The organism is Streptomyces sp. NBC_00873, from assembly GCF_045207415.1.
In the GTDB taxonomy this organism is placed as follows: domain Bacteria; phylum Actinomycetota; class Actinomycetes; order Streptomycetales; family Streptomycetaceae; genus Streptomyces.
The window spans coordinates 7,385,267-7,498,334 of sequence record NZ_CP108803.1 but is presented as its reverse complement, the minus strand read 5'-3'; the positions used below and the strand labels follow the sequence as shown (position 1 = coordinate 7,498,334).

General features: G+C 70.5%; 104 protein-coding genes, 7 tRNA genes and 4 pseudogenes (1 of these 115 only partly in view). 27 read left to right on the top strand and 88 right to left on the bottom strand.

The window, feature by feature from the left end:
• Positions 1-28: 28 nt before the first annotated feature.
• Positions 29-826 (bottom strand): carbon-nitrogen hydrolase family protein, encoded by a 798-nt coding sequence (locus tag OH809_RS34660; protein ID WP_406417618.1) that lies wholly within the window; start codon positions 824-826, stop codon positions 29-31.
• A 306-nt stretch (positions 827-1,132) separates the two neighbouring features.
• Between OH809_RS34660 and OH809_RS34655 the strand changes: the two genes are divergently transcribed.
• The gene (locus OH809_RS34655) at positions 1,133-1,702 is read left to right on the top strand and encodes a Repetin (RefSeq protein WP_406516021.1); all 570 of its coding nucleotides are present in this window, start codon (positions 1,133-1,135) and stop codon (positions 1,700-1,702) included.
• Between the two features lie 43 nt (positions 1,703-1,745).
• On the opposite strand, the gene OH809_RS34650 is transcribed toward OH809_RS34655, so the two are convergent.
• A complete protein-coding gene (locus OH809_RS34650; protein ID WP_406417622.1) occupies positions 1,746-2,201 on the bottom strand; it encodes an Lrp/AsnC family transcriptional regulator in 456 nt (151 codons plus the stop codon).
• A 155-nt stretch (positions 2,202-2,356) separates the two neighbouring features.
• Between OH809_RS34650 and OH809_RS34645 the strand changes: the two genes are divergently transcribed.
• The gene (locus tag OH809_RS34645; protein ID WP_406417624.1) at positions 2,357-3,382 is read left to right on the top strand and encodes a GDSL-type esterase/lipase family protein; all 1,026 of its coding nucleotides are present in this window, start codon (positions 2,357-2,359) and stop codon (positions 3,380-3,382) included.
• Positions 3,383-3,683: 301 nt separating this feature from the next.
• Here OH809_RS34645 and OH809_RS34640 read toward each other — a convergent pair whose 3' ends face one another.
• The gene (locus OH809_RS34640) at positions 3,684-5,150 is read right to left on the bottom strand and encodes a GuaB1 family IMP dehydrogenase-related protein (RefSeq protein ID WP_406417626.1); all 1,467 of its coding nucleotides are present in this window, start codon (positions 5,148-5,150) and stop codon (positions 3,684-3,686) included.
• A gap of 305 nt (positions 5,151-5,455) precedes the next feature.
• Between OH809_RS34640 and OH809_RS34635 the strand changes: the two genes are divergently transcribed.
• Entirely contained in the window at positions 5,456-6,511 is a 1,056-nt protein-coding gene (locus OH809_RS34635; protein WP_406417627.1) for a terpene synthase family protein, read from the top strand.
• A 314-nt stretch (positions 6,512-6,825) separates the two neighbouring features.
• Here the strand turns inward: OH809_RS34635 and OH809_RS34630 are convergent, their stop codons facing one another.
• The 3 genes from OH809_RS34630 to OH809_RS34620 all read right to left on the bottom strand — a co-directional run bounded on the left by OH809_RS34630 (position 6,826) and on the right by OH809_RS34620 (position 10,259).
• Positions 6,826-7,842 carry a sugar-binding domain-containing protein gene (locus OH809_RS34630; RefSeq protein ID WP_358861707.1) on the bottom strand — a complete coding sequence of 339 codons (1,017 nt, stop codon included), beginning with the start codon at positions 7,840-7,842 and terminating at the stop codon, positions 6,826-6,828.
• A 176-nt stretch (positions 7,843-8,018) separates the two neighbouring features.
• A complete protein-coding gene (gene rpe, locus OH809_RS34625; protein WP_406417629.1) occupies positions 8,019-8,702 on the bottom strand; it encodes a ribulose-phosphate 3-epimerase in 684 nt (227 codons plus the stop codon).
• Between the two features lie 123 nt (positions 8,703-8,825).
• The gene (locus OH809_RS34620; RefSeq protein WP_406417631.1) at positions 8,826-10,259 is read right to left on the bottom strand and encodes an RsmB/NOP family class I SAM-dependent RNA methyltransferase; all 1,434 of its coding nucleotides are present in this window, start codon (positions 10,257-10,259) and stop codon (positions 8,826-8,828) included.
• A gap of 127 nt (positions 10,260-10,386) precedes the next feature.
• Here OH809_RS34620 and OH809_RS34615 point away from each other — a divergent pair, with 127 nt between their 5' ends.
• Positions 10,387-10,758: a hypothetical protein gene (locus OH809_RS34615; protein WP_406516020.1), complete on the top strand. Its 372-nt coding sequence runs from the start codon at positions 10,387-10,389 to the stop codon at positions 10,756-10,758.
• Positions 10,759-10,869: 111 nt separating this feature from the next.
• On the opposite strand, the gene fmt is transcribed toward OH809_RS34615, so the two are convergent.
• A complete protein-coding gene (gene fmt / locus OH809_RS34610; protein WP_406417635.1) occupies positions 10,870-11,802 on the bottom strand; it encodes a methionyl-tRNA formyltransferase in 933 nt (310 codons plus the stop codon).
• 335 nt (positions 11,803-12,137) lie between these two features.
• Here fmt and OH809_RS34605 point away from each other — a divergent pair, with 335 nt between their 5' ends.
• On the top strand, positions 12,138-12,686 hold the full coding sequence (locus OH809_RS34605) for a hypothetical protein (protein WP_406417637.1): 549 nt from the start codon (positions 12,138-12,140) through the stop codon (positions 12,684-12,686).
• Between the two features lie 172 nt (positions 12,687-12,858).
• On the opposite strand, the gene OH809_RS34600 is transcribed toward OH809_RS34605, so the two are convergent.
• From OH809_RS34600 to pyrR, 14 genes are all read right to left on the bottom strand, one after another.
• Positions 12,859-15,003, bottom strand: coding sequence for a primosomal protein N' (locus OH809_RS34600; RefSeq protein WP_406516019.1), 2,145 nt, complete (start codon positions 15,001-15,003; stop codon positions 12,859-12,861).
• 123 nt (positions 15,004-15,126) lie between these two features.
• The gene (metK, locus tag OH809_RS34595) at positions 15,127-16,350 is read right to left on the bottom strand and encodes a methionine adenosyltransferase (RefSeq protein ID WP_406417641.1); all 1,224 of its coding nucleotides are present in this window, start codon (positions 16,348-16,350) and stop codon (positions 15,127-15,129) included.
• A 232-nt stretch (positions 16,351-16,582) separates the two neighbouring features.
• On the bottom strand, positions 16,583-17,794 hold the full coding sequence (coaBC, locus tag OH809_RS34590) for a bifunctional phosphopantothenoylcysteine decarboxylase/phosphopantothenate--cysteine ligase CoaBC (protein WP_406516018.1): 1,212 nt from the start codon (positions 17,792-17,794) through the stop codon (positions 16,583-16,585).
• Positions 17,795-17,940: 146 nt separating this feature from the next.
• Positions 17,941-18,213, bottom strand: coding sequence for a DNA-directed RNA polymerase subunit omega (rpoZ, locus tag OH809_RS34585; RefSeq protein ID WP_037695306.1), 273 nt, complete (start codon positions 18,211-18,213; stop codon positions 17,941-17,943).
• Between the two features lie 83 nt (positions 18,214-18,296).
• Positions 18,297-18,914, bottom strand: a complete 618-nt coding sequence (gene gmk / locus OH809_RS34580) for a guanylate kinase (RefSeq protein ID WP_393304813.1) — start codon at positions 18,912-18,914, stop codon at positions 18,297-18,299.
• Positions 18,915-18,952: 38 nt separating this feature from the next.
• A complete protein-coding gene (locus tag OH809_RS34575) occupies positions 18,953-19,276 on the bottom strand; it encodes an integration host factor (protein WP_014157387.1) in 324 nt (107 codons plus the stop codon).
• A 244-nt stretch (positions 19,277-19,520) separates the two neighbouring features.
• Positions 19,521-20,360: an orotidine-5'-phosphate decarboxylase gene (gene pyrF, locus OH809_RS34570; protein ID WP_393304810.1), complete on the bottom strand. Its 840-nt coding sequence runs from the start codon at positions 20,358-20,360 to the stop codon at positions 19,521-19,523.
• Positions 20,357-21,466 carry a quinone-dependent dihydroorotate dehydrogenase gene (locus OH809_RS34565; RefSeq protein WP_406417645.1) on the bottom strand — a complete coding sequence of 370 codons (1,110 nt, stop codon included), beginning with the start codon at positions 21,464-21,466 and terminating at the stop codon, positions 20,357-20,359. The genes pyrF and OH809_RS34565 overlap by 4 nt, the downstream gene beginning before the upstream one ends.
• Positions 21,467-21,725: 259 nt before the next feature.
• The gene (gene carB / locus OH809_RS34560; RefSeq protein WP_406516017.1) at positions 21,726-25,034 is read right to left on the bottom strand and encodes a carbamoyl-phosphate synthase large subunit; all 3,309 of its coding nucleotides are present in this window, start codon (positions 25,032-25,034) and stop codon (positions 21,726-21,728) included.
• Positions 25,027-26,169, bottom strand: coding sequence for a glutamine-hydrolyzing carbamoyl-phosphate synthase small subunit (gene carA, locus OH809_RS34555; protein WP_406516016.1), 1,143 nt, complete (start codon positions 26,167-26,169; stop codon positions 25,027-25,029). Before carA ends, carB begins: the two co-directional genes overlap by 8 nt.
• Complete coding sequence (locus tag OH809_RS34550) at positions 26,166-26,744, bottom strand: hypothetical protein (RefSeq protein WP_406516015.1); 579 nt, start codon at positions 26,742-26,744, stop codon at positions 26,166-26,168. Before OH809_RS34550 ends, carA begins: the two co-directional genes overlap by 4 nt.
• Entirely contained in the window at positions 26,741-28,054 is a 1,314-nt protein-coding gene (locus OH809_RS34545; RefSeq protein WP_406417651.1) for a dihydroorotase, read from the bottom strand. The genes OH809_RS34550 and OH809_RS34545 overlap by 4 nt, the downstream gene beginning before the upstream one ends.
• Positions 28,055-28,056: 2 nt before the next feature.
• Positions 28,057-29,058 carry an aspartate carbamoyltransferase catalytic subunit gene (locus OH809_RS34540; protein ID WP_358860742.1) on the bottom strand — a complete coding sequence of 334 codons (1,002 nt, stop codon included), beginning with the start codon at positions 29,056-29,058 and terminating at the stop codon, positions 28,057-28,059.
• Positions 29,059-29,139: 81 nt separating this feature from the next.
• Positions 29,140-29,724 carry a bifunctional pyr operon transcriptional regulator/uracil phosphoribosyltransferase PyrR gene (pyrR, locus tag OH809_RS34535; protein ID WP_359112240.1) on the bottom strand — a complete coding sequence of 195 codons (585 nt, stop codon included), beginning with the start codon at positions 29,722-29,724 and terminating at the stop codon, positions 29,140-29,142.
• Positions 29,725-29,920: 196 nt separating this feature from the next.
• Between pyrR and bldD the strand changes: the two genes are divergently transcribed.
• Positions 29,921-30,421: a transcriptional regulator BldD gene (bldD, locus tag OH809_RS34530; RefSeq protein WP_014044812.1), complete on the top strand. Its 501-nt coding sequence runs from the start codon at positions 29,921-29,923 to the stop codon at positions 30,419-30,421.
• A gap of 876 nt (positions 30,422-31,297) precedes the next feature.
• On the opposite strand, the gene nusB is transcribed toward bldD, so the two are convergent.
• The 14 genes from nusB to rpsD form a co-directional block, all read right to left on the bottom strand.
• Positions 31,298-31,729 carry a transcription antitermination factor NusB gene (gene nusB, locus OH809_RS34525; protein WP_030918905.1) on the bottom strand — a complete coding sequence of 144 codons (432 nt, stop codon included), beginning with the start codon at positions 31,727-31,729 and terminating at the stop codon, positions 31,298-31,300.
• Positions 31,730-31,731: 2 nt separating this feature from the next.
• Positions 31,732-32,298 carry an elongation factor P gene (gene efp / locus OH809_RS34520; RefSeq protein ID WP_030918902.1) on the bottom strand — a complete coding sequence of 189 codons (567 nt, stop codon included), beginning with the start codon at positions 32,296-32,298 and terminating at the stop codon, positions 31,732-31,734.
• Between the two features lie 49 nt (positions 32,299-32,347).
• Positions 32,348-33,457 (bottom strand): aminopeptidase P family protein, encoded by a 1,110-nt coding sequence (locus tag OH809_RS34515; RefSeq protein WP_406417655.1) that lies wholly within the window; start codon positions 33,455-33,457, stop codon positions 32,348-32,350.
• Between the two features lie 105 nt (positions 33,458-33,562).
• Positions 33,563-34,390, bottom strand: coding sequence for a Pro-rich N-terminal domain-containing protein (locus tag OH809_RS34510; protein ID WP_406417656.1), 828 nt, complete (start codon positions 34,388-34,390; stop codon positions 33,563-33,565).
• 139 nt (positions 34,391-34,529) lie between these two features.
• A complete protein-coding gene (gene aroQ / locus OH809_RS34505) occupies positions 34,530-34,970 on the bottom strand; it encodes a type II 3-dehydroquinate dehydratase (RefSeq protein ID WP_406417658.1) in 441 nt (146 codons plus the stop codon).
• Positions 34,967-36,613 carry a 3-dehydroquinate synthase gene (aroB, locus tag OH809_RS34500; protein ID WP_406417660.1) on the bottom strand — a complete coding sequence of 549 codons (1,647 nt, stop codon included), beginning with the start codon at positions 36,611-36,613 and terminating at the stop codon, positions 34,967-34,969. Before aroB ends, aroQ begins: the two co-directional genes overlap by 4 nt.
• Positions 36,610-37,794, bottom strand: coding sequence for a chorismate synthase (gene aroC, locus OH809_RS34495; RefSeq protein ID WP_037695345.1), 1,185 nt, complete (start codon positions 37,792-37,794; stop codon positions 36,610-36,612). The genes aroB and aroC overlap by 4 nt, the downstream gene beginning before the upstream one ends.
• Positions 37,795-37,941: 147 nt before the next feature.
• Entirely contained in the window at positions 37,942-38,778 is an 837-nt protein-coding gene (locus tag OH809_RS34490) for a shikimate dehydrogenase (RefSeq protein ID WP_406417662.1), read from the bottom strand.
• A complete protein-coding gene (gene mltG / locus OH809_RS34485; protein ID WP_406516014.1) occupies positions 38,765-40,591 on the bottom strand; it encodes an endolytic transglycosylase MltG in 1,827 nt (608 codons plus the stop codon). Before mltG ends, OH809_RS34490 begins: the two co-directional genes overlap by 14 nt.
• 95 nt (positions 40,592-40,686) lie before the next feature.
• Positions 40,687-41,172, bottom strand: a complete 486-nt coding sequence (gene ruvX / locus OH809_RS34480; protein ID WP_406417666.1) for a Holliday junction resolvase RuvX — start codon at positions 41,170-41,172, stop codon at positions 40,687-40,689.
• Positions 41,169-43,838 carry an alanine--tRNA ligase gene (gene alaS / locus OH809_RS34475; RefSeq protein ID WP_406417668.1) on the bottom strand — a complete coding sequence of 890 codons (2,670 nt, stop codon included), beginning with the start codon at positions 43,836-43,838 and terminating at the stop codon, positions 41,169-41,171. The genes ruvX and alaS overlap by 4 nt, the downstream gene beginning before the upstream one ends.
• Positions 43,838-44,191: a DUF6167 family protein gene (locus tag OH809_RS34470; RefSeq protein ID WP_366692774.1), complete on the bottom strand. Its 354-nt coding sequence runs from the start codon at positions 44,189-44,191 to the stop codon at positions 43,838-43,840. The genes alaS and OH809_RS34470 overlap by 1 nt, the downstream gene beginning before the upstream one ends.
• A 7-nt stretch (positions 44,192-44,198) precedes the next feature.
• Positions 44,199-44,648, bottom strand: coding sequence for a DUF948 domain-containing protein (locus tag OH809_RS34465; RefSeq protein ID WP_037695363.1), 450 nt, complete (start codon positions 44,646-44,648; stop codon positions 44,199-44,201).
• A 413-nt stretch (positions 44,649-45,061) separates the two neighbouring features.
• Positions 45,062-45,676 (bottom strand): 30S ribosomal protein S4, encoded by a 615-nt coding sequence (gene rpsD, locus OH809_RS34460; protein WP_030918857.1) that lies wholly within the window; start codon positions 45,674-45,676, stop codon positions 45,062-45,064.
• Between the two features lie 188 nt (positions 45,677-45,864).
• Here rpsD and OH809_RS34455 point away from each other — a divergent pair.
• A pseudogene (locus OH809_RS34455) lies at positions 45,865-46,571 on the top strand (DUF2470 domain-containing protein).
• A 9-nt stretch (positions 46,572-46,580) separates the two neighbouring features.
• Here the strand turns inward: OH809_RS34455 and OH809_RS34450 are convergent.
• A complete protein-coding gene (locus OH809_RS34450; protein WP_406417670.1) occupies positions 46,581-47,954 on the bottom strand; it encodes a replication-associated recombination protein A in 1,374 nt (457 codons plus the stop codon).
• A 66-nt stretch (positions 47,955-48,020) separates the two neighbouring features.
• On the bottom strand, positions 48,021-48,656 hold the full coding sequence (locus OH809_RS34445; protein WP_406417672.1) for a vitamin K epoxide reductase family protein: 636 nt from the start codon (positions 48,654-48,656) through the stop codon (positions 48,021-48,023).
• Positions 48,657-48,791: 135 nt separating this feature from the next.
• Here OH809_RS34445 and OH809_RS34440 point away from each other — a divergent pair.
• Positions 48,792-49,060: pseudogene (locus tag OH809_RS34440) on the top strand (ABC transporter ATP-binding protein); the annotation flags it as partial.
• A gap of 50 nt (positions 49,061-49,110) precedes the next feature.
• Here OH809_RS34440 and hisS read toward each other — a convergent pair.
• Together hisS and OH809_RS34430 are read right to left on the bottom strand one after the other, a co-directional pair.
• The gene (hisS, locus tag OH809_RS34435; protein WP_406417673.1) at positions 49,111-50,373 is read right to left on the bottom strand and encodes a histidine--tRNA ligase; all 1,263 of its coding nucleotides are present in this window, start codon (positions 50,371-50,373) and stop codon (positions 49,111-49,113) included.
• 13 nt (positions 50,374-50,386) lie between these two features.
• On the bottom strand, positions 50,387-51,073 hold the full coding sequence (locus tag OH809_RS34430) for an MBL fold metallo-hydrolase (protein ID WP_266987922.1): 687 nt from the start codon (positions 51,071-51,073) through the stop codon (positions 50,387-50,389).
• A gap of 157 nt (positions 51,074-51,230) precedes the next feature.
• Between OH809_RS34430 and OH809_RS34425 the strand changes: the two genes are divergently transcribed.
• Together OH809_RS34425 and OH809_RS34420 are read left to right on the top strand one after the other, a co-directional pair.
• Positions 51,231-52,022: a peptidylprolyl isomerase gene (locus OH809_RS34425; protein WP_406417675.1), complete on the top strand. Its 792-nt coding sequence runs from the start codon at positions 51,231-51,233 to the stop codon at positions 52,020-52,022.
• A 202-nt stretch (positions 52,023-52,224) separates the two neighbouring features.
• Positions 52,225-53,454 (top strand): DUF349 domain-containing protein, encoded by a 1,230-nt coding sequence (locus OH809_RS34420; protein WP_406417677.1) that lies wholly within the window; start codon positions 52,225-52,227, stop codon positions 53,452-53,454.
• Between the two features lie 227 nt (positions 53,455-53,681).
• On the opposite strand, the gene OH809_RS34415 is transcribed toward OH809_RS34420, so the two are convergent.
• From OH809_RS34415 to pgsA, 15 genes are all read right to left on the bottom strand, one after another.
• Complete coding sequence (locus tag OH809_RS34415) at positions 53,682-56,255, bottom strand: RelA/SpoT family protein (RefSeq protein WP_406417679.1); 2,574 nt, start codon at positions 56,253-56,255, stop codon at positions 53,682-53,684.
• Between the two features lie 289 nt (positions 56,256-56,544).
• Entirely contained in the window at positions 56,545-57,096 is a 552-nt protein-coding gene (locus tag OH809_RS34410) for an adenine phosphoribosyltransferase (protein ID WP_406417681.1), read from the bottom strand.
• A complete protein-coding gene (secF, locus tag OH809_RS34405) occupies positions 57,093-58,199 on the bottom strand; it encodes a protein translocase subunit SecF (RefSeq protein WP_406417682.1) in 1,107 nt (368 codons plus the stop codon). Before secF ends, OH809_RS34410 begins: the two co-directional genes overlap by 4 nt.
• Before the next feature lies 1 nt (position 58,200).
• A complete protein-coding gene (secD, locus tag OH809_RS34400) occupies positions 58,201-59,937 on the bottom strand; it encodes a protein translocase subunit SecD (protein WP_406417684.1) in 1,737 nt (578 codons plus the stop codon).
• Positions 59,938-60,083: 146 nt separating this feature from the next.
• A complete protein-coding gene (gene yajC / locus OH809_RS34395; RefSeq protein WP_406417686.1) occupies positions 60,084-60,581 on the bottom strand; it encodes a preprotein translocase subunit YajC in 498 nt (165 codons plus the stop codon).
• Between the two features lie 164 nt (positions 60,582-60,745).
• Complete coding sequence (gene ruvB / locus OH809_RS34390; RefSeq protein ID WP_406417688.1) at positions 60,746-61,807, bottom strand: Holliday junction branch migration DNA helicase RuvB; 1,062 nt, start codon at positions 61,805-61,807, stop codon at positions 60,746-60,748.
• Between the two features lie 83 nt (positions 61,808-61,890).
• Positions 61,891-62,517 carry a Holliday junction branch migration protein RuvA gene (ruvA, locus tag OH809_RS34385; RefSeq protein ID WP_406417690.1) on the bottom strand — a complete coding sequence of 209 codons (627 nt, stop codon included), beginning with the start codon at positions 62,515-62,517 and terminating at the stop codon, positions 61,891-61,893.
• Complete coding sequence (ruvC, locus tag OH809_RS34380) at positions 62,514-63,080, bottom strand: crossover junction endodeoxyribonuclease RuvC (protein ID WP_406417692.1); 567 nt, start codon at positions 63,078-63,080, stop codon at positions 62,514-62,516. The genes ruvA and ruvC overlap by 4 nt, the downstream gene beginning before the upstream one ends.
• 193 nt (positions 63,081-63,273) lie before the next feature.
• Positions 63,274-64,026, bottom strand: a complete 753-nt coding sequence (locus OH809_RS34375; RefSeq protein WP_406417694.1) for a YebC/PmpR family DNA-binding transcriptional regulator — start codon at positions 64,024-64,026, stop codon at positions 63,274-63,276.
• Positions 64,027-64,088: 62 nt separating this feature from the next.
• Positions 64,089-64,682 carry a pyridoxal 5'-phosphate synthase glutaminase subunit PdxT gene (pdxT, locus tag OH809_RS34370; RefSeq protein ID WP_406417696.1) on the bottom strand — a complete coding sequence of 198 codons (594 nt, stop codon included), beginning with the start codon at positions 64,680-64,682 and terminating at the stop codon, positions 64,089-64,091.
• Between the two features lie 6 nt (positions 64,683-64,688).
• A complete protein-coding gene (pdxS, locus tag OH809_RS34365; RefSeq protein WP_266987900.1) occupies positions 64,689-65,609 on the bottom strand; it encodes a pyridoxal 5'-phosphate synthase lyase subunit PdxS in 921 nt (306 codons plus the stop codon).
• A 189-nt stretch (positions 65,610-65,798) separates the two neighbouring features.
• Positions 65,799-66,344, bottom strand: coding sequence for a hypothetical protein (locus OH809_RS34360; RefSeq protein ID WP_358860771.1), 546 nt, complete (start codon positions 66,342-66,344; stop codon positions 65,799-65,801).
• Between the two features lie 391 nt (positions 66,345-66,735).
• On the bottom strand, positions 66,736-67,896 hold the full coding sequence (locus OH809_RS34355) for a glycosyltransferase family 4 protein (protein ID WP_406417698.1): 1,161 nt from the start codon (positions 67,894-67,896) through the stop codon (positions 66,736-66,738).
• Positions 67,893-68,825, bottom strand: a complete 933-nt coding sequence (locus tag OH809_RS34350; RefSeq protein WP_406516013.1) for a phosphatidylinositol mannoside acyltransferase — start codon at positions 68,823-68,825, stop codon at positions 67,893-67,895. Before OH809_RS34350 ends, OH809_RS34355 begins: the two co-directional genes overlap by 4 nt.
• Positions 68,822-69,490, bottom strand: a complete 669-nt coding sequence (gene pgsA / locus OH809_RS34345) for a phosphatidylinositol phosphate synthase (RefSeq protein WP_406417701.1) — start codon at positions 69,488-69,490, stop codon at positions 68,822-68,824. The genes OH809_RS34350 and pgsA overlap by 4 nt, the downstream gene beginning before the upstream one ends.
• A 268-nt stretch (positions 69,491-69,758) precedes the next feature.
• On the opposite strand from pgsA, the gene OH809_RS34340 reads away from it, so the two are divergent.
• The gene (locus OH809_RS34340; RefSeq protein ID WP_406417703.1) at positions 69,759-71,984 is read left to right on the top strand and encodes an elongation factor G-like protein EF-G2; all 2,226 of its coding nucleotides are present in this window, start codon (positions 69,759-69,761) and stop codon (positions 71,982-71,984) included.
• Between the two features lie 146 nt (positions 71,985-72,130).
• Positions 72,131-73,801, top strand: a complete 1,671-nt coding sequence (locus OH809_RS34335) for a hypothetical protein (protein WP_406417704.1) — start codon at positions 72,131-72,133, stop codon at positions 73,799-73,801.
• Between the two features lie 55 nt (positions 73,802-73,856).
• On the opposite strand, the gene OH809_RS34330 is transcribed toward OH809_RS34335, so the two are convergent.
• A complete protein-coding gene (locus OH809_RS34330) occupies positions 73,857-74,417 on the bottom strand; it encodes an HIT family protein (protein WP_406417706.1) in 561 nt (186 codons plus the stop codon).
• A gap of 67 nt (positions 74,418-74,484) precedes the next feature.
• On the opposite strand from OH809_RS34330, the gene OH809_RS34325 reads away from it, so the two are divergent.
• The gene (locus OH809_RS34325) at positions 74,485-75,165 is read left to right on the top strand and encodes a potassium channel family protein (protein ID WP_406417708.1); all 681 of its coding nucleotides are present in this window, start codon (positions 74,485-74,487) and stop codon (positions 75,163-75,165) included.
• 28 nt (positions 75,166-75,193) lie between these two features.
• On the opposite strand, the gene thrS is transcribed toward OH809_RS34325, so the two are convergent.
• From thrS to OH809_RS34310, 3 genes are all read right to left on the bottom strand, one after another.
• A complete protein-coding gene (gene thrS / locus OH809_RS34320) occupies positions 75,194-77,179 on the bottom strand; it encodes a threonine--tRNA ligase (RefSeq protein ID WP_406417710.1) in 1,986 nt (661 codons plus the stop codon).
• 139 nt (positions 77,180-77,318) lie between these two features.
• On the bottom strand, positions 77,319-78,599 hold the full coding sequence (locus OH809_RS34315) for a hypothetical protein (protein WP_406417712.1): 1,281 nt from the start codon (positions 78,597-78,599) through the stop codon (positions 77,319-77,321).
• Entirely contained in the window at positions 78,599-79,165 is a 567-nt protein-coding gene (locus OH809_RS34310; protein ID WP_406417714.1) for a DUF4365 domain-containing protein, read from the bottom strand. Before OH809_RS34310 ends, OH809_RS34315 begins: the two co-directional genes overlap by 1 nt.
• 194 nt (positions 79,166-79,359) lie before the next feature.
• Between OH809_RS34310 and OH809_RS34305 the strand changes: the two genes are divergently transcribed.
• Entirely contained in the window at positions 79,360-80,085 is a 726-nt protein-coding gene (locus tag OH809_RS34305) for a 3'-5' exonuclease (protein ID WP_406417715.1), read from the top strand.
• A 78-nt stretch (positions 80,086-80,163) separates the two neighbouring features.
• On the opposite strand, the gene OH809_RS34300 is transcribed toward OH809_RS34305, so the two are convergent.
• A tRNA-Val gene (locus OH809_RS34300) sits at positions 80,164-80,235 on the bottom strand.
• Between the two features lie 39 nt (positions 80,236-80,274).
• Positions 80,275-80,721, bottom strand: a complete 447-nt coding sequence (locus OH809_RS34295) for an SRPBCC family protein (protein ID WP_406417716.1) — start codon at positions 80,719-80,721, stop codon at positions 80,275-80,277.
• 84 nt (positions 80,722-80,805) lie between these two features.
• Between OH809_RS34295 and OH809_RS34290 the strand changes: the two genes are divergently transcribed.
• A complete protein-coding gene (locus OH809_RS34290) occupies positions 80,806-83,301 on the top strand; it encodes an SCO7613 C-terminal domain-containing membrane protein (protein WP_406417718.1) in 2,496 nt (831 codons plus the stop codon).
• Between the two features lie 11 nt (positions 83,302-83,312).
• Here OH809_RS34290 and OH809_RS34285 read toward each other — a convergent pair.
• The 3 genes and pseudogenes from OH809_RS34285 to OH809_RS34275 form a co-directional block, all read right to left on the bottom strand.
• Positions 83,313-83,541 (bottom strand): annotated as a pseudogene (locus OH809_RS34285) (extracellular solute-binding protein); the annotation flags it as partial.
• Positions 83,542-83,796: 255 nt separating this feature from the next.
• Positions 83,797-83,868 (bottom strand) — tRNA-Val (locus tag OH809_RS34280).
• Between the two features lie 54 nt (positions 83,869-83,922).
• Complete coding sequence (locus OH809_RS34275; RefSeq protein ID WP_406417720.1) at positions 83,923-84,414, bottom strand: TIGR02611 family protein; 492 nt, start codon at positions 84,412-84,414, stop codon at positions 83,923-83,925.
• Between the two features lie 189 nt (positions 84,415-84,603).
• On the opposite strand from OH809_RS34275, the gene OH809_RS34270 reads away from it, so the two are divergent.
• Positions 84,604-85,017, top strand: coding sequence for an SsgA family sporulation/cell division regulator (locus OH809_RS34270; RefSeq protein WP_311672937.1), 414 nt, complete (start codon positions 84,604-84,606; stop codon positions 85,015-85,017).
• A gap of 374 nt (positions 85,018-85,391) precedes the next feature.
• Positions 85,392-85,964 (top strand): CGNR zinc finger domain-containing protein, encoded by a 573-nt coding sequence (locus tag OH809_RS34265; RefSeq protein ID WP_406417722.1) that lies wholly within the window; start codon positions 85,392-85,394, stop codon positions 85,962-85,964.
• 27 nt (positions 85,965-85,991) lie between these two features.
• On the opposite strand, the gene OH809_RS34260 is transcribed toward OH809_RS34265, so the two are convergent.
• The 5 genes and pseudogenes from OH809_RS34260 to OH809_RS34240 form a co-directional block, all read right to left on the bottom strand.
• On the bottom strand, positions 85,992-86,147 hold the full coding sequence (locus tag OH809_RS34260; protein ID WP_266987865.1) for a hypothetical protein: 156 nt from the start codon (positions 86,145-86,147) through the stop codon (positions 85,992-85,994).
• Between the two features lie 167 nt (positions 86,148-86,314).
• On the bottom strand, positions 86,315-86,467 hold the full coding sequence (locus tag OH809_RS34255) for an acetylxylan esterase (RefSeq protein ID WP_406417724.1): 153 nt from the start codon (positions 86,465-86,467) through the stop codon (positions 86,315-86,317).
• On the bottom strand, positions 86,467-86,685 hold the full coding sequence (locus OH809_RS34250; protein WP_406424813.1) for an acetylxylan esterase: 219 nt from the start codon (positions 86,683-86,685) through the stop codon (positions 86,467-86,469). Before OH809_RS34250 ends, OH809_RS34255 begins: the two co-directional genes overlap by 1 nt.
• Positions 86,683-86,973 (bottom strand): annotated as a pseudogene (locus OH809_RS34245) (LacI family transcriptional regulator); the annotation flags it as partial. The pseudogene OH809_RS34245 and the gene OH809_RS34250, both read right to left, overlap by 3 nt.
• A 72-nt stretch (positions 86,974-87,045) precedes the next feature.
• The gene (locus OH809_RS34240; protein ID WP_406417726.1) at positions 87,046-87,501 is read right to left on the bottom strand and encodes a hypothetical protein; all 456 of its coding nucleotides are present in this window, start codon (positions 87,499-87,501) and stop codon (positions 87,046-87,048) included.
• A 215-nt stretch (positions 87,502-87,716) separates the two neighbouring features.
• On the opposite strand from OH809_RS34240, the gene OH809_RS34235 reads away from it, so the two are divergent.
• Entirely contained in the window at positions 87,717-88,232 is a 516-nt protein-coding gene (locus tag OH809_RS34235) for a DsbA family protein (protein WP_406417727.1), read from the top strand.
• A gap of 31 nt (positions 88,233-88,263) precedes the next feature.
• Here OH809_RS34235 and OH809_RS34230 read toward each other — a convergent pair whose 3' ends face one another.
• From OH809_RS34230 to OH809_RS34220, 3 genes are all read right to left on the bottom strand, one after another.
• Positions 88,264-89,103 carry a GNAT family N-acetyltransferase gene (locus OH809_RS34230; protein ID WP_406417728.1) on the bottom strand — a complete coding sequence of 280 codons (840 nt, stop codon included), beginning with the start codon at positions 89,101-89,103 and terminating at the stop codon, positions 88,264-88,266.
• Between the two features lie 127 nt (positions 89,104-89,230).
• On the bottom strand, positions 89,231-90,052 hold the full coding sequence (locus OH809_RS34225) for an aminotransferase class IV (RefSeq protein ID WP_406424815.1): 822 nt from the start codon (positions 90,050-90,052) through the stop codon (positions 89,231-89,233).
• Positions 90,052-91,086, bottom strand: a complete 1,035-nt coding sequence (locus OH809_RS34220; RefSeq protein ID WP_406424817.1) for a chorismate-binding protein — start codon at positions 91,084-91,086, stop codon at positions 90,052-90,054. Before OH809_RS34220 ends, OH809_RS34225 begins: the two co-directional genes overlap by 1 nt.
• 163 nt (positions 91,087-91,249) lie before the next feature.
• Here OH809_RS34220 and OH809_RS34215 point away from each other — a divergent pair.
• The 5 genes from OH809_RS34215 (at position 91,250) to OH809_RS34195 (ending at position 91,697) form a co-directional block, all read left to right on the top strand.
• Positions 91,250-91,322, top strand: a tRNA-Gly gene (locus OH809_RS34215).
• A 37-nt stretch (positions 91,323-91,359) separates the two neighbouring features.
• Positions 91,360-91,433, top strand: a tRNA-Cys gene (locus OH809_RS34210).
• A gap of 1 nt (position 91,434) precedes the next feature.
• Positions 91,435-91,506 (top strand) — tRNA-Val (locus OH809_RS34205).
• 21 nt (positions 91,507-91,527) lie between these two features.
• Positions 91,528-91,599 (top strand) — tRNA-Val (locus OH809_RS34200).
• Positions 91,600-91,622: 23 nt separating this feature from the next.
• Positions 91,623-91,697 (top strand) — tRNA-Val (locus tag OH809_RS34195).
• Between the two features lie 150 nt (positions 91,698-91,847).
• On the opposite strand, the gene OH809_RS34190 is transcribed toward OH809_RS34195, so the two are convergent.
• From OH809_RS34190 to OH809_RS34175, 4 genes are all read right to left on the bottom strand, one after another.
• Positions 91,848-92,120, bottom strand: a complete 273-nt coding sequence (locus tag OH809_RS34190; RefSeq protein WP_406417730.1) for a zf-TFIIB domain-containing protein — start codon at positions 92,118-92,120, stop codon at positions 91,848-91,850.
• A gap of 68 nt (positions 92,121-92,188) precedes the next feature.
• Complete coding sequence (locus OH809_RS34185; RefSeq protein WP_406417732.1) at positions 92,189-93,154, bottom strand: phosphotransferase family protein; 966 nt, start codon at positions 93,152-93,154, stop codon at positions 92,189-92,191.
• A 255-nt stretch (positions 93,155-93,409) separates the two neighbouring features.
• Positions 93,410-93,619 (bottom strand): hypothetical protein, encoded by a 210-nt coding sequence (locus tag OH809_RS34180; protein ID WP_366132935.1) that lies wholly within the window; start codon positions 93,617-93,619, stop codon positions 93,410-93,412.
• A 190-nt stretch (positions 93,620-93,809) separates the two neighbouring features.
• Entirely contained in the window at positions 93,810-94,067 is a 258-nt protein-coding gene (locus OH809_RS34175) for a hypothetical protein (RefSeq protein WP_037698881.1), read from the bottom strand.
• Between the two features lie 206 nt (positions 94,068-94,273).
• Between OH809_RS34175 and OH809_RS34170 the strand changes: the two genes are divergently transcribed.
• Complete coding sequence (locus OH809_RS34170; protein WP_406417733.1) at positions 94,274-95,659, top strand: serine/threonine-protein kinase; 1,386 nt, start codon at positions 94,274-94,276, stop codon at positions 95,657-95,659.
• Here the strand turns inward: OH809_RS34170 and OH809_RS34165 are convergent.
• The 8 genes from OH809_RS34165 to OH809_RS34130 all read right to left on the bottom strand — a co-directional run bounded on the left by OH809_RS34165 (position 95,626) and on the right by OH809_RS34130 (position 106,394).
• Positions 95,626-96,444, bottom strand: coding sequence for an RNA methyltransferase (locus OH809_RS34165; RefSeq protein WP_266987842.1), 819 nt, complete (start codon positions 96,442-96,444; stop codon positions 95,626-95,628). The genes OH809_RS34170 and OH809_RS34165 overlap by 34 nt on opposite strands.
• Before the next feature lie 64 nt (positions 96,445-96,508).
• Positions 96,509-97,765: a uroporphyrinogen-III C-methyltransferase gene (gene cobA, locus OH809_RS34160; protein WP_406417735.1), complete on the bottom strand. Its 1,257-nt coding sequence runs from the start codon at positions 97,763-97,765 to the stop codon at positions 96,509-96,511.
• A gap of 237 nt (positions 97,766-98,002) precedes the next feature.
• A complete protein-coding gene (gene cobT, locus OH809_RS34155) occupies positions 98,003-101,272 on the bottom strand; it encodes a nicotinate-nucleotide--dimethylbenzimidazole phosphoribosyltransferase (protein WP_406417736.1) in 3,270 nt (1,089 codons plus the stop codon).
• A gap of 334 nt (positions 101,273-101,606) precedes the next feature.
• The gene (gene cbiE, locus OH809_RS34150) at positions 101,607-102,821 is read right to left on the bottom strand and encodes a precorrin-6y C5,15-methyltransferase (decarboxylating) subunit CbiE (protein ID WP_406417737.1); all 1,215 of its coding nucleotides are present in this window, start codon (positions 102,819-102,821) and stop codon (positions 101,607-101,609) included.
• Positions 102,822-102,927: 106 nt separating this feature from the next.
• Complete coding sequence (locus tag OH809_RS34145; RefSeq protein WP_406417739.1) at positions 102,928-103,605, bottom strand: GNAT family N-acetyltransferase; 678 nt, start codon at positions 103,603-103,605, stop codon at positions 102,928-102,930.
• A 102-nt stretch (positions 103,606-103,707) separates the two neighbouring features.
• Entirely contained in the window at positions 103,708-104,574 is an 867-nt protein-coding gene (locus OH809_RS34140; RefSeq protein ID WP_406417741.1) for a MetQ/NlpA family ABC transporter substrate-binding protein, read from the bottom strand.
• 75 nt (positions 104,575-104,649) lie between these two features.
• A complete protein-coding gene (locus OH809_RS34135; RefSeq protein WP_398956667.1) occupies positions 104,650-105,321 on the bottom strand; it encodes a methionine ABC transporter permease in 672 nt (223 codons plus the stop codon).
• Positions 105,318-106,394 carry a methionine ABC transporter ATP-binding protein gene (locus tag OH809_RS34130; RefSeq protein ID WP_406417743.1) on the bottom strand — a complete coding sequence of 359 codons (1,077 nt, stop codon included), beginning with the start codon at positions 106,392-106,394 and terminating at the stop codon, positions 105,318-105,320. The genes OH809_RS34135 and OH809_RS34130 overlap by 4 nt, the downstream gene beginning before the upstream one ends.
• A 633-nt stretch (positions 106,395-107,027) precedes the next feature.
• Here OH809_RS34130 and OH809_RS34125 point away from each other — a divergent pair.
• Together OH809_RS34125 and OH809_RS34120 are read left to right on the top strand one after the other, a co-directional pair.
• Complete coding sequence (locus OH809_RS34125; protein ID WP_266987826.1) at positions 107,028-107,387, top strand: hypothetical protein; 360 nt, start codon at positions 107,028-107,030, stop codon at positions 107,385-107,387.
• A gap of 1 nt (position 107,388) precedes the next feature.
• Entirely contained in the window at positions 107,389-107,817 is a 429-nt protein-coding gene (locus OH809_RS34120; protein ID WP_406417745.1) for a hypothetical protein, read from the top strand.
• A 20-nt stretch (positions 107,818-107,837) separates the two neighbouring features.
• Here OH809_RS34120 and OH809_RS34115 read toward each other — a convergent pair whose 3' ends face one another.
• From OH809_RS34115 to OH809_RS34105, 3 genes are all read right to left on the bottom strand, one after another.
• Complete coding sequence (locus OH809_RS34115; RefSeq protein ID WP_406417747.1) at positions 107,838-108,341, bottom strand: GNAT family N-acetyltransferase; 504 nt, start codon at positions 108,339-108,341, stop codon at positions 107,838-107,840.
• 46 nt (positions 108,342-108,387) lie between these two features.
• On the bottom strand, positions 108,388-108,924 hold the full coding sequence (locus tag OH809_RS34110; protein WP_406417749.1) for a sigma-70 family RNA polymerase sigma factor: 537 nt from the start codon (positions 108,922-108,924) through the stop codon (positions 108,388-108,390).
• A 99-nt stretch (positions 108,925-109,023) separates the two neighbouring features.
• Positions 109,024-110,187, bottom strand: a complete 1,164-nt coding sequence (locus tag OH809_RS34105) for a glycerophosphodiester phosphodiesterase (RefSeq protein ID WP_406417750.1) — start codon at positions 110,185-110,187, stop codon at positions 109,024-109,026.
• A 233-nt stretch (positions 110,188-110,420) separates the two neighbouring features.
• Between OH809_RS34105 and OH809_RS34100 the strand changes: the two genes are divergently transcribed.
• Entirely contained in the window at positions 110,421-111,092 is a 672-nt protein-coding gene (locus tag OH809_RS34100) for a 1-acyl-sn-glycerol-3-phosphate acyltransferase (RefSeq protein ID WP_266987816.1), read from the top strand.
• Between the two features lie 280 nt (positions 111,093-111,372).
• Here OH809_RS34100 and OH809_RS34095 read toward each other — a convergent pair whose 3' ends face one another.
• Together OH809_RS34095 and OH809_RS34090 are read right to left on the bottom strand one after the other, a co-directional pair.
• Positions 111,373-112,917 carry an MFS transporter gene (locus OH809_RS34095; RefSeq protein WP_406417753.1) on the bottom strand — a complete coding sequence of 515 codons (1,545 nt, stop codon included), beginning with the start codon at positions 112,915-112,917 and terminating at the stop codon, positions 111,373-111,375.
• A protein-coding gene (locus OH809_RS34090) for a TetR/AcrR family transcriptional regulator (RefSeq protein ID WP_406417755.1) crosses the window boundary here: on the bottom strand, positions 112,914-113,068 show its 3' end. Its footprint extends 397 nt past the window's final position; 155 of the gene's 552 nt are visible here — the last part of the coding sequence; its start codon lies off the right edge, out of view — the gene reads right to left on this strand; its stop codon occupies positions 112,914-112,916. The genes OH809_RS34095 and OH809_RS34090 overlap by 4 nt, the downstream gene beginning before the upstream one ends.

Here is a 113,068-nt window from a genome sequence, read left to right as displayed (position 1 = left end):
AGTGAAAGAGCAGAGGGGCGCGGCGGGCTCAGACGAGGGAGCCGTACAGACCGGGGCGGCGGTCGCGCAGATACGGGTTGGCGGCGCGGGACGCAGTCAGGAACTCCGGGTCGACCTCGCCGACCACGAGCTCCTCGCCACGTCCGGCGCGGGTGCGGACCGTGCCGTCGGGGCCGGCCAGACAGCTCAGCCCGACAAACTCGAACTCGCCTTCCGGACCGGTCCTGTTGACGTACGCGACATACATCTGGTTCTCGAAGGCGCGGACCGGCACAAGGGACTCGGGGACGAACTGGAAGGGGTGCATCTGCGCGGTCGGCACCAGCAGCAGGTCGGTGGCGGCGAGGGCGTGTGCCCGTACGTTCTCCGGGAACTCGACGTCGTAACAGATCATGATCCCGATGCGTACGCCGTCCAGTTCGGCCTGGACGACGGTCTGCTCGCCGGGGGTGAACCACTGCTGCTCGAAGCAGCCGAAGAGGTGGGTCTTGCGGTAGTTGGCGAGCCGGGTGCCGTCGGGGCCGATCAGTTGCGCGGAGTTGAAGATCAGCTCGTCCGCGCGCTCCGGATACCCGTAGAGGACCGCGAGCCCGTGCCGTACGGCGATGGAGGCGATGGCCTGCGCGGAGGCACCGTCGGCGGGCTCGGCCAGCAGGGGTACGTCGTCACCGATGGCATACCCGGTCAGGAACAGCTCGGGGCAGACGAGCAGCCGCGCCCCGGCGGCTGCCGCGCGCTCTGCCGCCTCGTCGAGGGCCTTGATGTTCTCGGCCACCGAGCCCGGACGTCCGGAGCTCTGGAGCAGGGCGGTGCGCAACGGCGGCATGGCTGACCTCGGGCAGTGCGGGCGGGGCGGGGACGTATAGACGGTACGGGCCGGTAATCCGGCCGGACAAGGCGCGAGCGTTGCGCGCCGACCGTCGATCCATTGCGCAATTCGCCGGTCCGGCGGTGATTCGTTGCGTGGAGCGTCTGGGCAGGTCAGAGGGGTGATATCGGTCTCGGGTCGGAGTGGGTTCCCGCCGCGCGGCGGAGAGCGGACGGAGACCCTGGCGCGATGTGCGGCGGCGGTCCCGCGGGAAGAGTGGGAGCCGTCCGAACGACTCCCGCTCCGCCCTGTGGAAGGCCTGTCATGACCCGCATCGCGCCCACCCGCACCCGGCTCGCCGCGATCGCAGCTGCGCTGCTGATCACCGCGGGCGCCGCCGGCTCGGCAGCGGCGCTCGGCGACGCCGCCCCCGGATCTGCGAGGGGGCAACGGGAAGCGGCCGCCCTGACCGGTACGGCGAAGCTGTACCGCCCGGCCGGGGACGACATCACCTTCACCTTCGACGCCCACCTCGCCGCGAAGGACACCATGGACCCGGAGAAGGCGTACGGCACCTTCCGCTTCCGCCACGTCTTCCCGAACGGCACGTCCGGCTGGGCCGAGGGCTCGGTGGACTGCCTGGTGACCGGCGGCAAGGTGGCCGTGGTCACCGGTGTCATCACGGCGACCGACATCGGCATCAAGGGCAAGCGGGGTGGCATGTCGGTCCACGACCTGGGCAGGCACGACCGGCTGGGGTACAGCTGGGTGAACCAGGAGGCGAAGGACCACCTGCCCCCGTGCATGTCCTCGGCCCCGTTCGAGAAGGTCGAGGCGGGCACCGGCGACTTCACGGTGCTGCCCTGGCACCCGGAGTACGAGCAGAAGAGCTGATCGGACTCCCATGTTGCGAGCTCCTCGAAGCCCGCCCGCAGGATCAGCCCGGCGTCCCCGAGGAGTACCGCCGCAGCAGCGGCGACAGCACCAGCACGGACTTGGTTCGCTCCACATAGGGCTCGCCCGCGATCCGCTCCAGCACCTGCTCGAAGTGGCGCATGTCGGCGGCGAAGACCTGGACGATCGCGTCGGCATCCCCGGTGACCGTGGAGGCCGAGGCGATCTCGGGGTAGCGCGCCAGACCGCTCTTGATCGCTTCCGGGGAGGTGTTGCGGCTGCAGTAGATCTCGATGAAACCCTCGGTCTCCCAGCCGAGCGCCGCCGGGTCCACCCGCACGGTGAATCCGGTGATGGCCCCCTCCGCCCGCAACCGGTCGACCCGGCGTTTCACCGCGGGCGCGGACAGGCCGATGATCGCGCCGATGTCGGCGTAGGAGCGGCGGGCGTCCTCGGCAAGGGCGTGGACGATGCGTTCGTCGAGATCGTTCAGTCGCACTTCAGGTGGATCACTTCTCTGCGATGGCCGGTCGGGGCGTCGGCAGCACGGTGCCGCAACCGAAGTAGAACACGTGGTGGTGAGCAGGGCCGTACGGACCTCGGCACGGTCCAATGGGGTAGGGGTGGGGTGCGTACCCGGCGAATGGAGCTCCGATGACCTGGCTCGACCCCGACGCCTTCCTGCGAGGTGTCGCCTGGCGGGACGGCGTGTGCCCGGTCCGGGCCGACCCGGCCGATCTGGCGCGGCTGCCGTGGGACACCGCGGAGCGGGCACTGCTGCCGACCGGGGTCCGGCTGGAGTTCGTGGCACCCGGGGCGCGTGCGGTGGAGATCCGCTACCGCGCCGCGGCCCGGGGCGCGGCGGACGGCCAAGCCGGGCTCTTCGCACTGTGGCAGGGCGGGCAGTGTGTCGCGGAGGTCCTCGCCGCGCCCGCCGAGGAGGCCGTCACCGTGATCGGACTCCCGCCGGGGGAAGGCCCGTTCACCGTCCATCCGCCGGAGACGCTGGGCCCGGCGATCCTGGGGCTGCGGGCGGTGGGCGGGACGCTGCTGCCCGCCCCGGTGCGGCCGCGGTGGGTGGTCCACGGGGACTCGATCACCGAGGGCTGGTGGTCGACGCGCCCGGCCCACGCCTGGCCCGCCGTGGCGGGCCGCGCGCTGGGCCTCGACCCGGTCAACCTGGGGTACGCGGGTTCGGCGCGCGGGGAGTTGTGCGTCGCCGAGCAGATCGCCGGGCTCCCGGCCGACGTACTGACGCTGGCCTTCGGTACGAACTGCTGGTCGTCGGTACCGTTCTCGGCGCCGCTGCTGTACGAGACGGTGCGCGCCTTCGTCGCCCTGGTGCGCGCGGGCCACCCGGGGACGCCGATCCTGCTGGTCTCGCCGCTCCTGCGCCCGGACGCGGAGGAAAGCCCGAACGCCCTCGGAGCCACGCTGTCCGAGCTGCGGACGGCGCTGGAACGGGCCGGCGCGAGCCTTGTCCGGGCGGGGGACTCCCGGCTTTCGGTGCTGCCGGGACGGGAGGTCCTGGGCCCGGAACACCTGGTGGACGGCCTCCACCCGGACGACAGCGGCCACGCCCTGCTGGCGGCGGCGGTCGCAGATGCCCTCACCCCCTACGTACCCCTGGCAACCGAGAACGCCCGGGCCGCAACAGCGGCCCGGGCGCAGTCCTCGTGAACAACCCTGCGGGTCAATACGTCCAGGGCCTCTCGTTCGGATCATGCTCGCGGGGTCCGGCCTGATCCGGACGAAGGACCCCGGTGACCCTCCCGGCACTGGTGCCGTGACCGGCGGTGTTTGCCCCGTGGGGAGCGTCGTCCAGTGTGTGCGATCGCAAGGCGGCCGGAAGTCCCCCAGTGGGGTCTCCCCTGCTCGAACGAAGTCGAGAGCTTGGGGAAGGAGCTGCCAGGGCTTTTGGCCAACGCAGCGAGCGTGCGTGCTGGGCGGCGCGACGGGGCAGAGCCTGCCGGGAGGGGCACTAGCTCCAGCTGGCGTGCAGCGGCTTGCCCTCGGCGTAACCGGCGGCGCTCTGCACACCGACGACCGCCTTCTCGGCGAACTCCTCCAGGGACGCCGCACCGGCATACGTGAAGGAGGAGCGGACGCCCGCGATGATCGAGTCGATCAGGTCCTCGACGCCGGGACGGGCCGGGTCCAGGAACATCCGCGAGGTGGAGATGCCCTCTTCGAAGAGCGCCTTGCGGGCCCGGTCGTACGCGGACTCGTCCGACGTACGGTTCTTCACGGCGCGCGCGGACGCCATGCCGAAGGACTCCTTGTAGTACCGGCCGTCGGCGGACTGCTGGAGGTCACCGGGCGACTCGTACGTACCGGCGAACCAGGAGCCGATCATCACGTTGGACGCGCCCGCTGCGAGCGCCATGGCGACATCGCGCGGGTGGCGGACGCCGCCGTCCGCCCAGACGTGCTTGCCGTGCTTCTTCGCCTCGGCGGCGCACTCCAGCACCGCGGAGAACTGCGGCCGCCCGACACCGGTCATCATCCGCGTGGTGCACATGGCACCGGGGCCGACCCCGACCTTGATGATGTCCGCGCCGGCCTCGATCAGGTCGCGCACGCCCTCGGCGGCGACGACGTTGCCCGCGACGATCGGCACCTGCGGGTCGAGCGCCCGGACCGCGCGGACCGCGCTGATCATGGACTCCTGGTGGCCGTGCGCGGTGTCGACGACAAGGGTGTCGACACCCGCGTCGAGGAGCTGCTTGGCCTTGCCCGCGACATCGCCGTTGATCCCGACGGCGGCGGCGATCCGCAGCCTGCCGTCGGCGTCGGCGGCCGGGGTGTAGAGCGTGGCGCGGAGCGCCGCCTTGCGGGTGAGGATGCCGACGAGCCGGCCGTCCGCGTCGACCGCGGGGGCGAGCTTGCGGTGGGCGCCGTCGAGCGTGTTGAACGCGTCGCGCGGGTCGATGTCCGCGTCGAGCAGCACGAGGTCCTTGGACATGACCTCGGAGAGCTGGGTGAAGCGGTCGACGCCGGTCAGGTCGTGGTCGGTGACGACGCCGACGGGCCGCTGCTCCTCGTCGACGACGACGCCCGCGCCGTGCGCGCGCTTCGGGAGCAGGGACAGGGCATCGGCGACCGTCTGGCCCGGGGCGAGCACGATCGGCGTGTCGAGCACGAGGTGGCGCGTCTTCACCCAGGAGATGACGTCGGTGACGACATCGATCGGAATGTCCTGCGGAATGACGACCAGACCGCCGCGGCGGGCGATCGTTTCGGCCATCCGGCGCCCCGCGATCGCCGTCATGTTGGCGACGACGAGCGGAATGGTGGTGCCGGATCCGTCCGGCGAGGAGAGGTCGACCCCCTGGCGGGAACCGACCGCTGAGCGGCCCGGAACCATGAAGACATCGTCGTACGTGAGGTCGTACGGGACCGCGGGGGACTGTGTGTAACGACCGGTGCCGGGCTCAAGAAAACGCATGACACTCATATTTTCACGCGAAACGGCGCAGGTCGCTGCCCCGAAGACACAGCAAATGACCCCCGCGGTCGTACGTTCCTCCAAGGAGCGAGTGCGGGAGCCCCGGGCAAGTGAAACCTGCCTTGCCCGGGGACCCTACCCGAATGACGTGCGAACCATTCGCGACCATGTTCCCTGGACCTGATGACAAGGGGTCAGGTAGCTTCAAACGCGCAGGTCCCGCGGGTCACGACTACGCCCCGAGGAACAGGCGGAACGGCCCCAACTTCCGTCATACGTACGACCGGAGAGGATCAAACCCGCCCGTGGAGAACGAACTGCCGGACATTTACTGCCCGTTCCCTCAGCGGACGAATCCGCACGTCGCGCACACCCGTGAACACCTCGACAAATGGACGCGCAACACCGGCCTGGTGCACCGCGATTCAGCCAGGGAGCGCTTCGAGCAAGCCGACTTCGGCGCCTTCGTCGGCATGGTGTACCCGACCGCGAATGAGCACAATCTCGACCTCGTCGCCGACTGGCTCGTATGGCTGTTTCTCGTCGACGACCAGCTCGACGACGGCCATCTCGGCCGCAGCCCGGAGCGGGTGCGGGACGTGGTCGCCCTGATGCGCAGCGTGGTCGAGGGCACCGCTACCGGCCCGCTGCCGGACGAGGACCTCCCGGCCGCCGTGGTCGCCCTGGCCGACCTGTGGGAACGTACGACGCCGTACGCGGCGGCGCACTGGCTCCGGCGCTTCGCCCGGCACCTGGTCACCTACCTCACCACGACCACCACCTGGGAGGCGGGGAACCGGGCGAACGGTGTCGTGCCGTCCGAGGAGACCTACATCGCCAAGCGGCGGCACACCGGCGCGACACACGTCTGCACGGACCTGATCGAGATCGTGGCCGGCATCGAGGCGCCCGAGTCGATCCACAGCGATCCCCGGTTCATCGTCGCCGTGGAAACCTCGGGCAACGTCGTGTGCTGGGCCAACGACGTGTACTCGTACGAGAAGGAACAGGTGCTCGGCGAGATCCACAACCTCGTCCATTTGGTCCGGCACCACCGCGGTTACGGAAAGCAGAAGGCGCTCGAACACGTCTGCGCGGAGATCGCCACCGAGACCGACCGCTTCCTCGCGGCCGAGGCCGAACTGCTCACAGCCTACCCCCAGCTGTCCGGGATGCTCCTCCCGTACCTGGACGGGATGCGGAGCTGGATGCGCGGCAATCTGGACTGGTCACGGCAGACACCCCGCTACAACCCGGCCGACGTCGGCCAGTACAAGCAGCCGGAGCAGTACCTGGAGGCGACGGTCCTGGGCATCGGACCGGAACCCGCCGACTGCGGGGCCCAGGAACGCGTCGGCTGAGGATCACACACAGAAAAGAGCAGGACAGTACGGAGAAAGCCGGGTGCGCGTGCCGCACCCGGCTTTCCTCCTGACCGTTCGTCCTCACGACAACGCCGCGAGGTGCGTGCCCCAGCCCTGTGACGCCGCCCCCCGATTGCCGGTCGGTCTAAGAGCCTGTCGGGTGACCTTCGATCGGAGAGCGGACGCGGCATGGTGCGTGCGATTCCAAGGCGCCGGGATGGCCTTGTAGCGGAGCTACCAGGGCATTTCGGCAACGCCGGAAGCGTGCGTGCCAGGGCGTGGCCGCCCGATCAGAGGTCACCCGACAGGCTCTAAGCGCCGTCCGGGTCGGCGCGCTCCAGCGCGGGCCGCTGCGGAGCCGCCGACTCCGTCAGCAGATAGTCGGCAGCGGCCGTGTCCGTCACCAGGCTGGTGACCAGACCGGACCGCAGGACCGCCCCGATCGCCGCCGCCTTGCGCTGGCCGCCCGCGATCGCCACCACCTCGGGAATCCGGCGCAGCCGGTCCGCCTCGACCGTGATGCACCGCTCCCCCAGGTCGCGGCCGACCCGGCGCCCCTGCGTGTCGAAGAGGTGGGCGGACATCTCGGCGGCGACGCCCAGCGACGCGTAGTGCGCCCGCTCCTCGTCCGTGAGCATGTCGTGGACGGTGGAAATACCCGGCTCCCACGAGCCGATGGAGACCGCGGCGACCGTCACCTTGTCGAAGTATTCGAAGGCACGGGCGATGCCGGTCTGGTGACGCAGCGCGGCAGCCGTGGCCGGGTCGGGCAGCAGCATCGGCGCATAGATCGGGTGGGCCTCGCCGCCGGACACCTGGGCGGCCCTGCGGACCGCCTCGACCGAGCCGCGCTCGGCCGTTCCCGCGTCGTACACCCCGGTCAGCTGGACGACCGTGCACGGCGGCAGCCGGTCGAGGGCCGCCGCCATGTGAATGGTGGACCGGCCCCAGGCCAGGCCCAGCACATCGCCCTCGTTCACCAGTTCGCCCAGAAGGTCGGCCGCGACCTCGCCCAGATTCTCCGGGTCCGGGGCGTCGTCCTCCTCCTCTGCCGGAGATTCGACGACGACCGCGTGCCGCAGCCCGTAGCGGGCCCGCAGCGCGTCGGAGCGCTCCGCGTCCAGTTCTGCGGGGACCCGGATCTCGATCCGTACGAGGTCACGCTCAAGGGCCGTCTCCAGGACCCGGGCCACCTTGAAGCGGCTGACGCCGAACTCCTCGGCGATCTGGATCTTCGACTTCCCCTCAAGGTAGAAGCGACGGGCCATGGCCGCCGCCTGCACCAGCTCCGCGGGCCCCATCCGCAGGGCGGACCTGCCCGCCGACATTGCAGACACCGCGATCTCCTCACTGCTGTTCACACGCTCGATACGCCGTTCATCCTGTCAGATACGGCAATCCTTGATCAGTCCCGTCGGACCACGTTCATCTGCATGTGGCCGAGCCGACCGGCAATCGGGGGCCGGAGTCGGTGCCGCCATCACTGCCGACGTCCCCGTCGGCTTCAGTGGTTGCACGCCCAGGCCGCCGAAGCGATCGTCCCGTCCGCCTTGGTACGCAAGGCGCGTACCGCCTCGGCCGGATCATTGGCCCCGTACACCGCCGAGCCGGCGACGAAGACGTCCGCACCGGCCTCGGCGCACCGCTCGATGGTGGACTCCGAGACGCCACCGTCGACCTGCAGCCACAGCTCCAGACCGTGCTTGGAGATCAGCTCACGGGTGCGGCGGATCTTCGGCAGCACGATGTCCAGGAAGGACTGGCCGCCGAAGCCCGGCTCCACCGTCATGATCAGCAGCATGTCGAGCTCGGGAAGCAGGTCCTCGTACGGCTCGATGGGCGTCGCCGGCTTGAGCGCCATCGAGGCGCGCGCGCCCTTGGCCCGGATCTCCCGCGCCAGCCGTACGGGCGCTGCCGCGGCCTCCACGTGGAAGGTGACGGAACCGGCACCCGCCTCGACGTACTGCGGCGCCCAGCGGTCCGGGTCCTCGATCATCAGATGGCAGTCCAGCGGCGTCTCCGTGGCCCGGCTGAGCGATTCCACGATCGGCACGCCGAGGGTCAGGTTGGGCACGAAGTGGTTGTCCATCACGTCGACGTGGAGCCAGTCGGCGCCTTCGACGGCCGTCGCCTCCTCGGCGAGCCGGGCGAAGTCTGCGGACAGGATGCTCGGGTTGATCTGGGCCATGTGCCAAGCCTGCCACGTTCCGCGGCACTTCCCCGCCTCGGTGCGCCCCAAAGCCTCACGGGATCATTACAGTTCGCGCAATCCCGGCTATTCGGCCCGCGCCGAGGGCCCGGAAGGTCGCCGTCAGGCCGTACGACGCAGCAGCGCGAGGTACATCGCGTCCGTGCCGTGCAGATGCGGCCACAGCTGGACGTCGGGTCCGTCGCCCAGCGCGGGCACACCCGGCATCAGCGGACGCGCGTCCACCCACTCCGCCTCGACCGGCTCACCGCCGCGTCCCTTGAGTACGTCCTCGACCACCACCCGGGTCTCCGCGAGATGCGGCGAGCAGGTCGCGTAACCGACGATGCCGCCGATCCGCACGGCCTTCAACGCCTCACGCAGCAGACCGCGTTGCAGCGGCGCGAAATTCTCCAGGTCCTCGGCGCGGCGGCGCCAGCGGGACTCCGGGCGGCGGCGCAGCGCGCCGAGGCCGGAGCACGGTACGTCCATCAGGACCCGGTCGAAGACGCCGGGCCGCCACGGCGGGCGGGTGCCATCGGCGGTGATCACCTGGTACGGGCCGGGGTTGCCGGCCAGCGCCCGCTCCACGAGACGTGCCCGGTGCGGCTGCTTCTCGGCGGCCAACAGCGCGGCTCCGCGTTCAGCGGCGAGGGCGGCGAGCAGGGCGGCCTTGCCGCCCGGTCCGGCGCACCCGTCGAGCCAGCGGCTGTCGCTGCCCTCCACCGGCGCGTCGGCGAGGGCGGCGGCCACCAGCTGGCTGCCCTCGTCCTGGACCCCGGCGCGGCCCTCCTGCACGGCGCCCAGGGCGCCGGGCTCGCCGCCCTCCGCCATCCGTACGGCATAGGGCGACCAGCGGCCGGGGAGGCCGTTCTCGTCGCCGAGGGCCGTGAGCAGCTCCTCGGTGGTGGAGCGGCCGGGGCGGGCGACGAGGGTGACCTCGGGCCGCTCGTTGTCGGCTTCGAGGAGATCCTCGATCCCGGCGCGGCCGCCGCCCAGCGCGTCCCAGAGCGCGGAGACGATCCAGCGCGGATGCGAGTGCACGACCGCCAGGTGGTCCTCGGCGTCCTCGTCGTACGACGGGGCGACGCGCGCCACCCAGCCGTCGAGGTCGTCCGCTGCGACCTTCCGCAGCACGGCGTTGACGAACTTGGCGCGCCCCTCGCCGAGCACCACCCGGGCCAGCTCCACGCTGGCGGAGACCGCGGCGTGGGTGGGGATACGGGTGCCGAGCAGCTGGTGCACACCCATGTTGAGCACGTCGAGGACCGGCGGGTCGACCTCGCGCAGCGGCCGGTCGATGCAGGCCGCGACGATCGCGTCGTACGTGCCCTGGCGGCGCAGCGTCCCATAGACCAGTTCGGTCGCCAGCGCCGCGTCCCTGGCGTCGAAGTCGTCCTTGGCGCGTGCCTTCTTCAGCAGCGGGGGCAGGACGAGGTTGGCGTACGCGTCGCGTTCGTCGACGGCCCTGAGCGCCTCGAAGGCGAGGAACCGGACCGGGTCCTTTTGGGGCCGGCGATGCGGCTTGGCGGGACGGCGACGCTGCTGGTCGTTCACGTGAAAGGTGCTCCGCTGATGGTGAGGGGCGAATTCTCCCAGCGTAATCCCTCCGTACCGGGACAGTGGCTGAGTGAGCTGCCGGGACGCATTGCCCGGGGCGGCGGCGGCAACCGATCATGGCTGGATGAGACCCGAGGTGCACGCGTTCGTCGCCGATGGCCCACTGCCCGACTGGGACGCGAGCGAGGAGGAGATCGACAGGCGGGACAAGCAGCTGGTGGCCGTCTCCCGACCGGTTATGGCGGAGGAGGCGAAGGCGCTGGCGGGCTGCTTCGGGCCCGACGACTGCTACGGCGTCGCGTGGTCGCTGCTGCACCTCATCGAGACCGGTCCGAACCCGGTGCTGACCGCCGAGCCCGCTCCCGGCGCCAATGAGTGGCACCACAGGCTCTGGGCACGGGCCGTGAACGGTGGCCTCGTCCCCGGCAACGCGACCGCTCAGCACCGCCGGGAGAACCCGGCTGCCGGGCAGCAGACGGGGCCCGTCCGGCAATGAAGGACAGCGCGGCCACCGGACGCCCCGGTCGCTGTCGTACCCCCACGTACTCCTAGGGCTCTCTTTCGGTCGTGCCGGGCCCGCGCGCCCTGGCGCCGCGCCTCGCCGGCCCTAGATCCCCACCAGCTCCCCCGGAACGATCCGCACCCCGCGCGCCCAGTCCGCGGCCCGCATCGGCTTCTTGCCCTGCGGCTGGACCCAGAGCAGCTCGACGGCGTGCGATCCGGTGCCGACGTATACATGGTTCTTGGACGCGGACAGCTCACCGGGCGCCAGATCCGCGCGGTCCAGGACCGGCGCGGCCTGGATCAGCTTGAGGCGTTCCCCGCGGAAGATCGTCCATGCCCCGGGGGCGGGGGTGCAGCCACGCACCACCCGGTCGACCCTCAGCGCCGGTGCGGACCAATGCACCTGGGCGTCCTCGACGGTGATCTTCGGTGCGAGGGTGACGCCGTCCACGGGCTGCGGCACGGCGTGCAGCGTGCCGTCCTCGATGCCGTCCATGGTCGCTGCGAGCAGCCCGGCACCGGCGAAGGCGAGCCGGGTCAGCAGATCACCGCTGGTGTCCGTGGGCCGCACCTCCTCGGTGAGGACGCCGTACACCGGGCCCGAGTCGAGCCCTTCCTCGATCAGGAAGGTCGAGGCGCCGGTGACCTCGTCGCCGGCCAGCACCGCGTGTTGCACGGGGGCGGCGCCGCGCCAGGCGGGCAGCAGCGAGAAGTGCAGGTTGACCCAGCCGCGGGCGGGTACGTCGAGGGCGATCTTGGGCAGCAGCGCCCCGTACGCGACGACCGGACAGCAGTCCGGGGCGATCTCCCGCAGCCGCGTGAGGAAGTCCTCGTCGCGCGGGCGGGCGGGCTTGAGCACCTCGATCCCGGCCTCCTCGGCGCGCTCGGCGACGGGGCTGGCGACCAAGCGGCGCCCCCGCCCCGAAGGTGCGTCGGGGCGGGTGACGACGGCGGCCACCTCGTGGCGGCCGGAGGCGATCAAGGCGTCCAAGGCGGGTACGGCAACCTCGGGGGTGCCTGCGAAGACGAGCTTCATCCGATGGCCTCTCAAGCTGGTACGGGAGTTGAGCAGCGCACCAGTCTGTGACTCCTCCGCCCCACGAACGGGGCGGCTTCTCACTTGGCTCACCAGAGCCTCGTGACGGCCAAGCCCTGACCGCTGCCCAGGGGCAGAGCCAGAGCGTACTACGCCGGTGCGGGAACACCGCCCCGCCGGGGGCGTACGCACCACCGTGCGCCCCGCGCATCTACGCATCCGCCCCTGGAGCGTGACCACATCGCCGGGTCACGCGTTGGTCAAGAGAGATTGACCGAAGCGGGCCGCCACGGTGCGGCCCGGCCCCTTTCAACGCCGGTTCGAGAGGCTTCTTCATGGCCGACCACGCAACCCACGACGCCCAAGCGCGGGCCAGCCTGCATCTGTTGGTGCGGGACATCGAGCGGGTCCGGCGGCAGGTGGACGCACTGCGCACGCTCACGGCCCAACTGGGCAACGTCTACCGTCCGCGCCGCTCCGGCCCGTCCACGGGCTTCGTCGTCTACGGCAGGGCCCCGGCCCCCACCGTCAGGCTGGCCCAGGAACTGCGCGACAGCGTCGAGACCCTGGTGACGGCGGCAGTGGACTTCGACCGCTCGCTGGGCTTCTCCTGGGATGCGGTGGGCTCCGCGCTCGGGGTCACCAAGCAGGCGGTCCACCGGCGCTACGGCGCCCGCCGGAACACCCCGCAGCCGGGAACCACCGAGGTGGCAGCCGAGACCGCCGTGCCGCGTCCGCTGCCCGTGACGCCCGGGTCCGGCACGACTCCGGCGCTGCCCGCCGTACCCGCCGCCCGCTCCATGCCCCCGCAGCTCTCCGCGGACCGGCCGCCCCTGCGCGAGGAGCTGCGCCCCGGCGTCTTCCCCGGCCCGCGCAACGGCTGACCGAGTCCCCCTCTGCCCCACCGTGCCTGGCGCACGGCGGGGCAGTCGTATGTGCGCCGTCCACCGGGCACCGGTGGACGGCGGGCAGGGTCAGAGGCTGTCGGGCTACGTCTGATCGGGCGGTCGTGCCCTGGCACGCACGCTTCCCGATCGAAGGTAGCCCGACAGCCTCTCAGCCGATGTCCGGGGGATCGATCCTGATCCGGACCGGATCACCGCTGCCCCGGGCCGTCCGCGCGGCCTGCGCCGTCTTCAGCGCGGCGGCCAGCGCGGCGCCGCTGCCCGGCGGAACCCTGAGCAGCGCCCGCTCCCAGCTCTCCCCCAGCGGCGCGTCCCACGGTCTTCTGGGCCTGCCGGGTTCGGTACCCGGAACCGGGACCGGGCCGAGCACCTCCGCCTCCGGCGGCAGTTCGGCGGCGGCAAGGAACGCCGCGAGCGCCTCCGGCAGGCCGGTCACCGACGCCATCCGGGACACCGGCGGGAAACCCAGCTCGGCGCGTTCTGCCAGCTCGCGGCGGGCATGGCCGACCGGGTCCCAGCGCACCAGCGCCTGGACCGGCCGCAGGGTCGGTTCGGCGACGATCACCACCGTGCCGCCCTCCGGCCGGCCCTGTACCAGCGAGGCCGCGGCAGTCCAGCGGCGCAGCGCCTCCTCGCCGGCCCGCAGATCGGGGCGGCCGACCATCGCCCAGCCGTCCAGCAGCAGCGCGGCCGCATAACCGCCCTTGGCGACGGGTTCGGCGCCCGGGGTGCTCACGACCAGCGCGGGCGCGTCCGGCACGGCGTCCAGGATGTGGTCGCGGCCGGACGTCCGCACCGGCACGGCGGGGAAGGCCCGGCCGAGCTCCTCGGCCGTCCGGCGGGCGCCGACGATCTGCGCCCGCAGCCGCTGGGAGCCGCAGGCCACGCAGTGCCAGGCGGTCTCGGCCCGCCCGCACCACGCACAGTTGAGATCCCGCTGGTCCGGCGCCTCCAGCGGCCCGGCGCAGTGGCGGCACCGGGCCGGTTCACGGCAGCGCTCGCAGGCCAGCCGCGGCGCGTATCCGCGACGCGGCACCTGGACCAGCACCGGTCCGCGGCGCAGCCCGTCCCGGACGGTCTGCCAGGCGAGACTGGGCAGCCGCGCCGCCCTGGCCGCCCCGTCCCTGGCCAGCTCGCCGTCGCCGACGGTACGCACCAGCGGCGCCGCGATCCGCAGCTGCTCCCGGTCCGCGCGCAGCGGCAGCGCCCAGCCGGTCTCCACCAGCTGGGCGGCCTCCACGGTGCAGCTCGTGCCGCCGAGCAGGAACGCGCACCGGCCGTGCGCGGCCCGCAGCTCCAGGACCTCCCGGACATGCGGGAAGGGGGCGTTGTCGTCGCTGTGGCTCGAGTCCCCGTCGTCCCAGACGGCAACCAGGCCCAGGTCAGCGACCGGAGCGAACATCGCGGCACGCGTCCCGACCACCGCACGCACCGATCCGCGCCGCACGGCCAGCCACTCCCGATACCGCTTCTCGGGTCCGGAGTCGGCGGTCAGCAGGGCGTGGCGGCCCGCCCCGAGCAGTTCGGAGAGCGCGGAGTCCACGCGCCCGGCCGTGCGCCCGTCCGGTACGACGACGAGGGCGCCCCGCCCCGAAGCGAGGGTGGCGGCCACGGCCCCGGCAATCTCCTGGGGCCAGTGCGGCCCGGGCAGCGCGGTCCATACCGCCCGGGGGGCACCGCCCTCGGCCAGTGACCGCAGGAACGCGGGCCCCTGCTCGTACCGCTCCCAGCTCCCGGGCGACGGCGCCGAGGGCGGTGGCAGCGGCTCCGGCGAGGGCCTGGACTCGGCCCGTCCGTTCCTGGGCGGCACGGCGAGCTGCAGCACATCGGCGAGGCTGCCGGCGTACCGGTCGGCCACCGCGCGCGACAGGGCGAGCAGCTCGGGTCCGAGCACCGGCTCGGGCGACACGACGTAGGCCAGCGCGGCAAGCGCCCCCGGGTAGTCCGACTCGGCACGCCGCTCGATGAGGAACCCGTCGATGAGGCCGCCGCCTTCACGGCGCCCACCGCGGACATTGCGCCCCCCCGCCCCGAACCGCACCCGCACCCGCACCCCGGGCTGAGCCTCGGCGTCGAGCTCCTCCGGCACGGCGTAGTCGAAGTACTGGTCGAGGTGGAGCACTCCCTTGTTGACGAGCACCCGGGCGACGGGCAGCTCCTTCGCGAGCGCGGCGCCCCGCCAGGTCCGCGGTTTGGCCCGCGGCACCTTCGCCTGCCGCACGGTCTCCCGAATGAGCGCAAGCTGCTCCGGCGCCCCGCTGTCGGGCTCCGCGGACTGCTCGTTGTCCCTGCTCACAGCCAAATTCCTACCAGACGCCACTGACAGCGGCCCCGGGCTGAACGCCCCGGCCGCACGCACCGGGGCCCGGACACCGCATGCGGCGTCCGGGCCCCGGCGTACAGAGCGAGTGCGGCAGGCCTACAGCCCGGCCGCCTTGCGCAGTGCTTCCACGCGGTCCGTGCGCTCCCAGGTGAAGTCGGGGAGCTCACGGCCGAAGTGGCCGTACGCCGCGGTCTGGGCGTAGATCGGACGCAACAGGTCGAGGTCGCGGATGATCGCGGCCGGACGGAGGTCGAAGACCTCGCCGATGGCGTGCTCGATCTTCTCGGTCTCGACCGCGGCGGTGCCGAACGTCTCGACGAACAGGCCCACAGGCTCGGCCTTGCCGATCGCGTACGCGACCTGCACCTCACAACGGGCCGCGAGGCCCGCCGCGACGACGTTCTTGGCGACCCAGCGCATCGCGTACGCCGCCGAGCGGTCCACCTTCGACGGGTCCTTGCCCGAGAAGGCGCCGCCGCCGTGGCGGGCCATGCCGCCGTACGTGTCGATGATGATCTTGCGGCCGGTCAGACCGGCGTCGCCCATCGGGCCGCCGATCTCGAAGCGGCCGGTCGGGTTGACCAGCAACCGGTAGCCGTCGGTGTCCAGCTTGATGCCGTCCTCGATCAGCTGCGAGAGGACGTGCTCGACGACGAACTCGCGGATGTCGGGGGCGAGCAGCGAGTCCAGGTCGATGTCGCTGGCGTGCTGCGAGGAGACGACGACGGTGTCGAGGCGGACAGCCTTGTCGCCGTCGTACTCGATGGTGACCTGGGTCTTGCCGTCGGGGCGCAGGTACGGGATGGCCCCGTTCTTGCGGACCTCGGACAGCCGGCGGGAGAGCCGGTGCGCGATGTAGACCGGGAGCGGCATGAGCTCGGGCGTCTCGTCGCAGGCGTAGCCGAACATCAGGCCCTGGTCGCCCGCGCCCTGCTTGTCGAGCTCGTCCTCCTCGTCCCTCCGGGAGGCACCCTCGACCCGCTTCTCGTAGGCGGTGTCGACGCCCTGAGCGATGTCGGGCGACTGCGCGCCGATGGACACCGAGACGCCGCAGGAGGCGCCGTCGAAGCCCTTCTTCGAGGAGTCGTAGCCGATCTCCAGGATCTTGTTGCGCACCAGAGTCGGGATGTCGGCGTAGGCCTTGGTCGTGACCTCACCCGCGACGTGCACCAGACCGGTGGTGATCAAGGTCTCGACGGCGACGCGCGAAGTCGGGTCCTCGCGCAGGAGGGCGTCGAGAATGGTGTCGCTGATCTGGTCAGCGATCTTGTCGGGGTGACCCTCGGTAACGGATTCCGAGGTGAAGAGACGGCGGGACACATCGCTCCCTGGGGTTGCAGCGGCTGCTGGCTGATCATTGGCGGACGGCCGGGAGCTGCGCCCGGCACGGTCCGGCATCAGTTTATCGGTCGCTGTCGGCTGCCGGACCACGTGTCTCGCCCTTTGGGAGTTCTGTGACCTGCGGCACTGATGGCCGCGGTACGAGAATCACCCTCCGGAGAAGACACTCAAGCCCGGATATGGATGGTTTTTCACCGGTGTGAGAGCTTAATCATGCCTGGGATGAGAAGCGTGCCGACACGAGATCCCAGACCGTGTCGGCGAGCCCCTCCTTGGGACCGTACGGCACCGGGATCTCGCCGCCGTCGGCCGCCAGGACGACCGCCTCGTTCTCCTCGGAGCCGAAGGTCTTGCGCTCCCCCACCTCATTGACGACGAGCAGGTCACAGCCCTTGCGCAGGAGCTTCTCGCGGCCGTTGGCGAGCACGTTGTCGGTCTCGGCGGCGAACCCGACGACGATCTGGTCCGGCGTTGCCCGCTCGGCGGAGACCTCGGCGAGGATGTCCGGATTGCGGACGAGCACGATCGGGGCGGGCTCCTGGCCGTCCTTCTTCTTGATCTTCCCCTCGGCGTACTCGGCCGGGCGGAAATCGGCGACCGCGGCCGCCATCACCACGACATCGGCGTCGGACACGGCCTTCAGCACCGCTTCTCGCAGCTGCACCGCGGTGACGACCCGTACGACGTCGGCGCCCGACGGATCGGGCAGTCCGGTGTTGGCCTCGATGAGCGTGACCCTGGCCCCGCGGGCGACCGCGGTACGGGCCAGCGCGTACCCCTGCTTCCCGGAGGAGCGGTTGCCGAGGTAGCGGACCGGGTCGAGCGGCTCCCGCGTACCGCCCGCGCTGATCACCACATGGCGGCCCGCCAGGTCCGGCGCGACGGGCCCGCGGGCCAGCACCCGGCGGCAGACCTCGAAGATCTCACCGGGATCGGGCAGCCGGCCCTTGCCGGTGTCGACGCCGGTGAGCCGGCCGACGGCGGGCTCGATGACGACGGCGCCACGCCGGCGCAGCGTGGCGACGTTCTCCTGGGTGGCGGGGTGCTCCCACATCTCGGTGTGCATGGCGGGCGCGAAGACCACCGGACAGCGAGCGGTGAGGAGCGTGTTGGTGAGCAGGTCGTCGGCGAGACCGTGGGCGGCCTTGGCGAGTATGTCGGCGGTGGCGGGGGCGACCACGACGAGGTCGGCGCCCTGCCCGATGCGGACGTGCGGCACCTCGTGGACGTCGTTCCACACCTCGGTCGACACCGGGTGGCCGGAGAGCGCCGACCAGGTGGCGGCGCCCACGAACTGGAGCGCGGATCCTGTCGGGACGACCCGTACGTCGTGACCGGACTCGGTCAGCCGTCGCAGCAGCTCGCACGCCTTGTAGGCGGCGATGCCCCCGCTGACCCCCAGAACGACCTTCGGCTTCTCCACTGCGTCTCCCCGCACTCGGGTACGTACTCGGACACGTACAACCCCATGCTGCCTCACGGCACCGAAGGCGCCCCCACGCCCCCGGACACACCACAGGCCCGGCGATGGTGGCCGCCGGGCCTGTGGTGAAGGTGCTTTGTTGCTGCTTACTGAGCGGGGCCCTCGATGGCCTCGGAGGTCAGCAGGCCCGCGTTGATCTCGCGGAGCGAGATCGAGAGCGGCTTCTCATGCACATGAGTGTCGACGAGCGGACCGACGTACTCGAGGAGGCCCTCGCCGAGCTGCGAGTAGTACGCGTTGATCTGACGCGCGCGCTTGGCGGCGTAGATCACAAGGCTGTACTTCGAGTCGGTGGCCTCGAGGAGCTCATCAATCGGCGGGTTGATGATGCCCTCGGGCGTGGTGATGGAAGAGGACACTCTCTGCCTTCCGAAGGGGGTAAAGATCAAAGAAATCTTTGATACTGCGGATTCCGCCGGGGTGGTGCTCCGGTTCGGCTGGTTCAGGCGCTGCTGTCACGGCGGGCGGAAGCCTGAAGCATCAAGGCTAGCAGCTCACGTGATACGTCCTCGACGGAGGTGTTGACCAGCGTCGTATCGAACTCCGATTCGGCGGCGAGCTCGACCTTCGCGGCGGCAAGCCGACGCTCGATCACCTCGGGCGCCTCGGTCCCGCGGCCGGTGAGCCGGCGCACCAGCTCGTCCCAGCTCGGCGGGGCGAGGAAGACCAGCCGCGCGTCGGACATCGACTGGCGGACCAGCCGGGCACCCTGGAGATCGATCTCCAGGAGGACCGGCTCGCCCGCGTCGAGGCGTTCGAGCACGGCGCGGCGCGGTGTGCCGTACCGGTTGCCGGCGAATTCGGCCCACTCCAGCAGTTCGCCGTTGGCGATCAGCTTGTCGAACTCGTCGTTGTCCACGAAAAAGTAGTGGACACCGTTGCGCTCTCCCGGGCGCGGCTTGCGGGTCGTCGCCGACACCGAGAGCCAGACGTCGGGGTGCGCCTTGCGCATGTGAGCGACGACCGTGCTCTTGCCGACACCGGAAGGGCCGGAGAGCACGGTCAGCCGCGGACGTACGTCCGGGGGTACGGGGGACGTCCCCCGGGATGTTGCAGCCATGGGGCGATTATCCCCGTTCTCAGGGGTGCCTGAGAACGTCAGGCGGCGGAGCCGCCGAACTCTCGCTCCAAGGATGCGATCTGGTTGGAGCCGAGACCCCGCACACGGCGGCTCTCGGAGATCCCGAGCCGCTCCATGATCTGCTTGGCGCGGACCTTGCCCACGCCTGGCAGGGACTCCAGAAGGGCGGAGACCTTCATCTTGCCGATGACGTCGTTCTCCTGACCCTGCTTGATGACCTCGTGGAGCGAGGCGCCGGAGTGCTTGAGTCGATTCTTGACCTCGGCCCGCTCCCGGCGAGCCGCGGCGGCCTTTTCGAGCGCGGCTGCGCGCTGTTCAGGGGTAAGGGGCGGAAGAGCCACGCCTACGTCACCTCGGATGTCGATCTGTCGGATACGGACCAGTGAGGAACCTAGTCGCCCCACACCTGGTGAGCAACGAACAACGTGTGCACGTTGGCTCTCGACGGAGACTAGCCGCCAAGGCCGCCGGAGTCAGCGAGAACAGACGAAAAGTCCTGGTCAGCCTGAGCCGACCAGGACATTTCAGACATAACAACCGAGTTTTCGGGTCATGATTCCGTCAACACGCTGTTACATGGCATGGTCAGCTTTCCTGAACGGCTGCACGGACCTCATCCGTGAGCCGTTCGGCGGCTTCGCGCAGCCCGGACGCGTCCGGTCCGTGGCGCAGCACGCCCCGGCTCACGCTCGGCAGCACGTTGCCCACCGCGGCACCGAAGACACCCGGCAGATCGGCGGGGGTGGCACCCTGGGCGCCGATCCCGGGGGCCAGCAGCGGTCCGTTGACCGCCAGATCCACGCCCGCGTCGCCGAGCGTGGCGCCGATCACGACGCCGACCGAGCCGAGCGGCTCGGCGCCCTCGTTCTCGGCGGCCACGTGGTCGAGCATCACCTGGGCCAGCGACCGGCCGTCCGCGGCGGTGGCGCGCTGCACCTCGGCGCCCTCGGGGTTGGAGGTGAGTCCGAGGACGAAGACGCCCGCACCGGAGAGGACGGCCGCGTCGAGCGCCGGGCGCAGCGAACCGAAGCCGAGGTACGGCGAGACGGTGAGCGCGTCGGAGAACAGCGGCGAGTCCTTGTCCAGGTAGGTCGCCGCGTAGGCGCCCATGGTGGAGCCGATGTCGCCGCGCTTGGCGTCCATCAGGACGAGCGCGCCGGCCGCCCGCGCCTCCTCGACGCCCTTCTCCAGGACGGCGATGCCGCGCGACCCGAACCGCTCGAAGAACGCGGACTGCGGCTTGAGGACGGCCACCCGGTCCGCCAGCGCCTCGACGACGGTGCGGGTAAAGCGCTCCAGGCCCGCGATGTCGTCGTTCAGACCCCAGGAGGTGAGCAGCGAGGCGTGTGGGTCGATGCCGACGCAGAGCGGCCCGCGGATGTCCATGGCGCGGCGCAGTCGTGCGCCGAAGGGTTCAAGTGTCACTTCGTGGCCTTCCGGGTCTCGGCGCCGACGGCCTCGGCGAGAGTGGCGTACGGGGATGCGGCGAGGTGTGCGGCCAGGCCCTCGTGGATCGCGCGGGCGTAGAACGGGCCCTCGTAGATGAAGGCGCTGTAGCCCTGGACGAGGGTGGCGCCGGCGAGGATGCGCTGCCAGGCGTCCTCGGCGGTCTCGATGCCGCCGACGCCCACCAGGGTGATCTCGTCGCCGACCCGCGTGTAGAGGCGCCGCAGGACCTCCAGGGAGCGCGCCTTGAGGGGCGCGCCGGAGAGTCCGCCGGTCTCCTTGACGAGCGTCGGTGAGGACTTCAGCCCGAGGCCGTCGCGGGCGATGGTGGTGTTGGTGGCGATGATGCCGTCCAGGCCGAGCTCGACCGCGAGGTCGGCGACCGCGTCGACGTCCTCGTCGGCGAGGTCGGGGGCGATCTTGACGAGGAGCGGGACCCGGCGCTCGGTGACGGTCCGGTCGGCCGCCTCGCGCACGGCGGTGAGCAGCGGGCGCAGCGCCTCGGTGGCCTGGAGGTTGCGCAGACCGGGCGTGTTGGGCGAGGAGACGTTGACGACGAGGTAGTCGGCGTGGCGGGCGAGCCGCTCGGTGGACTTCACGTAGTCGCCGACGGCCTCGGCCTCCGGCACGACCTTGGTCTTGCCGATGTTGACGCCGACCGTCGTCCGGAAGACGGGGGTACGGGCGGCCAGGCGCTCGGCCACGGCCGCGGAGCCCTCGTTGTTGAACCCCATGCGGTTGATCAGCGCGCGGTCCGCCACGAGGCGGAAGAGGCGCTTCTTGGGGTTGCCGGGCTGCGGCTCGCCGGTGACCGTACCGATCTCGATGTGGTCGAAGCCGAGCATCGACATGCCGTCGATCGCGACGGCGTTCTTGTCGAAGCCCGCGGCGAGGCCGAACGGGCCGTGCATGCGCAGACCGAGGGCCTCGGTGCGCAGCTCCTTGTAGCGGGGGGCGAGCGCCGCGGCGACGAAGGTGCGCAGGACAGGGATGCGGGCCGCGAGTCGGATCCACCGGAAGGCCAGGTAGTGGGCCTGCTCCGGGTCCATCCGCTTGAAGACCAGCCGGAAGAAGAACTTGTACATGGGAGTGTCCTCACAGAGAGGGGGACACCGTTTCCAGTGTCCCCCTGCTGGGCTGCCTAGTGCCGTGACCGGCAATGTCTGCCCCATGAGGAGCGTCGTCCAGCGCGTGCGATCGCAAGGCGGCCGGAAGTCCTTGAGCGAGGTCTCCCCTGCTCGAACGAAGCTGAGAGCTTGGGGAAGGACCTACCAGGGCTTTTGGCCAACGCGGCGAGCGGGCGTGCCGGGCGGCGCGACGGGGCAAAGCTTGCCGGGAGGGGCACTAGTCGCGGGCCGCGGTCAGATGTTCCGCGTGTTCCTGGAGGGAACGTACGCCGACGTCTCCGTGGGTGAGCGCGTCGATGCCCTGGACGGCGGCGGCGAGCGCCTGGACCGTGGTCAGGCACGGCACCGCGCGGGCCACGGCCGCGGTACGGATCTCGTAGCCGTCCAGGCGGCCGCCCGTCCCGTACGGCGTGTTGACGATCAGGTCGACCTCGCCGTCGTGGATGAGCTGGACGATGGTCCTCTCGCCGTTCGGGCCCTCGCCCTCGGACTGCTTGCGCACGACGGTGGCATTGATGCCGTTGCGCTTGAGGACCTCGGCGGTGCCTGAGGTGGCCATCAGCTCGAAGCCGTGGGCGACCAGCTCGCGGGCCGGGAAGATCATCGAGCGTTTGTCACGGTTGGCGACGGAGATGAAGGCACGGCCCTTGGTGGGCAGCGGGCCGTACGCGCCGGCCTGCGACTTGGCGTACGCCGTGCCGAAGACCGAGTCGATGCCCATGACCTCACCGGTGGAGCGCATCTCCGGGCCCAGGACCGTGTCGACACCGCGGCCGTGGATGTCGCGGAACCGCGACCACGGCATGACGGCCTCCTTGACGGAGATCGGCGCGTCGAGCGGCAGTGTGCCGCCGTCGCCGTTCCTCGGCAGCAGGCCCTCCTCGCGGAGCTCGGCGACGGTCGCGCCCAGCGAGATGCGGGCTGCGGCCTTGGCGAGCGGCACCGCGGTCGCCTTCGACGTGAAGGGGACGGTGCGGGAGGCGCGCGGGTTGGCCTCCAGGACGTACAGGATGTCGCCGGAGAGCGCGAACTGAATGTTGATCAGCCCACGGACGCCGACGCCCTTGGCGATGGCTTCGGTGGAGGCGCGCAGCCGCTTGATGTCGTAGCCGCCGAGGGTGATCGGGGGCAGCGCACAGGCGGAGTCGCCGGAGTGGATGCCGGCCTCCTCGATGTGCTCCATGACACCGCCGAGGTAGAGCTCGGTGCCGTCGTAGAGCGCGTCGACGTCGATCTCGATGGCGTCGTCGAGGAAGCGGTCGACCAGGACCGGACGGGTGGGGCTGATCTCGGTGGACTCGGCGATGTACGAGGAGAGCCGCGTCTCGTCGTACACGATCTCCATGCCGCGGCCGCCGAGCACGTACGACGGGCGCACGAGGACGGGGTAACCGATCTCGTCGGCGATGGACTTGGCCTCGGCGAACGTGGTGGCGGTGCCGTGCTTCGGGGCCGGGAGTCCGGCCTCGGCCAGGACACGGCCGAACGCGCCGCGGTCCTCGGCTGCGTGGATCGCCTCCGGGGAGGTGCCGACGACCGGCACCCCGTTGTCCTTGAGCGCCTGCGACAGACCCAGCGGGGTCTGGCCGCCGAGCTGGACGATGACACCGGCGATCGGGCCCGCGAGGGACTCGGCGTGCACGATCTCCAGCACGTCCTCGAGCGTCAGCGGCTCGAAGTACAGGCGGTCGGAGGTGTCGTAGTCGGTGGAGACGGTCTCCGGGTTGCAGTTGACCATCACGGTCTCGTAGCCCGCGTCGCTCAGTGCGAAGGAGGCGTGGACGCAGGAGTAGTCGAACTCGATGCCCTGACCGATGCGGTTGGGGCCGGAGCCGAGGATGATCACCGCGGGCTTGGTGCGGGTCGCGACCTCGCTCTCCTCGTCGTACGAGGAGTAGAAGTACGGCGTGTTCGCGGCGAACTCGGCGGCGCAGGTGTCGACCGTCTTGTACACCGGGCGGATGCCGAGGGCGTGCCGCACCTCACGGACGACGTCCTCGCGCAGACCGCGGATCTCGGCGATCTGGACATCGGAGAATCCGTGCCGCTTGGCCTCGGCGAGCAGCTCGGGACCGAGCTTGTCGGCGGCGGCCAGGTCGTCGGCGATCTCCTTGATCAGGAAGAGCTGGTCGACGAACCAGGGGTCGATCCTCGTGGCCTCGAAGACTTCTTCCTGGGTGGCGCCGGCCCGGATCGCCTGCATGACCGTGTTGATCCGGCCGTCGGTCGGGCGGACCGCCTCGGCCAGCAGCTCGGCCTTGTCGCCGGGCTCACCGGTGAAGGCGAACTGCGAGCCCTTCTTCTCCAGGGAGCGCAGCGCCTTCTGGAGCGCCTCGGTGAAGTTGCGGCCGATCGCCATGGCCTCGCCCACCGACTTCATGGTGGTGGTGAGGGTCGAGTCGGCGGACGGGAACTTCTCGAAGGCGAACCGCGGGGCCTTGACGACGACATAGTCGAGCGTCGGCTCGAAGGAGGCCGGGGTCTTCTCGGTGATGTCGTTGGGGATCTCGTCGAGCGTGTAGCCGACGGCCAGCTTGGCGGCGATCTTGGCGATCGGGAAGCCGGTGGCCTTCGACGCCAGCGCCGAGGAGCGGGAGACGCGCGGGTTCATCTCGATCACGATGACCCGGCCGTCGGCCGGGTCGATGGCGAACTGGATGTTGCAGCCGCCGGTGTCGACGCCGACCTCGCGGATGATCGCGATGCCGATGTCGCGCAGCCGCTGGTACTCGCGGTCGGTGAGCGTCATCGCCGGGGCGACGGTGATCGAGTCACCCGTGTGGACGCCCATCGGGTCGAAGTTCTCGATGGAGCAGACGACCACGACGTTGTCGTGCTTGTCGCGCATCAGCTCCAGCTCGTACTCCTTCCAGCCGAGGATGGACTCCTCCAGGAGCACCTCGGTGGTCGGGGAGAGCGTGAGGCCCTGACCGGCGATCCGGCGCAGCTCCTCCTCGTCGTGCGCGAAGCCGGAACCGGCGCCGCCCATCGTGAAGGAGGGGCGGACGACGACGGGGTAGCCGCCGAGCGTGTCGACGCCCTGGATCACGTCGTCCATCGTGTGGCAGATGACCGAGCGGGCGGACTCGCCGTGGCCGATCTTCGCGTTGACGGCCTCGACGACGCCCTTGAAGAGGTCGCGGTCCTCGCCCTTGTTGATGGCTTCGACATTGGCGCCGATGAGCTCGACGCCGTACTTCTCCAGGACACCGTTCTCATGCATGGAGATCGCGGTGTTGAGCGCGGTCTGGCCGCCCAGCGTCGGGAGCAGCGCGTCGGGGCGCTCCTTGGCGATGATCTTCTCGACGAACTCGGGGGTGATCGGCTCGACGTACGTGGCGTCGGCGATCTCCGGGTCGGTCATGATCGTCGCCGGGTTGGAGTTCACCAGGATGACACGCAGGCCCTCGGCCTTGAGGACGCGGCAGGCCTGGGTGCCGGAGTAGTCGAACTCGGCGGCCTGACCGATGACGATCGGGCCGGAGCCGATGACCAGGACGGACTGGATATCGGAGCGCTTAGGCACGCTGGCCCTCCATCAGGGATACGAAGCGGTCGAAGAGGTACGCGGCGTCGTGCGGGCCCGCGGCTGCTTCGGGGTGGTACTGGACGCTGAAGGCAGGCTGGTCGAGGAGGTGCAGCCCCTCGACGACCTGGTCGTTCAGGCAGACGTGGGAGACCTCGGCGCGGCCGAACTTCGTGTCCGACACCTTGTCCAGCGGGGCGTCGACGGCGAAGCCGTGGTTGTGCGCGGTGACCTCGACCTTGCCGGTCGTGCGGTCCTGCACCGGCTGGTTGATGCCGCGGTGGCCGTACTTGAGCTTGTACGTGCCGAAGCCGAGGGCGCGGCCCAGGATCTGGTTGCCGAAGCAGATGCCGAAGAGCGGCGTCTTCCGCTCCAGGACGCCCTGCATGACGGAGACCGGGTGGTCGGCGGTGGCCGGGTCACCGGGGCCGTTGGAGAAGAAGACTCCGTCGGGCCGGACCGCGTACACCTCGTCGAGGGTGGCGGTGGCGGGCAGGACGTGCACCTCGATGCCGCGCTCGGCCATCCGGTGCGGGGTCATGCCCTTGATGCCGAGGTCGATCGCGGCGACGGTGAACTTCTTGGTGCCGATCGCGGGGACGACGTACGTCTCCCTGGTCGCGACCTCGGCGGAGAGGTCGGCGCCCACCATCTCGGGGGCTTCCAGCACCCGGGCCAGCAGCGTGGCCTCGTCGGCGACCGCGTCGCCGGAGAAGATGCCGACGCGCATGGCGCCGCGCTCGCGCAGATGGCGGGTGAGGGCGCGGGTGTCGATGCCGCTGATGCCGACGACGCCCTGGCGCTCCAGCTCCTCGTCGAGCGAACGCTGTGAGCGCCAGTTGGACGGCACCCGTGCCGGGTCGCGCACCACGTAGCCGGAGACCCAGATCTGCCGGGACTCGGGGTCCTCGTCGTTCACCCCGGTGTTGCCGACGTGCGGGGCGGTCATCACGACGACCTGGCGGTGGTACGAGGGGTCGGTCAGGGTCTCCTGGTAGCCGGTCATGCCGGTGGAGAACACCGCCTCGCCGAAGGTCTCCCCCACGGCCCCGTAGGCGCGGCCGCGGAAGGCGCGGCCGTCCTCCAGGACGAGTACGGCGGGAGCTTTGGCGGCTCCCCGGGTGGAGATGGTCATCGTGCGGTGCCTTCCGTAGTGCTGGTGAGGTGGTGAATGGCGTCGACCCAGGCCGGGTGTTCGGCCGAGCGGTCGGAGCGGAAACCGGAGTCGATCAGCTTGTCGCCGAGTGCCCAGGTGATGATCAGCAGGCCGCCCTCGGGGAGGACCTTGCCCGCGATGCCCTTGTCGAGCCGGGCGTCACGCAGCTGCGCGGCCGGGACGAAGAAGTCGGCTGCTCCGGGGCGTACGACATCGAGTCCCTGCTCGGTCAGCGTGAGCTCCACGCGGCTGCGGGCACCGAGGCCGTGGGCGACGATCCGGTCGAGCCACTGGCCGGCGGTCGTCGAGGCGTGGTAGCGGCCGGTCATCGTCAGCAGCGGCTCGCCGTCGGCGTACCCCTCCGGCGTGGCGGGCAGCTCCGGCAGATCGGACTGCAGGCTCCCCCGCCACTTCCACCCCTGGCGCATCAGCCAGTAGATGAAGGCGATGAAGACGATCAGTCCGATCACCCAGCTGATGCGGGCGGACCAGTCCGTCACTTCCGCCGACTTCTGCTCGGCGGCCAGCTGGTACAGGGGGGTCAGTGATGTCACGCGAGCTTCCCGTCGACGACCGTGGCACGGCCCCGCAGGAACGTATGGGTGACGCGACCCGGCAGCTCGCGCCCCTCGTACGGGGTGTTGCGGCTGCGGGAGGCGAAGCCCGCGGGGTCCACGACTCCACGGTATGCCGGATCGACCAGCGTGAGGTTGGCAGGCTCACCGGCCGAGACGGGGCGGCCGTGTCCGTCGAGCCGGCCGATGGCGGCCGGGCGGAACGACATCCGGTCGGCGACGCCCGCCCAGTCGAGGAGCCCCGTCTCGACCATCGTCTGCTGGACGACGGAGAGCGCGGTCTCCAGACCCACCATGCCCATGGCGGCCGCGGCCCACTCGCAGTCCTTGTCCTCGTGCGGGTGCGGGGCATGGTCGGTGGCGACGCAGTCGATCGTGCCGTCGGCGAGCGCCTCGCGCAGGGCCAGCACGTCGGCCTCGGTGCGCAGCGGCGGGTTCACCTTGTAGACCGGGTTGTACGACCGTACGAGCTCGTCGGTGAGGAGCAGGTGGTGCGGGGTGACCTCGGCGGTCACGTTCCAGCCCTTGGACTTGGCCCAGCGGACGATCTCCACCGAGCCGGCGGTCGACAGGTGGCAGATGTGCACCCGGGAGCCGACGTGGGCGGCGAGGAGAACATCGCGGGCGATGATCGACTCCTCGGCGACGGCCGGCCATCCGCCGAGACCGAGCTCGGCCGAGACGACGCCCTCGTTCATCTGGGCGCCCTCGGTCAGGCGGGGCTCCTGGGCGTGCTGGGCGACGACACCGTCGAACGCCTTCACGTACTCCAGCGCGCGCCGCATGATCACCGCGTCGTCGACACACTTGCCGTCGTCGGAGAAGACTTTCACTCCAGCGGCCGAATCGTGCATGGCGCCGAGCTCGGCGAGCTGCTTGCCCTCCAGCCCGACAGTGACCGCGCCGATCGGCTGCACGTCGCAGTAGCCGGACTCCTTGCCGAGCCGCCAGACCTGCTCGACGACACCGGCGGTGTCGGCGACCGGGAAGGTGTTGGCCATGGCGTGCACGGCGGTGAAGCCACCGACCGCCGCAGCCTTGGTGCCGGTGAGAACGGTCTCGGAGTCCTCGCGCCCGGGCTCACGCAGATGGGTGTGCAGGTCGACCAGACCGGGCAGCAGAATCTGCCCCTCGGCTTCGACGACGGTCGCGTCGCCGGCATCGATACCGGCACCACTCCAGTCGATTTCGCCCTGCCGGGCGGTGGCGGCAATGGTCTCGCCGTCGATCAGAACGTCCTGGGGCTCGCCGCCGAGGACCTTCGCGCCGCGGATAAGGATCTTGCTCATGATTACTTGTTCTCCTCGGAATCAGCGGGGCGCGCAGCGTTTCGATCAAGGGTGGTGGCGGGCTCGGACCCACCCAGCAGCAGATAGAGCACCGCCATCCGGATGGAGACGCCGTTGGCGACCTGCTCGACGGCCGTGCAGCGGTCGGAGTCGGCGACCTCGGCGGTGATCTCCATGCCGCGGACCATCGGGCCGGGGTGCATGACGATGGCGTGCTCCGGCATCTTGGCCATGCGCTCGCCGTCCAGGCCGTAGCGGCGGGAGTACTCGCGCTCGGTCGGGAAGTACGCGGCGTTCATCCGTTCACGCTGCACACGCAGCATCATCACCGCGTCGGACTTCGGCAGCACCTCGTCGAGGCTGTAGCTGACCTCGCAGGGCCACTGCTCCACACCCACCGGCACGAGGGTCGGCGGGGCCACCAGGGTGACATGGGCGCCGAGCGTGTGCAGCAGGTGGACATTGGAGCGGGCGACCCGGCTGTGCAGGATGTCGCCGACGATGGTGATCCGCCGTCCGTCCAGGTCCCGGCCCAGGCCGGCGTCGGCGCCCACCAGCCGGCGACGCATGGTGAACGCGTCGAGCAACGCCTGGGTGGGGTGCTCATGGGTGCCGTCACCGGCGTTGACGACGGCGCCGTCGATCCAGCCCGACGTCGCGAGGCGGTACGGGGCGCCGGAGGCACCGTGCCGGATGACGACGGCGTCGGCGCCCATCGCCTCCAGGGTCAGCGCGGTGTCCTTGAGCGACTCGCCCTTGGAGACCGACGAGCCCTTCGCGGAGAAGTTGATGACATCGGCGGAGAGGCGCTTGGCAGCGGCCTCGAAGGAGATGCGGGTACGCGTCGAGTCCTCGAAGAAGAGGTTGACGACGGTACGGCCGCGCAGGGTCGGAAGTTTCTTGATCGGCCGGTCCGCTACCCGGGCCATCTCCTCGGCGGTGTCGAGGATCAGGACGGCGTCGTCGCGGGTGAGGTCGGCGGCCGAGATGAGGTGACGCTTCATCTGGGTGTTCTCCTGGAGAGTTCAGGCATGCGGGCGTGCGGAAGCTGTCGTACGACCGGAGCGTCGTACGGATGTGTGCAGCTACTGCTCGCCTGCCGGGGCGGTCTGCTGGACGCCGAGCAGCACGGCGTCACGGCCGTCCTCCTCGGCGAGCTGGACCTTGACCGTCTCCCGCAGCGACGTGGGGAGGTTCTTGCCGACGTAGTCGGCACGGATCGGGAGCTCGCGGTGGCCGCGGTCGACGAGGACCGCAAGTTGCACCGCGCGGGGCCGGCCGATGTCGCCGAGCGCGTCGAGCGCGGCACGGATCGTGCGGCCGGAGAAGAGAACATCGTCCACCAGGACGACCAGGCAGCCCTCGATGCCCTCGCCGGGGATCTCGGTGCGGGCCAGGGCGCGCGCCGGGCGCAGCCGCAGGTCGTCGCGGTACATGGTGATGTCGAGGGAGCCGACCGGCATCTTCCGGCCGGTGATCTCCTGGAGCTTGTCGGCGAGCCGACGGGCGAGAAAGACGCCTCGGGTCGGGATGCCGAGCAGGACCACGTCGTCGGCGCCCTTGGCGCGTTCGACGATTTCGTGGGCGATGCGGGTCAGTACTCGGGCGATGTCGGGAGCCTCCAGAACGGGGCGTGCCGCATTGCCGGTGGCTTCGTGCTGTGCGTCCATAAGAAACGGACCTCCTTCTCCGCCTCACTGGACGGACCTTAAAGGACGTCGAAATTGCGTCATCAACGTTACCAGGGCTTGAACCAGGCCCTGGTCGCACCCCCGGGAGGTGCCGGTCCGGACCATTCGGCTTGACGCATCCAAGTAACGCTGCGTAACCTCACAGTGAGTTACCAGACTTCGTCCGGGGAGCCTTATGTCCAGCGAATACGCAAAACAGCTCGGGGCCAAGCTCCGTGCCATCCGCACCCAGCAGGGCCTCTCCCTCCATGGCGTGGAGGAGAAGTCCCAGGGCCGCTGGAAGGCCGTCGTGGTCGGCTCGTACGAGCGCGGCGACCGCGCCGTGACCGTACAGCGCCTCGCCGAGCTGGCGGACTTCTACGGGGTCCCGGTGCAGGAGCTTCTGCCCGGTACGACGCCGGGCGGGGCCGCAGAGCCGCCGCCGAAGCTTGTCCTGGACCTGGAGCGCCTCGCCCACGTCCCGCCGGAGAAGGCCGGACCGCTGCAGCGCTACGCCGCGACGATCCAGAGCCAGCGCGGTGACTACAACGGCAAGGTGCTCTCGATCCGCCAGGACGACCTGCGCACGCTCGCCGTGATCTACGACCAGTCGCCGTCCGTGCTCACGGAACAGCTGATCAGCTGGGGCGTGCTGGACGCGGACGCGCGTCGCGCGGTTGCCCACGAGGAAGGCTGACGTCCGGCGCTGAAGCCACGGCCAGCAGAAACGTACCGCCGGGTTGCCGGGCGCCTTTTCGGGCCCTGCAACCCGGCGTTTTTTCTGCCCCGGTCCGGCGTGCGGGGCCGCCCCGGCGGGCGATACGGTTCCCGCACCCGGGTCCGGGGTGCGGGGCCCCTGGGCGGGGCGGGGGCGTCGCGTGGTGCCGGTGCCCGGGTCCGGGGTGCGGGGCCCCTGGGCGGGGCGGGGGCGTCGCGTGGTGCCGGTGCCGGTGCCGGTGCCCGGGTACGGGGTGCGGGGTTCCGTCCTCAAGCGCCGGACGGGCTGGATTTTCGGCGACGTGCCCCGGTGGAGCCGCCACACTGTGCGGTGGGTGGTGGGCGGGGCCCCTCCGGGGCGTCTCCTCAGAACTGGCGCGGAAGCCAGCAACGCGGGCGAACCCGGGACGAGCGCCAGTCCCTGCGGGGACTCCCCTGCACGGCCCCACCCAGGCATCACTCGCGCCCGCGACCCGGCGGTCGTGACAGGAGCGCCTACCGGGCCGCTGACGCGCGACGGCCGGTCCGGGGGCGTGCAGGGGAGTCCCCGCAGGACGACGAACAAAGACCCGGGCTCCCCCCGCGTACCCGCCGAACGTTCGTCGTTCGAGGAGACACCCCGGAGGGGCCCCGGGCCACCACCCACGGGGCAGGCGACGGTGCCACCAGGGGCCAGGCGGACACCTCAAGCCCGTCCGGCGATTGAGGACGGAACCCCCGCCCCGGACCGGGGCACCACGCAACGCCCCGCCCAGGGGCCCCGCACCACACGACGCCCCCGCCAGGGGGCCCCGCACGCCGAAGGGCCCACGGTCAGCCGACCGTGGGCCCTTCGTGGGCTGAACGCCGCCGCAGCCTACGCCTCGCGGCGAAGGTTCGGCTTGAGGTCCTTGAACCGGGCGAGCAGCCCGTTCACAAAGGACGGGGAGTCATCCGTGGAGAACTCCTTGGCAAGCTGGACGGCCTCGTCGATGACCACCGCGTCCGGCGTCCCGTCCACCCAGATCAGCTCGTACGCACCGAGCCGCAGGATGTTCCGGTCGACGACCGGCATGCGGTCGATCTCCCAGTCCACGGCGTAGGTGATGATGAGGTCGTCGATCCGGTCCGCGTACTGCGCGTACCCCTCGACGAGCTCCATCGTGTACTCGGTGACCGGCGGCTGACGGGTGTCGGACCGCGAGAGCCGAACCCAGTCCGCGAGGACCGTCTGCACGGACTCACCGCGCTGGTCGGCCTCGAAGAGGATCTGGAAGGCGCGCTTGCGGGCCGTGTTCCGGGCAGCCACGGTTAGCTGTTCACCCGGCCGAGGTAGTCGCCCGTGCGGGTGTCGACCTTGATCTTCTCACCGGTGGTGATGAAGAGCGGGACGCCGATCTCGTAACCGGTCTCCAGCGTGGCGGGCTTGGTGCCACCGGTGGAGCGGTCGCCCTGGACGCCCGGGTCGGTGTGCTGGATGGTCAGCTCGACAGCGGCCGGCAGCTCGACGTAGAGAACCTCGCCCTCGTGCTGGGCCACGGAGGCGGTGAAGCCCTCGATGAGGAAGTTGGCGGCGTCGCCGACAGCCTTGCGGTCGACCATGAGCTGGTCGTACGTGTCCATGTCCATGAAGACGAAGTACTCGCCGTCCATGTACGAGAACTGCATGTCGCGGCGGTCAATGGTGGCCGTCTCGACCTTCACGCCGGCGTTGAACGTCTTGTCGACGACCTTGCCGGAGAGCACGTTCTTGAGCTTGGTGCGCACGAAAGCCGGGCCCTTGCCGGGCTTGACGTGCTGGAACTCGACGACGGACCAGAGCTGGCCCCCGTCGAGCTTGAGCACCAGGCCGTTCTTGAGGTCGTTCGTGGAAGCCACGGTTGCGGAATCTCCTGGACTGAAGCTGGTGGACGGCCAAGGATGCGCGCTAGAGCGCGAGCAGCTCCTTGGTCGTAATGGTGAGTAGCTCGGGTCCGCCGTCCGCCTCGGGGCGCACGACGAGCGTGTCATCGATCCGGACCCCGCCCCGGCCCGGGAGGTGGACCCCCGGTTCGACGGTGACCGGCACGCAAGCGTCCAGTTTACCCATGGCTGCCGGTGCCAGCTGCGGGTCCTCGTCGATTTCCAGTCCCACACCGTGCCCGGTCCAGGGTGCGAGGCCCTCTCCGTGGCCTGCGGAGTCCAGGAGATACCGGGCCGCGCGGTCCACATCGCGGTACGCCGTGCCCGGCACGAGAGCCTCACGTCCGGCCCGCTGAGCGGCGAAAACCAGGTCGTACAGATCGATCTGCCAGGCGGCCGGCGCGGTCCCGATGACAAACGTACGGCCGATCTCGCACCGGTAGCCGCGATAGTTCGCGCCGAGACAGACGGAGAGGAAATCTCCCTCCTCCACGCGCCGGTCCGAGGGCCGGTGGCGGCCCTGACCCGAGTTGGGTCCGGTGGCGACCGAGGTGGCGAAGGCGGGGCCGTCGGCGCCGTGGTCCACGAGCCGCCGTTCCAGTTCCAGGGCGAGATGCCGTTCGGTGCGGCCGACCAGAATCGATTCGAGAAGTTCACCGAGCGCCTGGTCGGTGATCTCGGCGGCGATCCGCAGGCAGGCGATCTCCTCCTCGTCCTTGACGAGGCGCAACTGCTCGACCGTGGCACCGAGATCGGTGAGCCGGAGCCGCGGGGCCACCGAGCCCATGGCCCGGTGACGGGAGACCGTCAGATCGTGTTCCTCGACGGCAAGCGATTCCGCGCCGGAGGTGGTGGCCAGGTCGGCTGCGGCGACCGCCGGGTCGTCGCCGTCGGAGGGCGGCAACAGGGCCAGCCGCAGCTGGTCGTCGGTGTGCTCGTGGTCGGGTTCGCCGGCCGGCGCGCGGGGGCACAGCAGAACGTCCTCGTCGGGGCCGAGCAGCAGCACGGCACCCGGGGGCGCTCCGCCCGCGAGATAGCGGACGTTGGCGGGGCGGGAGACCAGGGCGGCCGCGGATCCGACGGCGGCGCACCGGTCGCGGAGCAGCCCGCGGCGGACGGCGTACACCTCTGACATGCCACGAGCCTACGAGCAGGGGGGCCGGGCCGCCCGGTCAGCGCATCCGACCGGGGGGCCGCCGCCCGTCCGCCACGGGACCGGGGACCGGGGGTCGGCCGGCCGTCACCAGGCCGGCGGGCTGGCTATCGAGCGGGCGAGTACGTCGTCGAGGACCCGGGCCGTGGTCTCCACGTCGTACGTCGAGTTGTCGATGATCGGCAGCCCCGAGCCGTACCACCCCGCCATCCGGCCGTGGATCCGGGCAACCTCCTCGTCCGACAGGCGCCGGTTGCCGCTGCGGGCGGCGTTGCGCTCCAGCACGATCTCCAGGCCGGGCAGGAGCACCACGGGCAGAAGCCCCGGGCCCACATGGCGCTTCCAGCCGCCCAGGCCCACGACGGGGCGGTCGGGGAAGACCGCGTCGTCGAGGATGCAGGAGATCCCGTTGGCCAGGAAATTACGGGCGGCGAAGCCGCAGGTGCGGCGGGCCAGGCGGTACTGGGCCTCCGAGTGGTCGTTCCACCCGGTCTGCGGGTCGGCGAAGCCGGAGCGGACCCATTCGCGGACATCGTCGAGGCTGACGTGGGCGGTGGGAACGCGACGGCGGCCGGCCCACAGTTTGGCCACGGTCGTCTTGCCCGCGCCCGCGGGGCCGATCAGGAGGACGGCGAGGGTCGCCGTGCCCGTGCCGGGCTCGGCGGGTGGTGCGGGCAGCGGGACGGGGCCGCCGGGCGGCAGCTGAATGTGCCCGGTGGTCTCCCGGGAGACGGGCGCCGGGGCGTGGTGCGGAGCGGGTCCCGTCCAGCCGGGGCCCTGGGGCGCGGGAGGGGGCGGGGGCGGCGGCCCCGGCGGACCGGGGTGGCCGGGGTGCTGGGCCTGGTGCGTCCAGCCGGCAGGTCCGTTTCCGGGTCCTTGGGGCGGCGGCAGCGGGGCCCCCACTGCGTGCTGCATCCGGTGCCACTCCGTCTCGTACAGGCAACTGGCGCTGGTGGAACGGCAACCGTACCCTCCCCGGCCGCCGCAGAGGGAACGGTCGGGGACGGTCCGGAGTGCCCCCGCCGGCCGGTGATCCGGCCGGCGGGGACCCGGGTCAGTCCGTCAGTTCGTCGGCGAGGGCGCGCAGGGCGAGCCGGTAGGAGCCGATACCGAAGCCGGCGACGGTCCCCGTGGCGACCGGCGCGACGACCGAGGTGTGGCGGAATTCCTCCCGTGCGTACGGGTTCGAGATGTGCACCTCGATGAGCGGGGCGGTGCGCTGAGCGGCCGCGTCCCGCATTCCGTACGAGTAATGGGTGAAGGCTCCCGGGTTGAGAACGACCGGAATTGCCCCGTCCGCGGCCTCGTGCAGCCAGCGGATCAGTTCGCCCTCGTCGTTGGTCTCCCGGACGTCGACGTCGAAGCCGAGCTCCTTGCCGAGCGTCCGGCAGGTCTCGACGAGTCCGGCGTACGACGTCGCGCCGTACACATCGGGCTCACGGGAGCCGAGCCGGCCGAGGTTCGGCCCGTTGAGCACGAAGACCCGGCGGGTCACGCCGACACCTCCCCGTACGCGGCGAGCAGCACCGCCGGGTCGGGTCCCTCCAGGACGGTGGGCTTGCCCAGGCCGTCGAGGACGATGAAGCGGAGCAGGTCGCCGCGGGACTTCTTGTCGATCTTCATGTTCTCCAGCAGCTTGGGCCACTGGTCGCCGCGGTAGGTGAGCGGCAGTCCGACGGACTCCAGGACGGCGCGGTGCCGGTCGGCGGTGGCGTCGTCGAGGCGCCCGGCCAGCCGGCCCAGCTCGGCGGCGAAGACCATGCCGACGGAGACGGCCGCGCCGTGGCGCCACTTGTAGCGCTCGTTCTTCTCGATGGCGTGGGCGAGGGTGTGCCCGTAGTTGAGGATCTCGCGCAGCCCGGACTCCTTGAGGTCGCTGGAGACGACCTCGGCCTTGACCCGGATGGAGCGCTCGATCAGCTCGGCGGTGTGCGGACCGGCGGGCGTACGGGCGCCTTCCGGGTCCGACTCGATCAGGTCGAGGATCGCGGGGTCGGCGATGAAACCGGCCTTGATGATCTCGGCCATGCCGCTGACGTAATCGTGCACGGGCAGCGAGTCGAGGGCGGCGAGGTCGCAGAGCACCCCGGCCGGCGGGTGGAAGGCGCCGACGAGGTTCTTGCCCTCGGCGGTGTTGATGCCCGTCTTGCCGCCGACGGCCGCGTCGACCATGGCGAGCACGGTCGTCGGTACGGCGATCCAGCGCACCCCGCGCAGCCACGTCGCCGCGACGAACCCGGCCACGTCGGTGGTGGCGCCGCCGCCGACGCCGACGATGACGTCGGTGCGGGTGAACCCGGTCTGGCCGAGCGCCTTCCAGCAGTACGCCGCGACCTCGACGGTCTTGGCCTCCTCGGCGTTCGGCAGCTGGATGGCGATGGCCTCGTACCCCTGGTCGGCGAGGTCCTGGCGGACCGCCTCACCGGTCTCGGCGAGCGCCTCCGGGTGCAGGACCGCGACTCGCCGGGCGCGGTCGCCGATCAGCGAGGGCAGCTCACCGAGCAGCTGCCGGCCGACCAGCACCTCGTACGGGTCGGTGCCCGCGCTGCCGGCGATCTGGATGCGTGTGGGTCCCTGGTCCGTCATGCGTGTGTTCTCCCGGCCGGGCGCCGCGGGGTCGCCCGCGTGCTCCGGCAGTTCCAGTGCGTCGAGGACCGCCTGGGCGACCTCTTCGGGTGTGCGCTCGTCGGTGGCGACGGTCGCCCGGGCCACCTCGTCGTAGAAGTGGCGGCGGGCGTCCATCAGCTCGCGCCACTGGCGGCGCGGGTTGACGGCGAGCAGCGGGCGCGCGGTGTTCAGCCCGACCCGCTTGACAGCCTCCTCCACGCCCATCGAGAGATAGACGACGGCGTGGCCGGCGAGCAGGGCGCGGGTCGTCCCGTCGAGTACGGCGCCGCCGCCGAGCGCGAGGACGCCGGTGTGCTCGGCGACGGCGGTGCGTACCGCCTGCCGCTCCAGCTCGCGGAAGTGCTCCTCGCCCTCGTCGTAGAAGATCTCCGAGATCGGCTTGCCCGCCGTGGCCACGACATCGGCGTCGGTGTCCCGGTAGGTGGTGCCGAGCCGGTCGGCGAGCAGCTCACCGACCGTGGACTTGCCGACGCCCATCGGGCCGACGAGGACGATCAGCGGGCCGCTCATCGGATCTGGAGGTGGTCGAGGTACGACTGCACGTTGCGGTGGGTCTCGGGGACGCTGTCCCCGCCGAACTTCTCCGCCACGGCGTCGGCGAGAACCAGCGCGACCATCGCCTCGGCGACGATGCCGGCGGCAGGCACGGCGCAGACATCGGAGCGCTGGTGGTGTGCCTTGGCCGGCTCACCGGTGACGACGTCGACGGTGGCGAGCGCGCGGGGCACGGTGGCGATGGGCTTCATCGCGGCACGGACCCGGAGCAGCTCCCCGGTGGTCAGACCGCCCTCGGTACCGCCGGAGCGGCCGGACGCGCGCTTGATGCCGTCCTCGGTGACCAGGATCTCGTCGTGCGCCTTCGAGCCGGGAACCCGGGCCAGGTCGAAGCCGTCGCCGACCTCGACACCCTTGATCGCCTGAATGCCCATCAGGGCGGCGGCGAGGCGCGCGTCGAGGCGGCGGTCCCAGTGCACATGCGAGCCGAGGCCGACGGGCACTCCGTACGCGAGCACCTCGACGACACCGCCCAGGGTGTCGCCGTCCTTGTGGGCCTGGTCGATCTCGGCGACCATTTCCTTGCTCGCGGCGGCGTCGAGGCAGCGCACCGGGTCGGCGTCGAGCTTCTCGACGTCGGCGGGCGTGGGGTAGACGCCGTACGGCGCCTTGGCCGCGGCCAGCTCGACGACGTGGCTGACGATCTCGATGCCCGCGGTCTCCTTGAGGTACGACCGCGCGACGGCGCCGAGCGCCACCCGGGCCGCCGTCTCCCGGGCGCTGGCGCGCTCCAGGATCGGCCGGGCCTCGTCGAAGCCGTACTTCTGCATGCCCGCGAGGTCGGCGTGGCCGGGCCGGGGGCGGGTCAGCGGGGCGTTACGGGCCAGGGTGGCAAGCTCGTCGGGGTCGACCGGGTCGGCCGACATGACCTGCTCCCACTTGGGCCATTCGGTGTTGCCCACCATCACGGCGACCGGGGACCCCATGGTCAGACCGTGGCGTACTCCGCCGAGGAACGTGACCTCGTCCTTCTCGAACTTCATCCGTGCGCCGCGGCCATAGCCGAGCCGCCGCCGGGCGAGTGCGTCCGCCACCATCTCCGTGGTGATCGGCACGCCGGCGGGAAGTCCCTCCAGCGTCGCCACGAGTGCGGGGCCGTGCGACTCCCCCGCGGTCAGCCAGCGCAACCTGCTCAACGGTGCTCCTCATGCTCGCGCCTGGAACTGCAACGGCGCGACCGGGTGCGCGGCCCTGGCCCGCCGCCTTCGATCCTCCCACGCCCGGGCCCCCGAACCGGCCGCCGGTCCAGCAGACGGACGGATCGGGGCGCGCGATCGGTGTGGTCAGCGGGCGGCGAGCGCCTCTTCGCCGGCCTTCCGCATGGCTGCGAGCGGGGCGGGCGAGCGGCCCGTCATCTGCTCGACCTGGAGAACCGCCTGGTGCACCAGAAGGTCGAGACCTCCGACGACTGCGCCACTCCGGGACGACCAGGCCGCCGCGAGTCCGGTCGGCCAGGGCTCGTACAGCACATCGAAGAGCGTGCCGGGGGCGTCCGGTACCGCACCGGCCAGCGCATCCGTCGCCCCGGCCGGCGTGGTCGCGATCACCAGCGGTGCGTGCAGTGCCTGCTCCGCTTCCGCCCAGCCGGAGATCCTCACGTCGACACCGAGCCGTTCGCCCCAGCCGCGCATCTCGTCGCCGCGTTCCCGGCTGCGTACGTAGGCCGTGACCGGCCCCGTGCACATCGCTGCGAGGGCGGCAACGGCCGAGGAGGCGGTGGCTCCGGCTCCGAGGACGGCGGCGGATTCCACCTTTTCCACGCCTCGCTCGCGTAGAGCCGCGATCATGCCGGGGATGTCGGTGTTGTCGCCGACGCGACGGCCGTCCTCGGTGAACACGACCGTGTTCACGGCCTCGACCGCGGAGGCCGTCTCGCTGATGGAGTCCAGCAGCGGGATGATCGCGCGCTTCAGCGGCATGGTCAGCGACAGGCCGCACCAGGAGGTGTCGAGCCCCTCGATGAAGCCGGGCAGAGCCTGCTCGTCGATCTCGAACCGGTCGTAGGTCCAGTCGGTGAGACCGAGCTCGGCGTACGCGGCCCGGTGCAGGACCGGGGAGAGCGAGTGGGCGATGGGTGAGCCGAGAACGGCCGCCCGTCGGCGCCCGTCAGTTGAGGGCATTGAACTTTTCCTTGAGCTTCAGGAAATCGTCGTAGTTCTTGGCAAACTCGGTCTTGCTGTTGCCGTCGGTCGCCACGAAGTAGATCCAGCCGTCCGTGGTCGGATGAAGCACAGCTGCCAATGCCTCGGCTCCCGGATTGCCGATCGGGCCAGGGGTGAGGCCCGTTTGCGTGTACGTGTTGTACGGATCGTGGTTCTGCCTGATCTCCTTCTCAGTGATCTTGATCTTGCTCTGACCCCTGAGATAGTTGTACGACGAGTCGAACTGAAGGTAGCGATTGGTCTCGGTGTTCGTCGCCTTGAGACGGTTGTAGACGACTTCGGCCATCTTTCGGAAGTCGTCGTGCGTCTTACCTTCGGCCTGGACCAGGCTGGCCGTCGTGAGCAGTTCCCAGGCATTGTCCAGGTTGTGCTTCTTGGCGTTGGCCTCGAGATCGAGTTTGTCGTACTCGGATTTGGCCCGCTCGACCATCTTCTTGAGGACGTCCTCCGGCTTCATCCCCTTGGCAGCCGGATAGGTCGCGGGGTAGAGGAAGCCCTCCAGTGGGTCCTTGAGTTCCGGGTGGTTCTTGGCCCATTGCGGGAGCCCGAGGCTGCCCGCTTGTTTCTTGGCGACATCGCCGGTGGTGCCTGCCTTGAGACCGAGCTTCTCGTCGATCAGCGTGTAGACGGTGGCGTTGCGCCAGCCCTCCGGGACTGTCAGCGCGTTCTGGCTCTTCGGGTCGAGCATCATCTTCACGGCCTCGGCCGCGGACATCTCCTTGTGCAGGAGATAGACCCCCGCCTGGATCGACTTCCCCTTGGGGTTCGCGGCCTGCGCCGCGATGAAGGCATCGACGCTCTTGACGACGCCCTTCTCCTTCAGGATGTTGCCGATCTCATTGCCGAAGGCGCGCTCCGGGATCTCCACCTCGACGCTGCCGGAGCCCTGGCCCGAGTAGTCGGGTGCCGCGCCGAACTGTTTCTGCCAGTACGTGTAGCCGACGTAGCCCACGCCGCCGAGACCGCCGGCGATGACCACGGCGACGACGAGGCAGGCGCAGCCACTGCGGTTCTTCTTCTTGCCCTTGCCACGGCGTTCGCCGCCGCCTCGGCCGCCCCTGCGACCGTCGCGCGGGTCGTCGTCGTACTCGTCATCGTCGTCACGGGGGTCCCGGCCGCCACGGTCGTCGTCGGTACCCGTGAAGAAGGGGTGCGTCTCCTCCTGGGGTACGTCCGGGTCCCAGTCGGGGTTCTGCGGTGGGGCCTGCGCGGGCCCGGCCTCACGTCGGCCCGGGGGCTGCGGCGGCGGGTACGCATCGGGCGTGCCGTAGTTGTCGTGCGATTCGCCGTAGCCGTTCGTCCCGTTCCCGTACGGATCGTTCGGAGGGGTGCCGTACGGCATCGCGGCCTGCTGGCCGGTGTCCCAGCCGCCGTTGTACTGCGGCTGGGGGGGCTGCTGAGCGTACGGGTCGTGCTGCTGCGGCTGCTGCGGCTGCTGCGGCTGCTGCGGCTGCTGCGGCTGCTGAGCGTACGGGTCGTGCTGCTGCCGCTGCTGCGGCTGCTGCGCGTACGGGTCGTGCTGCTGCGGCTGCTGCTGCTGGGCGTACGGGTCGTGCTGCTGCGGCTGCTGCGCGTACGGGTCCTGCGGAGCGCCGTACTGCTGGTGCTGCGGGAACGCCTGCTGCGGCGGCTGCTGGGCGTAGGGGTCCTGAGGACCGCCGTACTGGCTCTGGCCGTGGGCAGCCTGCTGGCCTCCCCATCCCTGGTCCCCAAACAAGGGATCCTCGGGATGCCACGGTTCGGAGCCGGGGCCCCGGCCATACTCAGTCATCGATCCCCTAGAGCCGCGAGGCGAACTTCCGCCTCTTTGCTGTGCGGTGTTTGTTCGAACACCGCCGCACCGCGCGGAACGTTACCGTATCGCGATCAGACAACCACTTCGACGGCCTCGCCCGGAGCTTTACCTGACGCCCGTTCCGACTCCAGAGCGTTCTGGAGGATCACCACAGCGGCAGCCTGGTCAATGACAGACCGGCCCTTCTTGGACTTCACACCCGAGGCGCGCAGTCCCTGACTCGCCGTCACTGTGGTCATCCTCTCGTCCACCAATCGCACCGGAATGGGTGCGACCGAGCGGGCGACCTCCTGGGCGAAGAGCCGGACCTTGGCCGCCGCGGGCCCTTCGCCGCCGCCCAGAGACCTCGGCAGGCCGATGATGATCTCGATCGGCTCGTACTCCTCGACGATCTGTCCCAGCCGCCGGTGGGCGGCCGGGACGTCACGTCCCGGCACGGTCTCCACCGGCGTGGCGAGGATCCCGTCGGGGTCGCACGAGGCGACCCCGATCCGGGCGTCCCCGACGTCGATCGCGAGACGACGTCCGCGGCGCATCTGCGTCACTCCCGCCGTCACGCCGTCTCGGTGACGAGGCGTTCGACCGCGGCGATGGCCTCGCCGATGGCGGCCGGGTTCTGGCCACCACCCTGGGCGACGTCCGGCTTGCCGCCGCCTCCGCCGCCGAGGGTCTTGGCGGCCGTGCGGACCAGGTCGCCGGCCTTGAGTCCGCGCTCGCGGGCGGCCTCGTTGGTGGCGATGACCGTCAGCGGGCGGCCATTGGCCGTCGTGAACAGGGCCACGACGGCAGCGCGGCCGCCCTGGATGCGCCCGCGGACGTCGAGGACCAGCTTGCGGAGGTCGTCGGCCGAGGTGCCGTCCGGCACCTGACCGGTGACGACGGCGACACCGCGGACATCCTTGGCGGACTCGGCGAGCCCGGCGGCGGCCTGCAGGACCTTCTCCGCACGGAACTTCTCGATCTCCTTCTCGGCGTCCTTCAACTTGCCGAGCATGGCGGAGACCTTCTCCGGAAGCTCCTCGGGGCGGCCCTTGACCAGCTCCTGGAGCTGGGCGACGACCGTGTGCTCCTTGGCGAGGAAGTTGTACGCGTCGACGCCCACGAGGGCCTCGATACGCCGCACACCGGAACCGATGGACGATTCTCCGAGCAGCTTCACCAGACCCAGCTGGGCGGTGTTGTGGACGTGCGTACCGCCGCACAGCTCCTTGGAGAAGTCGCCGATGGTGACCACGCGGACCCGCTCGCCGTACTTCTCGCCGAACTCGGCGATGGCGCCCTGCTTCTTGGCCTCGTCGATGGACATGACCTCGGCCTGGACGTCGAGCTCCCGGGAGAGGACCTCGTTGATCTTCTGCTCGACGTCGGTGAGGACCGTGCCGGGGACGGCGGCGGGCGAACCGAAGTCGAAGCGGAAGCGGCCCGGGGAGTTCTCCGAACCGGCCTGGGCGGCCGTCGGGCCCAGTGCGTCGCGCAGCGCCTGGTGCGTGAGGTGCGTGGCGCTGTGGGCGCGGGCGATGGCGCGGCGGCGGGTGTTGTCGATGGCAGCGTAGGCGGAGGCGCCGACCGTCACCTCACCGACCTGGACCGTGCCCTTGTGGACGGAGACGCCCGGGACGGGCTGCTGGACGTCGCGCACCTGGATGACGGCACCGGTGTCGAGCCGGATCCGGCCCTGGTCGGCGAGCTGGCCACCGCCCTCGGCGTAGAACGGGGTGCGGTCGAGGACAACCTCGACGTCGTCGCCCTCCGTGGCAGCGGGCGAGGGCACACCGTCGACGAGGAGGCCGACGATGGTCGACTCGCCCTCGGTGGACGTGTACCCGGTGAACTCGGTGGTGCCGGAGTGGTCGGCCACCTCGCGGTAGGCGGACAGGTCGGCGTGGCCGGTCTTCTTGGCCTTGGCGTCGGCCTTGGCGCGGTCCCGCTGTTCCTTCATCAGGCGGCGGAAGCCGTCCTCGTCCACGGCGAGGCCCTGCTCGGCGGCCATCTCCAGGGTGAGGTCGATCGGGAAGCCCCAGGTGTCGTGGAGCAGGAACGCCTTGTCGCCGGCGAGGACCTTGCCGCCGGCGGCCTTGGTCTCGGTGACGGCGGTGTCGAGGATGTTGGTACCGCCCTTGAGAGCCTTCAGGAAGGCGGCCTCTTCGGCGAGGGCGACGGTCTCGATGCGCTTGCGGTCGTTGATCAGCTCCGGGTACTGCTGGCCCATCGACGTGATGACCGTGTCGACGAGCTCGGCAACGACCGGGCCGGTGGCGCCGAGGAGGCGCATGTTGCGGACGGCGCGGCGCATGATGCGGCGCAGCACGTAACCGCGGCCCTCGTTGCCGGGGGTGACGCCGTCGCCGATGAGCATGACGGACGTACGCATGTGGTCGGTGACGACCCGGAGGGAGACGTCCGAGGTGTGGTTGTCGCCGTAGCGCACCCCGGTCAGCTCGGTGGCCTTCTCGATGACGGCCATCGAGGTGTCGATCTCGTACAGGTTCTGCACGCCCTGCAGGATCATCGCGAGGCGTTCGAGGCCGAGGCCGGTGTCGATGTTCTTGGACGGCAGGTCACCGAGGATCGGGAAGTCCTCCTTGCCGTCGCCCGCGCCCCGCTCGTACTGCATGAAGACCAGGTTCCAGATCTCCACGTAGCGCTCGTCGTTGACGGCCGGGCCGCCCTCGACGCCGAACTCGGGGCCGCGGTCGTAGTTGATCTCCGAACACGGGCCGCAGGGTCCGGGGACGCCCATGGACCAGAAGTTGTCCTTCTTGCCCAGACGCTGGATGCGCTCGGCCGGGACGCCGATCTTGTCGCGCCAGATCTGCTCGGCCTCGTCGTCGTCCAGGTAGACCGTGATCCACAGACGCTCGGGGTCGAGGCCGAAGCCGCCGTCCGCCACGGAGCTGGTGAGAGCCTCCCAGGCGTAGCTGATGGCGCCTTCCTTGAAGTAGTCGCCGAAGGAGAAGTTGCCGCACATCTGGAAGAACGTGCCGTGCCGGGTGGTCTTGCCGACCTCTTCGATGTCCGGCGTACGCACACACTTCTGCACGCTGGTGACGCGCGGGGCGGGCGGCTTGACCTCGCCGAGGAAGTACGGCTTGAAGGGGACCATGCCCGCGGGGACCAGCAGCAGAGTCGGGTCGTCCGCGATGAGCGACGCCGAAGGCACGACGGTGTGCCCGCGCTCCTCGAAGAAGCTCAGCCAGCGGCGACGAATTTCAGCCGACTCCATCAGTGGTCCTCATTCCGGTTGTACGAGTTGTAGGGGAGCTTGCGGTAGGCGGTGGCGTCGGCGGCCGGGGCGGGCTCGGCCGCCTCGACCGCGAAGTGACGCTGCAGGGGGAGTTCGGGGTCGACCGGCGCCTCAAGGCCCAGCGCCTCGCCCAGTTCGGCCTCGCGCCGGACCATGCCGTCGCGGACGTCGAGGGCGAAGTCCTTGAGCTTGTGACCGCTCTCGATCGCCCTGTCGGCGGCGCGCGCCGCGAGGCTCTCGGGGGTCAGCTGCCTGAGCTTCCGGTTGACCTTGGTGGTGGCCCAGACGCCGGCGGCTGCGCCGGCGGTGAACCAGAACGTACGGCGGAACATCGCTGCGTCAGTCCTTCGATCCGCGGGAGCTTCTGCCGCCCTGCTTCTTGGCTCGCGCGGACGGCACCGTGCGGCCGACGATCACCGTGCGTCGGGATGCCCGGCGGGCCGGCTCGGCTTCCGGAGCGGTCCGGCGGCCGATGGCCTGCCGTACTCCGTAACCGAAGGCGGCGACCTTGACCAGCGGTCCGCCGAAGGTCGATGCGACAGTCGTGGAGAGCGCCGAGGCGTTGGAGGTGACCTCCTGGACATCCGTCGCGATCGCGTCGACCTTGTCGAGCTGCGTCTGCGCGGAGCGCACGGTCGCGGACGCGTCGGCGAGCAGCGGAACGGCCTGCTCGGTCACGTCCGCCACGAGTTTGGTGGTCGCCCTGAGCGTCTGGGCCAGCCTCACCAGGACGACGGCGAGGAACGAGACCAGGATCGCCCAGAAGACGGCCACCAGGATCCCGGCCACCTCTCCACCGGACACAGTGCACCGCTCTCTGGCTTGTCGAATCGTCGTCTCCCGACCCTATCGCGCCGGGGGCCACGCCCCCTACCGCATTACTGGTGGGCGGGGGTGTAGTTGCACCAAGGAGATTGTCGGAGAGCTTCCGTGCCAGCACTCTGCGTGTTTCATGCGACGCTCTCAGCGCCCCTCTCCCACCCCCGACGATCCGGGCCGAGGCGCCACGGCGCGCGGCAATCTCCCGGCGGAACTGAACAGTTTCGTGGGACGCGAGGCGGAACTGGCCGATCTCGGCAGGCTGCTGCGGGAGTCGAGGCTGGTCACCGTGGTCGGGGTGGGTGGCAGAACGCGGAAGCCCGCCCCTCCCCGACATCGGGGAGGGGCGGGCCTGAGCGCTGGTGAGAGCGGCTACGCCTGGATCAGCGGGCGTAGTACTCGACGACGAGCTGCTCGTCGCAGATCACCGGGATCTCCTTGCGGTTCGGGTCCCGGTCCAGGCGGAAGGCCAGGGCCTTCAGGTTCACCTGCAGGTAGCGCGGGGTCTCGCCGTCGGGGGCGTAACCACCCTCGCGGGCCACCTGGAAGGGGTGCTTGTCGCGGCTGCGCTCGCGGACCATCACGATGTTGTCGGGACGGACGCGGAACGACGGCTTGTCGACCTTGCGGCCGTCGACCTCGATGTGGCCGTGAACGACCATCTGACGGGCCTGGTAGATCGTGCGGGCGATGCCCGAACGCAGGACCAGCGCGTCGAGACGGCGCTCGAGCTCGACGACGAGCGCCTCGCCCGTCTTGCCCTCGGCCTTCTTGGCGCGGTCGTACGCGCGCGCCATCTGGCGCTCGCTGATGTCGTACTGGGCGCGCAGACGCTGCTTCTCGAGCAGACGGACCTTGTAGTCCGAGTTCTGCTTGCGGCCACGGCCGTGCTCGCCCGGCGGGTAGGGGCGGGCCTCGAAGTACTTGACGGCCTTCGGCGTCAGGGCAATGCCGAGCGCACGGGACTTCTTGACCTTGGGACGCGACTGGTTAGGCACGTTCTCCAGACCTCCGTTGTGGGTTAGGTTAGGCTCACCTTACTCAAGGAGATCGCATGTCTCGCCCTGGGAACACCACACACGTCACGGACAGCACTGGCAGCGTCGACGCCACCGAGGGCGTCGATACGACGGAGGACCGATCAGATCGTGGTCAGCCGCGTCCCAGCGGGCTTGAAAACGCTCGGATGCCGTCAGCAGCCGAGCGCACACGAACTCTCGTACAGAGTACCTGTTCGGCGGTACTGCTCATCCCCGGGATGACCACCGCGGGCTTCGACCAGCTGATTCCACTGGACCGGAGCGTGGGCCCCGAAGGGGACCTTTTCCTCGAATTCCCTGCCGATTCTCCGGCCGTACGGGCCGCGGCACACGCCCAGGACGACGGGCTGACCGCTGTGCTGGAGATCACGGACGTCGCGCCGGTCTCGGTGCCGCACCGCATCCGCGGCCGCGGCCGGGTCGCCGGCCGGCTCACGCCCGTGCCCGGGACGGCCGGGCCGGGCCGGGCCGGATGATGCTGCGCCTGGAGACGGGCGAGGCGTACGTCGACGATCTGTGGGGCGCTCAGGGCGTCGAGCCGGAGGAGTTCCGGGACGCCGCCGCCGACCCGCTCGTCGCCGACGGGGCGGAGCTGCTGCAGCATCTGCACGCGGCGCACGGCGGACAGCTGAACATGCTGTGCGAACTGCTGGGCGAGCGGACGGACGAACGCTGCACCGCGCACGAGCCCTCCGTCGTCCCGGTCGCACTCGACCGCTTCGGGCTTCGGGTGCGGTTCTGCGAGGCGGACGGGCGGTGCTTCGACGCCTGCTTCGAGTTTCCCGAACCGGTGCGCGACATGGCCGGGCTGCGCCGGGCCATGCGCACGCTGTTCGAGGCGGCGGCCCACTGAGCGGGCGCCTCAGGCGTCCGCCGCGCCGTCGGAGCCACTGCGGCCGAGCCGCTCGCGGACCCGGTCCACCACATCCGCGTACCGCGCCTCCGCGCCGTACCGCGTGGGCCGGTAGTAGTGCCTGTCGCGGACGGCATCAGGGGCGTACTGCTGGGCGGCGATGCCGCCGGGGACGTCATGCGGATAGACGTATCCCTGTGCGTGCCCGAGTCTGGCAGCGCCCTTGTAGTGGCCGTCGCGCAGATGGGCCGGGACCGGACCGGCCAGCCCCTTCCGCACGTCCTCCTGGGCCGCGAAGATCGCGAGCGTCGCCGCGTTGGACTTGGGGGCGAGCGCCAGCGCGATCGTGGCATGGCTGAGGGTGAGCGCTGCCTCCGGAAAACCGATCAAGGCCACGGCCTGGGCGGCAGCGACCGCCGTGGGCAGAGCCGTCGGGTCGGCGAGGCCGATGTCCTCGCTGGCGGAGATCATCAGCCGCCGGGCGATGAACCGGGGGTCCTCCCCCGCCTCGATCATCCGGGCCAGATAGTGCAGCGCGGCATCCACGTCGGAACCACGGATCGACTTGATGAGGGCGCTCGCCACGTCGTAGTGCTGGTCGCCGTCCCGGTCGTACTTGACCGCCGCCCGGTCGACGGTCGCCTCGACGGTCTGGAGAGTGATCTCCTTCTCCTGCATGGCCAGCGCCGCGCCGGCCGCTGCCTCCAGCGCCGTCAGCGCGCGCCGCGCGTCTCCCCCGGCGATCCGCAGCAGATGCGCCTCCGCGTCCTCGGGCAGGGTGACCGCGCCGCCGAGTCCGCGCTCGTCGGTCAGGGCGCGGTGCATCAGTGCGCGCAGATCGTCGTCGGTGAGCGATTCGAGGGTGAGGAGCAGCGAGCGCGACAGCAGCGGCGAAATGATCGAGAAGTAGGGGTTCTCGGTCGTCGCGGCGATGAGCGTCACCCAGCGGTTCTCCACGGCCGGCAGCAGGGAGTCCTGCTGGGCCTTGGAGAAGCGGTGGATCTCGTCGAGGAAGAGAACCGTCTCCTTGCCATAGCCGCCGGTGGCCCGGCGGGCGCCCTCGATGACGGCCCGCACTTCCTTGACGCCCGCGGTGATCGCGGAGAGCTCGACGAAACGCTTGTTGGTGGCCTTGCTGACCACATACGCCAAGGTCGTCTTGCCGATGCCGGGCGGACCCCAGAGGATCACCGACGACGGGCCGGCGGGCCCGCCGCTCCCCTCGCCGACCAGGCGGCGGAGCGGCGAGCCCGGCTTCAGGAGATGCTGCTGGCCGACGACCTCATCGAGCGTACGGGGACGCATCCGGACAGCGAGTGGGCTGCTGGACGGGTCCTTCTCCTGGCGGTCTTCGGCGGCTGCGGTAAAGAGGTCGGGCTCCACGATTCGAAGCCTATGCCACGGCACCGACAGCGTCGCCGGGCCGGTGCCCGCCCGGGACCTGCCGGGTCAGCTGGTCCAGAAGTTCCACCAGCGGGTCAGGATCAGCATGCCGATGATGCCGACCCAGAGGACCGGCGGAACCCAGTGGAACTCCGTCAGTCCGTTGCGCAGCCAGTTCGGCGCGGGAAGGATCCGGTGCTTGATGTTGTGCGTGGTGACGTAGCAGAACATGAAGATCGTGGCGACCCACGCCAGACAGCACCACAGGCAGAGCGAGTTGATGTTGTAGAGCGACTGGTACTGGAGCCAGGTGCAGAAGCCGACTCCGAACAGGGTGCCCGCGTTGAGTCCGAGCCAGTACCAGCTGCGGAACCGGGCTCCGGCGAGCAGCGCCATGCCGATCCCGATGACCACCGAGTACGTGGCGAGTCCGAGCATCGGATTCGGGAACCCGAAGGCGGACGCCTGCTCGCTCTTCATGATGTTGCCGCACGAGACCACGGGGTTGAGGCTGCAGCCCGGGGTGAAGGAGGGGTCTTCGAGCAGCTTGAACTTGTCGATCGTGATGATCCAGGCGGCGAGGAGCCCGGCAGCGCCTGTGATCACCAGCAGCAGTGCGAACGCGCGACTGCCGCCGATGGTCCTCTTCCCGCCGTCCTCGTCCTGGTCGGATGAGGGATGGTCAACCGCTGCAGTCGTCATATCGCCGTTCCGTCAGTGAGTGGCCTGCTGGGCATGGTCATTGTGCCGCACCACCGCTCGGGTCAACCGTTCGGTAGACATAAACATGCACAGACGGCGGCACGGAACTCACGGCTCCGCGAGACGCTCCGCGTCATGACCGAATTCACTGTGGCCGTACATGGTCTGCGCGAGCGCTACGGCGAAGTGACCGCGCCGGACGAGCTCGACCTGGGAATCCGCCCGGGCGAGCTGCTCGGCAACCGCGGCCGGACGGGGCCGGGAAGAGCTCCGCGGTGGAGATCCTCCAGGGGCATCGCAGCCGCGACGCGAAAACGGTCTCGGTGCTCGCGTCCGCCGACCGTCGCCGGCGTTCCCGGGTCGGGGTCGTCCGGCAGGATGAATCGGCACCCGCCGAGTTGACCACGCCCTGTGCCCGCCCGGCGGACCGGGCGGGCACAGGGGAAACGGTGGATCAGGCCAGCTTCTGCTGGATCTCGGCGATCAGCGCGTCGAGCGCGACCGGCTGCTGCTCGCCCGACTCCATGTCCTTGAGCTGAACCACGCCGTCGGCGAGATCGCGCTCACCGGCGACGACGGTCAGGCGCGCACCGGACCGGTTGGCGCTCTTCATCGCCCCCTTGAGACCGCGGCTGCCGAACGCGAAGTCGGCGGCCACGCCCAGCGTGCGAAGCTCCGTCACCTTGGCGAACAGGACCCTGCGGGCCTCCTCGCCGAGCGGCACCGCGAAGACGCTGGTGGACGCGGGCAGTTCGAGCTCGATGCCCTCCGCCTCCAGCGCGAGCACGGTACGGTCCACGCCGAGCGCCCAGCCGACCGACGGGAGCGCCGGGCCGCCGATCATCTCGGACAGGCCGTCGTAGCGGCCGCCTCCGCCCACCGCGGACTGCGAGCCGAGTCCGTCGTGGACGAACTCGAAGGTGGTGCGGGTGTAGTAGTCGAGGCCGCGGACGAGCTTCTCGTCGTCCTCGTACGCGACACCGGCGGCGGTCAGCAGGTCGCGGACCTCCTCGTGGTACGCCTTGCACGCGTCGCACAGGTAGTCGCGCAGCACCGGGGCGCCGACCAGCTGCTTCTGCACCTCGGGGCGCTTGTCGTCGAGGACCCGCAGCGGGTTGAGCTCGATGCGGCGGCGGGTCTCGTCGTCCAGGTCGAGTTCGCGCAGGAAGCCCTGAAGGGCGTCCCGGTAGACGGGGCGGCATTCCTTGTCGCCCAGCGAGTTCAGCAGGATCCGGAAGTTCCGCAGGCCCAGGGAGCGGTAGGCCTGGTCGGCCAGGATGATCAGTTCGGCGTCCAGTGCCGGGTCCTCCGCACCGATCGCCTCGGCGCCGACCTGCGAAAAGTGCCTGTAGCGACCCTTCTGCGGGCGCTCGTAGCGGTAGTACGAGCCGGAGTACCAGAGCTTGACCGGCAGGTTGCCGAGCTTGTGGAGGTTGGCCTCCAGTGCGGCGCGCAGCACGGACGCGGTGCCCTCGGGGCGCAGCGCGAGCTCGGAGCCGCCCTTGGTGGTGAGGGTGTACATCTCCTTGGACACGATGTCGGTGGACTCACCGACACCGCGCGAGAAGAGCGCGACGTCCTCGAAGCCGGGCGTCTCGATGTAGCCGTAGCCGGAGTTCTTCAGGGGTGCGGAGATCGCCTCGCGCACCGCGAGATACTTCGCGGATTCGGGCGGGGTCAGGTCGTACGTGCCCTTGGGGGCTTTGAACGTGCTCACAGCGTGTCTCTCGTCACATTCCTCGTCGGGGCGCGTCCATACCGTGCAGATACGGGTTCGTTGCGCGCTCGCGGCCGATGGTCGTCTGGGGGCCGTGGCCGGACAGCACCACGGTCGAGTCGTCGAGCGGCAGGCACACACGGGCCAGCGACTCGAGCAGCTCGGCGTGGTCGCCGCCGGGCAGGTCGGTGCGTCCGACGGAGCCGGCGAAGAGCAGGTCGCCCGAGAAGAGCACCTGCGGAACATCCGCGGCCTCGGGCATCCTGAACGTCACCGACCCCTTGGTATGGCCGGGCGCATGCGCGACACCGAACTCCAGACCGGCCAGCTTCAGGAGGGCGCCGTCGCTCAGCTCCTTGACGTCGTCCGGCTCCCCCACCGTCAGCTCGCCCATGAGCGGCATCCCGATGGAGCGGCCGAGGGCCTTCTCCGGGTCGCTCATCATGTACCGGTCCTGGGGGTGGATCCAGGCAGGGACGTCATGCGCGCCGCACACCGGGACGACGGAGGCGACATGGTCGATGTGGCCATGGGTGAGCACGACGGCGACGGGCTTCAGCCGATGCTTCTTCAGCGTCTCCTCGACTCCTTGCGTGGCCTGGTGGCCCGGGTCGATGATTACGCACTCCTCGCCTGCGGCGGGGGCGACCAGGTAGCAATTGGTCCCCCAGGCCCCGGCGGGGAACCCGGCAATGAGCACGATCGTCCTTAATGGTCGTCCGACGGAGGGCTGCGGTGACCGCGACCGAGGAGGTCGCGGCAGTTCAGAGCCTACCGGCGCTCCTCATTCCACAGCTAACCCATATACGGTACGGGCAACCCAGGCCCGATCAGACGACGTACAAGGAGATCACCCGGTGGTCAGCAGCGATCAGCGGCGGCGGCAGCTCGCCAGGGAGAAGTTCGAGCGGCAGCAGCAGCGCCGGGAGGAGGCCCGCCGGAGGACGAGGCGGCTCACCGTCGTCATCACATCGGCGCTGGCCGTGGTGGCAGTCGTCGGGGCTGCTGCGTACGTCTCCGTCGGCAACGACGACACCAAGGACAAGAAGAGCGACGCGGCGGCGAGCGCGAGCCCGTCCGCGTCGCCCTCGGCGAGCGAGAGCAGTGCGCCCGAGCCCGCGATGAAGATCGACAAGAAGGCGAAGTACACGTTCTCGCTCAAGACGAGCCAGGGCGACATCGCGTTCACGATGGACGCGGCGAAGACCCCGCACACGACGAACTCGTTCAAGTCCCTCGCCGACAAGGGCTTCTTCGACGGCACGAAGTGTCACCGGCTGACCACGCAGGGCATCTTCGTGCTGCAGTGCGGCGACCCGAAGGGCGACGGCACGGGCGGCCCCGGCTACACGATCCCGGACGAGAACCTGACCGCGCTGGGCAAGGCGGGCAAGGACGGCACGGTGACGTTCCCGGCGGGCACGGTGGCGATGGCCAACACCGGCCAGCCGCACACCGGCGGCAGCCAGTTCTTCCTGGTGTACAAGGACAGCAAGCTGCCTCCGACCTACACGCCGTTCGGCACGATGGACGCCGACTCGCTGAAGGCCGTGCAGAAGGTCGGGACCGCGGGTGTCACCGGCGGTGCGGCCGACGGCGCTCCGAAGAAGGCCGTCACCATCTCCAAGGCGGCCGTCGACAAGGTCTGATCACACACCGAGGGCCTGACCGGCGGTGCCGGCCCGGCCCTCGGTGTGCGGGCCGAAGAATTTCGGCCGCGCTGAGTGCGGACAGCCGGGCGGCCGGTCGCCTAGATTGGCGTTGTGCAGGGCGGGCGCGGCCCGCCCCAGGAAACTGTGGACGATGCCGGGGGGGCAGACCCTCTCACAGGCATCAGGTGGAGGAGGCGCTGTGAGCAGCGACCCGTGGGGCCGTGTCGACGAGACGGGCACCGTGTACGTGCGTACAGCCGATGGCGAGCAGGTCGTCGGATCGTGGCAGGCCGGTTCTCCCGAGGAGGCTCTGGCTTACTTCGAGCGCAAGTACGAGGGCATCGTGGTCGAGATCGGCCTCCTCGAACGGCGGGTGAAGACCACCGACCTGTCGGCGAAGGACGCGACGACGGCCATCGAGCATCTGCGTCAGCAGGTCGACGAGCATCACGCGGTCGGCGACCTCGACGCGCTCCGGAAGCGGCTCGACGCGCTGGTCGCGACGGTCGACTCCCGTCGCGAGGAGCGCAAGGCGCAGAAGGCGAAGCAGACCGACGAGGCGAAGCACGCCAAGGAGGCTCTGGTCGTGGAGGCCGAGGAGCTGGCGCAGAGCGAGCAGTGGCGCTCCGCGGGCGAGCGGCTGCGGGCACTCGTCGACACGTGGAAGGGCCTGCCGCGGCTCGACCGCAAGTCGGACGACGAGCTGTGGCACCGCTTCTCGCACGCGCGCTCGGCGTTCTCCAAGCGCCGCAAGGCGCACTTCGCCTCGCTGGACGCCCAGCGCGAGGAGGCCCGGAAGGCCAAGGAGAAACTGGTCGTCGAGGCCGAGGCGCTCTCCGGTTCCACGGACTGGGGGACGACGGCCGCGCGTTACCGCGACCTGATGACGGAGTGGAAGGCTGCGGGCCGCGCCCAGCGCGAGGCCGAGGACGATCTGTGGAACCGTTTCCGCGGTGCGCAGGACGTCTTCTTCGCCGCCCGCGGCGAGGTCTTCGCCGAGCGGGACGCGGAGCAGGGCGAGAACCTCAAGCTGAAGGAGGAGCTCGCGGTCGAGGCCGAGAAGCTGGTGCCGGTGAAGGACCTGAAGGCGGCCAGGGCCGCGTTCCGTGCCCTCAACGAGCGCTGGGAGGTCATCGGCCACGTGCCGCGCGACGCCCGCCCGAAGGTCGAGGGGCGGATGCAGGCGGTGGAGCGGGCGCTCCAGGAGGCCGAGGAGTCGGAGTGGCGCCGGACGAACCCGGAGGCGCGTGCGCGCGCCGCGGGTCTGACCGGTCAGCTGCAGGCGGCCGTCGACAAGCTGCGTACGCAGATCGACACGGCGCGCGCCGCGGGCAACAACGCCCGCGCCGACAAGCTGGCCCGTGAACTGGAGGGCCGCCAGGCCCTGCTGGACCAGGCGCTGAAGGGCCTGGAGGAGTTCGGCGGCTGACAGCTGTGGCCAGACAGCCCGAAGGGCCCTCCGGTGGCGGAGGGCCCTTCGGCGTTTCGGCGGAGGGCCGGCCGGCATCGGCGGCGGACGACGGTGTCCGCAGCGCCGACGAGGTCATCGGGGAGCCGGCCGCCGATGCGACGACGCGCCTCGCGCCGGAGCGGGCGGCCGGGCGCGACGCACCGCAGCCCCCGCGCGGTCGGGCGGGGGCTGCCGGGCGGTCGGGGTCAGGGCCTGCGGGCCGAGGTCACGCGGTAGACGTCGTAGACGCCCTCCACGCCCCGTACGGCCTTCAGCACGTGTCCGAGGTGCTTGGGGTCGCCCATCTCGAAAGTGAACCGCGAGGTGGCCACCCGGTCCCGTGAGGTCTGTACGGCCGCCGACAGGATGTTCACGTGCTGGTCGGAGAGGACGCGAGTGACGTCCGAGAGCAGCCGCGACCGGTCGAGGGCCTCGACCTGGATGGCGACCAGGAAGACCGAGGACTGGGTCGGCGCCCATTCGACCTCCAGGATCCGCTCCGGCTGCTGGGACAGCGAGTCCACGTTGACGCAGTCGGCCCGGTGCACGGAGACGCCGCTGCCACGGGTGACGAAGCCGATGATCGGGTCGCCGGGGACGGGCGTGCAGCAGCGGGCCAGTTTGACCCAGACGTCCTCGACGCCCTTGACGACCACACCCGGATCGGCGTTGGAGCGGCGCTTGCCGCGGCTGCGCGAGGGCGGCGAGCTCTCCGCCAGGTCCTCGTTGGCCGCGTCCTCGCCGCCGAGCGCCTGGACCAGCTTCTGCACGACACCCGCGGCCGCGACATGGCCCTCGCCGATCGCCGCGTACAGGGACGAGATGTCCGGGTAACGCATCTCGTGGGCCAGGGTGACGAGCGAGTCGCCGGTCAGGATCCGCTGGATCGGCAGGTTCTGCTTGCGCATGGCGCGCGCGATGGCGTCCTTGCCCTGCTCGATCGCCTCGTCGCGGCGTTCCTTGGAGAACCAGGCGCGGATCTTGTTCCGGGCACGCGGCGACTTGACGAAGCCCAGCCAGTCCCGGGACGGTCCGGCGCCGGCCGCCTTGGAGGTGAAGACCTCCACGAGGTCGCCGTTGTCGAGGGTGGATTCGAGCGGTACGAGCCGCCCGTTGACCCGTGCCCCTATGGTCCGGTGGCCGACCTCCGTATGCACGGCGTACGCGAAGTCGACCGGGGTCGCGCCCGCGGGGAGCGCTATGACGTCGCCCTTGGGCGTGAAGACGAAGACCTCGTTTCGGGAGAGGTCGAAGCGCAGGGACTCCAGGAACTCGCTGGGGTCCTCGGTCTCCTTCTGCCAGTCGAGGAGCTGGCGCAGCCACGCCATGTCGTTGACGGTGTCCTGGCCGCGGCCGGTGTGCTTGGGCACGTCGGTGCGGACCTTGGAGGCGCCGGCGACGGCCTCCTGCTTGTACTTCCAGTGCGCGGCGATGCCGTACTCGGCGCGGCGGTGCATGTCGAACGTACGGATCTGCAGCTCGACGGGCTTGCCACTGGGACCGATCACCGTGGTGTGCAGTGACTGGTACATGTTGAACTTGGGCATCGCGATGTAGTCCTTGAACCGGCCGGGGACCGGATTCCATCGCGCGTGCACGGTGCCGAGCGCCGCGTAGCAGTCACGGACGGTGTCGACGAGGACGCGGATGCCCACCAGGTCGTAGATCTCGGCGAAGTCCCGGCCTCGCACGATCATCTTCTGGTAGACGCTGTAGTAATGCTTCGGCCGTCCGGTGACGGTGGCCTTGATCCGGGCTGCGCGCAGGTCGGCCTGGACCTCGTCGGTCACTATGGCGAGGTATTCGTCGCGCTTGGGGGCCCGCTCGGCGACGAGGCGGACGATCTCGTCGTACATCTTGGGGTAAAGGATCGCGAACGCGAGGTCCTCAAGCTCCCACTTGATGGTGTTCATGCCCAGGCGGTGGGCCAGGGGCGCGTAGATCTCAAGCGTCTCGCGGGCCTTCTTCTCCTGCTTCTCCCGCTTGAGGTAGCGCATGGTGCGCATGTTGTGCAGCCGGTCGGCGAGCTTGATGACGAGGACCCTGGGGTCCTTGGCCATGGCGACGACCATCTTGCGTACGGTCTCGGCCTGCGCCGCCTCGCCGAACTTCACCTTGTCCAGCTTGGTGACGCCGTCGACGAGCAGGGCGACCTGGTCGCCGAAGTCCCGGCGCAGGGTGTCCAGGCCGTACTCGGTGTCCTCGACCGTGTCGTGCAGCAGACCGGCCATCAGCGTCGCCGGGTCCATGCCGAGCTCGGCGAGGATCGTCGTGACGGCGAGCGGATGCGTGATGTACGGGTCGCCGCTCTTGCGCTTCTGACCGCGGTGCCAGCGCTCGGCGACCTGGTAGGCGCTCTCGATCTGGCGCAGCGTGGACGTCTCGATCTTGGGGTCGTTGCTGCGGACCGCCCGCAGGAGCGGTTCGAGGACCGGGTTGTACGGGCTGGAGCGCTGCACGCCGAGCCGAGCGAGCCTGGCCCGTACCCGGTTGGAGGAGCCGCTGGAGCGGGCCGGGCCGACCGGGGCCACGGGCTTGGCGGCGGGCTTGGCCGGGGGCTTCGGGGCGACCGGAGGCGGAAAGACGGGGGCCGGCTGGGCAGGGGACACCGGCGCGGCGCGGTTCGCCTTGGGGGGAGTCTGCGAGGCGCTGCTCGCCGGTTCGGGAGCCGGGGGCTTCGGCTTGTCCTTCGCCGCGGGCTGCTTCTTCCCGGGCGTGGCTGGGACCGCCGCGGGCTCGTCGGGCTGCGGGGCGGCGACTGGCTGGGCCTCGTCTGGCAAGAGCGCTCCTCGTGCGGATCCGGACTCCCGGAAAGGCCATCGTATCGAGACTGCGGCCCGACCTCCCCCGGGGACCGTGGAACCCGCACAACGCGGGATGGGCACCCGGGTGTTCCCGGTGGCCGTCCTGTGTGTGCCGGTGTGCCGATGTCCGAAGCGCCGCAGGGGCTGAGCAGCGGAGCGATGCGTGAGGCGGGGCCCGGCTCCTTGGAACGTGGGTGTGAATACCGCAGACGCACCATCGGGTGCCCGGAAATTGTTCCGGGCACCCGATGCATGCGTGACAGTCTCAGACGCGGATGAGCGCCTCCAGCGGAGCACCGGCCAGACCGGACTCCAGACGGGCCCGGCCTTCCAGGAAGCCGAGCTCCATGAGGACCGCTACGCCGGCAACCCGGGCGCCGGCCCGCCGGATCAGCTGCAGCGATGCCTCGGCGGTGCCGCCGGTGGCAAGGACGTCGTCGATGACCATGATCTGGTCCTCGGCCGTGAGGTCCTCCGCGTGTATCTCGATCTCCGCGGTGCCGTACTCCAGCTCGTACGCCTGGCTGAGCGTGGCGCCGGGCAGCTTCCCCGCCTTGCGGACGGGTACGAAGCCGATCCCGGCCCGGACCGCGACCGGCGCGGCCAGGATGAAGCCGCGCGCCTCCAGGCCGACGACCTTCGTGGCGCCGTGCCGTACGCACAGCTCCGCGAGGGCGTCGGTGAGGGCCGTGAACGCGACCGGGTCCGCGAGCAGCGGGGTGATGTCCTTGAACATCACGCCCGGCTTCGGATAGTCCGCCACGTCACGGATACGGCTGAGCAGCAGTTCCCTGGTGCTCTCGGTGGTGCTGGTCATCGACGCTTCCCCGAGGTCCGGCCGTGGCCCCTGGGGGGCTGCTGGCGCTGACCGACGACCGCGGCGGCGGGGGCGGGGTCCTCGATGACGTCGTCCTCGTACGGCTGCTCGTCCTCGGCGGACTCGCCCTTGGCGGCGGCTGCCGCGCGCTTGGCGAGGATCCGCTTCGTCAGGGCCTTGATCTGCGGGTCGCGTTCCTTGATGTCGGCGACCAGCGGGGTGGCGATGAAGATCGAGGAGTACGCGCCGGCGGCGAGGCCGACGAACAGGGACAGCGAGATGTCGTTCAGCATGCCGGCGCCGAGGACACCGCCGCCGATGAACAGCAGGCCGGCGACCGGCAGCAGCGCCACGACAGTGGTGTTGATGGAGCGGACCAGCGTGCCGTTGATCGAGCGGTTGGCGATCTCGCTGTACGTCCAGCGGGTCTGCTTGGTGATCCCCTTCGTGCCCTCCTTGAGGCTGTCGAAGACGACGACCGTGTCGTACAGGGAGTAACCGAGGATGGTCAGCAGACCGATCACGGTACCCGGGGTGACCTCGAAGCCGACCAGGGCATAGATCCCGACCGTGATCGTGATGTCGTGGATCAGTGCGACCAGGGCCGCGATGGCCATGCGCCACTCGAAAGCGATGGCCAGGTAGATCACCACGAGGATCATGAAGACGCCGAGGCCGGTCCAGGCCTTGTTGGCGATCTGCTCACCCCAGCTGGGGCCGACCAGGTCGGCGTTGATCTTCTCCTCGGGGACCTTGAGGTCCTTGGAGAGTTCCGCCTTGATCGCGTCGGACTTCGCCAGGTCGACTTCGGTGATCTGGATACGCAGCGTGCCGTTGCCGAGCTTCTGGACGATCGCCTGGTGGCCGGAGGCGGAAACCGCGGATTCCTCCGCCTGGGCAACCGTGGCACTGGTCGACGGGGTGGTGAAGACCGCGCCGCCCTTGAACTCGATCCCCATGTTGAGTCCGCTGACCGCCAGGGCGACGACAGCCGTGATGGTGATCAGGATCGAGATGCCGTACCAGATCTTGCGCTTGCCGATGAAGTCGTAACCGACCTCGCCGCGGTAGAGCCGGGCGCCGAGACTGCCGAGTCGCGACATCTCACGCCTCCTTCGGGTCGGTGGGGGCGTTGACACGGCGCGAGCGGCGCAGCGGCGGCTTGGCGCCGAGCCGCTTCGGGTCCAGGCCGGACCACGGGTGACCGCTTGAGAAGAACTTCGTACGGGCCATCAGCGTCATGACGGGCTTGGTGAAGAGGAACACCACGACCACGTCGAGCAGGGTGGTGAGACCCAGCGTGAAGGCGAAGCCCTGGACCTTGCCGACGGTGACGATGAAGAGCACCGCCGCGGCGAGGAACGACACGAAGTCGGAGACCAGGATGGTGCGACGGGCGCGCGGCCAGGCACGCGCGACGGCCGGACGCAGGGTGCGGCCGTCGCGGATCTCGTCCCGGACGCGTTCGAAGTACACGATGAACGAGTCCGCGGTGATACCGATGGCCACGATGGCACCACAGACCGCGGGGAGGTTCAGCGCGAAGCCGATGGCCGGGCCGAGCAGCGCCATGAGCGTGTAGGTCAGTATCCCGGAGGCAGCGAGGCTCACGAGCGCGATGAGCGCCAGACCGCGGTAGTAGGCCACCAGGTAGATGACGACCAGGGCCAGACCGATCGCACCGGCGATCAGACCCGCCTGGAGCTGCTCACCGCCGAGCGCCGCGGTGACCGTGGTGACCGTGTCCTCGCGGAAGGACAGCGGGAGCGCACCGTAGGACAGCACGTTCGCCAGGTCCTGGGCGGACTGCTGGGTGAAGCTGCCGGAGATCTCGGCGCTGCCGCTGAGCGTCTCGTTCACCTGGGGCGCGGAGACGACCTCGCCGTCGAGCGCGATGGCGAACTGGTTCATCGGCGGCTGCTGCGTGGACAGCTTCGAGGTGATCTGCTGGAACTTCTTCGAGCCCTTGTCGGTGAAGTCCATCTGCACGATCCACATGCCGCGCTGCTGGTCGACCGCGGCCTTGGCGCTGTCCACGTCCGTACCGGAGACCGCGGCCGGGCCGAGGACGTACTTGGCGTCGCCCTCGGAGCTGCACGCGACCGTGGTGTCGGTGGGCTTCACGTCGGCACCGGCCTTCGCGCGGCCGGCCTTGGTGGAGCAGTCCAGCGCCGCAAACTTCTTCTGCAGCTCGGCGGCGGCCGGGTCGACCGAGGCCGACGGGCTCGCGGACGCCTTCGGCGTGCCGGAGGCGCTGGGGCTGGGCGACGTGTCCTTCGTCAGCGCGCCGGTGACCGCACGCCCCTGGGTGGTGGCGCTCGCCGAGGGAGTGGCCTTGGATCCGGAGGCCGTCTCGTTGCTGCTGGGCGACGCGCTCGGCTTCGGCGAGCCGGAGGCCGAGGGGCTGGCGGTGCCGGTGGGCGTCGCCTTGCCCTCGGTGACGGCGAGCACGGGCCGGAAGTAGAGCTGGGCGGTCGTACCGACCTGTTCCCGGGCCTGCTTCGAGTTCGTTCCCTTCGGGATGTTGACGATGATGTTGTCCCGGCCCTGGGTCTGGACCTCGGCCTCGGAGACACCCAGACCATTGACACGGCGTTCGATGATGCTGACCGCGGTGTCCATGTTGGTCTGGTTGATCGCGTCCGGCTTACCGGGCTGGCTCTTCGCCTTGAGCGTGATCGACGTGCCGCCCGCCAGGTCGATACCCAGCCGTGGCTTGGTGTTACCGGACAAGAACATCCCGCCGGTGAGCGCGACCATGGCGATCAGGATCAGAGCCAGGGCGCGCCCCGGCCTGCCCTGACCGCCGGACGGCCCTCGGCCCTTCTTCGGTGCTGCCACCTTCTCGTTTCTCCCTGTCCAACCGCCCCGCGCCGGGTGTGCGCCCGGGCGGCCACGAAGTGTTGTGGGGACCTGCCCCCGCAGAAGATCGCACGGTCCTGGGGATGCCTGACGCCGGTGGGCTCAGGGCATCCCCAGGTCGTGAACTACTTCACGTCGGCCTCGCCGTCGGCCTTGCCCTCGGACTTCTCGTCGGCCTTGGCGTCCTTCGGCTCGATGTCGTCGGCCTCGGCCTTCTTGCCCAGGTCGATTTTGGCATCGTCCGCTTCGTCCGCGTCGGTGTCGACGTCCGTGTCGGCCTCGACGTGCTCGGTCAGTGAGGACACGTCGTCCGGCACGACCGCGCCGTCGATCTCGTCGTCGTCACCGTGGACGATGCGGTTGTACTCCGCGTCGTCGAGGACGGCACCGATGGCGTTCTTGGCGTAGATGGCGTGGACGCCGGGCGCGACCTCGAGGAGAACCGTGTCGTCGTGAAGCTCCTTGACGGTGGCGTACATGCCCCCGATCGTCCGAACGCCGGTGCCGGGCTGCATCTCGTTGCGCATCTGCGCGGCGGCAGCCTGCTTCTTCTTGGCGGACCGCGTCATCAGGAACATGGCCCCGATGAGCACGATGAAGGGGAGGAGAGTCACGGGATTCACGGGACGATTTTCCTTCGCACGACCGCGCTGGAATGCGGCCTGATCTACGGGGGTGGGTACGCCGCCCTGTACGGGCGGCACCGGCGGAGTCTAAGCGAGTCCGCATCGATGGAACAACGCCCAGCATCGCACCCGGGTTCCAGTCTGGGCGAACCTGTGACGCATCACGCCCCGAACAGACCCTGTTGTCCCTTTCCGCCATGCTGAGGGGGGACGAGACCGAGATGTGCCCAGGCCGCGGGGGTGGCGACCCGGCCCCGCGGCGTCCTGGCCAGGAGTCCTTCCCGTACCAGGAAGGGCTCCGCGACCTCCTCGACCGTCTCGCGTTCCTCCCCCACGGCGACCGCGAGGGTGGACAGACCGACCGGTCCGCCGCCGAAGAGCTTCAGGAGCGCGCCGAGCACCGCCCGGTCGAGCCGGTCGAGACCCCGCCCGTCGACCTCGTACACCCCGAGGGCGGCGGAGGCGACGCCGCGGTCGATCCGGCCGTCCGCCTTGACCTGGGCGTAGTCGCGGACCCTGCGCAGCAGCCGGTTGGCGATTCGGGGCGTGCCGCGGGAGCGCCCGGCGATCTCGGCTGCGCCTTCGGCGTCTATCGCGACGTCGAGGAGGCGGGCGGAGCGGTGGATGACACGTTCCAGTTCGGCGGGGGCGTAGAACTCCATGTGTCCGGTGAAGCCGAAGCGGTCGCGCAGCGGGGGCGGCAGGAGTCCGGCCCGGGTGGTGGCGCCGACCAGGGTGAAGGGCGGCAGTTCCAACGGGATGGCGGTGGCGCCGGGGCCCTTGCCGACGATGACGTCGACGCGGAAATCCTCCATCGCCATGTAGAGCATCTCTTCGGCGGGCCGTGACATGCGGTGGATCTCGTCGAGGAAGAGGACCTCGCCCTCCTGGAGGGAGGAGAGGATCGCGGCGAGGTCGCCCGCGTGCTGGATGGCAGGGCCCGAGGTGATCCGGATAGGGGCACCCATCTCGGCAGCGATGATCATGGAGAGGGTGGTCTTGCCGAGGCCGGGGGCGCCGGAGAGCAGGACGTGGTCGGCGGTGGCGCCGCGGGCCAGGGCGGCCTTCAGGACCAGGTCGAGCTGTTCACGCACCTTCTCCTGGCCGACGAATTCGTCGAGGTCCTTCGGCCGCAGGGCAGCTTCGACCGCCGTGTCCTCGCCGTCCGCGCCGGCGTCGACGAGGCGCTCGTCGGGGTCGGGTCCGGTGTCGTCCCAGTTCATTCGGTCAGTCCCGCCTCGGGTGTTTCGGTGCCGGGCCGTGCGATGCCCGGGCGTCGGGGGTGTCGCGTCCGGCCGGCGTGCGGTCAGCGTGCGCGGTTGAGAGTCTGCAGAGCGGCCCGCAGCAGCTGCGGTACGGGCGGCTGGGCGCCCTCCGCCAGCGCGGCCTCGGCCTGCGGGGCGACAGAGGTGACCGCCTCGTCGGCCTCACGGGTCGCGTATCCGAGGCCGATCAGGGCGGCCTGCAGCTGGTCGCGCCACGAGGAGGTGACGGCGGTGCCGATGCCCTGGTGGCCGATGTGGGCACCGACGGGCTCGCCCAGTCTGTCCTTCAGTTCGAGGAGGAGTTTCTGCGCGCCCTTCTTGCCGATGCCGGGGACGGCGGTGAGGGCCTTCTCGTCGCCGGTGGAGACGGCAAGGCGCAGGGCGTCCGGGCTGTGCACGGCGAGCATCGCCTGGGCGAGCCGGGGGCCGACGCCGCTGGCGGTCTGGAGCAGCTCGAAGACCTGCCGCTGGTCGTCGTCGGCGAAGCCGTAGAGGGTGAGCGAGTCCTCCCGTACGACGAGGGAGGTGGCCAGCCTGGCCTCCTGGCCGATCCGCAGGTCGGCGAGGGTGTGAGGGCTGCACTGGACGGCCATGCCGATGCCGCCGACCTCGATCACGGCCGTGGTCGGGGCGAGTGCGGCGACGGGGCCGCTGACGAAGGCGATCATCGGGGGACCTTCCGGACGGGAACTGCGGGTGTACGGGAAACGCGGGGGCCACGGGCGGCGTCCGCGTGCGCCTGCTGGAGGCGGTTGACGGCCGGTCCCCGCCAGATGTGGCAGATGGCGAGGGCCAGGGCGTCGGCGGCGTCGGCGGGCTTCGGCGGTGCGTCGAGCCGAAGCAGCCGGGTGACCATCGCTCCGACCTGCGCCTTGTCGGCGCGGCCGCTGCCGGTGACGGCGGCCTTGACCTCGCTGGGGGTGTGCAGGGCGACGGGGATGCCGCGGCGGGACGCGCAGAGCATGGCAACCGCACTGGCCTGGGCGGTGCCCATCACCGTACGGACGTTGTGCTGGCTGAACACCCGCTCCACGGCGACGAATTCGGGGCGGTGCTCGTCGAGCCACTCCTCGATGCCGCGCTCGATCGCGACCAGCCGGTGACCGAGCTCGGCATCGGCTGAGGTGCGGACGACGCCGACCCCGAGCATCGTCAGGGGGCGGCCCGCCACTCCTTCGACGACGCCGACGCCGCACCGGGTCAGTCCCGGGTCCACGCCCAGTACCCGCATGGAGCGCCCCCTCTGCCGATCGGTCAACTGTTCCCGCAGGCTATCGGCTCGCACTGACAATGCGACGGGCCGACGGGGTGTGTCCCCGTCGGCCCGTCGGCTCCGCCCGCGCGGAGAGTGCCCCTGTACAGCGGCCGGACGCTGCCCGTCTCCGGGTCATCCCCGCTCACGCGGGGAGGCGTCGTCCGCCGTCTCAGGCGTCGACCTTCTCCATGACCTCGTCCGACACGTCGAAGTTGGCGAAGACGTTCTGCACGTCGTCGCTGTCCTCCAGCGCGTCGATCAGCTTGAAGATCTTGCGCGCGCCTTCCTCGTCCAGCTCGACCTGCATGGTGGGCAGGAAGTTGGCCTCGGCCGAGTCGTAGTCGATGCCCGACTGCTGGAGCGCGGTACGGACCGCAACCATGTCGGTGGCCTCGCTGACGACCTCGTAGGACTCACCGAGGTCATTGACCTCCTCGGCGCCCGCGTCGAGCACCGCACCGAGGACGTCGTCCTCGGTCAGCTCGCCCTTCGGGACGATGACGACGCCCTTGCGGTTGAAGAGGTACGAGACCGAACCCGGGTCGGCCATCGAACCGCCGTTGCGGGTCATCGCGACACGCACGTCGGAGGCGGCACGGTTGCGGTTGTCGGTGAGGCACTCGATGAGCACCGCGACACCGTTCGGACCGTAACCCTCGTACATGATGGTCTGGTAATCGACGCCGCCCGCTTCGAGACCGCCACCGCGCTTGACCGCGGAGTCGATGTTCTTGTTCGGGACGGAGCTCTTCTTCGCCTTCTGGATCGCATCGACGAGGGTCGGGTTGCCCTCGGGGTCCACGCCGCCGGTGCGGGCCGCGACCTCGATGTTCTTGATCAGCTTGGCGAAGAGCTTGCCGCGCTTGGCATCAATCACGGCCTTCTTGTGCTTGGTGGTAGCCCACTTAGAGTGGCCGGACATCGCCAGCTCCTTACAACGCGTCGCCAGTAGAAATGAACAACGGAGATCCTACCGGGATCCGTTCACCCCTTGGCGCGCACCATGTCGACGAAGAGTGCGTGAACCCGGTGGTCACCGGTCAGTTCCGGGTGGAATGACGTCGCCAGGGCGTTTCCCTGACGTACGGCGACGATATGGCCGCCGTGCTCGGCGATCACCTCGGCCCGGGCGCCGACCGATTCCACCCAGGGGGCGCGGATGAAGACGCCCTCGACCGGGCCGCCCTCGATCCCGGCGACCTCGACGGCGGCCTCGAAGGACTCGTTCTGCCGCCCGAAGGCGTTACGACGCACGATCATGTCGATACCGCCGATGGTCTCCTGGCCCGAGCGCGGGTCGAGGATCTTGTCGGCCAGCAGGATCATTCCGGCGCAGGTGCCGTAGACCGGCATGCCGGCGCGGACCCGCTCGCGCAGTGGTTCCAGCATGCCGAACAGGGCGGCGAGCTTGGACATCGTGGTGGATTCGCCGCCGGGTATGACGAGACCGTCGACCTCGGCGAGCTCTTCGGGGCGCCGGACCGGCCTGGCCAGGGCGTCTGCCGAGGCCAGGGCGATCAGGTGCTCCCGTACGTCGCCCTGGAGAGCCAGGACTCCGATCACAGGGGTGTCGCTCATCTGTGACTACCAGCCGCGGTTGGCGTAGCGCTCGGCCTCGGGCAGGGTGTCGCAGTTGATGCCGACCATGGCCTCGCCCAGGTTGCGGGAGGCGTCCGCGATGATCTTCGGGTCGTCGTAGAAGGTGGTGGCCTTCACGATGGCGGCGGCGCGCTTGGCCGGGTCGCCGGACTTGAAGATGCCGGAGCCGACGAAGACGCCCTCGGCGCCGAGCTGGCGCATGAGCGCGGCGTCGGCCGGGGTGGCGACGCCACCGGCGGAGAACAGCACGACGGGCAGCTTGCCGAGCTCGGCGACCTCCTTCACCAGCTCGTACGGGGCGCGGAGCTCCTTGGCGGCGGCGTACAGCTCGTTGTTGTCGTAGCCGCGCAGCCGGGCGATCTCGTTCTTGATCTGGCGCAGGTGGCGGACCGCTTCGACGACGTTGCCGGTGCCGGCCTCGCCCTTGGAGCGGATCATGGCCGCGCCCTCGGCGATGCGGCGCAGCGCCTCGCCCAGGTTGGTGGCGCCACAGACGAACGGCGTGGTGAAGGCGAACTTGTCGCTGTGGTTGACCTCGTCGGCCGGGGTGAGGACCTCCGACTCGTCGATGTAGTCGACACCGAGGGACTGCAGGACCTGCGCCTCGACGAAGTGGCCGATGCGGGACTTCGCCATCACCGGGATGGAGACGGCCTCGATGATCTCTTCGATCATGTTCGGGTCGGACATCCGGGCCACGCCGCCGTCCTTGCGGATGTCGGCGGGCACCCGCTCCAGGGCCATGACGGCCACGGCGCCCGCGTCCTCGGCGATCTTCGCCTGTTCGGCGTTGACGACGTCCATGATCACGCCGCCCTTGAGCTGCTCGGCCATGCCGCGCTTCACGCGGGCGGTGCCGGTAGCCGGGGAGTCGGCGGACTGCGGGGTGCTGGGAAGCGTGGACACGGATCGACCTCACTCGGAGAAAAAGATGCTGAAAGTGCTGGGTGATGCACTGCAGAGCAAACTCTCCGGGACCAGTCCACGACAAGGGCCAATAAGAAGCCGGTGGATCGTTTTGGCCGTGTACGGCCGTGTACGGCCGCGTACCGCCCCGTACGGCCCCGTACGGAACGGGCGGCGGCCGCATCCGGGTCAGCTGACCGGGCGGTCCGCCAGGGCCACAGGCGGCTCGTCGTCCATCTCGAAGGCCAGCGGGAACGGTGCGTGCCCGGCCAGCCGGAACCAGCGCACCGTGCGGTGGCGGCGCAGCGCCCGCGCCGCGCGCACCGCGTCGTTGTGGAACCGCCGCGCCATCGGCACCCGGCGCACGGCCGCGGCCAGTTCGGACGCCGCCTCCTCACCGCCGGGAATCTCCTTCACCGCCTCCACCTGCGCCGTCTCGCCGAACACCGCCCGCAGCGCTGTGCTGAGCTCGCTCTCCGCCACCTCACGCTGTTCCTCCTCGGACTGCCGGGCGGCGTGCGCGGCCTCGTACAGCACGATGGACGCGGCCGGGTCGAGGACACCGGACGTGGCCAGTTCCTGGGTGACCGAGGCGCGGCGCAGCAGCTGGGCGTCGAGGGCGGCGCGGGCGGCGTCGATCCGCGTGTGCAGCCGGTCCAGCCGTCCGGCGGTCCAGCTGAGATACAGGCCGATCGCGACGAGCGCGACGGCGATCCAGATGAGGGTTTCGATCACGGGCCGCAAGGCTACCGTCGAGGGCGCCCCGCCCCGCCCTCCGGCCCGCCGCAGCGCGGGACACCGGGCCGGGAGCCGGGGCCCGGCGGTGCCGATGATGCCGCCGCCCGCCGCCGGGAGCGGGGTGCCGACGCCCGTCCCTCAGCCGATCCCGCCGAGCGGCCCGTCAGCGAGACGGTCCTGCCAGGTACCGGTGATCAGGAAACCGTGAACGAGCTGAAGAAGGACACCGCGTGCGCGGTCCCGGCGGCCGGCCGGGCCACCGCCGACGGCCGGGCGGAGAACAGTGCCCGCGCCGCGTAACAGCGTTCTTCCGCTCGGTCCGGGGCCGCGGACGGCGGGGTTCCGACCCGGCCATCGTGTCCCCGCGGGAGGAGCGCCCGGGCCCGCCTCAGTCCCGGGCCAGCCCGAACCGGGCCCGCAGCCCCGTACGTTCGTCCGTCGCCACCGAGGCGGCCCCGTCCGTCACCGTCTCGTACACCGCGAGGATGTCCGCCCCCACCGTCGACCAGTCGAACCGTCGCACATGCGCCCGGCCACGGTCGCTCAGCTCCGCGCGCCGCTCCGGGTCGCCGAGCAACCGGATCGCCGCCGACGCCAGCGCCTGGGCGTCCTCGTTGGCGAACAGCTCGCCCGCCGCACCCAGGTCCAGTACCTGGGCGAACGCGTCCAGATCGCTGGCGAGGACCGGCGCGCCCGCCGACATCGCCTCGACCAGGATGATCCCGAAGCTCTCGCCACCCGTATTCGGCGCGACGTACACATCGACACTGCGCAGCAGCCGCGCCTTGTCCTCGTCGCTCACCATGCCGAGGAATTCGACGCGCTCGCGCATCGCCTCGGGCAGTGAGGCGACCGCCTCCTCCTCGTCGCCGCGCCCCGCCACCAGCAGCCTGGTCTCCGGGCGTGCGGCGAGGATGGCGGGCAGCGCCCGCATCAGGACGGGCAGGCCCTTGCGGGGCTCGTCGATACGCCCGATGAAGCCGATCGTCCCGCCCTGCCACTCGACCTTGGGCTCGGCCTTGTCGAAGAAGCCGACATCGACCCCGTTCGGGATGACGACCGCGTCGCCGCCGAGGTGCTCGACCAGGGTCCGGCGCGCGTACTCGCTCACCGCGATGCGCGCACTGATCTTCTCCAGCGCGGGCTGCAGGATCGGGTACGCGGCGATCATCGCGCGGGACCGCGGATTGGAGGTGTGGAACGTGGCGACGATCGGTCCCTGCGCGGCCCAGCAGGTGAGCAGGCCGAGTGACGGCGAGGTCGGCTCATGGATGTGGATCACATCGAAGGTGCCGTCGTGCAGCCAACGGCGCACCCGCGCCGCGGACAGGAAACCGAAATTCAGCCGGGCGACGGAGCCGTTGTACGGGACGGGCACAGCCCGGCCGGCCGACACCACGTACGGCGGCAGCGGCGTCTCGTCATCGGCGGGGGCCAGCACCGACACCTGGTGGCCCAGGCGGATCAGGTGTTCGGCCAGGTCACGGATGTGGAACTGGACGCCGCCCGGTACGTCCCAGGAGTACGGGCAGACGATGCCGATCTTCATGGCTGCTCTCCACGGGGTTCGAGGTCGGCGAGCCAGAGCCGCTGCAGCATGTGCCAGTCCTCCGGGTGCTCGGCGATTCCGGTGGCGAAGGCATCGGCCAGCGCCTGCGTCATCACAGACGTCTTCTCCGTGCGCGTACCTGACTCGGGCACCTCGACGGCCGGGTGGATCCGGGCCTTCATCACGGGAGTCGCGTCGTACCGGAGCGTCGCGGGCAGCAGCAGCGCGCCGGTCTGCTGGGCCAGCAGCGCGGGTCCGGCGGGCATCCGTGCCGTGGCACCGAAGAACTGCACCTCGACGCCGGAGGCGGAGAGGTCACGGTCGGCGACCAGGCAGACCAGTCCGCCGTCCCGCAGCCGCCGTGCCAGGGTGCCGAAGGCCGAGCCGCCGGTGTGCGGCAGTACCTCCATGCCGAGCCCCTCGCGGTAGGCGACGAACCGGTCGTACAGCGACTCGGGCTTCAGCCGCTCGGCGACCGTGGTGAACGGCACCTTCAGACCGGTGGTGACCCAGGCTCCCGCCAGGTCCCAGTTCCCCAGGTGCGGCAGCGCGAGGATCACACCGCGCCCGGCGTCCAGGCCCCCGGTCAGCCGGTGGACGTCCGCGACGTCCATGCCGGCCTTGATCCGCTCCGGGCTCCAGGTGGGCAGCCGGAACGACTCCATCCAGTAGCGCATGTACGAGCGCATCCCGGCCTTGGAGAGTGCGGCGAGCCGGGCCGGGCTCGCGTCCGGCACCACCCTGGCCAGGTTCGACTCCAGCCGCAGCACGCTCTTGCCGCGCCGCTTCCAGGCCTGGTCGGCGAGGGTACGGAAGAGCGCCTGGGCGGCCGGCTCCGGGAGCTTCTTGACCGCGCCCCAGCCGAGCCCGTACAGCCCGTCGGTCAGCCGGTCCTTCAGCACGGTCCTCGGTTCCCCGGCGCCGCTCACTGCGTCGCCTCGCTCCCCCGGTCCTCCGCGGCTGCCGCGTCGGCCTCCGCGGACTCGCGGCGCACGGTCACCACCCGCTGCACGAGCGTCACCAGGCTGCCCACGGCGACGATCCACAGCGCGATCGGCAGCAGGATGTCGATCCCCGGCACACCGAACGTGTGGAGCCCGGCGAGCCCGGCCGCCACCAGCGAGATGACCAGCCGCTCCGCCCGCTCCACCAGACCGTTGACCGCGACCGGCAGCCCGATCGACTCGCCCCGCGCCTTCGTGTAGGAGACCACCTGGCCGCTGGCCAGGCAGAAGATCGCCACCGCGCACATCACGTTGTCGTCGCCGTTGCCCGCGTACCAGAGTGCGAACCCACCGAAGATCGCCCCGTCGGCGACCCGGTCCAGGGTCGAGTCCAGGAAGGCGCCCCAGCGGCTGGAGATACCGGCCTGCCGGGCCATGTTGCCGTCGACGAGGTCGGAGAAGACGAAGATCGTGATGACGATCGTGCCCCAGAAGAACTCCCCCATGGGGAAGAAGACCAGCGCACCTGCCATCACTCCGGCCGTACCGATGAGCGTGACCGCGTCAGGGCTCACGCCGAGCCGGAGCAGCAGCGCGGCGAACGGTGTGAGGACACGCGTGAAAAATGCACGCGCGTACTTGTTCAGCATGGCCTTCCCGAGGGGTCGGTGGGCCGAGCGGCCCCTTCGGCCACCGGCTGGCCCATCGTAGTCACCAGTCGGACGCGTCCACTGTCCGGGCATCCGTCGTCGTGCGTCGGCGTCCGACGTATGGACGCAGCCCGACCGGAGTGGAAAGCTCGAATTACCGCGGGCGTCGTCGTAGCCGCCGCGGCGGCTCCTCGTGCCCGCGCCCTCCTTCTCCCCTCACCGCGCCAGGCAATCTCCCCGCACAGCGCACCCCACCGGGAGGCACATCATGGGCGACAAGGCACATGCACACACCGGGGCCGCCGGCAGAGCAGCAACGGCCGACCGGCCCTCCTCCATACGGAACGTGGTGCTGGTCGGCCACAGCGGATCAGGCAAGACCACCCTCGTCGAAGCCCTCGCGCAGACCGCCGGAGCGGTCAACCGGGCCGGCCGGGTCGAGGACGGCGGCACGGTCTCCGACTACGACGAGATCGAACACCGCCAGCAACGCTCCGTACAACTCTCCCTGGTCCCCGTCGAATGGGGCGGATACAAGATCAATCTGTTGGACACCCCCGGATACGCCGACTTCGTCGGGGAACTCAGGGCCGGTCTGCGGGCAGCGGACGCGGCCCTTTTCGTTGTCTCGGCGGCCCAGGAGGCCGACGCCGTGGCGGGCACCACCCGCGCCGTGTGGGAGGAGTGCGCCGCCGTCGGCATGCCGCGCGCCATCGTCGTCACCCACCTCGACACCGCCCGCACGTCCTTCGACGAGATGACCCGCGTCTGCGGCGAGATCTTCGGGGGCGACGACCCCGACGCCGTACTGCCGCTCTATCTGCCCGTGCTCGGCCCCGAGGGCCCGGACGGGCACGCCCCGCTGACCGGGCTCACCGGACTGCTCACGCAGCGTATCTTCGACTACTCATCCGGTGAACGGAAGGAGACCCCGCCCGCCGACGACCAGCACGCACCACTCCAGGACGCCCGTAACCGGCTGATCGAAGGGATCATCGCCGAGAGCGAGGACGAGACCCTGATGGACCGGTACCTCGGCGGCGAGGACATCGACATCAAGACCCTGATCGACGACTTGGAGCGCGCCGTCGCCCGCGACGCCTTCCACCCCGTCCTCACGGCGGCGCCCGCAGGCGAGGACGCCCGCCAGGGCATCGGCACGGTCGAACTCCTGGATCTGATCACCGGGGGCTTCCCGACCCCGCTGGAGCGCCCGCTGCCCGCTGTCACCACGCCGAGCGGCGCCCTCCGCCCCGCCCCGTCCTGCGACCCCGACGGACCGCTGGTCGCCGAAGTCGTCAAGACGGCCTCCGACCCGTACGTCGGCCGCGTCTCCCTGGTCCGCGTCTTCTCGGGCACGCTGCGGCCCGACGAAACGATCCACGTCCTCGGCCACGGACTCACCGACCCCGGCCACGAACCGCGTCCCTTCCACGAGGCAGAGGTCCGCGTCGGCGCGCTGTCCGCCCCGTTCGGCAAACAGCAGCGCGCCCTGACCAGCTGCATCGCCGGGGACCTGGCCTGCGTCGCCAAACTGGGCGGCGCCGAGACCGGGGACACCCTCTCGGCTCCGGAGGATCCGCTGCTGATGGAGCCCTGGTCCATGCCCGACCCGCTGCTGCCGCTCGCCATCGAGGCCCACAGCAAGGCGGACGAGGACAAGCTCTCCCAGGGGCTCGCGCGGCTCGTCGCCGAGGACCCGACGATGCGCCTCGAACAGAACCAGGACACCCATCAGGTGGTTCTGTGGTGCCTCGGCGAGGCCCATCAGGACGTGGCACTGGACCGGCTGCGCACCCGGTACGGGGTACAGGTCGACGCCGTCTCCCACAAGGTGTCCCTGCGCGAGACGTTCGCCGGCCCGTCGAGCGGCCGCGGACGGCACGTCAAACAGTCCGGCGGCCACGGCCAGTACGCCATCTGCGAGATCGAGGTGGAGCCGCTGCCACCCGGTTCGGGCATCGAATTCGTCGACAAGGTGGTCGGCGGAGCCGTACCCCGCCAGTTCATTCCGTCCGTGGAGAAGGGGATACGCGCCCAGGCCGCCCGCGGAGTGGCGGCCGGCCACCCCCTCGTCGACGTGAGGATCACCCTGCGGGACGGAAAGGCCCACTCCGTGGACTCATCCGACGCGGCGTTCCAGGCTGCGGGCGCACTGGCCCTCCGAGAAGCGGCCACGGAGACCCGGATCCAGCTCCTCGAACCTGTGTCCGAGGTCCAGGTCCTCGTCCCCGACGACTACGTGGGACCGGTCATGAGCGATCTGTCGGGGCGGCGCGGCCGGGTGGTCGGCACCGAGCAGTCAGGTGCGGGGCGCACGCTCGTGCGGGCCGAGGTGCCTGAGCTGGAGATCGGCCGGTACGCGATCGACCTGCGCTCCCTGTCGCACGGCACCGGCCGGTTCGACCGGTCGTACGCCCGGCACGAACCGATGCCACCGCAGCTCGCCGATCGCCTCCGCGAACAGCAGGAAAACACTACAAACAGTGCGTAATCGGCGGCCCGCCCGCCCTTGTCCACAAGGGCGGGCGGAGCTCCGATCCGGACGATACGCTGTGGTCCCAGCTCAGAAGGTGTGCCGGGCACGGCAGTTGGGAAACAGCCGCAGGAGCGGTTCCTTGGCGGCAAGTGGGGGCGACAGTGGCCAACGACGGATTCGATTTCTCTCCCGGAGCGCAGATCCCGCTCCAGGGGGCGGCCGGACAGGCGGTGGCGACGAACGCCCTCGCCTCCGCCGCGTACCGCGACAGCCCGGTGGCAGAGATCCTCAAGGCCGACAGCGAGTGGCACAAGTCCAAGGTCGAGGAGGGCCGGTCCAAGCTCTTCAAGAGCAAGTACTTCACTCCCAACCTCGGCGAGGCATTCTCCCGCGCCGTCCAGGAGCGCATGCTGGGCGGCGCCCGCAAGGCCCTCATCCAGTCCTTCGGCACCGATCCGCAGACCGTCGTCGAGCACTGCCTGTCCGCGACCCGGCTCCGCAAGGCACGGGACACCAAACTGACCCTGGTGACCGCGCTCTTCGGCTTCCTCTTCCTGCCCGGACTGCTTCTGTGGGTCCTCGCGTTCCGCCTCCGCGACGGCCTGGGTTCCACCAAGGACAAGGCCCTCGGCGCCCTCGGCATCGCCCTGCTCCCCGTCATCGGCATCGTGGCCCTGATCTTCCTGATCAAACTGCCGGTCGGCGGTCTCCTCGCGCTGTACCTGCGCGCGATGATCGTCGCCCCCGTCATCGGCTGGCTGATCGCCAAACGGATCGCCGAGACCTCCGCCAAGGACATGCGCGCCCGCTGGGAGGGGCTGCTCTCCGGCGGCGGGGTCATCGCCAAGATCCCCGAGGCCGTACCGAAGAATCCCAACGAGACCGCCCGCGAGGCGCTGCGCCAGGGGCTGGAGAAGCTGTCGGCCGAACAGCAGTCCAACTCCGTCTTCTATGCCGGCCCCAAGGGCATCCTCGGCATGGGCACCCGCTGGGGCAGCTGGCAGCTCGCCGAGGAGCTCGTCTCCAAGGAACCCGGCAAGGAGTTCCACCAGTTCCGCAGCTGGGACCTGATACGCGTCATCCACGACCAGCTCAAGCAGCTGGAACGCGGACCGCTGCACACCGGCGGATTCACCACGCCCTCGGTCACCCACTGGATCGTCTCGCCCGTCGGTGAGAACGCCGACTCGGTCTCCCGTCCGGAGGGCGAGGACGTCGCCACCTTCCAGATCAAGCCGCACGAGATACAGCGGATCTGCAACCATCAGCAGTTCGGCAGCGGCGACCGCCACTACCTGGGTGTCCAGTTCACCCTCTGGGACGGCCAGTTGGTCATCACCATGATGATCACCGTCACAGTGCTCCACGAGACGCTCCGGATCGAGGTCACCGGGCACGCTCTCGGCCCCGTCCACTCGCTCTTCACGAGCAAGCCCGAGGCCAAGACGAAGACGGTCAACAAGACCGTCAGATTCTGGGAGACCCGCAAGATCACTCTCCCGCTGGTGGAGTCCAAGGAGGTCGTCCGCCTGGCCCTGCGCGCCCCCTTCACCTGGTACCCGCCGCTCCTCGACTACCTGGGCGGCAAGATCACCCTCCCGGAGCCGTTCGGCCTGCGCCACGCCTGGGCAGAGAAGCCGTGGCGCCACCGCTTCATGGCGGACGACGCGATGCGCGCCGCCACCCCCGTCCTGCGTGCCGTGCACAACGCGGCCATGCGTGTCCTGGACGAGAACGGTGTCGACACGGAGCGCTTCGACAACCGGTCCATGATCCTCAGCGGACTGGTGCAGGACCCGATCCCCAAGAAGGCCGACCTGTACGACGCGTAGGGCAGACGGAAGAGGCGCCCGGGGCATCCCGGGCGCCTCGTGCTCGTACCGCCGCTCAGACCGCGGGCCAGGCCTCGGCCAGCATCTTCCGGGTATCGGCGAGCAGCTGCGGCAGCACCTTCGTGTGACCGACGACCGGCATGAAGTTGGTGTCACCGCCCCAGCGCGGCACCAGGTGCTGATGCAGATGCGCGGCAATGCCGGCGCCCGCCACCGTTCCCTGATTCATCCCGATATTGAAACCGTGCGCCCCCGAGGCCGCCCGCAGCGCCGTCATCGCCCGCTTGGTGAAGTCGGCCAGCTCCAGCGTCTCCTGACCGTCCAGCTCCGTGTAGTCGGCGACATGCCGGTACGGCACCACCATCAGATGTCCACCGTTGTACGGATACAGGTTCAGCACGGCATAGACCTTCTCGCCGCGCGCCACGATGAGCCCGTCCTCGTCCGACTTTGCCGGGATCGCACAGAACGGACAGCCGTCGCCGGCCTCCGGGCCGGTCGGCTTGTTCTCACCCTGGATGTACGCCATCCGGTGGGGCGTCCACAGGCGCTGGAACGCGTCGGGCGTTCCCACTCCGATCTGCTGCTCCGGCTCAGTCGTCATGCAGATCAGCATATTGCTTCACTCCTGCGGAGCGTGTCGCCGGGGCCGCCCCCCATCGCCGGGCGACGATCCTGAGGCCATGAGCGACCAGCCCTCGGACTCCTCCACTCCTCTCCGGTTCACGCGCTGGGAGCAGAACACGGAGGTACCGCTCTTCGTCGCGTCGCTGGTCTTCCTCCTCGGGTACGCGGTCCGCGTCCTCGCTCCCTCCACCACCCAGCCGTGGCACGACCTGGCCCTGATCCTGGTCGCCGCCACCTGGTTCCTCTTCGCGGCGGACTATGCCGTACGGATCCGGCTCAGCGGCCAGGGTCTCCGTTTCCTGCGCAGTCACTGGTTGGACACAGTGGTGCTGGTGCTCCCGCTGCTGCGGCCGTTGCGTCTGATCCGGGTCTACACAGCGGTCCAGCGGAAGAGGGAGCAGCCGCGGCTGAGCCTGCACGCCCGTGTGATCGCCTACGCCGGTGTGACCGCCCTGCTGCTCGGATTCTCGGCCGCGCTGGCCGTGTACAAGCAGGAGCGCGCGGCGCCGGGCGCCACGATCCGGACGTTCGGCGACGCGGTGTGGTGGGCGTGCGCGACGCTCACCACGGTCGGATACGGGGACGTCACACCGGTCACGCCGAGCGGCAGGGCCATCGCGGCCGGCCTGATGGTCTGCGGTCTGGCACTCCTGGGGGCCGTGACGGGTTCGTTCTCGTCGTGGCTGGTGCAGGTCTTCACCCGGGAGGACGAGAAGAGGCCCCCGGAGCGCGGTTAGCGCTCCGGGGGCCTCCCGGGGGGCCGGGTCAGACCTGGACGCGGTCCTCGACGGCCTTCTGGATCTTGGCGATGGCGTCCTCGACCGGAATGCCGTTCTCCTGCGATCCGTCGCGGTAGCGGAAGGAGACGGCGCCGTTGGCCATGTCCTCGTCACCCGCGATGATCATGAAGGGCACCTTGGCCTTCTGCTGGTTGCGGATCTTCTTCTGCATCCGGTCCGAGGAGGCGTCCACCTCGACCCGCAGACCCTTCTTCCTGGCCTGCGCAGCGAACTCCTGGAGGTACGGGATGTGCGCGTCGCCGATCGGGATGCCGACCGCCTGGACCGGGGCCAGCCAGACCGGGAACGCACCCGCGTAGTGCTCCAGCAGCACCGCGAAGAAGCGCTCGATGGAACCGAACAGGGCGCGGTGGATCATGACCGGGCGCTGCTTGGTGCCGTCCGGGCCGGTGTACTCCAGATCGAAGCGCTCCGGCAGGTTGAAGTCGAGCTGCACGGTCGACATCTGCCAGGTACGGCCAATGGCGTCCTTGCACTGGACCGAGATCTTCGGGCCGTAGAAGGCGGCGCCACCCGGGTCCGGGACCAGGGGCAGTCCCTGCTTCTCGGCGACCTGGCGCAGCGTCTCGGTCGCTTCTTCCCAGACCTCGTCGGGTCCGACGAACTTCTCCGGGTCCTTGGTGGACAGCTCCAGGTAGAAGTCGGTCAGACCGTAGTCGCGCAGCAGGTTCAGGACGAAGGTGAGCGTCCTGTCCAGCTCCTCCGCCATCTGCTCCTTGGTGCAGTAGATGTGCGCGTCGTCCTGCGTGAAGCCGCGCGAGCGGGTCAGACCGTGCACCACACCCGACTTCTCGTACCGGTACACCGTGCCGAACTCGAAGAGACGCAACGGCAGTTCACGGTACGAACGGCCGCGCGCGTCGAAGATCAGGTTGTGCATCGGGCAGTTCATCGGCTTGAGGTAGTAGTCCACCCCGTCGTCGAGCTGCATGGGCGGGTACATGCCGTCGGCGTACCAGTCCAGGTGACCGGACTTCTCGAAGAGCTTGCCCTTGGTGGCGTGCGGGGAGTAGACGAACTCGTAGCCCTCCTCCTCGTGCCGCCTGCGCGAGTAGTCCTCCATGGCCCGGCGGATGATGCCGCCCTTGGGGTGGAAGACCGCGAGGCCGGGGCCGATCTCGTCGGGGAAGGAGAAGAGGTCCAGCTCGTTGCCGAGCTTGCGGTGGTCCCGCTTGGCGGCCTCCTCCAGGAACTCCAGGTGCGCCTTGAGCTCGTCCTTGGTGGGCCACGCGGTGCCGTAGATGCGCTGGAGCATCGGGTTCTTCTCACTGCCCCGCCAGTACGCCGCGGCGTTCCGCATCAGCTTGAACGCCGGAATGTTCCGGGTGGTCGGCAGGTGCGGACCGCGGCAGAGGTCCTTCCAGCACAGGTCGCCGGTCTTCGGGTCGAGGTTGTCGTAGATGGTCAGCTCGCCGCCGCCCACCTCGACATCCGCGCCGTCCCCGGCGTTCTCGACGGAGTCGGAGCCCTTGATGCCGATGAGCTCCAGCTTGTACGGCTCGTCGGCCAGCTCCTCGCGGGCGGCCTCGTCGGTGACGACCCGGCGGGAGAACCGCTGTCCCCGCTTCTGGATCTCCTGCATCTTCTTCTCGATGGCCTTGAGGTCCTCGGGCGTGAACGGCTTCTCGACGTCGAAGTCGTAGTAGAAGCCGTCCTTGACCGGCGGGCCGATGCCGAGCTTGGCCTCCGGGAAGAGCTCCTGCACCGCCTGCGCCATGACGTGCGCGGTGGAGTGCCGGAGGATGTTCAGGCCGTCCTCGGAGGAGATCTCGACGGGCTCGACGACCTCGCCGTCGGCGACGACGTACGCGAGGTCCTTCAGCTCACCGGCAACCCGGGCGGCGACAACGGTGCGCTCGCCGGGGAAGATCTCGGCAGCCGTAGTGCCCGTCGTCACCACGCGCTCTTCCCGCTCGGAATCGCGTTGGATGATCACACGGACGTCTGACACCGGTCTCTCCTGACTGAAGGGGGGTGCGCGCCATATTCCACTGCGCACGCAAGAAGAATCGTACCGAGCCGACGGCCCCCTTCGCGAAAGGGTTCGTTCCGGCAGTCGGCGGTCACCGTGCCGGGCCCCTCTCTGACGGCTATTCGCCCGTGCAGGCCTCCTCGAAGTAGTCGACGTTCTCCTGGAGCGATTTCATCAGCCGGTCCCGTTCCGCCTCGTCGACCTGTACGGGCACCACCTGCGAGGCCCGGGTCAGCCGCCGGAAGCCGCCCCGGCTCTCCAGCCGCCCCTCCACCCGGATCGGCAGTCCGACGAGGTGGGCGTGGCCCGCGATCCGGTACGCCTCCTCGTCGAGCTCCAGCCGCACGTGCGGCACCTCGGCGCCCGCCAGCACCCGCAGCCGCACGATTCCCGCGCCGCGCGGTCCCGAGCGGCGCAGCCGGACGACCGCACCGGTGATCCGGACCGCGACGGCGGGTTCGTCCTGCTGGTAGCGGGCTCCCGCCCGGCGCAGGGCGGGCAGGTCGCCCGGCGAGAACTCCACCGGTTCGGGCCGGGCGGGGCAGCCTTCGGGGGTTCCTGCGGCAAGTGCCCAGGCGAGAGAGATCCTCGTTCCCTCCGAGCCGCGGACCAGCGCGATCACGGACTCGGTCAGCTCCCGGCTGACGCCCGCCTCGACGGCGCTGTCGAAGGCTTCCATGCCTCCGGTGGCGCGCTGGAAGTCGATGGCTTCGCGGGTGGCGTGCAGGGCGTGGTAAAGCCGTACGGCGACGGCCCGGCCGGTTTCGACGGGGAGACAGGCGGTGAGGTCGCGGCCGCCCGGCGCGGGCCCGACGAGGATGCCTTCGAGCGCGGCGAGGGCCCTTCGGCGGTGGCGTGCGCCGTGGAACCCGGTACGGGCCCGCACAGCGAGCGCTCCGGCGAGCAGGATCTGCCGGGCCGCGGCGCGCAGCTGCTCCGCAGCAGTCCAGCCGGCCGCTCCGGCGGCGCTCGCGGGACCGGCGGCGCCGTCGGGGACATCGCGCCACCAGCGGATCTCGTCGCTGGGCACGGCGAGGGAGACCAGCACGTCGCGGGCGGAGGGGGCGGCGCTGCGGGCGAGCGCCGTGAGTGCTTCGCCGAGCAGGTCCTCGCTGTCGGGGAAGGCGGTGGTGTCGGGTACGAGGAGGCTCGTGCCGCCGTAGGGTGCCGCGGCCCCCGGTGGGGTCCACCGGCTGTAGCGTCCGGCCGCACCGCCGCGGCGGTGCCAGCCGTGCCGGTCGAGCAGGGCGCCGAGGACCGCGGGGTCGACGCGGGCGGGGTCGGGGATGTCCCCGGAGGGTGGCAGGGCGGTGGGCCAGTGGGTCACGGTCTCGCTGGGGTGTGGTCGCGTGCCCGACGGGATCGTGCTGTCGGCGGGCTCGTCCATCGGCCGGTGCATCAGGGTCTCCCTCCCGCCCCGACCCGCGTCATGATCTCGCAGAGCGCGCGGTCGTCGAATATGCGCGTGGTCGGGATCCGCACAGTGGTCCTGTGCCGGCCTGTCACCGCGTGGCCGGCCAGGTCGGTCCAGTAGCAGCAGTGCCGCAGGTCGAGCCGTTCGTGCCCGGCGCGCAGCCAGTCGTCCTGGCTGCGCGGTACGAGCATCACGACCAGGATCTTGTGCACCGACACGGGCGTCCGGGCGAGCTTCACGAGGTGGGCGTTGTCCAGCGTGAAGGCGAACGTCGGTCCGGGTGGGTGCGGCGGTATCTGGTAGGTGCATTTGAGCTGCACCTTGATGGTCACCTCGTCGTCGACGGTGTGGCCGGGGGCGCCGTGGCTGACATGCCAGTCGATGCCGTTGTCGGGAAAGGGCTGCGACAGGGAGCACCCCGCCGCGGCCGCGACCGCGTGCAGGTAACCCACCTGAAGGGTCTCCATGCAGGCGGTGGTGGCGAGTGTGCCGCGCAGCGGAGCGATCCGCTGGGGCAACAGCCCGCTCGGGTCGGGCTGCGCGAGCGCCATGGCTCCGTATGCCTTCCGGGCTGTGCCGATCGGTTGGTTCGGTCGATGCGTCCTCAGACAACTTCCTTGCCTGTCCTCTGTGTTGTCACCGCAGCGAGCGGTCCGCAAACGGCGTATCAGGCAAAGGGCGCGGGTATCACCGAATCGGGCAGGGGAATCACGCCATCTGCCGGTCAGGCACGAGGAGTTCGGGGATGACTCACTGGTACGAGGGGCCGCTGGCCGCTTTTGACACCGAGACAACGGGAGTGGACGTCGAGGAGGACCGGATCGTTTCGGCCGCCCTGGTCGTCCAGGACGCGGCGGGCGGGCGCATGCGCGTCACCCGCTGGCTGGTGAATCCGGGGGTTCCGGTGCCCGTGGGGGCGACCGAGATCCACGGTCTGACCGATGACCATCTGCAGCGCAACGGCCGGTGGCCCGCGCCCGTGGTGGAGGAGATAGCCCGGGCACTGGCCGAGCAGTGCGCGGCCGGACGCCCGCTCGTCGTGATGAACGCACCGTTCGATCTGACGCTGCTCGACCGGGAGCTGAAGCGGCACCGGGCGTCGTCACTGGCCGGCTATCTGGGGAACACGCCGCTGTGCGTGCTGGATCCCCGGGTCCTGGACAAGCACCTGGACCGCTACCGCAAGGGGCGGCGCACGCTCACCGATCTCTGTGCGCTGTACGAGGTGATGCTGGACGGCGCTCATGACGCGGCGGCCGATGCGGCGGCGTCGCTGGAGTTGGTACGGGCGGTGGGGCGGCGCTTTTCGTCGCGGCTGGAGCGGCTGTCCCCGGCGGAGCTGCACGCGCTGCAGACGGTGTGGCATGCGGCGCAGGCGCGCGGTCTGCAGGCGTGGTTCGCGAAGAGCGGGACGCCGGAGACAGTGGATCCGGCCTGGCCGCTGCGTCCTGAGCTGCCCGCCGCTGCGTGATCCCGGACGCCCCGGCGTGGTTCCGGACACGCAGAGGCCGGTCCGTCGGTGGTGCTGACGGACCGGCCTCTCCCGGGGTGGGCGATACTGGTTTCGAACCAGTGACCTCTTCGGTGTGAACGAAGCGCTCTCCCACTGAGCTAATCGCCCGGGAACGGACTGAACCATACAGGTCTCGGCGGGTGTGGTTCAAACTGCTTCGAGTCGGGCCGCCAGTCCTCTGCGTCCCGACCGCATCATCAGGGCGTGGTTCGCCCGGAACACCGCGCGTCCGGGCACCGCGAGCAGCCGCATGATCCGCCGCCGCACCTCGACCTCCTGCTCGTACGTGGCGCGGCTGCCGGTGCCTTGTGCGGTGACGGTCCAGCGGGCCCAGCCGTCGAGGTCGCCGTCGAGGGTCACTTCGAGGACCCCCGCCGCCGGGTCGCGGCGGCTCGCGCGGACGGTCATGACCAGGTCGTACGGGAGGGCGGAGCGGATGCGTATGGTTCCGGTGGTGTCGTCGACCGAGGTGACCTCGCGAACCTGCGGCCACCACTGCGGGTACTCCTCGGCGCGTTCCAGGATTCCGTACACGGCATCGGGCGGGGCGGATACGTCCCAGATGCTCACAAAGCGGTAGTGGCTCCAGTCCATGGGTCCCAGTCTGCGCGTACTCAGTCCCGTACCTGAGTATCCGAGCGCATGTCCGGATCTGTGGGCCGCGCCACACTCCCGGATATGGAACATGTGCCGCCGCCCGCCGAGGAATTGGCGCTCCTCGACCGCGAACTGGTCCGGCTGGACGCCCGCCGGATGCAGCTGCTGACCCGTCGTGCCTGGCTGGTGAGTGTGCTGCAGCCGCCGGCCGCGTCTGGGGGACCGGCGTCCGCGGCGCCTTCCGGACCGGCGCAGCCGTATCCGCAGTGGCCCGCGCCCCCGTTCGGCTCTCCCGGTGCGCCGGTCCCGCCGCGCAACGCCCAGAATGTGCTGCTGAGTCTCGGCGGACTGCTGCTGACGATCGCGGCGATCGCGTTCACCCTGGTCAGCTGGGGTCATCTGGGGATAGGCGGCCGCTCGGCGGTGCTCGCCCTGGTGACGGTCGCGGCGTCGGCCGCGCCCGCGCTGCTGCTGCGCCGCGGTCTGTCCTCGACGGCCGAGTCGCTCGGTGCACTGGCTCTGGTGCTGATGGTGCTGGATGCGTACGCGCTGCACGCGGTGGCGGCGCCGGACACGGACGGTCTCGGGTTCACCGCGGTCGCGTCGGCGGTGCTCGCGGTGGTGTGGACGGCGTACGGTCTGGCACTCGGCAAGCTTCGCCTGCCGCTGCCCGTGGCCGTGGTGAGTGCGCAGTTCACGTTGGTGCTGTGGGCGTGGTCGGCGGATGCCTCGGCCTCGGTCTTCGGTTGGGCGCTGGTGCTGACAGCGATGCTGGACTCTGCGATCGCCCGGTGGGGCAAGGGTGTTGGGGTCCGGGTGACCGCGTCCGTCTGCGGATGCGTGACGGGGCTCTCCGGGGCGCTGGTGGCGCTGGCGCAGTCGGTGACGGCTGGTTCGCCCCTCTCCGCCGTGGCCCCGGGGGCACTGTTGCTGGTGGGCGCGGCGGTCGCACTGTTCGCGGTGTGGCGGGCGCCGAAGGAGATCGCGGTGGCCGGTGGAGTGGTGGCCGGGCTGGCGGTGGTCGCGGCGGCAGGTGGTGTGCTGCGCGCGGGGGTCGCCGAGGACTGGTCGGTTCCGGTGTATCTGCTGTGCGGTCTGGTGCTCTGTGCGGCGGTACGGGCTCCGCTGCCGCGTCCGGCCGGGCAGGGCGTGCTGTGGGCGTCGGCTGCGGTGGCCTCGGGCGCGGTGCTGGCGGCTGCGCCGGCGGCCGCCATGACGCTGGCGGGTCCGGTGTCGCGGCGGGCCCCGGTGTGGTCGGGTGCGCCGGACGGCAGCGTGCGCGGTGCGCTGGGGCTGGAGGGTGCGCAGTGGTCGCAGCTGTACACGGCGCCGGTGATTCTGCTCGTGGTGGCCGGTCTGCTGGGGGCGGCGCACCGCTGGTGGCCCCAGTGGGTGCGGGTGGCCGGTGCGGTGATCTCCCCCGGCGAATCGTGGCGGGGTGCGGCGGGGGCCGGTGCGCTGGTGACCGGGTGGGCGGGGCTGCTGGTGGTGCCCGTTGCGCTGGACGCTCCGTACGCGGCCGCGGTGGTGGTGCAGTCGGTGCTGGTCGCGGCGCTTCTCGCCGGGGCGGTACAGGTGTTGCGTCGTGGGGCGGGCCCGGTCGCGCCGGCGGCGCTGGTGTGCGGTGCGGTCGGGGCGGTGAGCGCTGGCGCGCTGTCACTGGCTGCGGAGCCCGCCACCTATGCGGTGTTCGGGGCGCTGCTGGTGCTGTTCGCAGCGGCCGCGGCGGGGACGCGTGCCGAGGGGTCACCGACGGCCCGGGTGGTGCAGGGAGTTCTGGCGTGTGCGGCCGTGGTGTGCGGGATGGTGCTCGCCGGGGCCGTCGGGGTGTCGCTGGAGCTCGCGACGTACCGGGCCGCGCCGATCATGGTGGTCGTCCCCGCGCTGACGGTGCTGCTCGGGGCGCGGCTGCGGGGCGGCCCGTCGGCGCTGCCGGTCGAGCTGACCGGCGCCGTGGCGGGTGCGGTGGCGGTCGGGATGGCCGCGCCGGACAGGCCGTACCTGGCGCTGGTGCTCGCGCTGTGCGGGGTGCTGGCGGCGGGTACGGCGGTGCGTGCGGAACGGCGGCCGGCGGCCGGGTATGTGGCGGTGGTCCTGTTCGTCCTGGCGACGTGGGTGCGGTTGTCGGCTTCCGGGGTGTCGACTCCGGAGGCGTACACCCTGCCGGTGACGGTGCCCGTGCTGGTGGTCGGTGTGGTACGGCGGCGCCGCGATCCGGCGGCGTCCTCGTGGACGGCGTACGGGGCGGGTCTTGCGGCGACGCTGATGCCGAGTCTCGTCGCGGCCTGGACCGACCCGTCGTGGGTGCGGCCGCTGCTGCTCGGCGTGGTGGCGCTGGCACTCACGCTCGCCGGGGCCCGGCTGCGGCTGCAGGCGCTGCTGCTGCTCGGCGGCGCGGTGCTGGCGTTGGACGCCCTGCACGAACTGGCGCCCTATGTGGTTCAGGTGGTCGGCGCGCTGCCGCGCTGGCTGCCGCCTGCGCTCGCGGGTGTGCTGCTGCTGGTGGTCGGGGCGACGTACGAGCAGCGGCTGCGGAATGCGCGGCGGCTGAAAGACGCCCTGGGCCGGATGCGCTGAGGGAACACGTGATCGGAGTTGAGATTTCCGGCCTTCACCTGGGAATTGAGATCGCGCAGAACCCGCTTGTCGACGCAACTGCGCAGGAATGCGACGGAGTTCTGGAAGACATCGGGCACATTGCCCGCGGAGGCCTGGGTGTTGAACTTCTTCCAGAAATTCTCGTACGTCCTGGAAGTCCGTCTCGACCTTGATGTTCGGATGCTTCTTCTCGAACAGCGCGATCGTCTTGTTGATCAGTGCGGCCCGCTTCTGACCACCCCACGTTGAGAAAGCGCCTGCTGGGACAGCTGGGCATCGAAGGGGGCAACGTCAACGGTTGGGACGGAATCCGTCGAAGCGCTTGAACCTCGCGGCACGGGGTACGCGGCGGGCCGGCGAGGGCGTGCGGACGGGGCTCGTACCGCCGCGGAAACGGGCGGGAGGGCGCCCGATCGGTGCGGGAAACGCAGAGGGTCCGTGAGACTCTGCAGTCTTACGGACCCTCTGTCCCGGTGGGCGATACTGGTTTCGAACCAGTGACCTCTTCGGTGTGAACGAAGCGCTCTCCCACTGAGCTAATCGCCCGGGCACACCGCAAACATTACCCCATGTCAGCGGCGCTCTCGGACCACCCCCGGGTCACTCGTGGATCTTCCACGGCATCGTGATTCCGAACTTCCAGACATAGATCCCGCCCAGCACGGCGATGATCACGAGTCCGATCACGGTGAGGATGATGTTGCGCCGCCGAACCTTCGGATCGAGCGCCTTCTGAGCGGCCTCGGTGACCTTCCGGCGCGTCCAGTGCAGCACCAGCTGCGCCCAGACGAACTCGGTCGCCCAGATCGCCATGCCGCCGAAGATCACCAGCCAGCCGGGCCCGGGCAGGGGCAGCATGACGATGCCCCCCACGACCACGGCGAGGCCGACCACGAAGACGCCGACCTGCCAGCTCAGATGCAGAGCCCTGGACGCCTTGACGAACCCGGGCGCCCGGGAGCCGAGCGCCCGCTTCTCCTTGACCACACCCTCGGTGACGCCCGGCGCCACTTCCCCCGTCACGTCCCCCGTGGCGGGCGCCGAGGTCGCCGTTCCGGCAGCCTCGCCCCGCGCGTCACTCTCCGCATTCATGGGCCCAACCTACCGGAACGGCCTTTGTCACCGGAATGGCCGCATAACCCAAAGTTACACACCGCCGCACGAGCGACCTGAAGGGCCACAAAAGGGTCAGAGGGGTTTACAACGCCACCGTAGGTGGCATGTCGATTTCGCCGACGTGCGAATCCCCGAGCGCACACTGAGCGAAAGGCCCTGGCGCTTATGAACACCACGGTCAGCTGCGAGCTGCACCTGCGCCTCGTTGTGTCGAGCGAGTCCTCACTGCCTGTACCCGCGGGCCTGCGGTATGACACGGCCGATCCGTATGCCGTGCACGCCACCTTCCACACCGGAGCGGAGGAGACGGTCGAATGGGTATTCGCCCGCGACCTCCTTGCCGAGGGGCTGCACAGGCCCACCGGCACCGGAGACGTCCGCGTCTGGCCATCCCGTAGTCACGGCCAGGGCGTCGTCTGCATCGCGCTGAGCTCCCCAGAGGGCGAAGCCCTGCTCGAGGCCCCGGCCAGGGCCCTGGAGTCGTTCCTGAAGCGGACCGACACCGCGGTTCCACCCGGCACCGAGCATCGTCACTTCGACCTCGATACGGAGCTCTCACACATCCTGGCCGAGAGCTGAGCCAGGTCGAGAGCTGCACGGCGCCGTCCGACTCGGGGCGACGGCGCCGCGCGGACAACCACATAGGGCAGACACCAGCGCCGTCATCACGGAATCCACTGTGGTGACGGCGTCGGCGCACGTTCCACCGGGGGGCATGACGGGCGCACGTTCCGCCGGAGGCATGACGGGCGCACGCCCCCGGCCCTCTGTGCGCGCTGGGCGGGCCTGTGCGCCCTCAATGCCCACGAGCGCCCCGCTTGGCCCCTGGTCGGCCGGCAAGTGCTCCTCGCCGGCCCCAGGGGCCCTCTCGGGCCGCTGTGCGTCCTCGCCGAGCCAGTAGAGTCAGCCGGCATCGGCGGGCACCCGCCCGCCGGAGGCCAGGGAGCGAAAGCGTGCTGATCCCCCACGACACCCGGATCGCCCTCGACATCGTGGTCGAGCTGGTGAACACCGCACCGGAGACCGATCAGCCGGAGGGCGGACCGAGCGACGGTCTTGCCGGCATCGAAGCGCTTTACCGATTCGCCCGGCGCCACCGCATCAGCGGCGTGGCCGAACTCGGCAAGAAGGATCTACGGGCCGTACACGACGTACGGAGCCGGTTCGCCGAGATCTTCGCGGCACCGGACGCCGAGACCGCCGCCGGTCTCGTCAACGGCCTCGTGGCCTCAGCGGGCACCACGCCGCAGCTGAGCAACCACGACGGCTACGAGTGGCATGTGCACTACTTCGCGCCGGGCGCATCGATCGCCGACCACCTCGCGGCCGACTGCGGCATGGCGCTCGCCTTCATCGTGGTGGCGGGCGAACAGGAACGACTGCGGCGCTGCGAGGCACCGGACTGCCGGGACGCGTTCGTGGACCTGTCCCGCAATCACTCCCGCAGGTACTGCTCCAGCCGCACCTGCGGTAATCGGCTGCATGTCGCCGCGTACCGGGCACGCCGCAGGGAAGCGGCCGGCTGACCGCTCGCCGCCCGTTTCATCGCCCGCTCACAGCAGGAAGAGATCGTGCAACGCGGCCATCAGCAGCAGGCCGCCGACCACCGTGAGGAAGATCATCAAAGGGGGCTGGGACAGCGCGAAGAGGCAGCCACGCGGCTCTTCGGCAGGGGGTGCGGGGGCATCGCCCGGGGAGGTGTCCACCATCTCGGGACGATCATGACGCAGACCGGCCCCCGTTGGCGATCAACACGCCTCTTCGTGACGGGAGTTCACTCCCGTCGGGGCCGGAAGGATTCGCTCCGGCGTCCGGTCCGCTGTCACATATTCGGGCTCACGGCCGGTTCTCCCGCACCTCCCCCACCCCGGCCGGATCAGCCGAGATCGCGCAACATCCGCAGCTGGGCGGCCCGGTGGACCGAGGAGCCGCCCTCGTGACCGTTCCAGGGGCAGACCTCGATCTCCTTCGGTCCCGCCCAGTGGTTGTACGCGGCGAAGACCGTGGACGGCGGGCAGATCAAGTCCATCAGCGCCGCGGCCGGACGAGATGGTCGTGCAGGCAGCCCTCGGCCGCCGCCGAACCGAGGTAATGGACGACGCACGGAAGGGGGCCCTCGGCGCCCGAAGGAACGTTCAGTCGGGCGCGTATGCGGCCTCCGCCCCAGCCGGAGAAGGTCACGTCGTGTATTTCGGCGGCGCTCAACGCGACGTCGTACGACTGGAATTCGGGATCGAGCGGGTACACGGCGAGGGAACCACCGCGGACGTCGTCGACGGAGACCGCGCAGTGCCCCGGCGAGGACGCCACCCGGTCCACCAGCACGAAGGGGATGTGTTGGCGACTGAACGCCTCCAGATTGCGGCCGGTCGCGTCGGCCGGGGCGACCAGCACGCCGCACACCCGCTGCTCGGCGAAGAGGCCCGGATACTCGGCCTCGTCCGCCGGACTCCGACCGCTGTTGCAGACCATCACCCCGAGGCCCGCCTCACGGGCGGCCCGCTCGGCACCACGGGCCACGTCGACGAAGAACGGGCCCCACCCTTGGGCAGCGTCAAGAATCGGTCATGAATCGATTCATCGCCGAGGGCTGCCAACGGTCCGGTTTCAGATTCCGTGCTTCTTCAGGATGGCCTCGATGTCACTGAAGTCCTCGCCCGGGGCAGCGGCCCGCTGCCCGGGCTTCGCCTTCGCCCGTGACTGGACCGCCGGTGCGCCGGCTCCCAGGGAGGGCGCCGACGCCGCCGGCGCGACGGCATCGGACTGCGCCGCCCGCGCGGCGGCCCTGCGATCCTTGCGGGTGCCGACGCTGCGGCGTTCGACCGCGCGCGTGATCATGAAGAGCAGCCAGGCCACCCCGAGCACCCCGAAGCCGAACCAGACGCTCGGCTTGAAGGCGATATTGGAGACCCACTCGACGACACCGGTCAGCACCAGCCCGATCGGGACCAGCGAGTAGGCGGCAATCCGGGTCGCGGTGAGGAAACGCTTCCGGTACGCGGTCACGGCGGCAATGCCCAAGCCCGCCGCGGACACCGCGGAGCAAATGGTCTCGGCAAGCATCGGGACCTCCAGGCGCAACGGGGAAACGTCCCTTCCATCCTGCACCGCCCACCGGGGTGGCGGCCATGATCCCGGACCACATCAGGGACATTTCAGGGCCGGGATCCTCCCCAGGTGCCGATCCGAAAGATGCCGAGCCGATCCGGGCCTGCGGTGCGCGGGTCCCGTGCCGGTGCCGATTGGGATGCGCGCGTGGGCCCTGGGAGACTGGTTCCATGAACGAATCCACCCCTGCAGTCCCGGTCGTCCTCGACGTCTGGTGCGAGCTCCAGTGCCCCGACTGCCACCGGGCCCTCACCGATGTGCACGCCCTGCGGGCCCGGTACGGCGACAGGCTCGAGGTGCGCCTGCGGCATTTCCCGCTGGAGAAGCACAAGCACGCGTACGCCGCGGCCCAGGCCGCCGAGGAGGCTGCGGAGCAGGGCAAGGACTGGCCGTACATCGAGACCGTGCTCGCCAGGACCGACGAGCTCGGCCGTACCGGTGAGCCGCTGCTGATCGAGGTTGCGCGCGAACTCGGCCTGGACGCCGAGGAGTTCGACACCGCTCTGATCGACGGCCGGCACATACTGATCGTCGACGCCGACCAGGCGGAGGGGAAGGCCATCGGTGTGACCGGCACCCCCACCTATGTGATCGGCGGCGAGCGGCTGGACGGCGGCAGGAGTCAGGACGGGCTGCGCGAGCGGATCGAGGAGATCGCCGACCGGCTCCTCGCCGAGCAGGGCTGACAGCGACGTACCCGGCTGGTCCTTCCACCCGTCACAACGGCTTGACGAGGTTGTGACGAGTCGTTTCGTAGCCGAGCGACTCGTACAGCCGGACCGCCGGGGTGTTGTCCGAGAGGACGTGCAGCCCCATCCGTTCGTCGCCGGCGGCCAGGGCGATGCGTTCGGCCTCCAGCATCAGCGCGCGACCGTACCCCCGGCCGCGGAACTCTTCGAGCACCTCGACGTCGAAGACGTACCCGACCACCATCCCCGGGTGCATTTCGAACCGCGCCACCCAGACATGCCCCACGGTCCGGCCGCCGTCATCGACGAGGACATGAATGTACGTGCCCTCCGTGGCGAGACCGTGCGGCAGATGTGTCCGGTGGGAGGTCTCGGCTTTGCGCAGAGCCTCGTCCGCCGGGACGCCGCGCGCGACAAGGGTTTCCGCATAGCCGGCGACGGCGGTGCTCTCCCACTGCGCGAACTCGTCCTCGGTCATCGGACGCCCGGTGACCCCGTCCGGCAGGACGGGCGGGGTCCGCGGCAGGTCCTTGACCATGTTCCTGCTGCGCTCGGTATGGCCGAGCGCAGCAGCCAGCCGCAGTCCGGCCGTGTTCTCCGGCTCGACCTCCACGGTCAGCCGGGAGCAGCCCCAGCCGCGCAGCACTTCCTCGGCAGCGAGCCCGGCGATGGTGCCGCGGCCGCGCCTGCGGTTCGGTTCGTCGATGCGCAGGCCGCGGATGATCCCTGTCGTCCCCCCGGACCCGGGCTCGGTGCCGATCTCGACGGCCCCGACGGGCCGTCCGTTGTCGCACACGTCGTACGCGCGCTTCTTCGCGCCGTCGGCGCCTTCCTGGATCGGCCCGGTCGGCCGGAGGGTCGTGGTCATCACCGGTGTTCTATCCGCTGCGGAGCGGCCCGTCACCCGATTTTGCGGACCGGTTCCGCAATACGGCCCGGGATCGTGTCCGCGGCTCGGGACCGTTGTGCGGCTCGGGCCGGGTCATGGGCCCGGCTCACGGGTCGAGGTCGTTGCCGGCGCGCTCCTCGAAGACCCGCATGGCCTTGGCCGTCACCGGGCCGGGTCCGCCGGGCAGCTCGCGACCGTCGACCCGGTGGACGGCCTGGACGTCCCGGAGGGTGGAGGTCAGGAAGATCTCCTCGGCGTGCTCCAGGACGCCCAGGGGCAGCTCGGTCTCCAGCGCCCCGGCCCATTCGACGGCCAGTGCGCGGGTGATCCCGGCAAGGCAGCCGGAGGCGACCGGCGGGGTGTGGAGCTGTCCGTCGAGGACGACGAAGACATTCGACCCGGTGCCTTCGCAGAGCTGTCCGACGGTGTTGGCGAAGAGCGCCTCGGATGCGCCCTGCTCATGGGCGCGGGCGAGGGCGACGACGTTCTCCGCGTACGAGGTGGTCTTGAGCCCGGCCAGTGCGCCGCGTTCGTTGCGGGTCCACGGGACGGTGATCACGGCGGTGGTGTCGGGGCGGCGCTTGGCCTCCCCGAGCGCGACGACCAGGCTCGGCCCGTCGTTGCCGCGGTCGGAGCCGAGCGGGGAGAGGCCGCCGGTGTACGTGATGCGGAGCCGGCCGAGTTCCATCGGGTTGGCCTCGACGACTGCGGCGCAGGCCCGGCGCACCTCGTCGAGGTCGGGGTCGGGCAACCCGAGACCGCGGGCCGAGCGGGTCAGCCGGTCGAGGTGCCGGGTGAGGGCGAACGGGTGGCCCCCGGTGGTCCTGACGGTCTCGAAGATCCCGTCCCCGACGGTCAGCCCGTGGTCGAGCACGGACACCCGGGCATCGGCGGCGTCACGCAGTTCGCCGTTGACCCACATCCACATCATGCGGTCCTTCCAGTTTCTTGGTGGGCGCCCGACGCTACAGCGAGCAGCCGGGCGGCCTTGAGCTCGGTCTCGTCCCATTCGCGCTCCGGATCGGAGCCCCAGGTGATCCCGGCGCCGGTGCCGAACCTGAGGACCGGGGCCGCTCCGGTCCGGTCGATCCAGAAAGTCCGTATGCCGACGGCGAGACCGGCAGTGGCCCGGTCGGCGTCGACCCAGCCGATGCCGCCGCAGTACGGACCCCGGGGTGCGGTCTCCAGGGACTCGATGATGCGGAGCGCGCTGGATTTGGGTGCACCGGTGACGGAGCCGGGCGGGAACGCGGCGGCGAACAGCTCGGGCCAGCCGGCGCCGTCGGCGAGGCGGCCGCGCACGGTGGAGACGAGGTGGACGAGCCCGGGGTGCTTCTCCACCACGCAGAGGTCGGGGACGGTGACCGATCCGGTGGCGCAGACCCGGCCCAGGTCGTTGCGGACCAGGTCGACGATCATCACGTTCTCGGCGTGGTCCTTCTCCAGCAGATCCGCCTCGGTGCGGCCGGTGCCCTTGATCGGTCCGGACTCGACGGTCCGTCCGTCCCGGCTCAGGAAGAGTTCGGGGGACGCGGTGGCGATCTCCACGCCGTGCGCGGGCAGCCTGATCGTTCCTGCGTACGGCGCGGGGTTGCCGCGCGCCAGCAGCGCGGTGAGGGCGTCGACGTCGGCGGCAACCGGGTCCGGCAGCTCCGCGGTCATCACCCGGCAGAGGTTGGCCTGGTAGACCTCGCCCGCCGCGATGTGCTCGCGGATCCGGCGTACGCCCGCGGTGTACGCGGCCCGGTCCAGGGACGAGACCCAGTCGCCGGCTGCGGGCCCGCGCCAGGCTCCGGGGGCGGGTGCGGGTACCGGTTCGGTCCGTACGGTTCCGAAGCGGGCGCAGACGAGACGGCCCTCGAAATCGGCACATACCGCCCAGAAGCCGGATGAGTCGAGGGCTGAGGGGTCACTGGTCACGTCCCGCAGATCGGATGCGACGAGGCCGCCGAAGCGGGCCATTGGAGCGAGGTCGAGCACGTGGGTGAGTCTAGGACGGCGCGCGGCGACCTGCGCCGGGGCGAGCGCACCTCAGCACGCTGCACAAACGCGTTTTTGTACTGGCCCAGGAATCCGCTAGAGTTCAACACGTCGCCGGGACACGCAAGTGAAACGGAAACGACAAGCGGACGTGGCTCAGTTGGTAGAGCATCACCTTGCCAAGGTGAGGGTCGCGAGTTCGAATCTCGTCGTCCGCTCGAAGTGGGGGATCTTTTCCCGAACCCCTGCACTCCTGGTGGAGTGGCCGAGAGGCGAGGCAACGGCCTGCAAAGCCGTCTACACGGGTTCAAATCCCGTCTCCACCTCCAAGGACGATTAGCTCAGCGGGAGAGCGCTTCCCTGACACGGAAGAGGTCACTGGTTCAATCCCAGTATCGTCCACTGGTCCGCAAGGATCCCCCCGCGCGATTAGCTCAGCGGGAGAGCGCTTCCCTGACACGGAAGAGGTCACTGGTTCAATCCCAGTATCGCGCACGCAGTACACGCAGGGTCACCCTGCGCGATTAGCTCAGCGGGAGAGCGCTTCCCTGACACGGAAGAGGTCACTGGTTCAATCCCAGTATCGCGCACCAGCAGAAGCCCCGGTCGTCTCGACGACCGGGGCTTTGTCGTTGTCAGACGCAGGGGGTCTTTGTGCGGACCCGGGCCGTACGGAGCGCGCACCGGACGCGCCGCGGGCCCGGACGCAGTGCGTCCGGGCCCGCGGCGTGGTGTCGGCCGGGTCAGGACGAGAAGAGCATGCGGCCGAAGCTCTTGTGCCGGTAGTGGCCGCCGTGGTGCTGCGGGGCGCCCCAGGCGGGGGCCGGCGCGGCGGGGTAGGCCTGGGGGGCCGGCGGCGCGGGCGGGGCCTGCTGGGTCCACTGCGCCTCGATGCGGGTCAGGGTCTCCAGCTCGCCGTAGTCGAGGAATATCCCCCGGCAGCCGCTGCACTGCTCGATCTGGACGCCATTGCGGTTGTAGGTCTGCATCTGCGCGTGGCACTTGGGACACTGCATGGTCGGCTCAGCTCCTCGCCGTCGGTTCGCCGTCGCCGGAATGCATGCCCGGAGACGATCGGTTCACCCTACGACGAGGACTCGGTCGCCAACTCGACCGGGAGGGACGCAATTCGGGCACAGGCATCGATCATCGTCTGTTCCACCTCATCCGGATTTCGCCCCTCCGCTGCGGACTTGACGAACGCCAGTGCCGCGGCCTGAACCGTCAGGGCGCGGGCCGGGACGTCGAGTTCGGGCCAGGGATCGCCGTCGTCCCGCACGGCGGGCCCGCCCGCTGCCCGGTAGGCGTCCACGAAGCGCAGCCATACCTCGGGGGGCAGCAGTCCTGCCGCGTACCAGGCGGCGGGGCGGGCGAGGTCCCACGCGGGGTCACCGAGCCCCACGTCGTCGACGTCGATCAGCAGCCAGCGGCCATGCGCCGCAGGGTGGCGGACGAGCTGGCCGAGGTGGAGATCGCCGTGGCAGATGAAGTGCGAGCGATGCAGGGGTGCGGGGGCTTCGTCACGGGCCCAGGCGGGCAGGCGTCGCCATGCTTCGCGTACGGGGGCGGTGGCCGGGTCACCGGGCCGGGCGGCGCACATCCGGGCCACGGCGAGAGCGGCTTTTGCGGGTCCGCGCATGGGAGGAAGGTCAGGCGGGGGCGCGGTGCGGTGGAGCCGGGCCAGGAGGACGGCGGACTCTTCCCAGGGCGCGGCGTCGGGGTCCGCGGGGTCGACCGGTTCACCGTGGGGCCACAGGGTCACCGGACGGCCGTCGATCACGGGGACAGCAGGCTGGGGTACCGGTGGCAGGAGGATGCCGCTGAGGGCGGGGGCCGAGGCCAGGGCCGTGCGGGCGGCCAGGGCGGCGGTGTCGGTGTCCGGGGCGTGGGCCTTCGCGACCATGGAGCCGGAGCGGACGACCGTGCCGTCGGCGCGGTCCGCGAGCACCGCCGGTGCCGGGCAGGAAGGACAAGGGGCCTCGGTGCGCCGGTGCGGGTGGGCCGTGTCATGGGCGAGGGCGCCCAGCGCGCGGACGACTGCGGTGGTCACGGTCTCCCCCCGGTGGCAACAGGTGCGGCCCGGTCCGCCCCGGGCACGCCGACGAGCGTACGCGCTGCCGCGCAAGCCGTGGCAGCCGCGTCGCGACGGTGTGGTGCGCCGCCGCGCATTGCCCCCGGACAGCGCGATGTCCGGTCAGCTCCCCAGCTGACCGGACAAACGCTGCCGTCCGCCGCACCCCCGTCCCCACGGGGTTGTTGGCCGGATGTCCCGGTCCGGACCGCTCTTCCGGACCCGGGGCGCCGCTCAGCGCCCCAGCATCACGCCCACGGACGACGCCTGTGTGACCACCGCATCCCAGCCGCCGAAGACGACTACGAGCAGGGCCGCCAGAGGAAGAACCATGGCCGTCGCCACCAGCGGGTGGCGCGTACCGGACGACGGGCGGCCGCCGAACGCGGCATGAGCCCTGCGTCCCTGCGTGCGGATCATCGTCCGCGTCGCCGTGTCCGCCATGGTTCCTCTCCTGACCTGGTTGTTGGAGCAGCGGGCGTTTTACCTCGGGGGACGAGTGCAACGCCCGCCGCTTGAGTTCAACATTAGGGACGCGAAGAGGGTGGGTCGTCATGCCCGCGTACCGAATGCCGGGCCTCCCGGAGGATGAGCCGTGGGTGGTCGGCGTACTCCCCTGGGTGGAGATCCTGCGCTATGCCTTGGGGTCATCCCGGAGGGGACGCTCGGATGCGTCCTGCCTCGGGACCGGTTGTTCGACCAGGGCGAGCACCCTGGTCGCCATGAAGCGGGCGGTACGGACGACGGTGCCGCTACGAGTGACTTCACTCACTTCGACCACCCCTCGGCGGACAGCTGTCTCCACCCGGCGGCCTGCTCTGGTGGCCACCACCTCGTACGTACGCGTCGTGTCTCCCGCGTCCACAACTATCTCCACACGATCGCCCTTCACTGATCCAATCCCCCTTCCGCGACGGACCTTTGAGATCTCGCACGGGCCCGGGAGCGTGGATCCGCGGCTCCCTGGCCACTCCTCAAGTTTCCCACCCGGCACTGACAATCGATCGGCGGGCGAGGGCGCGGCCTCTGAGCGCACCGGGCCACGGGTCCGTAAGCTGTGCCACGTCAGGCGGACCAGGCAGCGGGGATGGGCAGACGATGGCGATGATGCGGCTCCGGCGCGAGGACCCGCGTGTCGTCGGCTCGTTCAGGCTGCACCGGCGACTCGGGGCGGGCGGCATGGGTGTCGTCTATCTCGGTTCGGACCGGCGCGGCCAGCGGGTGGCGCTCAAGGTGATCCGCCCGGATCTCGCCGAGGACCAGGAGTTCCGTTCGCGTTTCGCGCGCGAGGTGTCGGCGGCGCGGCGGATCCGCGGCGGCTGTACGGCGCGCCTGGTGGCCGCCGACCTGGAGGCGGACCGCCCGTGGTTCGCGACACAGTACGTCCCCGGGCCCTCGCTGCACGACAAGGTGGCCGAGGAAGGTCCGCTGTCGGCGGCCGAGGTGGCGTCGATCGGCGCGGCGCTCTCCGAGGGGCTCGTGGCGGTGCACGAGGCGGGAGTCGTCCATCGCGACCTGAAGCCGTCGAACATCCTCCTCTCCCCCAAGGGCCCCCGGATCATCGACTTCGGGATCGCCTGGGCGACCGGGGCGAGCACGCTCACGCATGTCGGCACGGCGGTGGGCTCGCCGGGGTTCCTTGCACCCGAGCAGGTACGGGGCGCGGCGGTGACGCCCGCGACGGACGTCTTCTCGCTCGGTGCCACACTGGCGTACGCGGCAATGGCCGACTCGCCTTTCGGGCACGGCAGTTCCGAGGTGATGCTCTACCGCGTGGTGCACGAGGAACCGCAGTTGTACGACGTGCACGACGCGCTGGCGCCACTGGTGAGCGCCTGTCTGGCGAAGGATCCGGAGGAGCGGCCGAGCACGCTTCAACTCTCCATGCGCCTCAAGGAGATCGCAGCCCGTGAGGCACACGGCCTGCACGAGAGCCGGCCGCCTGCCCAGCGCTCGGCGCAGGAGCTGGACCGGCCGACCGGCCGGCTCGACGGCCCGTACACCGAACAGCAGACCCGGCGTGCGGCGGGCCCGCCACCGCCCCGCCCGCAGAGCCGGCAGGCGCCGGCGCCTTCGCGTGGTTCGTCGTCCCGCACCGGTGGTTCGCGCCCTCAGCAGCAGCGGCCGCGCACTACGACACGCTCCGGCAAGCGCCCGCAGGGCACGAACGGGACGAACAGCCGACCGGGCACGAACGGGACGAACGGCCGGCCGGGCACGCGGCCCGGCGCCCGCACGACCTCGACGGGCCGGCGTCCCGCCAATCCGCGGCTGCTGCGGCAGCGGCTCGTCGTCTTCGTCGTGGTGACGCTGCTCGTGGCGCTCGGCATCGCGGCGGCGCAGGGCTGCCAGGGGCCGGCCCGCGGACTGGGCGCCCTGGACACCCCTGGGCGGCACGGGCAGCACCAGCCGCTGCGGCCCGACGATCCATGTCAGGAAACGGCAGGCGGTCAGTCCTGCGGGCGGCCCGTCGCCACCGCGTAGAACGCGACGGCGGCGGCCGCGCCCACGTTCAGCGAGTCGACGCCGTGCGCCATCGGGATCCGTACCCATTCGTCGGCGGCGACCAGGGCCTGCGTGGACAGCCCGTCGCCCTCGGCACCGAGCATCAGCGCCACCTTGTCCATCCGGTGCGGCGCCGCCTCCTCGATGCTGCTGGCCTTGTCGTCGGGGGTGAGGGCGAGAAGCTTGAACCCCGCTTCCCGTACGGTCTCCAGGGCCTTGGGCCAGGTGTCGAGGCGGGCGTACGGAACGGAGAACACGGCGCCCATGGAGACCTTGACGGAGCGTCGGTAGAGCGGGTCCGCGCAGTCCGGGGAGAGCAGCACCGCATCCATCCCGAGGGCGGCGGCGCTGCGGAAGATGGCTCCGATGTTGGTGTGGTCGTTGACCGCCTCCATGACGACGACGCGGCGGGTCGTCGCCAGCAGCTCCTCGGCCGTCGGCAGCGGCTTGCGCTGCATCGAGGCGAGCGCGCCGCGGTGCACGTGGTAGCCGGTGACGCGTTCGGCGAGCTCCGGGCTGACCGCGTACACCGGGGCCGGAACCTCGTCGATGACGTCGCGCATCACATCGACCCACTTCGCGGAGAGCAGCATCGAGCGCATCTCGTACCCGGCGTGCCGGGCGCGTCTGATCACCTTCTCGCCCTCGGCGATGAAGAGTCCTTCGGCCGGCTCCCGCCTGCGCCGGAGTTCGACGTCGGTCAGGCCCGTGTAGTCGCGCAGGCGAGGGTCGTCGGGGTCGTCGACGGTGATGAGATCTGCCACAGGTTGATACTGCCTTGTCCGGTGTGTGGTGCCAACGGCTTGGAAAAAGATCCGTTACCGCTGGTTACTCGGCGGGGTGCGGGGCGGTGTCCGTACCGACCGCGACGACATCGCCAATGACGATCACGGCCGGGGGCCGCACCTCTTCGGCGACGGCCCGTTCGCCGACGGTCGCGAGGGTCGCGTCGACGCGGCGCTGGGATGCCGTCGTGCCCTCCTGGACCAGGGCGACCGGGGTGTCCGGGGACTTGCCGTGGGCGATGAGGGCCTTTGCGATGGCGCCGATCTTGTCGACGGCCATCAGCAGCACGAGGGTGCCGCGCAGCTGCGCGAGCGCTGCCCAGTCGACCAGCGAACGCTCGTCGTCGGGGGCGACATGACCGCTGACAACGGTGAACTCGTGGGCCACCCCGCGGTGGGTGACGGGGATTCCGGCCGCGCCGGGTACGGAGATCGAGCTGGAGATGCCGGGGACGACGGTGCACGGGATGCCCTCGGCGGCGAGCGCCTGGGCCTCTTCCATGCCCCGGCCGAAGACGAACGGGTCGCCGCCCTTGAGCCGGACGACGGCCTTGCCCGCCTTGGCGTGCTCGATGAGCGCCTGGTTGATCGCCTCCTGCGCCATGAAACGGCCGTACGGAATCTTCGCCGCGTCGATCACCTCGACGTGCGGCGGCAGTTCGTCGAGCAGGTCGCGCGGGCCGAGCCGGTCGGCGATGACGACATCGGCCTCGGCGAGGAGGCGACGGCCTCGCACGGTGATCAGGTCGGGGTCGCCGGGGCCGCCGCCGACCAGGGAGACACCGGGGGCGGGGCGGGTGCGGTGGTGCGGGGCGGCGAGCGTGCCGTCGCGCAGGCCCTCGACGATGGCGTCGCGGACGGCGGCGGAGTGGCGCGGGTCGCGGCCCTGGGCGTCGGTGGAGAGGACGGCGACGGTCACGCCCTCGCTGCGACCGGTGGCCGGGGTCCAGGCAGTGGCCACGTCGGCGTTGTCGCTGCGCACGCACCAGGTGCGGGTGCGCTCGGCCTCGGCGGACGCGGCGTCGTTCGCGGCGGCGTCGTCGGAGGCGACGAGCGCGTACCAGGTGTCGGTCAGGTCCCCGTCCTCGTACCGGCGGCGCTCCCAGCGGATCTCACCGGCGTCGGCCATCGCCTCGACGGACGGAGTCGCGGACGGCGATACGAGGGTGATGTCGGCACCCGCCGCAATGAGCGCGGGGAGGCGGCGCTGCGCGACCTGGCCGCCGCCGACGACGACGACGCGGCGCCCGCTCAGGCGCAGTCCGACGGGGTACGCGGGGTGATCGGCGTGCTCGGCCATGGCGGTGCGGGCTCCTCGTGCAATGCGGGGTGCGGGCCGCTGCGGCGGTGGAGCGGCTGTGACGTGCGGTTTTGTGGGGCGTGGGTCCACGATACGGGGTGCGTCGGGGCGCGGGGCCGGCCGGTGGGGCCGGTGGGGGCCGCTGCGCGGGGCTGTCCCCTGCCCGCCCCTGCCCGAAACCGTGGCTCGGCCCGGCCGAGCGCCTCAGACGCCGGTCGGGCCGAGCACGGCCGAGCACTACTTCTCGGTGACGCCTGCCGAATCGAACGTCGCCACCTCGTGCATCGCCCGCGCCGCGCTCTGCACGATCGGGAGCGCCAGCAGCGCACCCGTTCCTTCGCCGAGGCGGAGGTCGAGGTCGACCAGCGGGCGCAGACCCAGCTTGTTGAGCGCGGCTACGTGGCCGGGCTCGGCGCTGCGGTGGCCGGCGATGCATGCGGCGAGGGCCTCGGGGGCGATCGCCCGGGCGACCAGGGCCGCGGCGCCCGCGCTGACGCCGTCCAGGATGACGGGCGTACGGAGCGAGGCGCCGCCGAGCAGGAAGCCTGCCATCGCGGCGTGCTCCAGGCCGCCGACCGCGGCGAGTACACCGATCGGGTCGGCCGGGTCGGGCTGGTGCAGTTCGAGGGCCCGGCGGACCACGTCGACCTTGCGGGCGTGCATCTCGTCGTTGATGCCGGTGCCGCGACCGGTCACCTCGGCCGGGTCCATGCCGGTGTACACGCAGATCAGTGCGGCGGACGCGGTCGTGTTGGCGATGCCCATCTCACCGGTGAGCAGGCCCTTGTTGCCCGCCGCGACCAGGTCGCGGGCGGTCTCGATGCCGACCTCGATGGCCGAGAGGACCTCCTCGCGGGTGAGGGCGGGGCCGGTGGTGAAGTCGGCCGTGCCGGCGCGCACCTTGCGGGGCAGCAGGCCGGGTGTCGCGGGCAGCTCCGTGGCGACGCCGACGTCGACCACGCACACTTCGGCGCCGACCTGGGACGCGAACGCATTGCAGACCGCGCCGCCGCCGAGGAAGTTGGCGACCATCTGGCCGGTGACCTCCTGCGGCCACGCGGTGACACCCTGGGCGTGCACCCCGTGGTCCCCTGCGAAGATCGCGACGGCCGCGGGCTCCGGGATGGGCGGCGGGCACATGCGGGAGAGACCCGAGAGCTGTGCGGAGATGATCTCCAGCATGCCGAGCGCACCGGCCGGCTTGGTCATCCGCTTCTGGCGTTCCCAGGCCTCGCCGAGCGCCTTGGCGTCCAGCGGGCGAATGTTGGAGATGGTCTCCTGCAGCAGGTCGTGCGGTTCCTCGCCGGGCAGGGCGCGGCGGCCGTACGTCTCCTCGTGGACGACCCAGGAGAGCGGGCGGCGCTTGGACCAGCCCGCCTGCATCAGTTCGGGCTCCTCGGGGAACTCGTCGACGTAACCGACACAGAGGTACGCGACGACTTCGAGGTGCTCGGGCAGGCCGAGGGCGCGGACCATCTCCCGCTCGTCGAAGAAGCTGACCCAGCCGACGCCGAGGCCCTCCGCGCGAGCGGCGAGCCACAGGTTCTCGACGGCGAGCGCCGAGGAGTACGGGGCCATCTGCGGCTGGGTGTGCCGGCCGAGCGTGTGGCGGCCGCCGCGGGTGGGGTCGGCGGTGACAACGATGTTGACCGGGGTGTCGAGGATCGCCTCGATCTTCAGTTCCTTGAACTGCTTGGCCCGGCCCTTGGGCAGCGACTTGGCGTAGGCGTCGCGCTGACGCTGCGCCAGTTCGTGCATGGCGCGGCGGGTCTCCGCGGAGCGGATGACGACGAAGTCCCAGGGCTGCGAGTGGCCGACGCTGGGCGCCGTGTGCGCGGCTTCGAGAACGCGGAGCAGGACCTCGTGCGGGATGGGGTCGCTGCGGAAGCCGTTGCGGATGTCGCGGCGTTCGCGCATCACCCGGAGCACGGCTTCGCGCTCGGCGTCGTCGTAGCCGGGGGCGGGTGCGGAGGAGGGAGCCGGGGTCTCCGCCGCGGCCTCGGGCTCTGCCGCGGCGGTGGCCTGGAGCGGTTCGGTGGGCTGCTCGTCCGCAACGGGCTCCGTGCCGGCCGGCTCCGTGTGCCCGGAGACCTCTGCGGGCTCGGCGGCCACTGCGGGGGCCACGTCGGCCACGGGGGCCGTGAGGTCCGGGGTCTCGATGACCTCGGGGCCGGTTTCGGGCTCCGGTTCGGGGGCCGTCACCGTCTCGGGCGCAGCCTCGACCACACGGACGGGGGCGGGGGCGGGGGCGGGCTCCTCCGGAGCGGTGACCGGCTCGGGGGCGACGACCGGCTCGGGGGCCGCGACCGGCTCCTGGACGGCGACCGGCTCGGGGGACGGCGCTTCGACCGCCTCGACCGGATGGACGGTCTCGGCGGTCTCGATGACCGGGGCGGGTGCGGGCTCGACGGCGATCGCCACGCGCTCGGGCTGGGGTTCGGGCGCGGGCTCGAATGCCACGACCGGCTCCGCGACCGGCGTCGGGGCCAGATGCGGGGTGGTCGGCACCGACCCCTCCACCGGCACGAACTGGCCTGTGGGCGCTGCTTCCACCGGCGTCTCCACCGGAGCGGGGGCCTCCGCGGACGGCTCGAACGGAACCTCGGCCGCAGCCGGCACGGCGACCGGCTCTGCAGCCGGTTCGGCCACCGGGGCGGGCTCGACGGACTCCGGAACGACCGTTTCTGCGACGGGTTCCGCGGCCACGGGCGCTGCGACCTGCTCCGGCGCATGGGCCGCCCACGGGCTCCCGTCCTGCGGCGGGATCTCGCCGAGCTGCGGGCCCGGCAGCACAGCCGCTTCGGTGCCCGGCGCTTCGGTGCCCGGCTGGTCGAAGTACTCGGGACCGGTGGTGGGCGGTCCCGCCTGCCGGGCGGGCATCGGGGTCTGCGGCGCGCCCGCGGGTCCTCGGTCGGCGAGCGAACGGACCACTCCGCCGGTCGGCGTCCCGCCGTACGACGGGGTCGACTCGCCCGAGGCCGGCCCTCGGTGCAGCGGTCGACGTACGGGGGCGGCGGACTGCGCCACCGCAGCCTGTGCGGGAGCGGGGGCCTGGGCCGGCATACGTACGCCATTGAGGTCGACGGCACCCGAGTCGCGGCCGCCGGACTCGTGCGTGCCCTGCCCGGTCCCGGTCATCGCTCCGGCCACCGCCTGCTGCACGGCGTACACCGCCGGGTCCGGCGCCTGAACCTGCACGGGTCCCTGGGCCTGTACGGCCTGCATGGCGGGCCGGCCCTGCGGCTGCGCCTGGTAGGCGGCCTGCTCGACCATGGGTGCCTGTGCCTGCACGGCTCCGCCGTCCGTCGGCTGACCGGGGGCCGGGGCCACCTGCTGGTCGCTCCAGGCGCCCTGCGGGCTCGGCATCAGCAGAAAGTCGTCGTCCTCGGGCACATGCTCGGAGGGGTCGAGGAAGGTGTACGCACCCGGGGCGGGGATGCCCGGTTGCTCCACCATGCCTGCGTTCTCCGGCAGTCCCTCGCCCGGGATCTGGCCGGTGTCACTCATGCGTACCCCTCGCCCATCGTCAGTGCTCCTTCGGCCCTTCGCCCGGGACGCCCGAACACGGCACGCCGGTGCTCGTCATGAAGAACGAGCGGGCTCGCCGCGCGGCACGAATCGGACGCGGACGCATATCATTCTCGCGGCCGTTCGCCGCCGCGACAGGTAGTTCTGCCACGGCTCGCTGTGGGCTGCGCCACGTTGCGCGTCCCCCGGGGTTTGCCGTACCACAACGAGGCCCAAAACGGTCCTCTTTTCCGGACATTGACGAACGAACCGACGAACGTCCAGGTGCGGTGCAACGATCGGCCAGCCTACCTCGCGCAGTGCGCCGACCGGGTCATGGGGCGAGGTCCGATCGCACTGCCGAGAGCAGAAACACGACCGAGCGTTCGCGCTCCGCCCATGCGGACGTGTCGAGTTCGACGGACTGGAGGAGTGCGCACTCGACCGTGTAGCCGTTCCCGGTGAGTGCGGCGCCGAGCGCTTCGGCCTCGTCGCGGGTCGAGGCGTGGGTGACGATCCGTTCGGGCCTGCGGTCGGCGACGGCGGTGACGACGGGGACGCCGCCGCCCCCGATCCGTACGACATCCGGCTCGGGCAGCCGCTCCAGCACATGGGGTGCGCGGCCCTGGACGACCTGGAGCTGTACACCGAAGGCGCGGGCAGCGGCGGCCGTTCGGGCGCAGGCGTCCGGGTCGCTGTCGACCGCCAGGACCGCCGCACCGAACCGCGCCGCATCCACGGAGAGGGCGCCGCTGCCGGAGCCGATGTCCCAGACGAGGTCGCCGGTACGCGGGCCGAGGCGGGCGAGTTGAGCGGCGCGCAGCCCCGGGGACTCGCCCTCGGGGTCGGTGGCGCTGTCCGGGTATGCGTCGGAGGGCAGCGCCCAGCCCCGTACGCCGTGGGGGTGACGGCCGGAGATCCAGGCACCGGTGGTCTGCTGTTCGGGTCCGCCGCCGATGACGATCACCACGTTCGGGTCGCGCCAGACGTGGTCGGCGGCCTTGTCGGAGGTGAGGACGGTGACCTGTTCGCGTGCGGTGCCGAGTTCCTCGCAGATGACGAAGGTGCGGTGGACGCCGTCGAGGAGCAGGGCGAGTTCGGCGGGTCCCGCGCCGGGCGAGGTGAGGACGGCGACCTTGTGGTGGGCGCGGCAGACGTTGACGGCGCGGCGCAGGGTGCGGGGGTGGGCGACGACGATCTGGGCGTCCTCCCAGGGCATTCCGGCGCGGGCGAACGCGGTGGCCACGGCCGACACGGCGGGCACGACTTCGACTTCCAGGCCGTGTTCGGGTGCGCGGAGGTTGCGTACGACCCCGAAGAAGCCGGGGTCGCCGTCGGCGAGGACCACGGCGGTGCCGCGGTGGCCGGCGATCCTGCGGGCGGCCAGGTCGATGGAGCCGAGGCGGATCCGTTCGGCTGCTGCCGGAACTTCGGGGAGAGCGAGGTGGTGGGCGGCGCCCGCGACGAGGGTGGCGGCCGAGAGCGCGGCCGTGGCCACTGCGGTCAGCGGCGAGCCGTCCCAGCCGATCACCGTGACCCGGTCGGCCATCTGTCGTCAGTCTCCTGGAGTCGTCGCAGGTGGGCTGCCCACGAGAGGGCGGGCAGGGTGAGACTATCCGGTCCCCGACCGGTCCGTACCGGTGCGGTCCCCTGCGTCAGTTCCAGTCGCTGTAGGTGCCGTAGCCGCCCGCGTCGGCCAGCTGCTCGGCGACTCCGTCGAGGTCCTCGGGGAGCAGGCCCCAGACGATCAGGTCGGTCCTGATGTCGGTCCAGCCGCCGTCCTCGGTCTGAGTGCGCGCTATCCGGGCATTGCGCAGGACGCCCTCGCTGATACAGCCGAGCTTCTGGGCGACCTGCTGGGAGGCGGTGTTGTCGGCGGCGGTGCGCAGTTCTATGCGTTCGAAGCCCTGGTCGCGGAAGAGCCACTGGGCGACGGCGAGGACGGACTCGGTGGCGTATCCCTCGCCGCGGGCCCAGGGGGCCGTGATGTAGGCGGCCTCAGTGGCGAGGGTGCGCCAGTCGGTGTTCCGCAGCCGGACCGAGCCGACGAGACGCTGGGTGAGGAATTCGGTGACGGCGAAGACGATGCCGTCGCCGCCCGTTCGCTGTGCAGGAGCGATCCTGCGGACCCAGCGTTCGGCGTCGACCTGGGTGTAGGGGTGGGGGGCCTCGGTCCAGGCGGTGACGAGTTCGTCGTTCATCATCTCGACGTACGCGGGAACGTCGGCCATGTCGAAGGCGCGCAGCACCAACCGATCCGTGCTGATGGAGATGGACGGAAAGGTGGAAGTCATGCGCAGCTCCATGCCGAAGACCGTGTAAAGGCACAGCATGCAGCATGGGACGGACCTTGCGCATGGCCGGGTCCGCACGGCGGAGCCCCGCGCACCCCGGTGGGGCGCGCGGGGCTCGGCCACGCAGATGCGGTACGGGTGTCAGGAGCTGCCGAGGGCACCGAAGGCGGGGATGACCGCGCCCTGGTAGGTGTCCTCGATGAACTTCTTGACCTCGTCGGAGTGGAGGAGCTTCACGAGCTTCTGGACGCGGGCGTCCTTCTCGTTGCCCTCCTTCACGGCGAGGATGTTGGCGTACGGGTTGCCGTCCGCCTTCTCCAGCACGAGGGCGTCCTTGGAGGGCTTGAGCTTGGCCTCGATGGCGTAGTTGCCGTTGATGACGGCGGCGTCGACATTGTTCAGGGCGCGGGGGACGGTTGCGGCCTCCAGCTCCTTGAACTCCAGGCCCTTCTTGTCCGTGATGTCGCTGATCTTGGCGTTGGTGCCGACGCCGTCCTTGATGGTGATCAGGCCGTTCGCGGCGAGGAGCTGAAGGGCACGGCCCTCGTTGGTGGTGTCGTTCGGTACGGCGATGGTCTGGCCGGCCTTGATGTCCTTCAGGTCCTTGACCTTGCTGGAATAGAGGCCGAGCGGCTCCAGGTGCACATTGGCGACCGCGACGATGTGGGTGTTGTTCTTCTTGTTGAAGTCGTCGAGGTACGGCTGGTGCTGGAAGAAGTTGGCGTCGACCTGGCCGTTCTCGGTGGCGGTGTTCGGCAGGACGTAGTCCGTGAACTCCTTGACCTCGAGCTTGAGGCCCGCCTTGGCCGCCAGGTTCTTCCTGACGAAGTTCAGGATGTCGGCGTGCGGCGTCGGGGACGCGGCGACGACGAGCGCCTTGGAGGTGTCGGCCTTCGCGCCGGTTTCGCTCTTGGAGGCCGGGTCGGACGACGTACCGCAGGCGGTGAGGCCGAAGGCGAGGGCGGCGGTGGCGGCGGCAGCTGCGGTGATCTTGATGTTCCTACGCACGAAAAGTGCCTCTTTCTGGTGGTGAGGGTGGTGCGCCCGGACAAGGAGTTCGGGCTTGTGAGCGGAGAGAAAGTCTCAGGAGGCGGTGCGGCCCCGGCGGGCCAGCAGGCGTACGGCGATGTCGCCGATCAGCTGGACCGCGGTAACGATGACGATGAGCAGCGCGACGGTGATGAGCATGAAGCGGTTGTCGAAGCGCTGGAATCCGTAGGTGACAGCCTTGGAGCCGAGCCCTTCGCCGCCGACCGCGCCGGCCATCGCGGAGTACCCGATGAGCACGATGACGGTGGTGGTGATCCCGGAGACGAGCGACGGCAGGGCCTGCGGCAGCAGGACCTTGCGGACGATCGTCGGGATGGATCCGCCCATCGACTGGACGGCCTCGACGAGTCCGTGGTCGACCTCGCGGATCGATGTCTCGACGAGCCGGGCGAAGAACGGGATGGCGCCGACGGCGAGCGGCACGATCATCGCGGTCGGGCCGATGAAGGTGCCGACGACCCAGGTGGTGAAGGGGATCAGGGCGATCAGCAGGATGATGAACGGCAGCGAGCGGCCGATGTTCACGATCACGCCGATGACCTTGTTCACCACGGTGTTCTGGAGCAGTCCGCCCTTGTCGGTGAGGACCAGCAGCACGCCGAGGGGCAGTCCGACGAGGACGGTGACGAGCGCGGACCACAGCACCATGTAGAGGGTGTCGACGGTTCCCTGGGACAGCAGCGGCTGCATTTCGGACCAGGTCACTTGGCCACCTCCTTGACGAGCGGGGTCTGGGTGAGCGGGGCGGGAGTCCGTACGGGGATGTCGGCGGCGGCCGTGTCCACGACCTCGGCCTGCAGGCCCTGCTCGCGCAGGAAGCCGATGGGTACGACGTTCTCCTCGAAGCGGCCGGGCAGCTCGATCCGCATCCGGCCGATCTGGTTGCCGCCGACGGTGTCCATCGCGGCGCCCAGGATCGAGATGTCGATGTTGTACGTACGGGAGAGCTGGGAGATCACCGGCTGGGACGCCGCCTCGCCGTGGAAGGTGACGTCGACGACCGTGCGGTCGGGTCCGGAGGCCGTACCCCCGACGGGGAACAGCTCGTGGGCCAGTTCGGATCCGGGGGTGGCGAGCAGTTCGCCGACGGTGCCGGACTCGACGATGCGCCCCTTCTGCATGAGCGCGGCCGAGTCGCAGATCGTCTTGACGACGTCCATCTCGTGCGTGATCAGCAGGACGGTCAGGCCGAGCTGCTGGTTGAGGTCGCGCAGCAGCTGCAGGATGGAGCGGGTGGTCTCGGGGTCGAGGGCGGAGGTCGCCTCGTCGGAGAGCAGCACCTTGGGATCCCCGGCAAGGGCGCGGGCGATGCCGACGCGCTGCTTCTGACCGCCGGAGAGCTGGCCGGGGTACGCCTTCGCCTTGTCGGCGAGGCCGACCAGGTCGAGGAGTTCGAGGGCCTTGCGGGTGCGCTCCCGGCCCTGCACGCCGAGGATCTCGAGCGGCAGCTCGATGTTGTCCTGGACGTTGCGCGAGGCCAGCAGGTTGAAATGCTGGAAGACCATGCCGATGCGGCTGCGCGCCTCACGCAGCCCCTTGCCGGCCCGGCGGCCCCGGCCCGCGAGGGCGGTGAGGTCCTGGCCGGCCACGGTCACGGTGCCGGAGGTGGGGTGTTCGAGCAGGTTGACGCAGCGGATCAGGGAGGATTTGCCGGCGCCGCTCTGTCCGATGACGCCGTACACCTCGCCCTCGCGGACGTGCAGGTCGACGCCGTCCAGGGCGGTGACCTCACGGCCGCGCGACTGGTAGACCTTCGTGAGGCCCGTAGTGGTGATCACAGGGTTTCCGTCACTGTCGAGTGCGCGGCGCGGTGTCCGCCGGGCACGGGGCGTTCGTCCGATGAGACTGTTCGGACTCGGATGTTCGGGCCCGTGGTGGGTCTCGGCAGGGCTGCGGGCGGCGGGTGACCGGGGGGCAGCGCATGCGGGGGCAGGCTCGTTCCGCTGGGTGCGGACGGCAGGGGCTCGGTCTCGCTTCGGGGCGCGAGGCTCAGGCGGGGGCCCTCAGAAGGCGCGCATTCGACACATACAACGAGCACCGGGCGTGGTGATCGCCTCGGTCGCAAGGATGCGGCTGCTCGTCGTGGTCATGGGGCAAGTAAAACAGACGTCCCGTTCCGCCGAGCCCGCGTGTCCGAATAGCGGACACTTCTGGTCAGTCCGCGGACCGCCGCACCGAACGGCCGCGATCCCGGTGACACCGCCCGTGACCTGCGACGATACGAGGACGGGGCGGTGGGAACCGATCGGCGCGCGGCCCGCATTTGTCGTGCGTTGTGGCGAAGGCCACGGCCTTGATCCCTGCCGCCGGAAGCAGCGCCAGGGTGCGGATCCGCACGCGCATCCGCACCGGTCCGGCCCGGGCGCGGGGGCGCACGCGGGACGCCGTCCGGTCCGTAATACCCTCGCCTCATGCTTGTCGCCCTGACGGTCGCGGTCGCCGTGGCCGCGCTTGCCCTCGCCGCCTGGTGCGGTTTCGCCGCCTACCGGGACCAGCCGACCAAGGACTGGCACTTCATCGGAATGGCCGTGGTGTCGCTGCTGGCGCTGGCCCAGTTGGTGGTGGGCATCGTGCTGCTGGCCCGGGGCGAGCGGCCGGAGCAGGGCATGACGATCTTCATCTGTTATCTGATCGGCGCCTTCGCGGCCGTGCCCGCAGCGGGTTTCCTGTCGCTGACCGAGCGGACCCGGTGGGGTTCGGTGACGGTGGCGGCGGGCGCGGTCGTACTGGCCGTCCTGGAAGTACGGCTCTACGACATCTGGGGAAGCTGACGTGACCGACACCGATCGCCGCGCCGCCGGCGAGAAGACCGGCTTCCAGCTGGGCACCGGACCGGGCCGCGTACTGGTCTGGTTCTACGGGGTGTTCACCGTGGCCGCCGCCTCCCGCGCGATCGTCCAGATGATCCTGGACTTCGGCAGAGCGCCGCTCGCCTATGTGCTGTCGGCCATCGCCGCGCTGGTGTACGGCTTCATCACGTACTCGCTGGTGCGCGGCGGCGAGAAGGCGCGAAGGACGGCGCTGGTGTGCTGCGCCGCCGAGCTCGCGGGCGTACTGATCGTCGGCACGTGGACGCTGGTCGAGCCGTCCGCCTTCGCTGACGCCACCGTCTGGTCGTACCTCGGCAGGGACTACCTGTTCATCCCGGTGATCCTGCCGGTCACCGGGATGATCTGGCTGCGTCGCGCGAAGAACGCGTAACGCCCGCGCGCCCAGGGTCCCTAGGCGCTGGCGACGTAGGCCTGTTCGGCGGCGTCCTTCTCCAGAAGGATCAGCCGGACCCCGTCCTGACCGGTGGCGCTGCCCACAGGGGCGTAACCCGCTCGCCGGTAGAGCCGCAGATTGGTTTCGCTGCGGTGCCCGGTGTGCAGCCGGAACCGGGTGGCCGACCGCTGGTCGGCGAGTGCGGACTCCGCGGCGTTCAGCAGCCGGGCGCCGAGCCCGTGTCCCTGGAGCCGGGGGTGCACACAGAGCTTCCCTATCTCTCCGGTGCCGTCCGGATCGGTGGATCCGCGTACCGAGCCGACGACTTCGTCACCGAGCCGTGCCACGAACACCAGGTTTTCGGTCACTTCGTCACGGACCGAGTCGAGGGTCTGCACCAGCGGGTCGATACGGTAATTCCCGTAGAGCTCCGCCTCGCTCTGAAAACAGAGGTACTGGAGCTTCAGTATCTGTTCGGCGTCCTCCGCGGTCGCCGCCGAGATGATCACACTCATGCCCATGTGTGCATGCCTCCCGCTCACCTGGTCCACCGGTTGTCCCCTGCTCCTATCCCCGCAGTTCAGGAACGACAACCTCCGCCGCGAGCATTCTGCGCAGACATCCAAGGCATCGGGAACGGATCGGCCCCAAACTGCCTTGTGACATACCCAACTTCCCTGCGATTTCCTTGTACGTGGAATCGCTCGGGGCCAGCATCGCCGCCAGCAGGCTCGCGCACCGTCCGGGCAGCCGCTCCACCGCGGCGTGCAGCGCGCGGCGTTCGTCGGCGCCGACCGCGGACCGCTCGGGGCAGTCGGCCGGATCCGGGACGGTCCCATCGGCGTACGGACGTTCGCGCCGTGCGGTACGGCGGGCGCGGCGCGCCTCCTCCCGTACGGTGTCGCGGACCCAGCGGGCCGGGTCGGCCGGCGGCGTCCGGTCCGCGAGCAGTTCCAGCAGCCGCAGCCAGACGGTCTGTTCGAGATCGGCGGGTTCGACGGCCGCGCCGGCTGCCGCGCAGCCGGCCTCGGCCGTCGCCTCGGCGCTGACGAGGGGGTACAGGGCGCGCACGACGGCGGCGGGGGCGTCTGCGGGAAGCGTCATGCCTCACCCAACGTGCCGCAGCGGACGGGCGGTTGCCGTCCGCGGGGCGCATCACCCGACCGGGGCATGGTCGGCCGGGTGCTGACGCGGGGCGATATGTCAGTTCTTCGTGAAGTCCTCAGCGGCGAGCAGGGCGGTGTCCGGGTTGTCGGAGAAGATCCCGTCGATACCGGTCGCGAAGTACGTCCGGAACGCGCCGAAGGCGTCGCCGTACGCATTGGGGTCGGTGCCGCGACGGAAGTCGGCGGGCAGGAAGGAGTTCTCGTTGCGCATCGTGTACGGGTGCAGGATCAGGCCCTGCTCGTGCGCGTCCTGCACGAGGGAGGTCGGCGTGGTGAGCCGGCCCGACGCGTCCTTGGGAATGATCAGGTCCAGCGTGGGGCCTATGCCCTGTGCGAAGGACGCCATCCACTCCAGCCCCGCGGGCGTCACGAGGTCGTCGACCGTGCGCGGGTCGCCGGTCGCGACGAAGTCCCAGGGCCGCGATCCGGCGCCGGAGAGCAGGACGACGCGCGGGGAGGCGACGAGCTTCGACAGCCGCTGGATGCTGCTGGGTTCGAAGGACTGGAGGATCAGCGGCGACTGCGCGCGGTGGCGGTTGTAGCGGCGCAGCAGCTTGGCGAGCGGCTCCTCCAGGCCGAGCCCGAGGCCGCGGAAGTAGGTGGGGTGCTTGGTCTCGACGTACAGCCAGATCTGCTTGCCGCGCCTGCGGCCCTCGCGGTCGGCCCACTGGAGCACCTCTTCGAAGGTGGGGACATCCCAGCGGCCGTCGTAGAGGGTGTTCTTCTGGCGGTTGCCCGGGATGCGCTCCTTGGCGCGCAGCGTCTTCAGCTCGGCGAGGGTGAAGTCCTCGGTGAACCAGCCGGTCAGGGAGACCCCGTCGACCTTCTTCGTGGTCCTGCGGCCGGCGAACTCGGGGTGGGCCGATACATCGGTCGTGGCGGTGATGTCGTTCTCGTGGCGGCAGACGAGATGGCCGTCCTTGGTGGGGACCAGGTCCTGCTCGATGATGTGCGCGCCCATGTCGAGGGCCAGCTGGTACGAGCCGAGGGTGTGCTCGGGTCGGTAGCCGCTCGCGCCGCGGTGGCCGATGACGGTCGGCACGGGAAGGTCCAGCCGGCTGCCGTGGTCGCCGCCGTGGCCACCGGACCGCTCGGTGGCCTCCGCCGTGCCGGGAAGTCCGAGCGCGGCCGCGCCGAGTACGGCCGCTCCCGCTCCCAGGACGGTCCGGCGACCGGGGTTCGCCTGCGCACGCTCTGTCATGAATGCTCCCTCTTATGTGATGTGTGGCACCGTCGAGCGAGGCCCGATCGTAGGCAGCCACACCGTCGGGACGGCAGCTCACGGACGAACATGGCGGAAACACACATCAACACTGCGTGTCGACTCGATGAACCCGATGTGCGATCAGCGAGTACCCGCGAGTATCGTCCTCACCTGCATGGACCGTCACGATCCCGCGCCTCGGCCGGCCGGCCACTACACCGGAGGAACCGTTGTCCCGACACGCACTCATCAAGGCAGTGCTCGGACCGATCTTGCGCCTGATGTTCCGCCCCCAGGTGGAGGGCGTGGAGAACATTCCGGGCGACGGTCCGGTGATCCTCGCGGGCAACCATCTGACGTTCATCGACTCGATGATCATGCCGATCTGCTGCGACCGGCCGGTGTTCTACATCGGCAAGGACGAGTACGTGACGGGCAAGGGCCTCAAGGGCCGGCTGATGGCCTGGTTCTTCACCGGCTGCGGCATGATCCCGGTGGACCGGGACGGCGGACGCGGCGGTGTCGCGGCGCTGATGACGGGCCGTCGGGTGCTGGAGGAGGGCAAGGCGTTCGCCATCTACCCGGAGGGCACCCGCTCCCCCGACGGCCGCCTCTACCGCGGTCGTACGGGCATCGCCCGGCTGACGCTGATGACGGGCGCACCGGTAGTGCCGTTCGCGATGATCGGCACGGACAAGCTGCAGCCCGGTGGTGCCGGTCTGCCCCGTCCCGGCAAGGTGACGGTCCGCTTCGGCGAGCAGATGGAGTTCTCCCGGTACGAGGGCATGGACCGCGACCGCTATGTCCTGCGGGCGGTGACGGACTCCGTGATGGCCGAGGTGATGCGACTGTCGGGCCAGGAGTACGTCGACATGTATGCGACGAAGGCGAAGGCCGCCTGATCCGACATACGGAAGGGCCCGTACCGCATTCGGCGGTACGGGCCCTTCCGTATGTCGGGACAACCCGAATGGCCGTGGAAGGACGGGTCCAGGATGTCGCTGAGACCGGTCGGTCTAAGAGCCTGTCGGGTGACCTTCGATCGGAGAGCGGACGCGGCATGGTGCGTGCGATTCCAAGGCGCCGGGATGGCCTTGTAGCGGAGCTACCAGGGCATTTCGGCAACGCCGGAAGCGTGCGTGCCAGGGCGTGGCCGCCCGATCAGAGGTCACCCGACAGGCTCTAAGGGTGTTCGATCTCCTCCTCCAGCGCCTGGCCGCGCAGCAGGAACCAGGAGGCGACGGCCGTCGCCAGCAGGACCACAGCGCCGACGCCCGCGGCGATGTGCAGCCCGTCGACGAACGCGTCCTGCGCCGCGGAGACCAGGGCGTTCCCCTGCGCCTCCGGCAGGCCGTGGGCCGCTTCGACCGCGCCGCCCAGTGACTCGTGGGCGGCCGCGGCGGTCTCGGCCGGGACGCCGTTCGGGGTGACGAAGTCCTGGTAGACGCCGGTGACGATGGAGCCGAGCAGAGCGATACCCAGGGCCGCGCCGAGCTCGTACGCCGTCTCGGAGACCGCGGACGCGGAGCCCGCGTGCTCCTTCGGGACGCTGGAGAGGATCACGTCGGAGGTCACGGTGAAGGCGAAGCCCGCGCCGATGCCGACGACCAGCAGCAGCAGACCGATCAGCGGATAGCCGGTCTCCTGGTGGACGAAGGTGACGGCGGCGAGTGCGACGCCGACCGCCGCCAGTCCGGCGGAAACCACGGACCGGACCGAGAAGCGGCGGGCGGTCATACCTGCGACCAGGCCGCAGGCAACCGCGCCGACGGCTGCGGGCAGTTCGGCGAGCCCGGCCTCCAGCGGTCCGCGCCCCTGGACCAGTTGCAGGAACTGGGAGAGGAAGAAGACGAGCCCGGACAGGCCGAGGATGGTGAGCAGGTCGGCGAGGACCGCGCCCGAGAAGCCCCGGTGGTGGAAGAGCCGCATGTCCAGCAGCGGCTCGGGAAGCCTCAGCTGCCTGTGGACGAACCGGTACAGTGCGCCCGCACCGCCGATGCCGGAGACCGCGACCTCCCAGCTCGCCCCGTGCGCGGCCAGCTCCTTGATCGCGTACACGACACCGATCATGCCGATCAGGGAGAGCGCGACACTGACCAGGTCCCAGGGGCCGGGCGCCGGGTTCTTCGACTCCGGGATCATGCGGATGCCGACGACCACGAGGACCACCATCACCGGCAGATTGATCAGGAAGACCGAGCCCCACCAGAAATGCTGGAGCAGGAATCCTCCGACGACGGGACCCACGGCCGCGCCCGCCGATGCCATGGCCCCCCAGATGCCGATGGCGAAGCTGCGCTCGCGCGGGTCGTTGAAGAGGTTGCGGATCAGGGCGAGGGTGGACGGCATCAGGGTGGCGCCGGCGACCCCGAGCAGCGCTCGCGCCAGGATCATCATCTCGGGGCTGCTCGCGTACGCGTTCAGCACGGAGACCGCACCGAACGCGGTGGCGCCGCTCAGCAGCAGCTTCTTGCGGCCGATGCGGTCACCGAGGCTGCCCATGGAGACCAGGAGTCCGGCGATGACGAACGAGTAGACATCGCCGATCCAGAGGAGCTGGGTGCCGGTCGGCTGTAGATCCTCGGTGAGGAACGGTGTCGCCAGACCGAGGACCGTGGCGTCGACGGCCACCAGCAGCACGGCGAGGACGAGGACGGCCAGCGCGATCCACCGCCCGGGGCGACGCAGCTCGTCCGACGTCTCCTCGTGCTGGTCGATGCTGGTCATTGCTCAACGCTCCGGCGTGCCCCGCCGAGCAGCAACTCGACGATCATGTACTGGAAGTCCTGTCCGGCAACCCGGCCCACCTGGACAGCCCAGGCACCGGTGGAGACGAGTCCGTAGAGGGCCTCGGTCAGCCAGGCCGGGGTCAGGTCGA

Bases quoted from the DNA above. Each gene is read 5' to 3' on its own strand.
- ruvA (WP_406417690.1), bottom strand. From the start codon at position 62,517: ATGATCGCCTTCGTCAGCGGCCCCGTCGCCGCACTCGCCCCGACCACG.
- OH809_RS34510 (WP_406417656.1), bottom strand. From the start codon at position 34,390: ATGCAGCACGCAGTGGGGGCCCCGCTGCCGCCGCCCCAAGGACCCGGA.
- OH809_RS34640 (WP_406417626.1), bottom strand. From the start codon at position 5,150: ATGCGTTTTCTTGAGCCCGGCACCGGTCGTTACACACAGTCCCCCGCG.
- OH809_RS34105 (WP_406417750.1), bottom strand. From the start codon at position 110,187: ATGACAGAGCGTGCGCAGGCGAACCCCGGTCGCCGGACCGTCCTGGGA.
- OH809_RS34220 (WP_406424817.1), bottom strand. From the start codon at position 91,086: ATGGCCCGCTTCGGCGGCCTCGTCGCATCCGATCTGCGGGACGTGACC.
- OH809_RS34295 (WP_406417716.1), bottom strand. From the start codon at position 80,721: ATGGACTGGAGCCACTACCGCTTTGTGAGCATCTGGGACGTATCCGCC.
- OH809_RS34470 (WP_366692774.1), bottom strand. From the start codon at position 44,191: ATGTTCCGCCGTACGTTCTGGTTCACCGCCGGCGCAGCCGCCGGCGTC.
- OH809_RS34225 (WP_406424815.1), bottom strand. From the start codon at position 90,052: ATGTGGATGTGGGTCAACGGCGAACTGCGTGACGCCGCCGATGCCCGG.
- OH809_RS34340 (WP_406417703.1), top strand. From the start codon at position 69,759: ATGGGCGACAAGGCACATGCACACACCGGGGCCGCCGGCAGAGCAGCA.
- OH809_RS34270 (WP_311672937.1), top strand. From the start codon at position 84,604: ATGAACACCACGGTCAGCTGCGAGCTGCACCTGCGCCTCGTTGTGTCG.
- cobA (WP_406417735.1), bottom strand. From the start codon at position 97,765: ATGGCCGAGCACGCCGATCACCCCGCGTACCCCGTCGGACTGCGCCTG.
- OH809_RS34095 (WP_406417753.1), bottom strand. From the start codon at position 112,917: ATGACCAGCATCGACCAGCACGAGGAGACGTCGGACGAGCTGCGTCGC.
- OH809_RS34275 (WP_406417720.1), bottom strand. From the start codon at position 84,414: ATGAATGCGGAGAGTGACGCGCGGGGCGAGGCTGCCGGAACGGCGACC.
- OH809_RS34110 (WP_406417749.1), bottom strand. From the start codon at position 108,924: ATGACGCTTCCCGCAGACGCCCCCGCCGCCGTCGTGCGCGCCCTGTAC.
- OH809_RS34355 (WP_406417698.1), bottom strand. From the start codon at position 67,896: ATGAAGATCGGCATCGTCTGCCCGTACTCCTGGGACGTACCGGGCGGC.
- cbiE (WP_406417737.1), bottom strand. From the start codon at position 102,821: ATGGCCGACCGGGTCACGGTGATCGGCTGGGACGGCTCGCCGCTGACC.
- OH809_RS34515 (WP_406417655.1), bottom strand. From the start codon at position 33,457: ATGTCAGAGGTGTACGCCGTCCGCCGCGGGCTGCTCCGCGACCGGTGC.
- OH809_RS34645 (WP_406417624.1), top strand. From the start codon at position 2,357: ATGACCTGGCTCGACCCCGACGCCTTCCTGCGAGGTGTCGCCTGGCGG.
- OH809_RS34615 (WP_406516020.1), top strand. From the start codon at position 10,387: ATGAGACCCGAGGTGCACGCGTTCGTCGCCGATGGCCCACTGCCCGAC.
- OH809_RS34290 (WP_406417718.1), top strand. From the start codon at position 80,806: ATGGAACATGTGCCGCCGCCCGCCGAGGAATTGGCGCTCCTCGACCGC.
- OH809_RS34125 (WP_266987826.1), top strand. From the start codon at position 107,028: ATGCTTGTCGCCCTGACGGTCGCGGTCGCCGTGGCCGCGCTTGCCCTC.
- gmk (WP_393304813.1), bottom strand. From the start codon at position 18,914: ATGGCTGCAACATCCCGGGGGACGTCCCCCGTACCCCCGGACGTACGT.
- OH809_RS34190 (WP_406417730.1), bottom strand. From the start codon at position 92,120: ATGCAGTGTCCCAAGTGCCACGCGCAGATGCAGACCTACAACCGCAAT.
- mltG (WP_406516014.1), bottom strand. From the start codon at position 40,591: ATGACTGAGTATGGCCGGGGCCCCGGCTCCGAACCGTGGCATCCCGAG.
- carA (WP_406516016.1), bottom strand. From the start codon at position 26,169: ATGACCATCTCCACCCGGGGAGCCGCCAAAGCTCCCGCCGTACTCGTC.
- OH809_RS34180 (WP_366132935.1), bottom strand. From the start codon at position 93,619: ATGGCGGACACGGCGACGCGGACGATGATCCGCACGCAGGGACGCAGG.
- ruvB (WP_406417688.1), bottom strand. From the start codon at position 61,807: ATGAACTGGGACGACACCGGACCCGACCCCGACGAGCGCCTCGTCGAC.
- OH809_RS34490 (WP_406417662.1), bottom strand. From the start codon at position 38,778: ATGCCCTCAACTGACGGGCGCCGACGGGCGGCCGTTCTCGGCTCACCC.
- OH809_RS34325 (WP_406417708.1), top strand. From the start codon at position 74,485: ATGAGCGACCAGCCCTCGGACTCCTCCACTCCTCTCCGGTTCACGCGC.
- secF (WP_406417682.1), bottom strand. From the start codon at position 58,199: ATGTCGCGACTCGGCAGTCTCGGCGCCCGGCTCTACCGCGGCGAGGTC.
- cobT (WP_406417736.1), bottom strand. From the start codon at position 101,272: ATGAGTGACACCGGCCAGATCCCGGGCGAGGGACTGCCGGAGAACGCA.
- OH809_RS34170 (WP_406417733.1), top strand. From the start codon at position 94,274: ATGGCGATGATGCGGCTCCGGCGCGAGGACCCGCGTGTCGTCGGCTCG.
- fmt (WP_406417635.1), bottom strand. From the start codon at position 11,802: ATGAAGCTCGTCTTCGCAGGCACCCCCGAGGTTGCCGTACCCGCCTTG.
- OH809_RS34630 (WP_358861707.1), bottom strand. From the start codon at position 7,842: ATGTCGGCGGGCAGGTCCGCCCTGCGGATGGGGCCCGCGGAGCTGGTG.
- OH809_RS34410 (WP_406417681.1), bottom strand. From the start codon at position 57,096: ATGACCAGCACCACCGAGAGCACCAGGGAACTGCTGCTCAGCCGTATC.
- rpe (WP_406417629.1), bottom strand. From the start codon at position 8,702: ATGGCCCAGATCAACCCGAGCATCCTGTCCGCAGACTTCGCCCGGCTC.
- OH809_RS34315 (WP_406417712.1), bottom strand. From the start codon at position 78,599: ATGCACCGGCCGATGGACGAGCCCGCCGACAGCACGATCCCGTCGGGC.
- ruvC (WP_406417692.1), bottom strand. From the start codon at position 63,080: ATGCGGGTACTGGGCGTGGACCCGGGACTGACCCGGTGCGGCGTCGGC.
- alaS (WP_406417668.1), bottom strand. From the start codon at position 43,838: ATGGAGTCGGCTGAAATTCGTCGCCGCTGGCTGAGCTTCTTCGAGGAG.
- OH809_RS34565 (WP_406417645.1), bottom strand. From the start codon at position 21,466: ATGTACAAGTTCTTCTTCCGGCTGGTCTTCAAGCGGATGGACCCGGAG.
- OH809_RS34115 (WP_406417747.1), bottom strand. From the start codon at position 108,341: ATGGGCATGAGTGTGATCATCTCGGCGGCGACCGCGGAGGACGCCGAA.
- OH809_RS34240 (WP_406417726.1), bottom strand. From the start codon at position 87,501: ATGCTTGCCGAGACCATTTGCTCCGCGGTGTCCGCGGCGGGCTTGGGC.
- OH809_RS34235 (WP_406417727.1), top strand. From the start codon at position 87,717: ATGAACGAATCCACCCCTGCAGTCCCGGTCGTCCTCGACGTCTGGTGC.
- OH809_RS34605 (WP_406417637.1), top strand. From the start codon at position 12,138: ATGGCCGACCACGCAACCCACGACGCCCAAGCGCGGGCCAGCCTGCAT.
- OH809_RS34305 (WP_406417715.1), top strand. From the start codon at position 79,360: ATGACTCACTGGTACGAGGGGCCGCTGGCCGCTTTTGACACCGAGACA.
- OH809_RS34545 (WP_406417651.1), bottom strand. From the start codon at position 28,054: ATGAGCAAGATCCTTATCCGCGGCGCGAAGGTCCTCGGCGGCGAGCCC.
- OH809_RS34660 (WP_406417618.1), bottom strand. From the start codon at position 826: ATGCCGCCGTTGCGCACCGCCCTGCTCCAGAGCTCCGGACGTCCGGGC.
- OH809_RS34260 (WP_266987865.1), bottom strand. From the start codon at position 86,147: ATGGTGGACACCTCCCCGGGCGATGCCCCCGCACCCCCTGCCGAAGAG.
- aroB (WP_406417660.1), bottom strand. From the start codon at position 36,613: ATGAGCGGCCCGCTGATCGTCCTCGTCGGCCCGATGGGCGTCGGCAAG.
- OH809_RS34540 (WP_358860742.1), bottom strand. From the start codon at position 29,058: ATGAAGCGTCACCTCATCTCGGCCGCCGACCTCACCCGCGACGACGCC.
- bldD (WP_014044812.1), top strand. From the start codon at position 29,921: ATGTCCAGCGAATACGCAAAACAGCTCGGGGCCAAGCTCCGTGCCATC.
- OH809_RS34255 (WP_406417724.1), bottom strand. From the start codon at position 86,467: ATGGACTTGATCTGCCCGCCGTCCACGGTCTTCGCCGCGTACAACCAC.
- pdxT (WP_406417696.1), bottom strand. From the start codon at position 64,682: ATGAGCGACACCCCTGTGATCGGAGTCCTGGCTCTCCAGGGCGACGTA.
- OH809_RS34145 (WP_406417739.1), bottom strand. From the start codon at position 103,605: ATGCTGTGCCTTTACACGGTCTTCGGCATGGAGCTGCGCATGACTTCC.
- OH809_RS34330 (WP_406417706.1), bottom strand. From the start codon at position 74,417: ATGCTGATCTGCATGACGACTGAGCCGGAGCAGCAGATCGGAGTGGGA.
- OH809_RS34375 (WP_406417694.1), bottom strand. From the start codon at position 64,026: ATGTCCGGCCACTCTAAGTGGGCTACCACCAAGCACAAGAAGGCCGTG.
- OH809_RS34655 (WP_406516021.1), top strand. From the start codon at position 1,133: ATGACCCGCATCGCGCCCACCCGCACCCGGCTCGCCGCGATCGCAGCT.
- pyrR (WP_359112240.1), bottom strand. From the start codon at position 29,724: ATGGACGCACAGCACGAAGCCACCGGCAATGCGGCACGCCCCGTTCTG.
- OH809_RS34310 (WP_406417714.1), bottom strand. From the start codon at position 79,165: ATGGCGCTCGCGCAGCCCGACCCGAGCGGGCTGTTGCCCCAGCGGATC.
- pgsA (WP_406417701.1), bottom strand. From the start codon at position 69,490: ATGCTGAACAAGTACGCGCGTGCATTTTTCACGCGTGTCCTCACACCG.
- OH809_RS34230 (WP_406417728.1), bottom strand. From the start codon at position 89,103: ATGACCACGACCCTCCGGCCGACCGGGCCGATCCAGGAAGGCGCCGAC.
- OH809_RS34445 (WP_406417672.1), bottom strand. From the start codon at position 48,656: ATGACGACTGCAGCGGTTGACCATCCCTCATCCGACCAGGACGAGGAC.